Below are 115,343 nucleotides of genomic sequence, written 5' to 3'. Positions count from 1 at the left end.
CCCCGGCACGGTGGAGGCCGGCGAAGGCGGTCACGGCACGGCTTGACGGCTTCTGCTGCGGATCTGCGGTCATGCCCTCATGCTGGACCCGGCTCGCTTCGGCGCGGGCCGAACCGCGGCCGCAAGGCGAACCCGGCCCCGGGGGGCCTCAGCCGACGTGCACGCCGGCCCCGTCCAGCCGGACCCGCACCTCGGGCCCTTCGCTCCAGCGGACCGTCAACTCCCCGTCTCCGGAGGCGGTTGCGGTGACCGTTTCTGCCAGCGGGGCGGGATCCGCCTCGGCGGTGAGCCGGGCCAGGGCGACGAACAGCGTGGCGTCCCCGGCGGTGACACCGGTGAGGTCGTCGTCGAGGCCGACGACGGGCAGCAGTTCCGCGCGGACGCCGTCCGGTGCGCTCCAGCCGGTCACACGGACCGGCGTCCCCGGCTCCGTCCCCGCGACCAGATGGGCACGCACCTCCGCCGCCCCGCGCGCCAGCACCACACTCGTCACCCGCGCTCCCCCGCCCGCGGTGTGCCGGGACGCCGCCCAGCCCTCACCCGTGCCGAGCGGTTCGATGCCGGTGCGACTCGGGTCGCCGCCGACCAGGACGCTGTTGTCGTAGGAGTCCGCGGGTGTCGTCACGGTGGAGTACGCCAGCCGCGTGTAGTACGGGTCGTAGCGGACGTCCTCGCTGCCGTGGTTGTGGAGGCGGACCACGCCGTCGGAACGGGTGGACTGGAGCAGCCAGTTGGGAGGCCCCACGGGGGTGACGGCGTCGGCGCGTTCGGCGGGGGCGGGTTCCTCCGGTGCCGTCCAGACCTCGTGGTCCGGCGGCAGGAGCAGGCCGAGGAAGCCCTTGCTCGCCCAGTACGGGGAGGCCGGGCCCGAGTAGCCCTGAAGGACGGACGCGTCGGGGCCGTGCCAGCCGAGGGACAGCAGGCCCCGGTCGTCCACCGCGCCCCTCTCCAGGAAGTACTTCAGCGCGCCCGAGGCCAGCCGCCTGGTCTCGCCGGGGGGCAGGGGCGTACGGCCGGTCAGCGCGCCCAGCCACAGCGGGGCCGTCGTCGCGAAGCGGTACGTCAGGGAGCGGCCCTGGTGCATGGGGGCGCCGTCGCCGCCAAAGAGGCGGGCGTAGTCGCGCAGATGGCGGTCCAGGCGGTCGCCGTAGAGCGCCAGCAGCCGCTCGTCCTGCTCCAGCCAGGCGTGCAGCACCGGGTAGAGGTGCATCGCCCAGCCGTTGTAGTAGTCGTACTTGCGGCCGTCGCCGTCGGTGTACCAGCCGTCGCCGACGTACCACTGCTCGATGCGTTCCAGGCCGCGGTCGATCGCCGCGCGGGAGGCCTCCGGTTCGTGGCCGATCCCGGCCAGGAAGCCGCCCACCGTGACCGGGAAGAGCTCCCAGTTGCAGGGCCAGGGCTCGGCCGTGAGGGCGTCGGCCAGCCAGGCCGCCGTCCGTTGGCGTACGCCGTCGTCGAGTCGGTCCCAGAGCAGGTCCTGTGTGAGGCGGAGGGCCAGGGCGATGGACGCCGCCTCCACCAGGGGCTGGCTGCGGTCCTCGATGCGGGGCCAGACGCCCGAGACGCCGGCGGCGAGGCCGGTCGCGTAGCGTTCCAGGGCCTTCTCGTCGCGGCGGAAGGCGGCGAGCAGCAGGGTGCGGGCGTAGCCCTCCAGGCCGTCGGAGAGGCGCCCCGACCAGCTCGCCCGGTCGCCGGGCAGGTGGTAGAGCGCGCGGTCCTCGCTCGCGTACGGCTCGACGGCGGTGAGCAGGGAGTCGGCCGCCGCCTCCCAGTGGGCGCGGGTGTAGCCGGTGATCGGTGACGCCGTGCGGTCGGTGGGAGGCAGCTGCATCGGATGTCTTTCGTGCTGGGGCCGGTGGATACGGATCGGACCTGGAGCGCCCCGGTTCCGGTCGGGGCGCCCCAGGGGTTCATCCCACCCGCACTGTGCCCTTCGGCACCAGATGCAGGGCGACGAGTTCGTCGCGGACGAGGCCCGCGTAGGCCGTCGCACCGCGCACGGAGGTGTGCGTGTTGTCCCGCGCCTCGTTGGTGAGGTACAGCGCCTTGGAGCCTTCCGGGCCGAGGGACTCCACCAGCGCCCTGGTCTTCGCCGTGAGGTCGATCAGCGGGACGTCCTGCGCCGCCGCGACCGAGCGGGTGACGGCCGGGTGGTCGACACCGAGGCCGTTGACCAGGAGCGCGGTTCCGTTGTTCAGCGTGCCGTCCGGGTTGAACCAGCGCCGCACGACGGGAGTGACAAGGACCGGCTGTCCGCCCCGCTCCCGGACGCCCGCGACCAGGGTCTCCAGGTTGGCCCGGTAGGTGGCCTCGTCCGTGGTCTTGTCGTTGTGCGCGAGCTGGACGAGAACCAGATCGCCGGGGCGGATCAGGGGCCGTACGGTGGCCCACAGCTGCGGGTTCCCCAGATACGTGACCGTACTCTCCCCGGAATCGGCGTAGTTGGCGACGGACACGCCCTTGCGGAGGAACTGGGGCAGTTGCTGGCCCCATCCGGAGTACGGGTCGCCGGGCTGGTCGCAGACCGTGGAGTCGCCGACCAGGAAGATCTGGCGGGCGTGCCGGGCCCGGGTGACCCTGATGTCGGCGAGGGCGGGGGCGGAGCCGGCGATGCGCAGGTCGAGGCCGGGTGTGCCCTCGGGGCCGGTGGGCTCGCCCTCGGGGGTGCGGACGTTCACCGTGAAGCTGCGCGTGATGCGTTCGCCGGCCGGTGCGGCCGTCTCGGGGAGCAGGGAGCGGCGGGTCTCACCGCTGACGCTCGTGCTGGACGCCGCCTTGCCGCCGAGGGTGACCCGCACGTCGTACGTGCCCGGCGGGACGTCGAAGTGGCAGGTGCCTGCGGCGCAGTGGGTGAGACCCCGGCCTCCGCCTGCCTCGCCCGCCTGGGCGGGTACGGACGACAGCGCGGTACCCAGGGTCACCGCCGCCACGACAGCGATACTGAAACGTCTCACTCCAGGCTCCTCCCAGCACACGACCAGACCTGGAGGGGGACCGTACCGCTCCGGACAAGCGCTTTCTAGACCCCGAGCAGCATTCACCAGATCTCCGATCGCTCATCAGTGAAAGCCCTTTCGCGAAATCGATTCAAGTGTCACTCTCGCTACCGCCGCATTCCCCCCACTTTCGCAGGAGGCACCCCCATGCCCGGAGCCACGAACAGACCGGTCGGCCGCCGCACGGTCGTCCTCGCCGCCACCGCCGGTGCCGTCGGCGCGGCCCTCACCCGACCGGCGCTCGCCGCCGGTTTCGGCTGGACCGACGACGGCGCGAACTACGTCGTGGACACCGGCGCCCAACTGGTCCTCAAGGTCGCCAAGTCCACCGGCGACCTGACCTCCCTGGTCTACCGCGGCACGGAGTACCAGGGCTACGGCGGCCAGAACTCGCACATCGAGTCCGGCCTCGGCGCCTCCACCGTGAGCGTCAAGCAGTCCGGTTCCACCATCCTGATCTCCGTCACGCACGGCACGCTGAAGCATTACTACGCGGCCCGCAGCGGCGAGAACAACGTCTATCTGTGGACCGACAAGGCGGACACGTCCGTATCGGCCACCCGGTACATCGTGCGCGTGAAGAAGGGCGCTTTCCTCAACGACGAACCGGACTCCTACACCTACGCGCCCACCACCATCGAGGCCTCGGACGTCTTCCGGAAGCCCGACGGCCAGACCCGCTCGAAGCACTACTCCAAGCGACGCGTCATGGACCACGACTACGTCGGCTGGTCCGCGGGCGGCGTCGGCCTGTGGATGGTGCGCAGCAACCATGAGAAGGCCTCCGGCGGCCCCTTCTACCGCTCCCTGCTCCGCCACCAGAGCGCGGACGGCGGCGGCCTGTACGAGATCCTCTACTACGGGCAGAACCAGACCGAGGCCCAGCGCTTCGGCCTCCAGGGGCCGTACGTCATCGCCTTCACGGACGGCGGGGCACCGTCCTCGGCGCTGTACCCGGGCACGCTCACCACTCCGTGGGCCGACTCGCTCGGCATCGCGGGGTACGTGCCGGCGAGCGGCCGGGGCAAGGTGGCGGGTGTCGGGATCTCCGGGCGGAACACGGCCTACCCGTACACCGTCGGGATCGCCAACCCGTCGGCGCAGTACTGGGGTTCGGCGCGCCCCTCGGACGGCTGGTTCTCCCTGTCCGGGGTGCTGCCGGGGACGTACACGCTGACCGTCTTCAAGGGCGAACTGGCGGTGTACAGCACGCCGGTGAGCGTGTCCGCGGGCGGCACGACGACCCTGAACACGATCGCGATACCGTCCTCCAACGATCCGTCGAACGCGGCCGCGATCTGGCGGATCGGCGACTGGGACGGCACGCCGGGCGGGTTCAAGAACGCGGATCTGATGACGTACGCGCATCCGTCCGACGCACGGGCCGCGTCCTGGACCGGGAACGTGGTCATCGGCAGCGGCGAGACGGCGGCCTTCCCCTGCTACCTCTGGAAGGACGTCAACAGCGGGATTCTCGTGTACTTCCGGCTGACGGCGGCCCAGGCGGCAGCCGCGCACACCCTGCGCATCGGTGTGACGACGGCGTACGCGAACGGCCGCCCCCAGGTCACCGTCAACGACGTCTGGACCTCGCCGATCCCCGCCCCGCCCACCCAGCCGGACACCCGGTCGCTGACCAACGGTTCCTACCGTGGCAACAACCACACGTTCACGTACAGCGTCCCGGCATCCGCCTGGAAGACGGACACGAGTCAGTACAACGTGCTCAGGATCGACGTGGTGAGCGGGTCGGGGGCGAGCGGGTTCCTCAGCGCGGGGACGGCGATCGACGCGATCGACCTGCTGGCCTGAGGGCCCTCAGGACCGTCCGGGGTCTCATGTCCCGCGCGTCCACTGCTGGTTGGTGCCGCCGTTGCACGTGTACGTGATGAGCGCGGCGCCGTTGGCGGTGGACGCGCCGTTCACGTCCAGGCACTCGCCGCTCGCGCGGGACTTGACGGTCACGTACGAGCCGGTGGTGGTGAGCGACCACTGCTGGCTCGTCGCCGAGGAGGCGCAGTTCTCCTGCGTGACCGTGGTGGCGTTCTCCTGCACGCACAGGCTGCTGTTTCTGACCATCAGCTGGTAGTAACCGCTTCCGACGGACTTGAACCAGTACTTCTGGTTGGCGCCGCCGTTGCAGTCGTACTGCTTGAGCTGGGCGCCCGCCCACAGCGACTGGCTCGTGACGTCCGCGCACTTGGAGGAATGGCGGGCGATCAGCGTGTTGTAGGTGGCGCTGGTACCGGTGACCGTCCCGGCGGTCGTGTCGACGGTGACCTCGGGTGACCAGGACATGGACATCGTGGTCGAGTTGGAGAAGGTCAGCGGCAGCCACACGTACCGCGAGTCGTTGACGGTGCCGCCGAAGGAGTTGCCCCAGCGGTCGCCCATGTACAGGTACGAGGTGCCCGAGGTGCCCTGCACGGGCAGGACGAACGCGGTCTGCGAACCGTACGTCGTCGAGTCGCCGATGTTCTTCATGGCGGACCAGGGCCCGGCGATGCTGGTGGCCGTGGCGTACTGCTGCTGGTTGGGGTTCCAGCCCGTGGCGCCCGAGGTCAGCATGAAGTACACGCCGCCCCGCTTGAACAGCGCCGGCGCCTCGCGGTGGCCGCCGGGCCAGGGGTTGGCGACCAGGCTCGCGATGCCGGTGTAGTCGGCGGTCAGGCGGTAGATCTGGAGGTCGTAGTTCTCGCGGGCGGCCGAGATCATGTAGCCGGCGCCGTCCGTGTCGACGAAGACCGTGATGTCACGGGACATGTGCTGGCCGAGCGGCCGGAAGCTGCCCTTCCAGGTGTAGTTGCCGTCGACGGTGTCCGAGACGGCGACGGCAGCGCGGGCCTCGCTGTAGTCGGTGCCGTTCTCCTTGTGCATCCACATCACGAACTTGCCGGTGGAGGCGTTGTACATGACCTTCGGCCGCTCGATGTTGGCGGTCGCGAGCTCCGGGTCACTGGCCTCGGTCAGGACGTGGTTGCGGAACTCCCAGTTCTTCAGGTCGGTCGAGCGGTAGGCGTCGACGTACCGGAAGGTGTTGTCGGCGTTGCGGTGCTCGCCGAACCAGTAGTAGTAGCTGCCGACCTTGAGGACGCCACCGCCGTGCGCGTGGACGGGGTTGCCCGAGGTGTCCGTGAACTGGGTGCCGTTGGTGATGGTCTGGGGCGCGGCCTGGGCGGGACCGCCGGTGGCGAGGGCTCCGAACAGGCCCAGGCACAGGGCGAGGAGGGTCGCGTACGCACGTCTCATGTCAGTCACTCACCTTCACCGTGTCGGCGACCGGGACGCCGAAGTCGGGGGTGCCGTCGCGCTTCCAGCCGAGTTTCTGGGCGCGGGTGTGGCGGTTGGGGTCGTTCAGCGGGTCGCCGTTGATCTCCTTGTACTGCCGGGCGTGGTAGACGAGGACGTCGGTGCGGCCGTCCTCGGCGACCGTGAAGCAGTTGTGGCCGGGGCCGTACTGCTTGGTGGTGTCGTTGCTGGTGAAGACCGGGACCGGCGACTTGGTCCAGCTCATGGGGTCCAGGAGGTGGCTGTCGGCGTCAGCGGTCAGCAGGCCCATGCAGTAGTTGAAGTCGGTGGCGCTGGCCGAGTACGTCATGAAGAGGCGGCCGTTGCGCTTGAGGACGTACGGGCCCTCGTTGACCTTGAAACCGATGCACTCCCAGTCGTACTCCGGGGTGGAGAGCCGCACCTGCGGGCCCTTCAGGGTCCACGGGTTCGCCATCTCGGAGAGGAAGATGCCGGTGTTGTTGTCCAGGCCGGGCTCGTGCTGGGCCCAGGCGAGGTAGCGCTTGCCCCGGTGGGTGAAGGTGGTGGCGTCCAGGGAGAAGGTTTCCCAGGCCGTCTTGACCTGGCCCCGCTCCACCCAGGTGCCCTTGAAGGGGTTGGGGTGGGCGTTCTCCAGCACCCATATGCGGATCGCCCAGACGTCCTCGGCGGGCGCGGAGGCGAAGTAGATGTACCACTTGCCGCCGATGCGGTGCAGTTCGGGTGCCCAGATGTGGGCGCCCATGGGGCCGGTGGCGTGGGCGCGCCAGATGACGGACTCGTCGGCCGTGCCGAGGCCGCCCAGGGTGCGGGAGCGGCGCAGGATGATGCGGTCGTACTCGGGGGCGGTGGCGGTGAAGTAGTAGAAGCCGTCCTTGTGGCGGTGGATGTGCGGGTCGGCGCGATTGCGGACGAGCGGGTTCACGAAGGGGGCCGGCTTCGGGTGCCTGCCGGGCGTTTCGGCGGCGGTTTCTGCCCGGGGTGCTGCCTCGGCGACTCCGGGGAGGGCGGGGACGGCGGCCAGGGCACCGGCGGCTGCGGCGCCCTTCAGCAGCAGTCTGCGGCTGGGGGGTTCGGGCAGAGCGTGGTCGCGGTCGCGGCTCATGCGGAGGGGGCCTGCCTCTCACTGGGGGACACACGGCGTTGTCATCCGATGCGATAGCCGGGATTTCGAACACCATCTGTCATGACGAACGCCGAAAAGGTAAGGGGGTGGCACGAGGAGGTCAACGGGTCTGACGGGACGAACCCGTCCGGCGGGGTCCGGAAACAGCAGCCGCCGAATTTTCTGTTATCGCCGGGGACATGGCCCGTCTCCGAACACGTGCGCAGCCTCACCCACACCACAGCAGCGACCGCGGGCGTCCTCGCGGCGGTCGCTTCCCTGGTCTCCGCTCCCCCGGCGGTGGCCGCCGGCGCCCGGGACGTCACGGCCGACGTGCTGGCCGGCCGGGACGTGACGCTCGTCGGCGACACCGTCGTCAGCGTGCCGCCCGGGACGACGACGTACGACGGCGTGTTCCGCGGCGAGGGCACGCTCACCGTGCGCGGCAGCGGAACGCTGATCCTCACCGAGGACAGCGACTTCACCCTCCCCCGGTCCCGTCAGCGGCAGCGGGTGCGGACGGCGGGCGGCAACCACCCGTACGTCACGGTCACCCGGCCCGACCCTCCGGCGGTCACGGTCGAGCGCGGCGCGACGCTCCAGTACGGCGACGGCGGTACGACCGGCCTGATCGGCCACTTCCCGTACAACACCCCGGCGTTCCGCCTCAACCAGGACAACATCCGGGTCGACGGCACCCTCCGCCTCTCCCTCAAGAGCGCCTACAACCTGGGCACCATCAGCGGCTCGGGTCTGATCACGCAGCCCAGGTTCCTCTGGGGCACGTGGGACCTGCCGGGCACCCACTCCTTCTCCGGGGTGATCGACAACGGCACGCAGGCCAACGCCGGGCGGCCCGAGTACGCGACCTCGCTCCCCCGTGTCCGCAAGATCCTCAACCAGGGCACCTGGACGGTCGACACCCCGCTGGGCCGGACCGTCACGATGGGCATGGACTTCTACCAGCGCGAGTACGGCAGCGACATCAACGTCCAGTCCCGGCCGGGCGGCAAGGTGATCCTGACCGGCCAGTACAGCTGGTCGGACCGGGGCGGCGACACCGATCCGTCGCTCAGCGACCCGGCCCTCAACTGGACGCCCGCCCGCAAGAACGTCAACAAGCGCGGCACCAACATCAAGGGCGCGAACGTCCAGTGGGGCGACGGCACGACCGACCGGATCTTCATGCCGGGCACCGCCGAGACGGTCTACATCAACCTGCTGGCCGCCCGCTCGCGCTCCCGGCTCACCTTCGACTACAACGGCCCGGTGACGCTCGGCGCCCCCATCGGCGGCGGCAGATTCCACGACACCCTGTCGGCCCCCGGCGCCGGCGACATCGTCATCGCGGGTACTCCCGGCAACGACGTGACCTTCGCGGCCGTCCAGTACTACGACGGCTCCACGACGGTCGAGAAGGGCGCGGTCCTGCGCCTGGGCAGCGGCAAGCGAGGCGGCGACGGCGGCCTGTACACGGGCGGCACCCACGACCGGCTCGTCAACGACGGCTCCCTCATCCTGCGCAACACCCGCAGACCCCTCACCTTGTCCCGTATCGACGGAAGCGGTTCCCTCACCCAGTCGGGCACGGCCACGGCGACCCTGACGGGCAGGGCGGTGACGTACACCGGGCCGACCACGGTCTCCCAGGGCACCCTCGCGCTCCGCGGCGGAGCAACACTCGCCCACAGCAGGTCGATCCGGCTCACCTCTGCCGCCGCCAGGCTGGACGCGGGCCGGCCGGGCCTGCGCGTGACGACGACGCTGACCGGCAAGGGCACGGTGAGCGGCACGGTCACCAACGACGGGACGGTCACGACGGGCCTCACCGTCAACGGCGCCTACACCCAGAGCCCTGCGGGCTCACTGGTCCTACGGGGCAAACCGCTGACGGTGTCGGGCCCGGTCCGGCTTGCCGGAGACCTCGACGCCTCGGCTGCGCCCAAGGGCACGCGCGAGATCACCGTGCTCGACCACAGGGGCGAGGCCAGGACCTCAGGAACCTTCACCGGCCTGAAGGAGGGAGCCCGCCTGAAGCGGGCCGACACCACTTACCGCATCAGCTACCGAGGCGGCGACGGCAACGACGTCGTCCTGACGGCAGCCACCTCTCCGAGCCACTCCTCCCCCACGCCGTCCGCCCCGGCCACTGCGGTCCCCCGCAGCGCCGGCGCCTCGGAAGACGTCGGCTTCGGCTGGTGGCCCTACGCCCTCGGCTCCGCCCTGATCATCAGCCTCGCGGTACCGGTGGCGGCGCGACGGGGGCGGGGTGGTCGACGGGGTGGTCGGCACGCGGGCCGCACGCGGCAGTGACCCGGCCGGTGCTCACAACTCGGACTCCCCCCACACCACGACGTCCACCTCGTCCCCCACAGCCACCCTGCCCGGCCGGAGTACCGCGTACTTCGTGCCGAAGGCGACGCCGCCCTGGGGGGTGCGGCGGTAGGCGGCGAGGGTGCGCAGGGGTTCGGGGCCCGCTCGGGTTCCGGCGTGCTGGTCGACCAGCGTGACCGCGCAGCGGATGGCGAGTTTGGCGTAGCCCAGTTCCGCGGTGCCGATGCGGAGGCGGTGGGCGCGGTCCTCCGTGTGGGGGTCGGCCCAGCCGTCGATGACGATGTTGGGGCGGAAGCGGTCGAGGGGAAGAGGCTGGGCGCCGCGGGCGGTCAGTCTGGTGTCGAGGAGGTCGAGGGTGGAGCGGGAAAGGACGTGCAGGGCGCAGCTGTCGGCGTAGCCCGAGGTGCCCGGGGTCAGGCCGTCGGTCACCCGCTCGTGTTCCGGCGGTGTCCGTACCAGGCGGCTCCGTGCGCCGAGCAGGTCCGAGAGCCAGTCCGCTGCCTCGTCGCCCTGGTCGATGCCCTGGTAAGCGGTTCCGAACAGGTCCACTTTCCGCCGGGTGCCGGAGGTGTCCACCCGGAGGTGGAGGGGCTCGGCCTCGGGTGCGGTGAGCGTGAGGTGGTCGCCGTCGGGGGTGATCAGGGGGCGGATGACGGCCAGCAGCGGATCCCGGCGCTGCGTGCGGTACACGCCCTCCTCGCTGACGACCATGAAGCTGCGGTCGTGTGCCAGTCCGGCAGGTGTCAGCAGCGCCTCGCGTACCGACGTCCCGGCGCAGCCCTTGACGGGGTAGTACGACAACTCGACGACTCGGGCCATGACCTTCCGTTTCCGTTCCTCGGTTCAGCGGCCGCTGGGGGCTTCGGGGAACCCGAGCCGGGGAGCCAGCAGCCGGGCCTCGGCGGCCCGTTCGGCCAGGTACGCCAATGCCAGGCCCCGTTCCCGGTACCGGAGTTCGGCCGGGACGGTGCCCTCGCCGCCGTAGGCCACCTGCTCCTCGTCCGCCCGCGCCAGCATCAGTGCCGTGAGCCAGTCGTACTTCACCGCGGAGGCGCACACGCCGAGTCGTACGAGATGTTCCTCGCCCCGCCATCCGCTCTCGCGCAGGCCGTGCACGTAGGCGTCGTACGCCGCCTTGGCCAGGCCCGGCAGGTCGGCCGCGGGGACGAACAGGTCGAAGACGCAGTCGGGCAGGTAGGTGCCGAGGTCCTCGCCGAGGGCGGCGTCGCCGGTGAACGCCCAGTCGAGCAGGACACTGGTGCCGGGGCCGTCCGAGCGGAGGTTCGCCGGCCGCTGGTCGAGGTGGGAGAGGGCGCGGGGCAGCGACTCCATGACCGTGAGGAACCACGCGCGGTCGTGGTGGAGACGGACCATGTCCTCGCGCAGGCCGGGCGGGAAGTGCCGCTGGATCAGCGGGTGTCGCCACGCCTCGTCGTCGTCGAGCAGCGCCTCACCCGTCGTCTTCCCCGACGTGTGGTCACGCAGGAAACGCTGCGACAGCCACGGGGCGTCCTCCCCCGCGCCGACCGCGCCCTGCGCGGCGCCCAGGCGGTGGGCGTGGTCGACGTGACGGGACAGGGGCCAGGTGGTGGCCGGCTCGCCCGGCACGTTCTCCAGCCACAGCGCCACGTCACCGTCCGGCCGTTCGGCGTACTCCAGCAGCCGGGGCGCGCGGATGCCGTGCCGCCGCCAGACCTGGGCGAGCCCGGACCGGTAGACGTACGCCTCGCGGCGCCAGAAGTTCCAGTGGCGCGGGTCGTTGGACGCCGACCAGGCGACGCCGGTCTCCTTCGTCCGCGTCAGCACCTTCAGAACGGCCGAGCGGCCGCCGCCGCTGACCCGCCACACCCCGGCCGTGACACCGTTGAACGGGTTGTGCGGGAGCGGCTCGAACACCGCCCTGTCCGCCGGGACTCCCAGGACCTCACGTACTTCGGCATGCGCTGCAGCGACCTCGGGCATCCCCCGATGCTATGCCGCCGCCTCCGCCGTGTCCTTGCGTCCCCGCAGCCACACGTACACCGGGATTCCGGCGAACAGGAACAGCACGCCCTGGTAGACGGCCGCGTACCCGGCACCGGCGATCAGCCAGAACGAGAAGCCGAAGGAGACAACCGCGACCGTCAGGTCCCGGGCGAGTCCCGCGGGGCGATGGGGGCCCCTCCCGCCCGAGCGAAGCCGGGAGTGGGGGAGCTCGCGGGTGCCACGGGCCAGCCAGTACAACTGGGCCGCCGCCGACAGCAGGTACGGCACGCAGCCGGTGAACGTGGTGATCAGGACGAGCACGCGGAACGTGGTGTCCGGGCCGGCCGTGTAGTTGAGGGCGATCAGGAGGCTGCCGAGGACCGCGCAGGCCCACACCCCGAAGCCGGGGACGCCGCCCTTGCCGAGGCGGGCGAAGGGTGCGGGGAAGAGGCCGTCGCGGGCGGCGGCGTACGGCATCTGCGCGGCCATGAGGATCCAGCCGTTGAGGCAGCCGGTGATGGAGGCGACGGCGACCAGGGCGATGGCGGTGCCGCCCCAGCCGCCCCCGGTGATCGCGTTCACGGCGTCGGCGAAGGGGGCGCCCGAGTCGACGAGCCGGTCGTGCGGGACCAGGCCGAAGACGGCGACCGTGCCGAGGATGTAGACGAGGGCGGAGGCCAGCGTGCCGAGGACGCTCGCCCGGCCGACCGTGCGCTCGGGGTCGCGGACCTCGCCCGCGCTGACGGCGGCCGACTCGACCCCGAGGAAGCTGTACAGCAGCAGCGCTGCGGAGGCGGCGAGCGCGCCGGAGACGCTCTGCCCGGAGGCGTTGAACGGACCGAAGTTGTCCGTGTCGACGAAGAACAGGCCGATCGTGGCGAGCAGGAGGAGCGGTACGAACTTCAGGATCGTGGAGACGACCTGCACCGTGCCGACCCAGCGGGTCCCCGCGAAGTTGGCCGCGGCCGGCAGCCAGAGGGCGGCCAGGGCGACGAGGGCCTGGAGGGTGTGGTTGCCGTGCAGGGGTATCAGGACCTCGACGTAGCCGACGACCGCGACGGCCAGGGCGGCGATGCTGACCCAGCACATCGTCCAGTACGACCAGGCCGACAGGAATCCGGCGAACTCGCCGAAGGCGTCGCGCGGATAGACGTACAGGCCGCCGGTGACCGGGCTGCGCCGCGCCAGCCTGCCGAAGAGCAGCGCGAGGAGGACGGCGCCGACCGAGAGCACGAGGAAGGCGAGCAGGCTGACGGTGCCGTACGGAGCGACGGTGGCGGGCAGGGCGAAGATGCCGCCGCCGATGATGTTGCCCATGACGAGGGCCGTGGCGGCGGCGAGGCCGAAGGTGCGGCGGGGCGGCGGGGTCACGGCGGCGGTGGTGGCCGTGTCCGGCTCGGGGGACTCGGGGCCGGTGGCCTCGGCGGGGCGGGGGACGGTCATGGGCGTTCCTGTACGAGCGGAGGGGGAGGGCCGTGATCGTAACCCGCTGTCCCACATGCTGGTCGATCTGTTCATACACCGGACACACTCGGCTGGGGTCCGCCACGGTTCCTCGACTACCGTCGTCGCATGACCAGCACCCTCACCCTCGCCGAAGCCCTCGCCGCCGGGACGGTCGTCCTGGACGGCGGCATGTCCAACCAGCTCGAGTCGGCCGGGCACGACCTGAGCGACGAGCTGTGGTCGGCGCGGCTGCTCGCCGAACAGCCGGAGGCGGTGACCGAGGCGCATCTCGCCTACTTCCGGGCGGGCGCGGACGTGGCGATCACCTCCAGCTACCAGGCCACGTTCGAGGGGTTCGCCCAGCGCGGGATCAGTCATGACCGGGCGGCCGAACTCATGGCGCTGAGCGTGGAGTCGGCCCGGGAAGCGGCCCGGCGCGCGCGTGTCTCGCGGCCCCTGTGGGTGGCGGCCTCGGCCGGTCCGTACGGGGCGATGCTCGCGGACGGCTCGGAGTACCGGGGACGCTACGGGCTGAGCGTGGACGAGCTGGAGCGTTTCCACCGGCCGCGACTGGAGGTGCTGGCCGCGGCACGGCCCGACGTTCTCGCACTGGAGACGGTCCCGGACGCCGACGAGGCCACGGCCCTGCTGCGGGCGGTGCGCGGGCTCGGGGTGCCGGCCTGGCTGACCTACTCCGTCGCCGGTGGCCGCACGCGGGCCGGGCAGCCGCTGGAGGAGGCCTTCGCCCTGGCCGCCGAGGCGGACGAGGTGATCGCGGTCGGGGTGAACTGCTGCGCGCCGCAGGATGTGGAGGCCGCGGCGGCGACGGCTGCGCGCGTCACCGGCAAGCCGGTCGTCGTCTACCCCAACAGCGGCGAGACCTGGGATGCCGGGGCACGCGCCTGGACCGGCCGCTCCACCTTCACCGCCGGCCAGGTGAAGGGCTGGCAGCAGGCGGGGGCCCGGCTGATCGGCGGCTGCTGCCGGGTCGGGCCGGAGGGGATCTCGAGCATCGCGGGGACGCTGAGGGCGGCGTAGAGCGAACGGCACCCCGTCGTCTTCCGCGGTCCGCGCAGACCCCTCCTCCGTCTCCTCCTCCGCTGCTAGCCTCCCGTGGGAACCGGTTGCTACGGCGTTGCCGCGGTTCCCGAGGGGGTGGGCGCGGACCGGCGCCCGGGCGAGACGAGGCAGGCATGACGAGGAAGAGCGGGGACGCGAGCCGCAGCACCATCCGGGACGTGGCGGCGCGCGCGGGAGTCTCCGCGTCGACGGTGTCCCGGGTGCTGGGCGGGGTGTATCCGGTGAGCGCGGCGACGCGCGGGCGCGTGATGCGGGCGGTCCGCGAGCTGGACTACGTGGCGGACGCCCGGGCGAAGGCGATCGCGGGCGTCGGCACGCCCACGCTCGCCTTCGTCCTGGAGGACATCACCGGCCCGTCGTTCGCGCACATGGCCCACGGCGTGGAGCGCGAGGCGACCCGGCTCGGCCATCTCTGCCTGGTGTGCAGCACGGAGGGCGACGTCCGGCACGAGCTGGAGTTCGTCGAGATGATGCGCGCCCAGCGGGCCGCCGCCGTGATCCTGGTCGGCGGCACGGCCGACACCCCCGAGTACCGCGAACGCACCCACCGCATGGCCGACTCCCTCGCCTCGGCCGGTTCCCGCCTGGTCCTCTGCGGCCGGCCGCCGCTGGACCCGGGCGCCCCGGTGACGGTCATCGAGTACGACAACGAGGGCGGCGCCTACACCCTGGTGGCCCATGTGCTCGCGCAGGGCCACCGCCGGGTGCTGTACCTCGGCGGCCGGGCGGACCACACCACGGCCCTGGGCCGCGAACGCGGCTACCTCGCCGCACACCGGGCCCGTGGCCTCACCCCCGACCCGTCCCTCGTCCTGCACGGCGACTTCACGCGGGACGCCGGCCACCGCCTGATGCGGCAAGCGCTCGAGGAGGGCCTGGAGTTCAGCGCGGTGGTGGCGGCCACGGACATGGTCGCGGCGGGTGCCCTCACCGCCCTGCACGAGGCGGGCCTGACGGTGCCGGACGACGTCTCCCTCGCCGGCTACGACGACATCCCGTTCGCCCGCGACCTGCACCCCGCCCTGACGACGGTTCACGTCCCCTACGAGGAACTCGGGCGCCTCGCCGTCCGCACGGCCCTGGAGCACACCGCGGGCGCCCCGGACGAACACCTGCTGCTGGGCACACACGTGGTGGTGAGGGACTCGGTGGGCCCGCCCCGGTCGCGCTGAGGGCCGGCGCCGGCCCTCAGCCGTGCACGTCCTGGCAGCGCTCGTCGTACGCGCCCGGGTGGCAGAAGATGCCGGCGACCGAGTCGCCGATGGTGAGGCCGACGGCGTCGTAGGGCTCGCGGGTGAGGGTGACCCGGGCGCCCGGGGTGTAGCCGCGGTCGGTGGTGTTGGCGGAGCGCACGGTGCCTCGGAGGGTGTCCCGGGGGCCTTCCTGCACGGTGCCGGTGACGAGTCCGCCCCAGGTGGAGGTGGTCACGTCGTCGCAGGGCGGGGCGTCGGTGGCGCAGTCGCGCATGATCCGGTAGCGGTAGGTGAATGCACCCTGCCGGGAGATCTTCAACGTCCCCTGGGCCCAGCTCCAGGTGCCGGTGACGGCCTGGAGTGCCCCGCCCTTCGTGGGGATCGGCTCCGCCGGCCGGCCGGGCGGGGTACCGAGCCACACCCGGGTGCGGGCGGGCGGGTGCCCGTCGGATTCCGGGTCGGTGCCGAAGGCGAGGAGCGTGCCGTCGTACTCGGCGGCGGCGTCCACCCGGACCGACTGCCGGAAGCCGTCCTCGCCGCCGGCCGCCCTGGTCCAGCGGCGCCCGTCCGCGGAGGACCACAGGGCGCCGGTGGTCCTGCTGGATGTCTCTGCCGACCCGAGGGCCAGATACCCGCCCGGTACGGCCACGACCCGGCCGACCCGGGCCCCGTCCGCCGGGCGGGCCGTGCCCGCGCGCACGGCGAGGGGCGCGGGAGGGTCCGGCCTGCGCTGCCAGGCGGCGCCGTCGGAGCTCCTCAGGGTGAGGGTGGCCGACGTGCCGAAGGGGTCGGCGCACCTGGCCCACACCGTGAACCCGTGCTCGTCGGCGAGAGCACCGACTTCGGGTTCCCGGTCCGGCCACTGGGGACAGGCGACGTCGTGCGGCGCGCCGAACGGGTCCGTGCCGGTCGAGGCCCAGACGCGCAGGCTGCGGCCTCTCTTCCGGTCGGTCCCCGGTTCGAACGGCCCGCCGTCGTGCCCCACCACGACGGCGCCCCGCGGTCCCAGGGCCGCGTCCAGTACGACGTCGGTCGCGCGTCCCTCCGGCAGGTTCTCGACTTTCCCCCACCGGCCCTTTCCGCGGTAACGCATGATCGTCGGGGTGGTTTCCCCGTCCTGGAAACGCGTACCGCCTGCGACGGCCTCACCGTCGTGCCCGGCCAGCACCGCCACCGACATCTGCCGGTTCGACGGCCGGGATTCCCGCCAGACGATTCCGTCGCCCGAGTGGTACATCTCCGCGCCACCGCTCTGTGTACGGGCCGCGAGGAGAAATCCGTCCCGGGCCGCCACGAGGGAGCGGGCGGACAAGCCGAAGAAGGCGGAGGGCAGTTCGGTGAGGGGAATCTGACGCCAGCGCGCGGCGGCCACATCGGGGCCGGGCCGGTCGCCGTCTCCCCCGCCCTGACAGGCCGCGAGCAGGAGCACGGCGCAGAGCAGGCACAGAAGGCGCCGGAGGCTCCGGGGCAGGGGCAGGGAGGCCACGGCTCTCCTTCGATCGCGTGCGGTCGCTCGTGCCGGGAAAGAATGACAGAGCCGGTCGGGTTCCGCGGCATCTCCGCACAAACGGCAGGGAGTTCACATTCGATCGCACGTGATCGCGAATCGATTCTCTTGTGTCTCGTGATTCAGATGGTGCGAATGTGACCGCATGTGACCGATCGAAAAGCCGACTGTCCTTCAATTCCAGGATTTCCGGTCTCTTTTGGCCCGTGTTGCTGCCAGGATGACGTCCCACTGATCGTGCACGTCATGAAAGGCAGTCGTGGCCGAAGAACGCCTGCTCCCCTCCGCGGTCCGCGAACTGCTGCACCGCCTGCCGCCCGGGACGGACGAATGGGAGCTGTTTCCCCGGCTCACCGGTGAACACCAGCCGCTGTGGGGTCTGCTCACCCACTGCGTCGCCGAGGACGACGAAGAGACCCTGCGGCTCGTCATGACCGGGCGTACGCCGCTGCACGACATCCTCGACGAGGCACCCGGCTGGACCCAGTTGCGCGAGGCCGCGGACGCGCCCTTCGTCGACGGCGAACCGGCGCCGGCCCGCGCGTTACGCGCCTGCGCCGCCCTCGGACTCGCCCTGACCGGGGACGCCGACGCCGCCGAAGGGCATCTGCGGACCGGGGTCTCCTGGCTGCTGAGCAGCGCCGCCGCCGCGCAGCCGGTGGGGCCGGAGGCCGGCGCGTGGAGCGCTCCGGCCGGCTCACGGCACGGCGAGCGGCTGGCCTCACTGCTCACCGCCGAGGGCGTACCCGCCGCGGCGCGCGCGCAGTTGGCCGTCGTCCTGCTCGCTCTCGACGGCGGGCTGCCCCACCCCCTGAGCGGGCCCCGGCTGACGGTGCTGGCCGACCGCGGCACCGTGGGCGCGCGCTTCCAGCTCCGGCTGGACCTGGTGCGCGGACTGCCCTCGGCGCTGCTGCCGGATCCGCGCACCATGTCGGCGTTCCTCGGCGACGAAGGGTTCCGGCGCTCACTCGACGACGCCTGGCAGACCGCGCGCCCCGCGAAGACGGACGGTGCCGTGCTCTGGTCGCTGCGGGACGGCGACGGCCCCGTCGACCACGTGAGCGACTCCTCCTTCGGCGCGGCCTTCGCCGTGCTCCTCACGGAGCTGGGCCGCACCCGGGGCAGCCGGCTCGGGCCGCTGCGATTGCGCAGGGCCAACCCCCGTACGTCCGTCGTCGGCGCGGTGTCCGCCGCGAACCCCCGCGTCATCGAGTCCGTGACCGGCTACGAGACCAAGCTCGGCGTGGTGGACGAGGGCGACCGGGTCGTGGTGCCGAAACGGGACGAGGAGCGGGCCCGCGGGATCAACGACCGGGCCGACATCGTCGGGGCGGTGACCGTGGAGGAGGCCGCCAAACAGGCCCGCCGGCTCGACACGCGCGCGACGTCACGGCTGGTAGCGGGCGTGCTGACGACCGGTCTGGTCGCCGCCCTCGCGGCGTGGGGCCTCACCGGCATCGCGAGCGAGAAGAACAACCGCCGGGCGGTCGCCGCCGGACTCGCCGCACAGGCCGTCCGCCTCAAGAGCAGCGAACCGCGCACGGCCGGGCTGCTGGCCCTGGCCGGGTACGAGATCGACCCCGGGAACAAGGAGGCCGAGGACGCCGTCCAGGAGGTCCTGGAGACCAACCGCAACACCGTGCGCAGTTGGGTGGCCGACCGGACCGTCGTCGACGTCCTCGCCGTCGACGACGCCGGCCACCGGGCGTACACGTCGGGCGGTGACGACGCGATCCGCGTGTGGGACACCCGGTCGGGGCGGAAGCTGGCCGAGGTGCGGGGGCGGGCGGCCGGACTCGTCCGCGGCGTCGAATCGGGCATCCTCGCCGCGCACGACGGCAGGGACCTGAGGCTCTTCGACTCGTCGGGCGACACGCCCGAGGCGCTGGGACAAGTGCGGGCACCGTCCTGCACCGGTCCCTACAGCGAGATCGTGGGCATGGGCTTCACGTCGAACGGCTCCTCGCTCACCACCGTCTGGGACGACGGCGCCCTGACCGTCGTCGACCCCGTCAGCCGCACGGTCACGAGCTGCGTGCGGCTCGGCGACATCGCGGGGAAGAAGATCCGCGCCCTGCTGCCGCAGGGGCGGATGTCGATCAGCGCGGACATCGTGCCCGCCTACGCCGGTCCCGGCGGTGGTGCCGACCAGGCCGTCCTGCTGCTCACCACGAACGACGTGGTCGCCGTGGACCTCCGGTCGAAGAAGGCCTCGCACCTCGTCCCGGCCGCACAGGTCCCCGGCACCGCCTCGCTGGTGCGGGCGTCCCAGGACATGGTGACCCTGGCCCTGGAGGGTGGGGTCCTGGCCTGGGACCGCGCCGCGCGCAGCAGGATCGCCTATCCGGTGGGCGGCCTGTCCACCCGGCCCAAGGGGATGGAGCAGGACGGAGACGACGTCGTGATCGCCGGGCAGAGCGGGACGGCGGTGATCCCCGTGCGGTCCGCCCTCGACAGGGCTCCCTCCGCGTTGTCCGTGCCGAGCGGCGGGCGGTCCGTCGCCGCCGTGCGGGCCGGTGACGGCACGGTGGTGACGGCCGGGGAGGGCCGCGTCACCGTGCTCGGCAACGCCCCGGTGCAGCGGGCCCTGCCCCCGGCGAAACCGTCCACGGGTGTGGCCTTCGGCCCCGGGAACACCCTGCTGCTCACCGACTTCATGACCAACAGCTCCTACGGCGCCTACACCATCGATCTCGATTCCGTACCGGAGTTGGTCAGCACCGCGGGAGCCTCGTACGAGCCGGTGGTCGAGTACCCCGCCTCGTCCGCGTACATCAACGCGCTCACCATGTCGGACCGGTTCGTGGCCTCCGCCGGCCAGACCCGGGGCCTCGGGGCGGTGACGGTGTGGAAGAAGGACGGCACCTACCTCCAGGAACTGCTGATGTCCCCCGAAGCGGACCGCGGGCGGAAGGCGGAGGAACGCATCGTCGCCACGGTCCGTTTCGTCCCCGAGGCCCACCTGCTGGTGGCGCGGCACGTCAGCGGGGACGTGGGCATCTGGTCGACCCGCGACTGGCAGCGCCTGGGCACGATCGATCTCGCCCCCGGCACCACGGCCATGGCGATCCACGGCAGGACCGGCGTGTTCGCCGAGGGCGAGGGCCGGGCCGCCCGGCTGGTCAGGGTGGACCTGGTCACCCGCAAGCGGCTGCACACGGTCGCCGCCCCCGACGTCGTACGGCTGTCGGTCTCGGCGGACGGGTCGCGGCTCGTCGCCCTCGCCCGGGCCGGCAACACCGTCAAGGTGCTGGACGCCAGGAAGCTGACGCCCGTGCGCAAGGCCCTGCGGCTGCCCCCGGGTGACCTCGCCGCGGACAGTGCGATCTCGCCGGACGGGCGGCTGGTGGCGACGGCGATGGGCGACCGCGTCCTCGTCCACAACCTCACGTCGGGGCAGCAGGCGATGCCGCCGCTGCGGGACATCAACGGCACCGACGTGGTGCAGGTGGAGTGGTCCGGTGACGGTGCCTATCTCGCCGGCGCCTCACTGCCCCCCGAGCGCGAACACAAGCAGCCGGGCTCCGTCAACATCTGGAAGATGACCGAGGGCTCGCTCGAGCAGCGGATGTGCGACTGGGCGGACGGCGGTCTGTCGCGCGACGAGTGGGAGAGGTACGTGGACGAGTCCGTGTCGTACATCGACCTGTGCAAGGACGTGGCCGAGTGAACAGCCGCGCCGCAGCGGTGAGATGGGCCGCGGCCCTGGTCGCGGGAGCGGCGCTGCTGGGGGCGGGCTGTGACGCGCCGGGCGGCGGGGGCGACGCGCCGGGCGCCGGCGACAAACCGAAAGCCGCCCACGGCTCCCCGGTCCTCGCCTTCGTCCGGCCGCTCGCGCGGGAGATCGTCCTGGCGGACGCGGCCGGCCGGACGTGGCGGGGCGCGCGGCTGAGCGCAGCCGCCGACGATGTCCGGTGGTCCCCCGACGGGTCCGCGCTGGCGTGGATCGACGACGAGAACGACAGCCCCGACGGGCGGAGACTGCACCGTCTCGACATCGCGACGGGCCGCGAGCGGACAACGCCCTGCGCCTGCCGGGGAGTCGGTTTCCTCGGCGACGACGCCGCCACCCTGACCACCGACGGTGACGCACTCATGCTCTTCGCCGCCGACGGGCAGGTCCGGCGCGCGCAGCTCAGCGTCCCGCAGCCGGACTACGCCAGGGTCGCCGCCGGAGGTCGTGACGCGGTGACGATCGCCGGCATGCTGCCCGAGGAGAAGGCGGGGCGCGGCCAGTACGAGCTGGTCGCCGCCGACCGTTCCGGGACGGTCCGGCCGTTTCTGCCGGCCGGTGCGCCCACGTCGTTCAACGAGGGTCTGCAGTCTCCGGACGGGCGGCGAATCGGCTGGTCCTCGTCCGACTCGAGCGGAGCCTGCTGGAACGTCGGCACCATGCGGTTCGCGGCGTACGGCGAGAAGGGACGCCAGGAGCCGGAGCGTCCCGCCGACGCGGCGATGGCCCGCGCCCTGCTGGAGGACCGTGTCTCCGTGACCGGCTTCGCCTGGGCCGGGGCGGGCGTCACCGCGACCTTCGGTCCGATCGTGGGCTGTCAGGCCGCGCCTCCCGGGCGTTTCGTGTCGTACCACCTGCGCGACGGCAAGTGGCGCTTCATCGGCTCGGGCATGATCGCGGTCGGCTACGGCGCCCAGAAGCGCATCGCACGGCTGCTGGTGCCCGAGCGGCCCCGGCCCCGGAAGGATGAGGAGTTCCACCTCCCGCTCCTCGGGGACCTGGAGTTCACCGACCGGCACGGTGTGCGCCATGTCCTCGGCAGCCGGGTGTCGGCGTTCGTGTTCACCCCGGCGGAGAGCGCGAAGGCGGCAGCACCCGCCACGGCAGCACAGCCCGGGCAGACCGGGGTGGCGAAGTCGACGGACCGTGGCGAACCGGTCCCGGCACACCTGCGGGCTCTGGCGCAGCGCATCAGGGACGCGGCCGGGGCCGATGACGTCGCACGCCTGCTGGACCTGTGCGACCACTGCGACGACGAGACCCGGGCGCCGCTGCGGACCGCCGAGGGCCGCCGCGCGGTGGTGCGGCTGCTGAGCAGCCACCCCGGCCTGACCGAGAACGGCGTCGTGTTCCCCGGGCTGGCGGCCCACCGCTGCGTCGACGAACCCGAGCGGGACATCACCTGTACCGCCGAACAGCTCCACGACATCGCTCTGCTGGACATCCCGGTGGCGGACGGCACCGGCACCTACGAGGGCCAGGTCTACGAAGCGGAGTCCGAGCAGCGGCTGCAGCTGCGGACAGGGGCGGGCGGCAAGGCCCTGTGGGTGGGGAGGTACGCACCGTGACCTGCACGGACGATGTCGAGGGCGCCGGTACGGCCGAGGCCGAGGCACCGGAGTGCCACTGCGGGCGGAACTGCCCGCCGTACTCCCCGTCCCCCGGGGCGGTGGAACTGCGCGCGCCGGACGGCGCGGTCATGGTGGGAGACCTGGTGGACGGCGAACGCGTGGCCGGCTTCGCCTACGTGTCACCCCGGGAAGGGGAGCCGTCCGGCGAGCACGACCGGCTCCTGACGGAGGAGGACCGCGGCCGCGCGGCGCCCCCGCAGCGCGCCGTCCCCGTGGTCAGGCCTACGGGCCCCGGCGACGAGCGACTCCCCCACGACAGACTGCCGGAGCGGGTCGTCGTGCCCGCCGCCCGGAGGTCACCGTGTCTCCCGGCGGCCGTGAACGACCTCCTGGCCGACGGGTCCTGGGGCCGGCTGCTCCGCCCCATCGCCCGCACGGTACGGGCGGCCGGGCACGAGCTCTGGCTGTGCGGCGGAGCACCCCGGGAACTCCTGTCCGGCCACGGCCGCGAGGCCGTCCGGGACCTGGACCTGACCGGGACCGCACCGGCGGGCCGCTTCGCGGAGCTGGCACGCCGCACGCTTCAGGAGGAGGGCGAGACCTACGAACTGAGGACGCCGGTCAGCCCCGACAGTCTCGTCTGCACCGTGCTCGGCTCCGACCAGTCCAGCGAGCTGATCGAGTACCGGGGCCTCGGACTGGGCGGCTTCGGCTTCCCGGCCACCGGCACCGACCTCGCCGCCGACAGCGGGCAACGGGACTTCACGGTGAACACCCTGCTCTACGACGTCCAGCGCCACCTCGTCCTCGACCCGGGCGAGCGCGGCCTGGCGCATCTGTCGGTGCCGGGGCGCGCCCTGGTGCCCGTCGACCGGTCGGCCGACCCCGTGATCCGGGCCGCTCTGGCGCTGCGGGCGGTGAAGTTCCTGGTGCGCTGGGAGGCCGACGGCCCGGTGGACACACACGAACTGCGCGCCTGGACCGCCGAGTTTCCCGACGACCTTGCCGGCCACGTCCGCGAGCGCGGTGACCAGGCCTGGGCTCATGTGGAGGCCCTGCACCACGAGTGCCTCGGCGGCGTCCCCGCGGACCGGCAGACGGCCGTGGCGAGCACGCTGGGGCCGGGCGTGGAATCTCTGCTGAAGACGCTGCTGGGGAGCCCCGCATGAACGGCGAACCCCGGCACGGCGACACCGCGCGCGCTGCGCACCGCCCCCTCGCCCGCTGGGTCGCACGCGTTGCCGGTGCCGGCTCCGAGCCCGGGGCACAGCGCATCACCGGCCCCGTGAACGACGGAGCCGAACGGACCGACGCACGGACGCTCCCCGTGTTCCAGGACCCGGCCTGGCGGAGAACGCGTGTCGCCGCCCGCCGGGACGACGGCCCCGTCGTCCCCGCCCTGGCTCTCCATCACCCCGAACGCGGCATCCATTACGTCGAGTTGGACGACTACGGCAGACCTGTGCGGGTGAGCAGGGAAGGCACGGACCTGGTCGCACGGATCGAGCAACGGTGGGACGCCCCGCCCGCGGATCAGGACGTCGTGCGTGTCCTCGCCGGGGAGAGCCTCGACCTCAGGCATGCCGTGCTGCACCGGCTCGCCGTCGAGACCGACCCGCCCCCGGTCCTCTTCCACGCGCTGCCCTGGGCCGAACTGGACACCGTCGCCGGCAACGTCCTGACCCTGCTCGGCGGGGCCCCGTCCGCCGAGCGGCCCCGGCACGAACTCCGCCACTGGTTCACCCCCGCGGCGACCCGCCTGGCCGGGCCCCTGGCGGTCCTGGAACGCGGGATGCGGGAAGGACGGGACCCGGCCGCCCTGCGCCATGAGGCCGCCTCCCTGCTGACCGGTCTGCTGGCCGCCCCGCCCGAGAGGATCCCCGGCCCCACCGCCCGGCGGCTCGCGCGGCTGGCCGAACAGCTGAGCACCCGGGACCCCCTGCTCCGGCACACGGCCCGGGTGGTCGCCTCCCGGCTGGACACCGACGCACCGACCGGACGCTCACCGTCCCTCTCCCTCCGGCTGGACCCCGTGCTGCCCGCGGCGGCCCGCACGACCGGCAGCACCTACCGGAAGGCCGTCCGCGACGAGCTGTTCGAGGTGCGGGTGGAGCACACCCCCGGAGGCCGGGTGCAGGTGAAGCTGACGCTCCCGAAGCCCTCCGCCGCGGCCGGGGGCGCCTGGAGCGCGGCTTCGGACGACCTCGTGGCACCCCTCTTCGTCCGCCCAGCGGACGCGCGACCGAGCCGGTTCTGGATCGCCCTGCGCCGAAGGGAGGGGGCTCTGCGGGGCGTCCTCGACCTGTTCGCCCCGGCGGACCGTTTCGACCTGGTCGCGGACGAGCCCGCCGTGCCGTTCGCGGCCCTGCGCACCGTCCCCGCGGCCGAGCTGGTGCCCTCGCTGCACTCGTCCTCCACCGCCACCCAGCGCCTGTGGGAGGCGGCGGCGACGGCCCTTCCGCCCGACCACCCCGTATCCGTGGCCCTGCGGCTCTACCGGGTGGACGGCATCCGCTGACCCGGACGACGACGAGGAGGCGCACCGTGGCCGACAGCCCACAAGCCGATCCCGGGCCCCGGCGGGCGGCGATCGCCGATGAACTCCGCAGGCTCGAGGAAAGCGCGATGTACAGCGCCCAGATGCAGTTCGAGACCGCGAAACACTGGCGGAGCGTGCACCTCATGATGGGCATTCCCACCAGCCTGCTGGCCGCGGTGGCCGGTACGACCGCCCTGGTGGAGTCGACGGGACGCATCGCCGCCGGCATCCTCGCGCTCGTCTCCGCCGGGCTCGGCGCGATCATGACCACGGTGAACGCGCCCCAGCGCATGACGCACGCGACGACGTGCGCGAACGCCTACCTGGAGGTGCAGACGGCGGCCCGGCAGACCCGGACCGTGGACCTCCCGGGGCTGCCGGTCCACGAGGCCCGGGCCGTGCTCGCGGAGTTGACCGCCCGGCGCGACGAGCAGAACCGGGCCGCGGACCCGCCGAGCCGCCGCGCGTACCGGCGCGCCCAGGCCAATATCGAGCACGGCGGCCAGACCTACGCGGTGGACCGCGCCGGCACGGCGCCGGAGCCCCTCGCCACTACACCCACCACCCCCAACCCCCACCCGCTCTCCCCGGGCTCCTGAGCCTCCTGCGGCGGCAGCAGCGGGGATGTCCAGGGCGCACACCGTCCCCGCTGTGGCGTCGGTCGCCGGCTCGCTGACACACAGCAGCACCGTCAGTGCCGGCGCAGTGCGCCCGAGCGGCGGAGGCGCCGTACGGCTGAACGCAGTTCCGTGCTGCGGAGGGGTGAAGCGTCGGCCGGGACCGGCACGGGCGGGGGTTCCGGAGGCCTGAGGGCGTCGGCCTGCCAGAGGGCGAGTTCACGGTCCCGGGGGCCGTAGGCCGTGTAGGCCACGGTGTCCTCGGCGCCGGGTGCGCGGTCTCCGAACACCCGCACCGGGTGGTCGTCGTTCCACCGCTCCCAGCCGGGGTCGCCGTCCGTCGCGAACCGCACCCAGGCCGCGTGCATCGCGTCCGCCAGCTCCTGCGGGGCGCCCTCCCCCGCCAGTTTCCGGGACTCCGCGACCTCTCCGGTGTCGAAGACGAAGCCCAGCTCCAGCGCGTGGCAGGCGCCGAGGTCGGGCAGGTTCGAGGGCCAGGCGAACTCGTAGACGTACGACGGTTGTGTACGGGCGTCGGCCAGGTGGTGCAGGGGGATGCGGAGAAGGTGGTCGGTGACGAGCTGGCCGACGGTTTCCGCCGTGCCGGCCTCCGGGTGCAGGGTGCGGTAGCCGCGCGGCACCTCGCTGCCGCAGTGGCAGCGGGCCATGGCGCCCGCGAAGGCGACGGCTCCGAGGCGGTCGACGCGCTCCAGGAGGCCGCCCGGCACCAGCCACAGCCGGTACTCGTCGCGGGTCCAGCCCAGCAGCAGCTCGACGCCCGGGGCGGCGCCGCCGTCCGTGAGGGCCTCCAGGGGGTGGCGCGGGACGACGTCGCCGTCGATGACGAGGCCGAAGGCGGGTCCGCCGACCACCGGGCTGCTCAGTCTTCCCACTTCGGCCTGGGTGCGCAGCAGCAGGTCGCGGTCGACGGCGGCGAAGGCCTCGGCGGTGGCGGGTATCTTCAGCCGGGAAGCCATCCGGCGCACCATCCGTCGTACCTTGGCCCGCTCGGACGCCTCGGGCGGCCCGCTCTGCAGGACGGCCCGGCGGACCAGCCCCTGGGTCTGCGGGGCGGCGATGAGGGCGCCGATGCTGATGGCGCCGGCGGACTGGCCGGCGAGGGTGATGCGTCCGGGGTCGCCGCCGAAGGCCTCGATGGCCTCGTGCACCCAGGTCAGTGCGGCGATCTGGTCGCGCAGACCGGGGTTCGGGGGCGTGTCGGGGAACAGTCCGTAGCCCTCGACGCCCAACCGGTAGTTGATGGACACACAGACCACGCCGTCGCGGGCGAAGGAATGGCCGTCGTAGACGGGCACGGCGGAGGAACCCCTGGTCAGGGCGCCGCCGTGCAGCCAGACCAGGACGGGAAGGCGTGCTCCGGGGTCGGGCTGCGGAGTCCAGACGTTGAGATTGAGGCAGTCGTCGCCGGGCACGACCGGGTCGGACAGGTAGTGGGCGAAGGCGTCGGAGTACGGCGGTTTCGGCGCGGTGGGGCCGAAGTCGCCGGCGTCGCGGACACCGTCCCAGGGCGGCAGCGGCACGGGCGGGCGGAAGCGGCGGGGGCCGAAGGGAGGGGCGGCGTACGGGATGCCGCGGAAGACCGCGACACCACGCTCGTACCGGCCCCGCAGGGCACCGTAGGGCGTGCTCACCACGGGGTCTGTCCGGTCTGCCGTCATACGTCCACCAGCCTCCTCACCGCGCTCGTGCACCGTGCAGATCAGAGCAACTCATTGTGGCCCGGTATTCCGGTGCACGAGCGGGTGTGAGGGCTGTTCGGGTTACTTCGCGTACATCAGCGTGCCGAAGCCGAGCTGGTCGAATCCGCCGCTGGTGGTGCCGTAGTCACCCCCTCCGCCCTCGGGGGCGACGGAGGAGCACATCCGGGAGATGTACGTGTCGTCGAGGAGCAGCCGCCGCCCGTAGTGGTAGTGGAGCATCGCCCACACCGGGCGCACCTGGCCGCGGGAGGTGGCGCCGAGCACGGTCTGCGACTGCTGGGCGCAGTTCTGGCCGGTGCCCCAGGTGTAGGTGGTGAAGGGAACGCTCATGTTCAGGTTGTACTTGGCGACGTACTGGGCTGCCTTCATGAAGCGGCGTCCGTCGTACGAGTAGAGGTCGTCGCCCTGGTTCCAGGCCATCTCGCACAGCGCGCCCATCTGGCCCATGCCCATGACGGTGTGGCCCTGGTCGCGGCCGGACTCCTGCCACTGGCCGAGGTCGTAGCCCTCGACGTTGCTGTACAGGAACGGGACGGCGTGCTGGATGGAACCGTTTCCCGCGCCGGACGTGAAGTAGGTGACGGCCTGGTCGTACTTCGCGGCGTCGTCGGTGAGGATCCCGATGGCCATGACCGAGGCCATGTTGCACAGGTCCCAGTTGGCCCAGTAGTTGGTGACGCAGGCGTCGTTGTGGCCGGTGAGGAACTGGTTGTTGAGCGGATAGAAGACTCTGACCATCATGTCCTGGGCGGCGGCGAGGTCGAACCCGGTGTAGTCGCGCATGAGTTCGCAGGCGTTGGCGAACTGCCAGCCGTAGATGCCCGCGGCGAGGAAGCGGTCGGCGTTGCCGGTGACCGTGGTGAGGGTGCGGGACCAGGCGTTGAGGATGTTCGCGGCGCACCGGGCGTTGGCCTCGGTGCCGCCGACCCGCCAGCGCAGCGCGTTCTGGTAGGCGGCCGCGATGTCGTTGTAGAGCTGCGGGTAGTTCTCCCCGGTGCCGCCGCGGATGATCGTGGCCGTCGCTCGGGGTGTCCAGGTGGACTGGGAGTGGGAGTTGGCGGTCAGCTTGTTCCAGCCGGACAGCCAGGGGTCGTCGCCCGCGGCGACCCTGACCTTGGCGCGGTTGATGTCGCCGGCGTTGTGGAGCATGCCGGGGTGGGTGAACGTGGCGGGGGCGGCACCGGCCGTGGTGGCCGTGGCGCCGAGGGCGAGGGCTGCGGTGAGGCCACCGGCGGTCTTGAGCAGACCGCGGCGGCTCACCCGGCCGCCCTCGTGGTGCGTGTGGGGGGAAGTGCGGCTCATGGGGGGGGCTCTCCCATCGGTGGAGGACTACATGGGGGTGATGCTCACCTCGTCGAACTCGGTGGTGCTGCGGGTCAGGGGGTCGCGGGAGCAGACCACGAGGCCCACGTGGTAGGGGGCGTCACCGAAGCCGGGGAGGTCTCCCTCGGCGAGGGGGGTCCAGGTGGCGCCGTCGTCGGTCGAGGCGGATGCGGTGAAGTGCGTCCCGGTGCGCTTCAGCCGCAGCAGGCAGGGGGCGGTGACCGCCGCGTTGCCCGTGAAGGTGGACTTTCCGGCGACGGTCGGGCGCAGCATCAGCTGGGCGCTCGTGCCGCCGGTGACGATCGTCCCGGCCGCCTGGTCGAACGGCGACAGGGACTTGGCCATGAGCAGGCCGACCCGGTCGCCGGTGGTTCCGGCGCGGGAGACCAGGCGGGCGGTGACCTCGCAGTCGCCGCTGACGGGCCGTCGTACGAACTGGCCCGTCATGCCCTGGTTGTTGACGGAGAGGTCGGTCCCGGCGCCCCGCACCACGAAGGTCCCGTCCTCGTGGGCGGTGCTGCCGGGGGCCCGGACGGCGACCACGCCGAGGGTGCCGTAGGCGCGGTCGTCGAGGACGACGTCGCCCAGGTCGCCGTGGGTCCAGGGCGCGGGTGGCGGGGTGCCGACCGTGAGGGTGAGCGTGCCGGAGGCGTCTCCGGCGGCGTTGCCCGCGGTGGTGGTGACGGTGAACTCGCCGGTCCGGGTGGGGGTTCCGGAGATCAGGCCGGTGCGCCGGTCGAGTCGCAGGCCGTCGGGGAGCCCCTGCGCGGTGAAGCGGGTGGGCTCGTGCGTGGCTCGCAGGAGGTGCTTGAAGGGGGCGCCCTTGTTCGTGAACGCCACGGCGGACGAGGTGAGTCGCGGCGGGGCGGGCGTCGGCATGACCGCCTTCGCCGGAGCCGACAGCGGGCCGTGTCCGGCGCGGTTCGTCTTCGCCACGGCGTAGTGGTACGTCGTGCCCGGCCTGCCGGTCGCGTCGGCGTAGCGGATGCGGGTGCCGAAACCGACGGCGCCGATGCCGGTCGCTAGGGTCTCGAAGGGGCCCTCGGCGGAGGTGGAGCGCAGCACCCTGTAGCGGGCCGAGAGGTCCGGATCGGTCCAGGTCAGCTCGACGGCGTCGGCGCCCTGGGTGGCCCGCAGGTCTCCCGCGGTCCGGTCCGGGCGTGGCACGGACCAGACCTCACCGCCCGTACGGGAGGTGACGCTGACGTTGTCGAAGGCGCCGGTGCCGGTCTCCGCGTGGTCCTCGTCGAGGCCGAGGCAGGAGGTGAGGGTGAGACCGACGTAGGCCGTTCGGCCCAACTCGACCTCGCTGGACCCGACTTCGGTCCAGTGGGTGCCGTCCGGCGAGATGGCACCGGTGCAGCGGTCGCCCCGGCGGGTCACCCGGACCCAGTAGGGCATGCGCAGCCGGTAGCCGTCGCCCGCGCCCTCGACGTACGGGGCCTCGAGCGGGGTCGCCGACTCGGGAAGGTCACCGAGGGAGGAGATCGGGAAGGCGGCGCCGGTGGTGATCGCCTGCTGCTGCGAGGGCGGCACGGGCGTGCTGCCGGTGCCTCTGATCGCGCCCTGGGCCTTCACCCGCACGCTCCACACACCGCTCCAGGTGTGCAGCGGCAGGCCCTGGATCAGCATGGCCGCGTGGGCGGCGTCCGCGTCCAGGCCGGCCCGTACGGTGACGCCGATCTTGGAGTACTGGGAGCTGAGCGGCCATACGATCCGGGCCGTGACGGTGCCGTCGCCGCGCAGCGGCAGGTAGGCCAGCCGGTGGGTGTCGGCGGTGCCCGACGCCTCCAGCACGAACCGTTCCCCGTCGAACAGGGCCGAGCCGGGGATCCCGACGGCCCCGACGTCCCGGGTGGACCAGGGGGCGGGGAGCCCGGGCACCGCGGCCGCCCATGCGGAACTCGCGCTGCGCCCCTGGGAATTGACCGCGACGACCGTGTAGTAGGAGGTGCGTCCGGGGCGGGCTCGGCGGTCGGTGTACGCGGGCTCGACGACCCCGCTCCCGACCTCCTCGTACGGCCCGTCGGCACGGGAGGCCCGCAGGACGGTGTACGACTCGGCCCATACTGACGGCAGCCAGGCCAGTGTGACGGACCTGTCGCCGCCGACCGCCGTGACACCGGCCGGGGCCGTGGGCACGGACGGCGGCGGGGCCTTCGTGCCGGCGAAGGTGAGGGTGCCCCAGCTGGGCAGGTCGTCGTTGCTGCCCTCGACGACGCGGGCACCTCCGGCGCCGCGGAAGACGGCCGCCTCGGTGTACGGGGTGTCGAACTCGCGGACGCCGGCGTAGTGCGCGTACGCCATCTCGTAGATCGGGGGCAGCGTGCCGCGCCCGATCGCCGAGACGGACGTCTTGACGTACTTGCCGGTGCGGTCCAGGTCGGGGACGAAGGGGACGTCGCCGCCGAGGTTGTAGCGGGCGGCGTACTCGACATTTTTCAGCAGCCGGTTTCCGTCGAAGGCGTACAGGTCGACGCCCTGGTTCCAGGCGACCTGCGCGGCGTCCGTGAGCAGGCCGACGGCGAGCTGCTCGTGCCCCTGGTCGCGCCCGGACTCCTGGCCCTGCCCGGCGTCCGTGACGATACGGTGCGGGACGCTGCCGTTGCCCGCCCCGGCGGCGGCGAACCTGAGCGCGTCCTCGAAGAGGGCGGGCTCCTCGCAGAACACGCCGATGGCCAGGATCGACTGGACGGACGTCAGGTCCCAGTTGCCGTTGGCGTAGAGCATGTAGCCGGAGATCGCGGGGTACCAGACGCGCAGGAACGACTCCTCGCAGCGCGCGATGTCCTCCTTCGCCCAGCCGTCGTAACCGGTGTGGCGGAGCAACTCGGCCGCGTTGACGAACTTGAACGCCTGGAGCCCGGCGCCCAGCGGCCCGTCCGCTCCGGTGACGGCGGTGAGGGATGCCGACCAGGCGTTGAGGATGTCCCGGGACTTGTCCGCGTAGGCGCGCTCGCCCGTGACGCACCACATCAGCGCGGTCTGGTAGGCGGCGGCCGAGTCGGCGACGGCCTGGTTCTGGAAGTTGGCGGGGCCGCGGCCCCAGGTGGTGATCCGGCCCGTGTTCTGGACGGCGTACGTCGCCTTCGAGCGCGCGTGGGCGGCGAGGGCGAGGTAACCGTCGTACACGGGGGATGCCTTGGCGGCGACCGCGGTCCTCATACGGGCCAGGTCGTCGGCGCTGTGCAGCAGGCCGGGATGCGTGAAGGCGCGCGGTGCGGCGCGGTCCTGGCCGGCGGCCCGGGCGGTGCCGGGGACCAGCAGTCCGCTCGCGCCCGATGCCAGCAGCAGGGCGGCGGCACCGCCGAGGAAGCCCCGGCGACTCGGTGCGGTGGGTCTCATGGGGCCGGTGCTCACGGGGCCGGCGCTCACGGGGCCGGCGCTCGGGGAGTCGGTGCTCATGACGCGGCGGCCGCCTCGGCGGTGGTGAGGAACTTCAGGTTCAGGACGTGCTCGTTGGCGTGCATCGGGATGGTGTCCGTGGTGAGGTACCAGGTCGGCTTCTTCATCGAGTCGGCGATGACCGTGCCGTTGACGACGAGGTTCTCGAACGTGACGTCCTGGATGGCGTGCTTGGCGTCGTAGCCGAGCAGCAGGCAGGTGGCGAGCGGCTTGCCCGTGTAGGAGAGGTCCTTCACGTAGACGTTCTGGATGCCGCGTCCGACCGAGGTGTTGTACTTCGTGTTGTACATGACCCGCATGTGGATGAGCTGGCCCCAGCGGAAGTCCTCCACGCGTACGTTGTCGACCTTGACGTTCTTGATGAGGTTGCTGTCGCCGGGGTTGAGGGCGATGCAGCCCTGGTAGCCCATCTGGGGCTCACGGTGGTCGCAGATGTCGAGGTTCTTGAAGGTGAGGTTCTTCAGGACCTCGGGGTTGTCGCTGTTGCCGTGCGTCCCGACGTTGATGGGGTGCGCGACGTCCGCCCACAGGGTGGAGTTGCGGACGGTTATGTTCGTGGTGTCGCCGTAGTACTCCCAGCGGTGGGTGTAGATGGCGATGCAGTCGTCGGAGTTGCGCATGAAGACGCCGTCGACGACGACGTTGCTGGAGCAGAAGATGTCGATGCCGTCGCCCCAGCCCTTGGAGCTGAAGGAGCCGAGGCCCTTGATGGTGACGCCGGTGGCCTCGCCGAGCTGGACGGCGTAGCCGTTCGGGTTGAGGACGGTGACGGCTCCGATGGAGATGTTCCGCGAGCTCTCGACGAGGGCGCCGCCGGCCGTGGTCCCGGCGAGCACACCGCGGCCGGCGATCCCGGCGTGCTCCACGTTGCGGAAGACGACGGTCGCCTTGAGGACGGCTCCGCCGTCGAGGTACACGGTCTTGCCCGAGGGGACGTTCAGGTAGCCGTCGGCGGTGGTGTGGACGCCCGGACCGTAGTAGAGGATGTTCGGGTCGTCCTGCGCGGGCTTCTTCTTCTCGACGGCGCGGGCGAACAGGTGGAGGACGTCGAAGATGTCGTCGTTGATCTGCACGACGACGTTGCGCGGCCGGTCGAGCGTGAAGCGCAGGGTGTCACCCCCCACTTCGGGCTTGATGCCGTAGGAGTCCGGTCTGACGCGCACCTTGGTGGTGCCGCCCTTGAGGTAGGTGACCTCGACCTCGACGGATCCCTGGAAGTCGAAGTACGCCAGCGACGAGTTGTAGATCTTGCTGGACCCGGTGGTCGGGTTGATCTCTCCCAGCTGGGGCCGCCAGATGTCCAGCGTCTGCCACTCGCCGTCGGGGGCGGTGCGCACCCGCACCTTGAAGCTGGTGTTGGTCGGCATGGCGGACGGACGGGGGTAGGTCACCAGCTGCGGTGCGGTGGCGGTGTCGTCGGCGCCGGCGGCCGTGGCGGTGAGGTTGGTCAGCCCGGCGGCGAGGACGGTGGCGCCGGCCGCCTGGAGGGCGTTGCGGCGGGACAGGGACGGGGGCATCTGCGACTCCTTGCGAAACAGGAACAGGGTGAAAGGCAGGCAGAACTACTTGAGGCCGGAGGTGGACATCCCGGCGACGAACCCGCGCTGGGCGACGAGGAAGATCAGCAGAATCGGCACGACGTACATCACGGAGGCCGCGGCCTGGAGGTTGGCCACGGGGGTGCCGGCCGAGGTGACGTAGGTGGACATGACCGCCACCGCGAGGGTGGACCTGTCGGTGGAGAGCAGCAGTTGGGGGGCGATGTAGTCGCCCCAGGACCAGGTGAAGGCGATCACGAAACTCGCCGACAGCACCGGCCAGGACTGCGGCAGGAAGATCCGCCAGAAGATCGTGCCGTAGCCGCAGCCGTCGATGATCGCGGCCTCCTCCAGCTCCCGGGGCAGGCCGGCGAAGAACTGGCGGAACAGGAAGACCAGATAGGGAGCGGCGGCCAGGCCCCACAGCACCCAGGGCCAGTACGTGTCGACCATGCCGAGCTTCGCGAAGATCAGGTAGGTCGGCAGCAGCGTGATCATCTGCGGCAGCATCATCGAGCCGATGAGGATGCCGAAGAGCGTCTTCTTTCCGGGGGCCTCCAGCCGGGCGAAGCCGAAGCCGACCCAGGCGGAGCTGAGGGTGACGAGGGTGGCGTAGACGGTCGCGATGATCAGGGAGTTGCGGGCGTAGCCGAGGAAGTCGATCAGGTGGAAGGCGTCGGCGAAGTTGTGCCACTGGACGTGGGTGGGCAGCCAGTGCACGGGCGAGGCGGCGAGTTCCGCCGGGGTCTTCAGACCGCTGAGGATCAGCCAGCCGAAGGGGCCGACGAACAGCCCGGTGATGACGACGAGGACCGTGTAGAGGACCAGGCGGTGGACGCGTATCCGCACCCGGGGTGCGGAGTCGGGGGGCAGACTGGTGGCGGTCACTTCTTCGCCTCCGGGTCGACGTTGTAGAACACCACGCCGGACGTGAACCTGAAGATGAGCCCGGTGGCGATGAGGATCAGGACGAAGAGCACCCACAGCAGTGCGGAGGCGTAGCCGTAACGGCCGAGCGCGAAGTACTGCGAGAACACGTGCATCATGTACAGGTAGTTGGACTGCGGCAGCGCGGTGACGCCCGCGGTCGTCCCGTCCGGGGTCAGCAGCAGCGGCATGATGGTCTGCACGGACGCGATCACACCGGTCACGGTCTGGAAGAGCAGCACCGGAGACAGCAGGGGCACCGTGATGCTGCGGAAGGTGCGCCAGGCGCTCGCTCCGTCGATCCGGGCGGCCTCGTGCAGCTCGCGGGGCACGTCCTGGAGCCCGGCCAGCGAGATGATCATGACGTTTCCGGCGGCCCACAGCACACTCATCAGCAGCACGTAGCGGGCGTAGGGGTCGGCGAGCCAGCCGAGCGCGTCGAAGCCGAAGAGGGTGAGGACGCCGTTGGCGGCACCGGAGTTCTGGTCGAAGAGCGCCTTGAAGGTGAGGCCGGCGCCGACCGGCGGCACCACGGCCGACAGATAGAGCAGGGTGCGGAACAGCCCGCGGGCCTTGATCGGCCGGTTGACCAGTACGGCCAGCCCTAGCCCCGCGACGATCGACAGCGGCACCGACGTGATCGCGAACAGGCCGGTGCGGCCGAGGGAATTCCAGGTCTGCGGATCGGAGAACAGCTCGGTGTAGTTGCCGAGACCGACGTACCGCCAGTGCGGCGAGATGCCGTCGTACGTGGTGAGGCTCAGCCACAGCGCGTACGCCATCGGCACGATGGTCAGCAGCAGGAAACCGATGATCCAGGGCGCGGTGAACAGGTAGAAAGCGCGATACCTTCGGCCGGTCATGGAGATCCGGGGCCGCTCGGCCGGTGTCGTACGGGTGGCGCTCGCGGCCGGGCCGGGCGTCCCGGTGACGGATATCTGGTCGGCCGTCATCCCACCTGCTCCTTACCGCGTTTCAGCTGCTCGTTCATGACGGAGTTCAGGCGGCCGGCAAGGGCGTCGACGGACAGGTGGCCGTTCATCGCGGCCGGTGCCTCCTGGTTGAAGAGGGCGTAGAGCGAGTCCGCCGAGGCGTAGGGCGTGAAGGCGATCACCGAGAAGTGCTTCAGCTCGGCGTTCTGCACCTTCAGCACCCGCTTCTGGTAGTCCTCCCGGGCGGGCATCAGCGGGCGCAGCGACTTCAGGGTGGGGATGCCCCAGCCACCGGCGGCGCGGGCCCTGGCCGGCCCCTCGCCGAAGAACCACTCGAAGACCCGCCAGGCGGCGTCCTTGTTCCTCGCCTTGCTCGGCATCCAGAATCCGGTGCCGGCCTGGCAGGGGCTGACCCGCCGGCCGCCCGCGAAGACCGGGGCCGGGGCGAGGCGGGAGAGCGGCGCCAGCTTCTTGTCGGTGTTGATCAGACCGCCGAGCCAGTAGCCCGAGTTGGACATGGCCATCCGGCTCGCCTGATAGGTCGGGCCGTCCCAGGCGTTGGGGTCGGGCTGGACGATGCTCGGCCCGACCCTGCTCCGCCCGTAGTCGACGTACCAGGCCAGGGCCTTGCGGGCCTCGGGGGTGGTGAAGTCGATCCGGGAGAAGTCGTCGGTGAAGAGGTTTCCGCCGGCGGCGACCGTCAGGCTCGCCAGCAGGTTGGGGGTGGAGACGCCGTTGTAGCTGCCGCCGAAGACGACCGTCTGGCCGCTCTTGCGCCGGGTGAGCCGCTTGGCGTTCTCCAGCCACTCCTCGTAGGTGACCGGCTCGGTCTCCGGCGGGTGGTCGACACCGGCCTTGTCGAAGAGAGCGGTGTTGTACCAGAACATGGAGTCCTGCGAGAAGTCCTTCGCCATGCCGTAGCGGGGGCCCTTGCCCTGCGTGCGGCCGTCGTAACGCCACAGGTCGTTGACCGGGTCGAGGTCGTCGGCCTCGAGGACACTGCTCCGGGCGAAGTAGGGGTCCAGGTCCTCCATCACGTCACGGGCCGCGAAGTAGGGCGCGTCCGTCGCTCCGACGCCGCGCACCAGGTCGGGCGGGGCGCCGTTGGTCATCATGCCGATGAGCTTGGTGATGTCGTACCGCACCGTGACGATCTTGACGCCGATGTCCTTCTGGGCCTGCCGGACCAGCTCCGGGGAGATGTCGTCGGGCTTGGCCATCACCGTGACGGTCTCCCCGCCGCCGCTGACACCGCTGGAGACCTGCATCGCGCAGCCGCTCAGCGACGCCGCGCCGGTCGCGGCGCCGGCAGCCGAGAGGGCGAGGAAACGGCGGCGGCCCAGGGAAGCACCGGCACGTGGGTGCATGAACGCACCACCTCCTGCTCTTGCTGTTCGAAATAGCGGCCAGATGACGAGGCACCGGCCGGGGATGGTCGCTGTGGCAACCGGTTGTTGTGGTGGGGCAGAGCTTCTTCCGGCCCGGATGACGCGTCAAGAGCCCGGGCGAGTTTTCGAAAAGACTGTGGGTGGGAACCGGGGACGGGAACCGGTTGCTGTAGGCCTCTCCTGCGCCGCGTAGCACCGACTACAGCTCGCCCGTGACTGACCCTTCGCCACCGAAACCTTAGTAATCGATTTCCGGAAACCATCCTGATCTGTGGCCACGGAGCAGAGGCGTACCCGTAGCGACACCCCCCAAGGTCGCCCCAGCCGGGCGATTGACCACCGCTTCCCGGCGGATCTACCGTAGAAGACGCTTTCTGAAAATGTTTCCGTCCTCTGCTCCAGGAGAGTCATGCCCAGCCCTCAGCTGCCGCGGGCCGTGTTCGCGATGGACCCGGTGCACCTCCCGCTGCTCTTCCCTCCGCCGCTGATGGAGCGGCTGAGGCGCACGGCCGACATCGACCCCGGTTTGGTGGTGCGGGACTTCGCCGATCCGGCCGGGGCCGGTGCCCTGGCCTGCGCCGAGGTGCTGATCACCGGCTGGGGCTGCCCGCATCTGGACGCCCGTGTCCTCACCGCCGCCCCGGAGCTCGGCGCCGTGCTGCACGCGGCCGGCTCGGTGCGCTCCCTGGTCGGCGAGGCCCTGTGGGAACGCGGGGTCAAGGTGTCCAGCGCGGTGACGGGCAACGCCCTGCCGGTCGCCGAGTACACGCTCGCGATGATCCTGCTGCTCGGCAAGGACGCCTTCGACCACCGCGAGCGCTTCCGTCGCACCCACGCCTACCCGGGCCCCGCCGAGACCGCGGCGACCGGCAACCTCGGCCGTCGCGTCGGCGTCATCGGCGCCTCGCGCGTGGGCCGCCGGCTGCTGGAACTGCTGCGGCCGTTCGACCTCACCGTCCTGCTGCACGACCCGTACGTGAGCCCCGCCGAGGCCGCCGCCCTCGGCGCCGAGTCGCTGTCGCTGGAGGACCTGCTCCGGCACAGCGACATCGTGAGCCTGCACGCCCCCGACATCCCCGCGACCCACCACATGCTCGACCGCGACCGGCTCGCCCTGGTGCGGGACGGCGGCGTGCTCGTCAACACCGCCCGCGGCGCGCTCGTCGACCACGAGGCGCTCACCGACGAACTGGTCTCCGGCCGGCTGAACGCGGTGCTGGACGTCACCGATCCGGAGCCGCTGCCCCCCGGGTCGCCGCTGTACCACCTGCCCAACGTGTTCCTCACGCCGCACATCGCCGGCTCCCTCGGCAACGAACTGGAGCGGCTCGGCCGCATCGTCGTCGAGGAACTGGAGCGCCTCGCGGCGGGTGCACCACCGCTCCACGAGGTGCGGCACGCCGACCTGGCGCGGGTGGCGTGACGCCGGGACGGCAGGGCGTGGCCCCTGTTGCCCACAGGCACTTCGTTCCGTTGTCCACAGCCCCTCCAGCCTGGGGGAACCATGGGATACGGTTTCCGCACCGGCGGCCCGGGTGGCCGGCGCTATCGGCTCGAAGGTTCGATCGGGCCGGAAGGCCCGGGCCGGGAGCGTCGGGAAGATCGGGAGTGGGAACGCCGGGGTTGTGGCGGGTCGGTTCCCGACCGGCCCGGACCGCACGGCAGGAACAGCGTCGTGCGGCCGGCCGGTGGCAACGGGCCAGGGCGCGGCGGGCTGGGCGCGGCAGGCCGGGGCACATCGGGCCGAGGCGCTTCGGCCCGACGCACCACGGACTGTGGCGCCACGGCCGGCGCACCGAGCCCCGGGGTCCACGGCCCGAACCACCACCCCACCGGCCGCAACACCCCGGTCCGCCACCGGCCGGGCCGACACCACCGGGCCGCAGCGGACCGGGTCACTACGGAGAAGGAGCCGCAAGGGTGAGTCAGCGCAAGGCGACGAGTGACGCCGGCCGGGCGACCATCCGCGATGTCGCGGAGCGCGCGGGCGTCTCCGTGGCCAGCGTCTCGCGGGTGCTGTCCGGCAATTACCCGGTGTCGGAGGAGCTGCGCCGCCGGGTGATGAAGGTCGTCCGGGACCTGGACTACGTCACCAACGCCCATGCCCGTTCGCTCGCCGGCGGCGGCACACCGACGGTGGCGATCCTCATCAACAACATCACCGGCGCCGCGTTCGCCCATGTGGCGAAGGGCGTCGAGGGCGCGGCCACCCTGCGCGGCTGGCTCTCCCTGGTCGGCACGACCGGCGACGACCCCGAGCGGGAGCTCGCGCTGGTGAACCTCATGCGCCAGCAGGGTGTCGCCGCCGTGATCCTGCTCGGCGGCGCCTACGACTACGACGAGTACCAGCTGCGCATGGCCCGCTTCGCCCGATCCCTGGACGCGGCCGGTTCACACCTGGTGCTGGTGGGCCGGCCGCCGCTGGAGGGCGACGTCCCGGCGACGACCGTCGACTACGACAACGAGGGCGGTGCCTACGCGATGGCCAGCCACCTGCTCTCGGCCGGCCACCGCCGCGTCCTCGTCCTGCCGGGTCACGCCGAACTGACCACCGCACAGGCCCGGTTGCGGGGCGCCCAGCGGGCCTTCGAGGCGTACGGGGTGCCGTTCGACCCGGGGCTGGTGCGGCACGGCCGGTACGACTACGACCACGGGTACGAGGCCGTCGAGGCGGCCCTGCACGAGACGCCGGACTTCACGGCGGTGCTGGCCGGGACGGACGTGGTCGCCGCGGGCGCCATGCAGGCGCTGCGCGCGGCGGGCCTGCGGGTGCCGGAGGACGTGTCGATCGTCGGCTACGACGACATCCCGCTGGCCTCGCAGCTCACGCCTCAACTGACCACCGTGCACGTGCCGTACGAGGAGATGGGCCGGGTCGCGCTGCGGGCGGTGGCCGATCGGCGCGAGGGCGGCGCGGGCCGCCGCAAGAGTGCCGACGGCGACCATCTGGTGCTGGGCACCCATGTCGTGGTCCGCAACTCGGTCCAGCCGCCTGCCCCACGCGGATAGCGGGCCCCTCCGCGCGGATCCTGCCCGTTCCATGCGGATGGCTGCCCGCTCGACGCGGACAGCGGTCCGCTCCCCGCGGGTGGCTGTCCGCCCCGGGTGGACAGCACCTCCGCCGTACCGTGGTGCGGCACCCCGCCGTTCAGCGTGCGTTACGTAACCGGTTTCCCCCGACTTTACGAACCGTCCCACGCCGCGCCTCCACCCCCGCCGCATCTCGGAGCGGTGCCGCAGTTACCGCCCTGACCTGCGCGTATCCGAAACGGGGCAAGAGCACCCCCCGCGCCCCGCGCGCTCACCCGCCCGACCCCCGGCCGTAACGAGTTGCCGCGCACCTCTTGCTATGAGCGGACACCTCCGCCTACCGTCCCAGCAACCGCTTACTACAGCTTCTGCTTGGCCGAACCCCCCGCAACCGCGCGTCGGCGTCCTCCGGCCGCCGTTCCTGGCCGGCACCACCGAGCCGCCGCCGTCCTCTCGTTCCGAGAACGCCCTATTCCGAAGGATCACGGTCAGATGAACTTCACCAGCCCCCGGAGAAGGTTCGCCTCCGCCGCTGTCGCGGGCATCGCGCTGACAGGTCTGCTCTCCGCCTGCGGCGGATCCGGCTCGGGTGACGACGCCGCGTCGGAGTCCGGCCCGGTCACGCTCCCCTTCTGGGGCTGGGCCAACGGCCAGGAGGCGGTCGTCAAGGCGTTCAACGCCTCGCACAAGGACGTCCGGCTGAAGTACACCAAGGTCACCGACCAGCTGACGATGCAGAAGCAGCTGACCAACGCGGTCAAGGCCGGCAACGCCCCCTGTCTGGTGCAGAACACGGCCGAGTACGTGACGAGCTGGGTCTCGCAGGGCGCGCTCGCCGACATCACGCAGTACGTCGGGAGTGAGAAGAGCAAGTTCAACACCGGCGCCTGGGCGAGCGCGCAGGTGCAGGGCAAGCTCTACGGCGTGCCCACCAGCTCGGCACCCCAGTTCACGATCTACCGCACGGACATCTTCCAGAAGTACGGCCTGAAGCCCCCGGCCACCTGGGAGGACTTCATCGCTGCCGGCAAGGAGCTGAAGAAGCACAACATCAAGATCACCAACTACGCCGGTGAGGACCCGAGCACCCTGGAGGTGCTCGCGATGCAGGCCGGGGCGCACTGGTACGCGATCGACGGCAACGCCTGGAAGGTGAATTTCCAGGACGAGGGCACCCTGAAGGCCGCGAAGGTGATCCAGGAGATCATCGACAACGACCTGAACGCCAAGCTGTCCTTCGCCGACTACGCGGCCGTGCAGCGCAGTTACGACAGCGGTGCCACGGCGACCCGGCAGATCTCCACCTGGCAGATGGCCGGCATGGTGCAGAACTTCACCAAGTCCTTCGGCCACTGGGCCCTGGCGCCCTGGCCTGCCTACCCGGGCGAGGCGGCGAAGACGCCGGCCGGCACGAACCTGACCGGCAGCGTGACACTGGTGACGAAGCAGTGCAAGGACCAGGAGCAGGCGGCCCGGGCGGCGTTGTGGATGTCGACGAACCAGGACGCGGTCAAGACGATGGCGAGCCCGGAGACCGGCAACGGCGTGATGCCGGCGCTGAAGGACAGCGGTTCCTACGTCGGTGAGTCGATCTCGCAGAAGCTGCTCGGCAGGAACTACGAGCCGGCGCAGAAGGTCGTGACGGACAGCCTGGGAACGGTGACCACCGACTGGACCTTCGGCCCCAACTGGACCGCGATGTTCACGGAGTTGCAGGCGGGCTGGGCCAAGGTCGTCAACAAGCAGGAGAAGGTCACCGACCTGCTCGCGCACATGCAGGAGTGGACGGTCAAGGACCTGAAGTCCCGCGGTATCAGCGTCAAGGGCTGAGGCATTCGATGATTCGCTCCATGCGCTGGAAGGGTGCCGCGTTCACGGTGCCCTTCCAGCTCGGCTTCCTGTTTCTGTACCTGCTCCCGATCGGCTACGCGGTCTACGAGTCGCTGTACGCGGAGAAGCAGTCCGGGCTGGGTCTAGGCGGTGCGACGACGCAGTTCGTCGGGCTCGACAACTACACCCAGGGGCTGACGGACTCGGCGTTCATGAACTCCATCCTGCGGGTGGTGCTCTTCGCCTGCGTCCAGATCCCGCTGATGCTGCTGATCAGCCTGTTGCTGGCGCTGTTCCTGGACGCGCTCACGTCCAGGGTGGCGAGCCGGTTCCGGATCCTGCTGCTGGTGCCGTACATGATCCCCGGCGTGGTCGCGGCGATCGTGTGGGTCAACCTCTACAGCCCGGACGTCGGCCCGCTCACCGCGATCGGCAACACCCTCGGTCTCGACTGGAACTTCTTCGCGCCGTCGATGGTGTGGCCGTCCATCGGCAATCTGCTCACCTGGCACGGCATCGGCTACAACATGGTGATCATCTACTCGGCGCTGCAGGGCGTGCCCCGCGAGCTTTTCGAGGCGGCCCGGCTGGACGGCGCCTCCGAACTGCGGATCGCGCGGAGCATCAAGATCCCGTTCGTGCGTGGGGCGCTGGTGCTGACGGGTCTGCTGTCGATCATCCAGATGCTCCAGATCTTCAACGAGCCGGCGCTGTTCAGGAACATCACACCGCAGACGGTCAGCGACAGCTTCACCCCGATCATGATCATCTACAACCAGGCGTTCAACGCGGGCAACTACAACTACGCGGCCGCCCTGTCCGTGCTGCTCGCCCTGATCCTGGGCGTGGCCTCCTTCCTCTTCTACCGGCTCACCTCGAAGGAGGCCGACTGATGGTGCTGACCGAGCAGACCACCGAGCGGCCCGAAGTCCGCGGCGTGCGGCGCCTCGCCCGCCCGGACGCGGACTCCCGCGGCCGGGGCGGTCAGCGCTTCCTGCTGGTCGGGCTCTGCCTGGCCAGTGTCTACAGCCTGTTCCCGGTGTGGTGGCTGATCGTCGCCGCGACCAAGGACCGTACGGCGCTGTACCAGAGCAACGGCCTGTGGTTCTCGGGCTGGCACCTGTGGGACAACCTGCATCAGGTGTTCACCTACCAGGACGGGATCTTCCTGCGGTGGACGGCCAACTCGTTCCTCTATGCGGGTGTGGGCTCGCTCGGCGGCACGCTGATCGCGCTCGCAACCGGTTACGGACTGGCCCGCTTCGACTTCCCCGGCCGTAACGCGATCTTCGCGTGTGTCGTGGGCTCGTTCCTGATCCCGATCGCGCTGCTGACGCTGCCGCTGTATCTGCTGTTCTCCGCGATCGGCATGGTGGACACCCCGTGGGCGATGCTGATTCCCTGTCTGATCAACCCGTTCAGCGTGTATCTGGCCAAGGTGTACACCGAGGCGACGATCCCCTACGAGCTGCTGGAGGCGGCCCGGATCGACGGCGCCGGCGAGCTGCGGATCTTCTTCAGCATCGTGCTGCGGATGATGACGACGGGCGGCGCGACAGTGTTCCTGCTGGCTTTCGTGAACACCTGGAACGCCTTCTTCCTGCCGCTGACGGTGCTGCGCGGCAAGGAGAACTGGACGCTCAACCTCGGCCTGTACAACTGGTCGGGCACCCGTCTGGAGTCCGGCATCGACCTGACGGGTCTGGTGCTGACCGGTGCACTGCTGTCCATCGTCCCGATGGCGATCATGATGGTCGCGATGCGCCGCTACTGGCGTACCGGTGTGACGCTCGGCGCCCTCAAGTGACCCTCCTTCGCCGTATCCCCTGACTCCTGGGGGCCGCAGGTGACCCTGACTCCTTGCGGCCCCCAGGCTGACCGACGCCCCGGGAGCCCTCGCGTGACCGTCCTGCACAACCCCGTCCTCCGCGGCTTCACCCCCGACCCGTCGTTGGTCCGGGCCGGCGACTGGTATTACGTCGCGACGAGTTCCTTCGAGTGGTTCCCGACGATCCCGCTGCACCGCTCCCGGGACCTGGCCCACTGGGAGTACGCGGGCCACGTCCAGGGGGCTGTCCCCGGGAACTCACTGGCCGGTGTGCCCGACTCGGGTGGCGTCTGGGCTCCGTCGCTGAGCTGGGACGGGGAGCGGTTCTGGGTGACGTACTCCGTCGTGCGCTCGGTCGGCACGCCGTACTTCGACCTCGACACGTACATCTCGACGGCCCCCCGCATCGGCGTCGAGTGGAGCGCTCCGCGCCGGGTGGCGAGCCACGGTTTCGACCCTGCCCTCTTCCACGAGGACGGCCGGCTGTGGCTGCTGAACCTGCAGAACGACCACCGGCCGGGGGGTGAGCGGTTCGCGGGGATCGTTCTCACGGAGCTGGACCGGGACACGCTGGAACCCGTCGGCGGCACGCACCTGCTGCTCCGGCACGACCGGCTGATCGAGGGGCCGAAGCTGCTGCGGCGCGACGGCTGGTACCACCTGGTGCTCGCGGAGGGCGGCACGGGCTGGGAGCACGGGGTGCGGGTGGCCCGGGCCGAGAAGCTGACGGGTCCGTACGAACTCGACGAACGGCCACTGCTGACCACCCGGGACGACCCGGAGGCGCCGCTGCAGAAGGCCGGGCACGGCGAGCTGGTCGGGACGCCGGACGGGCAGTGGCTGCTCAGCCATCTGACGGCCCGTCCGCTGCGCACGCCGCGGGGCCGCCGCTGCACCCTCGGCCGGGAGACCGCCATCCAGGCCGTGACGTGGGACGCGCAGGGCCGGCCGCGGCTGCGGCAGGGCGGTTGGCACCCCGAGGTCGAGGTCGACGTGCCGACGCGGCCGTACCCGCTGCCACCGGCCGCACCGCCGGAGGATCTGTCCTGGCCGTGGAGCACCCTGCGCGAGCCGCCGGACCCGTCCTGGGCCGACACCACGGCCCGACCGGGCTGGATCCGGCTGCGCGGACGGCACGGGCCGGAGTCCCGGTGGGCGGCCTCCCTGCTGGCCCAGCGCGTCACCGAGCACCGCGCGGAGGCCGAAGTCACGGTGGACGCGCGGCCGGTCACCTTCACGCAGGCGGCCGGGCTGGTGCTCTGGTACAACCCCGAGGCGTACCTCGCCCTGGACCTGACGTGGGCGGAGCCGGAGGGCGAGCCGCAGCGCGGACAGCAGTGGGGAAGCGCCGCGGACGGCCGTACGGTGCTCAGTCTCGTCGAGCGCGACGAGGACGCCATACGGCAGGTCGCCGTCGCCGATGTGCCGGTGGACGAGCCCGTGACGCTGGGGGTGACGGTCGAGGGGGCCGACGCCCGCTTCTGGTACGTACGCGACGGGGTGCGCACGGCGGTCGGTCCGGCGCTGGACTTCAGCCGGCTGTCCGACGACCACGGCTCCCGGCTGCGCTTCACCGGTGCGATGGCGGGGATCCACGCCCGGGACCTCGTGGACGCGGCGTTCACAGCGGACTTCACCGGGTTTCGGCTGACCTGCACACCTGACTGAGGCGTTGTTCGGGGTTTCGAAAGTTTTGCCCGGCGCGAAGCAGTGAATTCACTTGTCTTCCCGCCGTCCTGTGCTCCACCTACAGTAGGAAGCGCTTTCTGCCCGGTCGGGCGTCGTGACCGCCGTGTGCAGCGCTGGTCGAAACTTTCCACGGCCCTCGGGCGGGCCGGAGAGGTGGGTTCCCGATGGTCCGTACGGCGAGTGCGAGCGTGGCGGCCGGTCCGACACTGGCGGTCGTGGCGCGCGAGGCGGGGGTGTCGGTGCCGACCGCGTCGAAGGTGGTCAACGGCCGCGAGGACGTGGCACCCGAGACCCGCCGCCGCGTGACCGAGGCACTCGACCGGCTCGGGTACGTGCGCAGACCCCGCTTCGACGCGGCGAAGACACCCCGGCTGGTCGATCTGGTCGTGCACTCGCTGGAGAGCTCCTGGTCGGGTGCGGTGCTGCACGGGGTGGAGGAGGCGGCGCACGACGCGGGTCTGGAGGTCGTGGTGTCGGCGGCGCTGGTCCGCTCCCGGGTCGGCCGCCCGGAGCGCGGCTGGCTGGACAAGCTGGTGGCCCGGGGCTCCGCCGGGGTCCTGTTCAACCTGGCCGAGCTCAGCGACTCGCAGTACGCGTGGCTGGAGCAGCACCGCATCCCGTTCGTGATGATCGACCCGGTGCAGGAACCGCCAGAGGGCGTGGTCTCGGTGGGCGCGGCGAACTGGCAGGGCGGTCTGACGGCCACGGAGCATCTGCTGTCCCTGGGGCACGAGCGGGTCGCCGTCATCGCCGGTCCCCGGCGCACGATGTGCAGCAGCGCCCGGGTCGCCGGGTACCGTTCGGCGCTCGCGTCGGCCGGGGTCCGGCACCGCCCCGAGTACATCCGGCACGCCGGCTTCGACGAGAGCGTCGCCCACCGCCGCATGCGGGAGCTCCTCGATCTGCCCGAGCCGCCGACCGCCGTCTTCGTCTGCTCGGACCGGATGGCGCTGGGTGTCTACGGGGCCCTGGGCGAACGGGGGTTGAGGGTCCCGGACGACGTCAGCGTGGTCGGCTTCGACGACCTGCCCGAGGCCCGCTGGGCCTCCCCCGCCCTGACCACCGTCCGCCAGCCGCTGTCCGAGATGGCCGCGACGGCCCTGAGGTCACTGCTGCGCATGATGGACGGCCATCATCCGGAGTCCACGCGCACGGAGCTGTCGACGCGGCTGGTGGAACGGGCGAGTACGGCGGCGCCACGCGCGTAGGAGGTGCTCTCCGTTTCCACGGGCGCGGACGGCGCGCGCAGACGGTGCGTCGCAGTAATGATCCTGGGGGGATGAGGAGTTGGCTGAGTTTCAGGTCCGCCGGATCCGGGGGGGGCGGCCCTGGTCCGGGGGGCCGACGGCCGGTGGGCGCGGCGCCGAGTCGGCCCACCGGGTCCTCGGACTGCGGTCGTCCCCCCGAGCGTCCGTCGGTGGCTCAGGGCATCGGGAGTCCGGCCGCCCAGGTGATGCCGCCCAGGAGGTGGGTGCGGAAGGCCGGGTCCGCGTACGCCTCGCAGGCGTGGCCCAGGGCCGTGTAGAAGACGCGGCCCTCGCCGTGGTCGCGGCACCAGACCAGGGGGTGGTCGGCGCCCATGCCGCCGCCCTCGTAGGAGGATTCGTCGGCGGTGGCCAGGACGCGGACCCTGCCGCGCGGGTTGGTACGGAAGTCGTACCACTCGTCGGTGAAGTCCCAGACGGCGGGCAGGTGCCGGGTCGCCGGATGGCCGTGGTCCTCGATGACGGCCTTGCCGGGCTGGTGGAGCGGGTGCCGGGCGAACCACGCGCCGAGCAGCTCGCCGTAGTAGGGCCAGTCGTACTCCGTGCAGGCCGCCGCGTGCACGCCCACGAAGCCGCCGCCCGACTCCACGTACGCGGCGAGCCGTTCCCGTCCGGACGGGGTGAGGATCTCGCCGCTGGTGGAGAGGAACACCACGGCCGCGTAGTCGTCCAGGGGCTGTTCGAGGGCCGCCGGGTCCTCGGTGGCGTCGACCTCGAAGTGCCCGAGGGTGCGCAGGGCGGCGACACCGGCCGGGATGGAGTCGTGCCGGTAGCCGGTGGTGCGGGTGTGGACGAGCAGTCGTGGTGCCATGGCATCCGAACCTAGGAGACCGGGGGCCGTCGGGGAGGTTCCTGCGGCGACCGAAATTTTCGGGCCCGCCGCGGCCCGACGCGGCCGGACCACCACGGGGGTGTCCGATTCCTTCAAGACCGGGCGTCGTGGGCCTGCCTACGGTGGCTCCATGACTGCACGATTCGATGCCATCGGCCTGGTCGTCTCCGACATGGCCGCCTCCGTCGCGTTCTACCGCCGGCTCGGGTTCGCCTTCCCCGAGGGCGCGGAGAACCAGCCGCACGCCGAGGCCGGACTGCCCGGCGGGCTGCGGCTGATGTTCGACACCGAGGAGACGGTCCGCTCCTTCCTGCCCGAGTGGCGGCCGCCCGCGCCCGGGGGCCGGACCTCACTGGCCCTGCGGTGCGACGGGCCGGCGGAGGTGGACGCCCTGTACGAGGAACTGGTCAGCTCCGGGTACCACGGGGAACTCAAGCCGTGGGACGCCTTCTGGGGACAGCGGTACGCCGTGGTGCTCGACCCGGACGGCAACGGAGTGGACCTGTTCGCGCCGCCGGCCACCGCGGCCGAGTAGCTCACCCAGCGGCAGACCCGACAACTCCCTCACATCACGGGCCAGATGGGCCTGGTCGGCGTAACCGGCCCGGGCGGCCGTCTCCGCGAACGGCACGCCGCGCCGGGCCAGGGCGAGGGCGCGGTTCAGCCGCAGGATGCGGGCCAGGGTCTTGGGGCCGTAGCCGAAGGCGGACAGCGAACGGCGGTGCAACCGGCGGGCGCCCACGCCGAGTTCGTCGGCGGTGGCCGCGACCGGACGGCCCGCGTCGAGGGCGGTCACGATCTGCCGCAGCAGCGGGTCCGGGGGCCCGGCACCGGCCGCCTGCCGCAGCGCCAGGTCCTCCAGACCGCTCGCCGGGTCGGGGGCCGCGTTCACCTGGTCGGCCAGACGCCGCACCCGCGAGGCCGGCCACAGGTCCGCGAGCTCGACGCGCCGGTCGCGCAGCTCGTGCGCCGGCACGCCCAGGAGCGCCGGGGCCGTGCCCGGGTAGAAGCGGACCCCGTGCCAGGGACCGGTCGCGCCGTCCGGGAGGTGTGCGCGGGTGTCGGGCCCGGCGACCATCAGCCGCCCGTCGTGCCACAGCAGATCCATGCACCCGTCGGGAAGGACCCGACCCACCCCGGGCCGGGACGGGGTGTTGGTCCACACGACCGCCCCGGGCAGCCGCGACGCCCGCTCGACGTACACGTGGGCCAGGTTACGCCGTGACGCGGCGGCGGGCACGGCGGCCGGTGCCGCTACGCCACCCGCCCCCGGTACTCCACCGGACTCACCCCGTACACCCGCTTGAACGCCGCCGACAGGGCGAAGGCGCTGCCGTAGCCCACCCGGCGGGCCACCGCGTCGAGCGTGTCGGCGGAGTCGCGCAGGCGGTCTGCGGCGAGGGCGAGGCGCCAGCCGGTCAGGTAGGTCATCGGGGGTTCGCCCACCAGGCCGGTGAAGCGGCGGGCCAGCGCGGCGCGGGACACCCCTGCCTTCGCGGCGAGCGCGGCGACGGTCCAGGGGTGGGCCGGGTCGTCCTGGAGCAGGCGCAGGACGCCGCCGACGACCGGGTCGGCGAGGGCCCGGTACCAGGCCGGTGCCTCCGCCCCGGGGCGTGCGAACCAGGCCCGCAGCGCGGCGATGACCAGCAGGTCGAGCAGCCGGTCCAGGACGACCTCCTGCCCCGGCTCCTCCCGGACGATCTCCTGGGTGATGTACGGCGTGAGCGGGCAGTCCCACACGTCGGACGTCAGGCTGAGCAGCGGCGGCAGGGCGTCCAGCAGCCGCCCGCTGACTTCGCCCTGCGTCGGGTAGGTGCCGATCAGCACCACGGTGTCCCCGTCGAGCCGGTCGCCCCAGGTGCGGACGCCCAGGTCCATGGAGCCGTTGAGGAGCCGCCCGTCGGGGTAGCGGCACTCCTGGTGCGGCAGGATCACCGCCTGCGGTGCCGTGCCGGGCGCGTCGGCGCAGGTGTAGGGGTCCGGGCCGCGGGCGATGGCGAGGTCCCCCGCCTCGAGCCGCGTGGGCTCGGCCCGGTCGGGCACGATCCAGGCCTCGCCTCGGACGATGAGCATCACGGTGAGCGGGGCCCTGTCCTCCACACGCACCGCCCACGGCGGGTCGAGGCAGGCCCTGATCATGAACGCGCCCCGCGCACGGGGCCCCTCCAGCAAGCCTGCGAGAGCGTCCATGGGATCAGCGTAGACGCGGTCGTATGGGAATGAGCCGTTCAGCGATGGTTCCGTGCGGTGTACGGCAGTTGACTCGACGGCATGACGAACACAGCACGGAACACGACAGAGAACAGCTCATCGAACACGGAACGGGAGACGAAGGGCATGACGGTGGTGGTGACGGGCGCCTCGGGGCGTACCGGCAGCCGGGTGGCGCGGGCCGCGGAGGCGGCCGGGCTCACGGTGCGGGCGGCGTCACGGGCGACGGGCTTCGACTGGTGGGACGGCTCGACCTGGGCGGACGCCCTGCGCGGCGCGGACGCCGCCTACCTCGTCCACCCCTCGGACGTCGGCGCCCCGGGTGCCGCCGAGGCGGTCGGCGCCCTCGCGCGGGAGGCGGTCCGGCTCGGGGTGCGGCGGCTGGTGCTGCTGTCCGCGCGGGGCGAGGACCAGGCCCTGCCCACCGAGGAGGCGCTGCACGCCTCGGGGGCGGACTGGACGGTCGTGCGGGCCGCCTGGTTCGCGCAGAACTTCAGCGAGGGGCCCCTGGTGGCGGAGCTGAGGGAGAGCGGTGAGCTGGTCTTCCCGGCCGACGAGGTGCGGGAGCCGTTCCTCGACGTGCGGGACATCGCGGACGTGGTGGTGACCGCTCTGAGGTCCGGCGACCGGTACGTGGGGCAGACCCTCGCCCTCTCCGGGGCCCGGCTGCTGACCTTCGGGGAGGCCGTCGCGGAGATCGCCGGGGCGACGGGGCGCCCGCTGACCTACCGGGCCGTCTCGGCGCGGGACTACGAAGAGGTGCTGGTCGATTTCGGGATGCCGCCGGAGGAGGCGGCCGGCCTGAGGGCGATCTTCGACACCCTCCTCGACGGGCGCAACGCGCACCTCTCGGACGGTGTACGGGAGGTCCTGGGGCGTGCGCCCCGGGACTTCGGCGACTTCGTGCGCGAGGAGGCCGCGGCCGGGACCTGGAAGGCCTGAGACCCGCGTCGGTCACTTCTCCTCGGGCGGCTGCCCCTCCCCGTTGACCTGGGTGCTCTTGGCGTGGGTGCTCTTGGCGTGGGTGCCTTTCACGTGGCTGTTCTTGACGTGGGTGCTCTTCACGTGGGTGCGCAGCCGGGCCGACACGTCCTCCGGCGGCAGGAAGCGGGACCAGCGCTCCGGGAACTCGGAGGGCATGTCGGGGTCGGCCTCGCCCGCGGCGGTGGCACGGGCGACGTACTCGGCGACCTGGGCCTGCCGCAGCCGCTCGTTGGCCTCGCGGGCCGCGGCGGTGGCGGCGGCCGGCCAGACCCGGTCGATGGCGGCGTTGACCGCGGCCCCGACGAGCACGGCGAACGCGGACACGCCGATCCACAGCAGCACGGCGACGGGCGCGGCGAGGGAGCCGTAGATCGTGGGGCCCTCGACCGTGCTGGTCAGGTAGATCCGCAGCAGGAAGCTGCCGAGGACCCACATGCCGAGGGCGACGAGCGCGCCGGGCACGTCCTCGATCCACGGGGAGCGGACGGGGACGGACACGTGGTACAGCGTGGTCAGGAAGGCGATCGACAGGAGGATGACCACCGGCCAGTACAGGACCTGGACGACCGTCGTCGACCACGGCACGATCCGCACCACCGCGTCCGGACCGGCCACCATCAGCGGCAGCGCGACGGAGCCGATCAGCAGGGCCACGATGAACAGCAGGAAGGCCATGAGGCGGGTCTTGACGATGCCCCGGACGCCGTCGAGGCCGTACATGACGGTGATGGTGTCGATGAAGACGTTCACCGCGCGGGAGCCGGACCACAGGGCGAACAGGAAACCGATGGAGATGACGTCGGGCCGGCCGCCCTTCGTCACGTCGTGCAGGATCGGCTCCGCGATCTCCCGTACGCCCCGGTCGGACAGCACCGTGCGGGCGGCTTCCAAGAGGTTGGTCTGGAGGCTCTGGATGGTGTCGGCGCCGGTCCAGGCGTCGACGTAGCCGAGCAGTCCGATCATGCTCAGCAGCAGCGGCGGCACCGACAGCAGCGTGAAGAACGCGGCCTCGGCCGCGAGGCCCAGGATGCGGTACTCGACGCAGGAGTTGACGGTGTCCTTGAGCAACAGCCAGGCGGTCCTGCGCTTGGAGACGTTCCGGTAGAGGGCCCGCGCCCGGTGGAGGCGCCCGGAAGGCGTGTCGGGGGTTTCACTTGCTGGCTGCACCCCCTAACGGTATCCGTCGAGCCCGACCCCACTCACCCACAGGCCGGGTCTTCGCGGACCGGGTCGGGTCCGCCGGGTGCCAAGGTGCTACCGCGGGGTACTTTCGCAGCATGGCAGGCAGCACCCACACCGTGACGAACCAGGTCCCGCCGCTGGTCGGCTACGACGTCTTCTCCGCCGACCGGGCCCTGGCCGCCGCGGTCGACCGGCATCTGGATCCGGACGTGCGCGAGGAGGTCCTCGGCGAGCTGACGGCGCTCGGCCGGACCTCCGGCTCGGCCCAGGTGCAGGACTGGGGGAGGCTGGCCAACGAGAACCCGCCGCGGCTCCTGACGCACGACCGGTACGGCAACCGCATCGACGAGGTCGAGTTCCACCCTTCGTGGCACCGGCTGCTCGGCAAGGGCGTCTCGGCCGGTCTGACGGCGGCGTGGGGCCGGCCGGCCGGGCATCTGCGGCGGGCCGCCGCCTTCCTGGTGTGGACACAGGTCGAGGCGGGCAACGGCTGCCCGCTGTCCATGACGCACGCGGCGGTGCCCGCCCTGCGCACCGACCCCGACCTGGCCGCCGAGTGGGAACCGCGGCTGACGTCCATGGTCTACGACCAGGAGCTGCGGCCCGCGCGCCTCAAGGCCGGGGCGCTGTTCGGGATGGGCATGACGGAGAAGCAGGGCGGCAGCGACGTACGGGCGAACACCACGTCGGCGCGGCCGCTCGCCGAGGACGGGACGTACGAACTGACCGGGCACAAGTGGTTCTGCTCGGCGCCCATGTCCGACGGTTTCCTGGTGCTGGCGCAGGCTCCGGGCGGACCGACCTGCTTCCTGGTGCCGCGGGTGCTGGAGGACGGCACCCGCAACGTGTTCCGGATCCAGCGGCTCAAGGACAAGCTCGGCAACCGGTCGAACGCCTCCGGTGAGGTCGAGTTCGACGGGACGTGGGCGCGTCGGGTCGGTGGGGAGGGGCGCGGGGTGCGCACCATCATCGAGATGGTCGCGGCGACCCGGCTCGACTGCGTGCTCGGCTCGGCCGGGCTGATGCGGCAGGCCGTGGCGCAGGCGGTGCACCACTGCACGTATCGCGAGGCGTTCGGCGGGAAGCTCGTCGACAAGCCGCTCATGCGCAACGTCCTGGCCGACCTCGCGATCGAGTCGGAGGCGGCGACGACCCTGGCGCTGCGGCTCGCGGCGGCCTGGGACGACGGCGGCGAGCAGGAGCGGGCGCTGCTGCGGATCGCGGTGCCGGCCGCCAAGTACTGGGTGACCAAGCGGTGCCCGCCGGTCGCGGTGGAGGCCGCTGAGTGCCTCGGCGGCAACGGGTACGTGGAGGAGTCCGGGATGCCCCGCCTGGTGCGCGAGTCGCCGCTGAACTCGGTCTGGGAGGGCGCGGGCAACGTCCAGGCGCTGGACGTGCTGCGCGCGTTGCAGCGGGAGCCGGGCGCGCTGGACGCGTATCTGCGGGAGGTGGGGCAGGCGCGCGGCGCCGATCACCGCCTCGACGCGGCCATCAAGGATCTGCTGACCGAACTCGCCGATCTGGAGGGCGTGGAAGGGCGGGCGCGGCGGCTGGCGGAGCGGCTCGCGCTGGTGCTCCAGGGCTCGCTGCTGGTCCGTTTCGCGCCACCGCAGGTCGCCGACGCGTTCTGCGCGGGGCGGCTCGGCGGTGACGGGGGCGCGGTCTTCGGGACGCTGCCGCACACGCTGGACCTGGCGTCGGTGGTGGAGCGGGCCCGGCCGGTGTCCTGATCCGGTCCGCTTGCGCGTACGCGGAAAGCGGGGGTGGTGCTGCGCCGACACGGCACCACCCCCGCCGCACTGGCCCGTTCGAGCCACGGAACACCGCTCGGGACGGCGCCGCTCAAGTTTCAGACACGGCCGGGCTGTCCACCAGGGTTGCAAGGGGTTGCAACTTGCTGCTGACTGTGTGCGGACCGTGCGCGCATCCCTCGGGCAGGCGGCACTATGAGACGGACAGTCAAAAGCGACACCGGGGGGCGCACGCGGATGGACGTCACGCACTTGGCCGCCGTGGACAGCTCGCGCGCGGCCCGGGTCCTCGCGCAGGTCCGCTCCGCCCGGCTGGCCGGGCAGCCCGCTCCGGTGTCGCCGCGTCCGGTGATCGAGCGGTCCTGGGAGCGGATGATGCGCAGCGGCGTCGACCCGGACCACGACGTCCGGGCGGATCCGCTGTCCCGCGAGGAGGTGCAGCGGCGGCGCGAGGCGTCGACTTTGCGCCATGTGCTGCCGGTCCTGCGGGAGGAACTGCTGGCGGTCGCGGACGTCGCGCACCACATCATGGTGGTGGCCGACGAGGACGGCCGGGTGCTGTGGCGCGAGGGCAGTCCGCCGGTGCTGCGCAAGGCCGACGGGCTCGGTTTCGAACTCGGCGCGGACTGGCGTGAGGACGTCGTCGGCACGAACGGGGTGGGCACCCCGGCGGTGGTGCGCCGGCCGGTGCAGGTCTTCGCCTCCGAGCACTTCGTGCGCTCCCAGGCCGGCTGGACGTGTGCGGGCGCTCCGCTGACGGATCCGCGGGACGGCCGGCTGCTCGGCGTGGTCGACGTGAGCGGTCCGCTGGAGACGATGCATCCGGCCACGCTCGCCTGGGTCGGCTCGGTGGCCAAGCTGGCCGAGGCCCGGCTGCGGGAGATGCACGTGGAGTCGCTGGAGCGGCTGCGCGCGGTGGCGGCGCCGGTGCTGGCCCGGATCAACGGCCGCGCCCTGGCCGTCGACAGGGACGGCTGGACCGCCGCGGTCAGCGGGATGCCGTACGTGCGGCGTGTGGCCCTGCCGAAGTCGCTGTCACCGGGCCCGAGATGGCTGCCGGCGCTGGGGCTGTGCTCGGTGGAGCCGCTGGCCGGGGGCTGGCTGGTCTCGGCGACCGCGGAGGAGCCGGTGCCGCGCGGCCCGGCCCGGATCGTGCTGGACCTCCGGCAGGCGCGGCGCTGGTCGGTCGAGGTGGTCGGTCCGGCGGGTTCCTGGACCCGGGAACTGAGCCCCCGGCACGCGGAGTTGCTGTACCTCCTCGCGGTACACCGCTCCGGCCGCAGCGCCTCGGGCCTGGCCGGGGACGTGTTCGGCGACCCCGCCCGCACGGTGACGGTGCGTGCCGAGATGTCGCGGGTACGGCGGTATCTGGGGGCGTTCCTGGAGCACCGGCCGTACCGGTTCGCGGAGGACGCCGAGGTGGAGGTGCTGCTTCCGGACGACCCGCGGGATCTGCTGCCGCACTCGACCGCACCGGCGGTGAGCAGGCAGCGCGGGTCCGCATCGGCACCCTGAGGTTCACCGCGTGTGCCGTACAAGCCGCCCCGAGGGGTGCATCTTTCGCATATTTGCAGCGTCTTCGTCCCCCGCACCGCTCACCTGCCGTAGCATCCCTCTACGGACCACCCCACCTGCTCCTCCGTCAACGTACGGATCACCAGGCGCAGTTGGTCCGTCTCGGGAGGATGTTATGAAGCATCGCGGCAGACACCGGCGGCGCAGGCGGGGCAGGGCGCTGCGCGCGACCCTGGCCGGGACGGCCCTCGCGCTCACCGCCGCCGCCACCCTGATCAGTGCCTCGCAGGCCACCGTCGCCGACGCCCCCGGGGCTCTCGAGCCGGTCGCGTCCGACGAGGCCGGGCGGCTTCCGCTGGTCGAGCACCGGGTGCCCGGGCGGTGGCTGGACCGGCTCGCGTCGCAGATGGGCCGGCCCGTCGGTGTGGGCACGGTGCTGGACAGCGCCGACCGCCCGCTGCGGAGCGCGGCCGACTGCCCGGACACCGAGAAGCACAGCCTGCCGGTGAAGCCGGCGGCCACGCGCGCGTACTGCTTCGGCGCCTCCGACACCCGGGGCTGGCGGGCCGGCGCGGTCACCACCTCCGGCGACGCGGATGACGACGGCCGCTGGGGAGGGAACCGTGTGATCCTCTCCGGCTGGACCCGCGGCGCCGCCGAGGGCGGCTCCATGGACGGCCCGGCCCCCGGGCAGGGCCTGGCCAAGGTCGCCTTCGTCGACGCCGACGACCCCGCCCGGCTGCGCTACACCTGGGCCTTGCTGGCCGTTCCGGTGGACGGCGGGCAGGACTACCGGGGGCTGGTCTCCCCGCTGTCCGGCATGGTCTGGTACCAGGACAAGCTGCTGGTGACGACCCGCGAGCACGACCGGGACGCGCTGTACGTGTACGACATGGACCGCATCCAGCGCGCCACCGTCGAGTCCGACGCGGTCGGCCGGGTCCGGGGCGGCTGGGCGGCGCACGGCTACCGGTACGTACTGCCCGCCGTGGCCTCGTACACCCTGCCCGGCGGCGGCGACGGGTCCCGCCCGGCCGCCGTCTCCCTGGACCGCAGCACCTCCCCCGACAGCCTGGTCGCGAGTGAGTGGGTGCCCGCGGACGGCGACCGGCGCACCCGGCTGTGGCGCTACGCACTGAGCCGGGACCCGGCCCGCTCCGGCCCGCTGACCACCGACTCCTCCGGGGAGGCGGCCCCCGTCGAGGCGTACGAGACGAAGACGGCCGATGTGCGGGGCGTGCTGGCGTACCGCTCGCGCTGGTACCTGGACCGCGCGGCCGGCAACCCGGGCGGGCACGGGACCCTGTGGCGCCAGGACACCGAGGGCGCGCGGGCGACGGAGTGCGGGACGGACGAGACACGGCACTGCTGGAGCGGCTCGTCCGGTTCCCTCTCCTACTGGGAGGAGACCGGCGAGGTCTGGTCCCAGTCGGGGCGGATGCTGTTCGCGCTGCCCCTGGCGTCGATCGACCGGGCGCTGGACTGACCGGGGCCGCCCGCCCGACCGGGGACCGATCGACAGACGTGCGGGTCAGATGATTTTCTGGCCCGCATGACCACCATCGCCGTGACCACTTGGTCCCTGGAGCAGACCGCCCCGACCGACCTGCTGCCGGCCGCCGCGCCGGACGGGGACGTCCGGGTCGTCCGCTCCGAGGTGCCCTCGCCCGAGTTCAGCCGGTTCCTGTACGCGTCGGTGGGCGGCGACATCCTGTGGACGGACCGGCTCGGCTGGTCGTACGCGCGGTGGGTGGAGCATTTGGAGCGGCCCGGCGTGGAGACGTGGGTGGCGTACGACCGGGGCACGCCGGCGGGGTACGTGGAGCTGGAGGCGCAGGACGACGCGGTCGTGGAGATCGTCTACTTCGGGCTGCTCCCCGCCTTCCGGGGCCGGCGCATCGGCGGGCACCTGCTGTCGTACGGCACGGCCCGGGCCTGGGACCTCGCGGACCGCTGGGCGGGACTGGCGCCGACGAAACGGGTCTGGCTGCACACGTGCAGCAAGGACGGCGAGCACGCGATGGACAACTACCGGCGGCGGGGCTTCAAGCTGTTCGACACCAAGGTCGAGGAGGAGTCGGAAGGTGCCGCTCCGGGACCGTGGCCTGGGGCGTTCCCCGCCTGACCTGGACGGACACCTCGGGAGCGCCCGATGTGACCAAGGACACCCTTGTCTTGCTCTGCGAGACAAGGGTGTCCGCATCTTGGACGAAGCTGGACTGTGTCCAGATCGCCGTGACACGCTTCCGTCATGTCCGGAACTGGAATTGCCTTGGTGAGTCGGCGGCACGTCGACCTCGGCCGCATGTCCAGCGCCATCTGTACGGCGCACTGAGCGTACTCAGCCCGCGCCCGACATCTTCTTCCCTGCCTCACTCCCGCGCAACGACGCGCCCTATGCCCATGCGCCCGCGCGCGCAGGTCAGAGCCGCTTTCCCGCCTGTCCCGAAGGACGTATCAACCATGGCCGCCACCCCGCAGAAGCCTGCCGCCGCGACTCCCCGCCGCAAGGTGAGCCGTCACCGCGGTGAGGGTCAGTGGGCGATGGGGCACCACACCCCGCTGAACGGCAACGAGCAGTTCAAGAAGGACGACGACGGTCTCAATGTGCGGACACGCATTGAGACGATCTACTCCAAGCGGGGCTTCGACTCGATCGACCCGAACGACCTGCGCGGCCGCATGCGCTGGTGGGGGCTGTACACCCAGCGCAAGCCCGGGATCGACGGCGGCAAGACGGCGATCCTGGAGCCGGAGGAGCTGGACGACGAGTACTTCATGCTGCGCGTCCGGATCGACGGCGGGGCACTGACCACGCGGCAGCTGCGGGTCATCGGCGAGATCTCACAGGAGTTCGCGCGCGGCACCGCCGACATCACCGACCGGCAGAACGTCCAGTACCACTGGATCCGGATCGAGGACGTGCCCGAGATCTGGAACCGGCTGGAGGGCGTGGGCCTGTCCACGGTCACGGCCTGCGGCGACACCCCGCGTGTGATGATCGGCTCGCCGGTGGCGGGTATCGCCGAGGACGAGATCATCGACGGCACCCCGGCGCTGGAGGAGATGAAGCGCCGCGTCCTGAACAACCCGGCGTACTCGAACCTCCCCCGCAAGTTCAAGACCGCCATCTCGGGTTCGCCGGTGCTGGACGTGGTGCACGAGATCAACGACGTCGCGTTCGTCGGCGTGGAGCACCCCGAGCACGGCCCCGGCTTCGACGTGTGGGTCGGCGGCGGGCTGTCCACCAACCCCAAGCTGGGCGTGCGGCTGGGCACCTGGGTGTCGATCGACGACGTGCCGGACGTCTACGAGGGCGTCATCTCCATCTTCCGTGACTACGGCTACCGCCGGCTGCGCACCCGCGCCCGCCTGAAGTTCCTCGTCGCGGACTGGGGCGCCGAGAAGTTCCGCCAGGTCCTGGAGGACGAGTACCTGAAGCGCAAGCTGGTCGACGGCCCGGCTCCCGAGCAGCCGTCGCAGCTGTGGCGCGACCACATCGGTGTGCACCGGCAGAAGGACGGCCGGTTCTACGTCGGCTTCGCCCCGCGCGTGGGACGCGTCGACGGCGCGACGCTCACGAAGATCGCCGACCTCGCGGAGGCTCACGGCTCGGGCCGGGTGCGCACCACCGTCGAGCAGAAGATGATCGTCCTCGATGTCGAGGAGAACCAGGTCGAGTCGCTCGTCGAGGCCCTGGAGGCGCTCGACCTGACCGCCCGGCCCTCCTCGTTCCGGCGCGGCACCATGGCCTGCACCGGCATCGAGTTCTGCAAGCTCGCCATCGTCGAGACCAAGCAGCGCGGCTCGCAGCTGATCGACGAACTGGAGCGGCGCCTGCCGGACTTCGACGAGCCCCTCACCATCAACCTCAACGGCTGCCCGAACGCCTGCGCCCGTATCCAGGTCGCGGACATCGGTCTCAAGGGCCAGCTCATGCTCAACGACCAGGGCGAGCAGGTCGAGGGCTACCAGGTGCACCTGGGCGGCGCCCTCGGTCTGGAGGCCGGCTTCGGCCGCAAGGTGCGCGGTCTGAAGGTCACCTCCGAGGAACTGCCGGACTACGTCGAGCGCGTCCTGAAGCGGTTCCAGGCCGAGCGCGAGGACGGCGAGCGGTTCGCCGCGTGGGCGTCGCGGGCGAGCGAGGAGGCCCTGTCGTGAGCGAGCGAGCGGCCCCGTTCTACTGCCCCTACTGCGGCGACGAGGACCTGCGTCCGAGCGAGGCCGCCGAGGGCCGGCACGGCGCGTGGGAATGCGCGGCGTGCAGCCGGGCCTTCTCGCTGAAGTTCCTCGGGCTGCTGGCCCAGGGGCTGAAGCGATCCGACTCCGGAGGGGCACAGACATGACGACCGTTCAGGAAGAGCGCACCGCCGAGGATCTGAAGAAGCTCGCCGAGCAGGCGGGCCGCGATCTGGAGGACGCCTCCGCGCTGGAGATCCTCCAGTGGGCGGCCGAGACGTTCGGCAAGCGCTTCTGCGTGACCTCCTCGATGGAGGACGCGGTGGTCGCCCACCTCGCCGCCCGCGCCATGCCCGGCGTCGACGTGGTCTTCCTCGACACCGGCTACCACTTCGAGGAGACCATCGGCACCCGCGACGCGGTCGAGGCCGTGATGGACGTCAACCTCATCACGCTCACCCCGGTTCAGACGGTCGCCGAGCAGGACGCCGAGTACGGCCCGAAGCTGCACGACCGCGACCCCGACCTGTGCTGCAAGCTGCGCAAGGTCCAGCCGCTGGAGCAGGGCCTGAAGGGCTACCAGGCCTGGGCCACCGGTCTGCGCCGCGACGAGTCCCCGACCCGGGCGAACACCCCGGTGGTCGGCTGGGACGAGAAGCGGCAGAAGGTCAAGATCTCGCCGATCGCCCGCTGGACCCAGGACGACGTGGACGCCTACGTCACCGAGCACGGCGTGCTGACGAACCCGCTGCTGATGGACGGCTACGCCTCCGTCGGCTGCGCCCCCTGCACGCGCCGGGTCCTTCAGGGCGAGGACGCGCGCGCCGGCCGCTGGGCGGGCCGGAACAAGACCGAGTGCGGGCTGCACGGATGACGACGACGATTCAGGAGAGTGACGTGACGACCGGAGCCACCGTCTGGCTCACGGGTCTGCCGAGCGCCGGCAAGACCACGATCGCCTACGAACTGGCCGGCCGGCTCCGCGAGGAGGGCCGGCGGGTCGAGGTGCTCGACGGCGACGAGATCCGCGAGTTCATCTCGGCGGGCCTCGGCTTCAGCCGCGAGGACCGGCACACCAACGTGCAGCGCATCGGCTTCGTCGCCGAACTGCTCGCCCGCAACGGCGTGCTCGCCCTCGTCCCGGTCATCGCGCCGTACCAGGACAGCCGGGACGCGGTGCGCAAGCGGCACCAGGCGAACGGGACGGCGTACGTCGAGGTGCACGTGGCCACGCCGGTCGAGGTGTGCAGCGAGCGGGACGTGAAGGGCCTGTACGCCAAGCAGGCCGCGGGTGAGCTCACCGGGCTCACCGGTGTCGACGACCCGTACGAGGCGCCCGAGTCGCCCGACCTGCGCATCGAGTCGCAGAACCAGACCGTGCGGGAGTCCGCGGCTGCCGTGTACGCCCTGCTGACCGAAAGGGGACTGGCATGACGACCGTCGCCACCGTTTCCGAGGAGACCGACAGCCCGTACGCGCTGTCGCACCTCGACGCCCTCGAGTCCGAGGCGGTGCACATCTTCCGCGAGGTGGCGGGCGAGTTCGAACGGCCGGTGATCCTCTTCTCCGGCGGCAAGGACTCCATCGTCATGCTGCATCTGGCGCTGAAGGCCTTCCGGCCCGCGTCGGTGCCGTTCTCGCTGCTGCACGTGGACACCGGGCACAACTTCCCCGAGGTCCTCGACTACCGCGACCGCACGGTGGAGAAGCACGGGCTGCGGCTGCACGTCGCCTCCGTGCAGGACTACATCGACCGCGGTGTGCTCAAGGAGCGCCCGGACGGCACCCGCAACCCGCTCCAGACGCTGCCGCTGACCGAGAAGATCCAGGCCGAGAAGTTCGACGCCGTCTTCGGCGGCGGCCGCCGCGACGAGGAGAAGGCCCGGGCCAAGGAGCGGGTGTTCTCCCTGCGCGACGAGTTCTCCCAGTGGGACCCGCGCCGCCAGCGCCCGGAGCTGTGGAACCTCTACAACGGCCGGCACGCGCCCGGTGAGCACGTCCGCGTGTTCCCGCTGTCCAACTGGACCGAGCTGGACGTGTGGCAGTACATCGCCCGCGAGGGCATCGAGCTGCCGCAGATCTACTACGCGCACGAGCGCGAGGTGTTCTCCCGCAGCGGCATGTGGCTGACCGCCGGCGAGTGGGGCGGGCCGAAGGACGGCGAGAGGGTCGAGAAGCGGCTCGTGCGCTACCGGACCGTGGGTGACATGTCCTGCACCGGCGCGGTGGACTCCGACGCCGACACCATCGAGAAGGTGATCGTGGAGATCGCCGCCTCCCGGCTCACCGAGCGCGGCGCCACCCGCGCCGACGACAAGATGTCCGAGGCCGCGATGGAAGACCGCAAGCGCGAGGGGTACTTCTAGAGATGAGCACCATCACGACCGAGGAACTCGCGGAGACCACCCTCCTGCGGTTCGCCACCGCCGGCTCCGTCGACGACGGCAAGTCCACCCTCGTGGGGCGGCTGCTGCACGACTCCAAGTCGGTCCTCACCGACCAGCTGGAGGCCGTGGAGCGGGTCTCCGCGAGCCGCGGCCAGGAGGCCCCGGACCTTGCGCTGCTGACGGACGGCCTGCGGGCCGAGCGGGAGCAGGGCATCACCATCGACGTGGCGTACCGCTACTTCGCCACGCCCCGGCGGCGGTTCATCCTCGCCGACACCCCGGGCCATGTGCAGTACACCCGCAACATGGTCACCGGCGCCTCCACCGCCGAGCTGACGGTGATCCTGGTCGACGCCCGCAACGGCGTCGTCGAGCAGACCCGCCGGCACGCGGCCATCGCCGCCCTGCTGCGCGTGCCGCACGCGGTCCTCGCGGTCAACAAGATGGACCTCGTCGGCTACGAGGAGAAGGTGTTCGCCGCCATCGCCGAGGAGTTCACGGCGTACGCGACCGAGCTGGGCGTCCCCGAGGTCACCGCGATCCCGATCTCGGCGCTCGTCGGCGACAACGTGGTGGAGCCTTCCGCGAACATGGACTGGTACGGCGGTCCGACGGTGCTGGAGCACCTGGAGACGGTGCCGGTCAGCCACGACCTGAGCCACTGCCACGCCCGGCTGCCCGTGCAGTACGTGATCCGGCCGCAGAGCCCGGACCACCCGGACTACCGGGGTTACGCCGGCCAGATCGCGGCCGGTTCGTTCCACGTCGGCGAGTCCGTCACGGTGCTGCCGTCGGGCCGCGCCTCGAAGATCTCCGGCATCGACCTGCTCGGTGAGCCGGTCGACGTGGCCTGGACGACGCAGTCGGTGACCCTCCTGCTGGAGGACGACATCGACATCTCGCGCGGCGACCTGATCGTGCCGAGCAAGGACGCGCCCGCGACCACGCAGGACATCGAGGCGACCGTCTGCCATGTCGCCGACGCCCCGCTGACGGTCGGGCACCGGGTGCTGCTCAAGCACGGCACGCGCACGGTCAAGGCGATCGTCAAGGACATCCCGTCCCGCCTCACGCTCGACGACCTGTCCCTGCACCCGCACCCGGGACAGCTCGTCGCCAACGACATCGGCCGGGTGAAGGTCCGTACCGCCGAGCCGCTGCCGGTCGACTCCTACGCCGACTCGCGGCGCACCGGCTCGTTCATCCTGATCGACCCGAACGACGGCACCACCCTGACCGCCGGCATGGTCGGCGAGTCCTTCGCCGCCCCGGAGCCGGTCAAGGACGAGTCCGAGGACGACGGGTGGGACTTCTGACATGACCTCCCCCGACTTCTACTCGATGTTCGCCAAGGAGGGCGGCCGCGTCGGCAGCGGTGCTCTGGGCAGCGGGCAGGGCGGAGTGGCGCGATGTGTGCGCTGACGTACGCGCACCGCTTGCGCGCCCTCACCCCCCACCGCCGTAGACGAAAACCTGCCGACCTCCCGGCCACGACCTGAGAGACCGTGACCGCCGGGCCTCCGAGAGGACCACCTCCCGTGCCTGCTTCATCCGCTCTTCGCCGCAGCCTCGCGGTCATAGCCGCACTTCCCCTGCTCACGCTGGCCGCCTGCGGTTACGGCTCCCAGGCCAAGGACGACGGCACCGCCAAGGTCGCCGCCGGGGCGAAGAAGATCGACGGTCTCGACAAGGTCAAGATCGGTTACTTCGGCAACCTCACCCACGGCACCGCGCTGGTGGGTGTGCAGAAGGGCATCTTCCAGAAGGCTCTCGGCGCCACCGAGGTCGAGTCGGCCATCTTCAACGCCGGCCCCTCGGAGATCGAGGCGCTCAACTCCGGTTCGATCGACATCGGCTGGATCGGCCCCTCCCCGGCGATCAACGGCTACGTCAAGTCGAACGGCAAGAACCTGCGCATCATCGGCGGTTCGGCGTCCGGCGGCGTGAAGCTGGTGGTGAACCCGGACAAGATCAAGTCGTTGAAGGACGTCAAGGGCAAGCGGATCGCGACGCCGCAGCTCGGCAACACGCAGGACGTGGCGTTCCTCAACTGGGTGGCCGATCAGGGCTGGAAGGTCGACCCGCAGAGCGGCAAGGGCGACGTCACGGTCGTCCGCAGCGACAACAAGGTCACCCCGGACGCCTACAAGTCCGGTTCCGTGGACGGCGCGTGGGTGCCGGAGCCGACCGCGTCGAAGCTGGTCGCCGAGGGCGGCAAGGTGCTGCTCGACGAGTCGACGCTGTGGCCGGACAAGAAGTTCGTGATCACGAACATCATCGTGCGGCAGCAGTTCCTGAAGGAGCACCCGAAGGTCGTCGAGGCCGTGCTGAAGGGCTCGGTCGAGACCAACAAGTGGATCAACGCCAACCCGGACGCGGCGAAGGAAGCGGCGAACAAGCAGCTGGAGCAGGACTCCGGCAAGGCGCTCCCGGCCGACGTGCTGGACCCGGCGTGGAAGTCGATCCGCTTCACCGACGACCCGCTGGCCTCCACGCTCAACACCGAGGCGGAGCACGCGGTGAAGGCGGGGCTGCTGCAGAAGCCGGACCTGAAGGGCATCTACGACCTCGCGCCGCTGAACAAGGTCCTCAAGGCCGAGGGCGAGCCCGCGGTCGACGACGCCGGTCTCGGCGCGAAGTAAGCCCTCATCCCGAATCCGCATGGTGAAGAGTTCCCAGGAGGTGACGACCATGGCCACGACCCTCGCCGAGGCCGCCGACGGCACCGAGGCGGCCACGCACGCCGCCCGGATCGCACACGTGTCGAAGTCGTTCGCAGGGCCCGCCGGGCAGCAGCTCGTCCTGGACGACATCACCCTCGATGTCGCGCCCGGAGAGTTCGTCACCCTCCTGGGGGCCTCGGGCTGCGGCAAGTCCACGCTGCTCAACCTGGTGGCGGGCCTGGACCGGCCCACCGCCGGCGAGATCGCCACGGACGGCCGCCCGGCGCTGATGTTCCAGGAGCACGCGCTGTTCCCGTGGCTGACCGCCGGCAAGAACATCGAACTCGCCCTGAAGCTGCGGGGCGTGCCGAAGGCCGAGCGCCGGGAGCGGGCCGAGGAGCTGCTCGCACTCGTCCGGCTGAAGGGCGCCCACGGCAAGCGGGTGCACGAGCTGTCGGGCGGTATGCGCCAGCGTGTGGCGCTCGCCCGGGCGCTCGCCCAGGAGAGCAAGCTGCTGCTGATGGACGAGCCGTTCGCGGCGCTGGACGCCATCACCCGGGACGTGCTGCACGACGAGCTGACCCGCATCTGGCGCGAGACGCAGCTGTCCGTCCTGTTCGTCACGCACAACGTGCGCGAGGCGGTCCGGCTCGCGCAGCGCGTGGTGCTGCTGTCCTCCCGTCCGGGTCGGATCGCACGCGAGTGGACCGTGGACATCGCGCATCCGCGCCGTATCGAGGACACCGCCGTGGCGGAGCTGTCCGTCGAGATCACCGAAGAACTGCGTGGGGAGATCCGCCGTCATGGCCAGCACTGATTCGACGACCGTCGCCAAGGACGGCAGCGATCTCGCCGGGCTGGAGGCGGGCCTCGACGCGCTGGAGACGCGGCAGACGGGCCGGACCCCGTTCCGGCAGACCCTCACCGAGAAGATCCTGCCGCCCGTCCTCGCCGTCGCCCTGGTGCTGGCGGCCTGGCAGGCGCTCGTCTCGTTCAAGGTCGTCGACGACCCGACCAAGCTGCCCGCCCCGTCCGCGGTGTGGGACGTCGTCCACACGGCGTGGCTCCAGGGCGAGCTGCTCGGCTACATCTGGACCAGCGTCTCGCGCGGTCTGCTCGGCTTCTGCCTCGCCCTGGTGATCGGCACGCCGCTGGGGTTGATCGTGGCCCGGGTGAAGTTCATCCGCGCGGCGATCGGTCCGATCCTGTCCGGCCTGCAGTCCCTGCCGTCGGTCGCCTGGGTTCCGCCGGCGGTGATCTGGCTGGGCCTGAACAACTCGATGATGTACGCGGTGATCCTGCTCGGCGCGGTCCCGTCGATCGCCAACGGCCTGGTCTCCGGCGTCGACCAGGTACCCCCGCTGTTCCTGCGCGCGGGCCGCACGCTGGGCGCGACGGGCCTGAAGGGCACCTGGCACATCGTGCTCCCGGCCGCACTTCCCGGTTACGTGGCGGGCCTGAAGCAGGGCTGGGCCTTCTCCTGGCGCTCCCTGATGGCCGCCGAGATCATCGCGTCCTTCCCCGACCTCGGCGTCGGCCTCGGCCAGCTGCTGGAGAACGGCCGCAACGCCAGCGACATGGCCATGGTGTTCGAGGCCATCCTTCTCATCCTCATCGTCGGCATCGCCATCGACCTGCTGATCTTCAGCCCGCTGGAGCGGTGGGTGCTGCGCAGCCGCGGCCTGCTGGTGAAGAACTGACGTCCATGATGAACAAGCCCGTCCTCCTCGTCATCGCCCACGGCAGCCGCGACCCGCGGCATGCCGCGACGGTGCACGCCCTGGTGCGCCGGGTGCGCTCGCTGCGCCCCGACCTACGGGTGGAGACGGGCTTCCTGGACTTCAACGTCCCCTCGGTGCAGGGCGTCCTGGAGTCCCTGGCGGTGCAGGGCGTCCGGGACGTCGTCGCCCTGCCCCTGCTCCTCACGCGGGCGTTCCACGCGAAGGCGGACATCCCCGCGGTCCTCGCGGCCGCGCCCCCGCAGCTGCGCATCCACCAGGCGGACGTCCTGGGCCCGTCCCCCCTGCTCCTGGCAGCGCTGGAACGGCGCCTGTTCGAGGCGGGTTTGACTCCCGCCGACAAGTCCTCGACCGGGGTCGTCCTGGCCTCGGCGGGGTCCACCGACCCGGAGGCGATCGCAGTGATCGCAGACATCGCGCGGGAGTGGCGGCACACCGGTTGGTGCGCCGTGCGGCCTGCGTTCGCCTCCGCATCCCTTCCCCGCACGCAGGACGCCGTCCGCGAACTCCGCGCACTCGGCTGCTCCCGGGTCGCCGTCGCCCCGTACGTCCTGGCCCCCGGCTTCCTCCCCGACCGCATCGCCCGTGGGGCGGCGCAGGCGGATGTCCTGGCGGACGTCCTGGGACCGGCGCCGGAGGTGGCGCGGGTGGTGCTGGAGCGGTACGAGGCGGCACGGGCGCCGTTGCCGGCGGCCGTGAGCGCCTGAGGGCTTCTCCGCCCGGTCCGCGACGTCCGGCCTTCACCCGGACCGCCTGCTGCGCCACGTGCCCCGCCGACCGGAACCGCCGTCCCGAGCGACCCGAACGGCCGTGTGTCCGGCGGGTGATCGGGTAGCGTCGGAGAGCGACGCCGACGGCTGATCCCGGCGCCGCCCCGACCGAGGCGCCTGGGAGGCCCGTTGGAGAGCGAGACCCGGCAACCCGCATCTGCCGGCGTCACCGTGCTGTCGATCGGTGTGGGGAGCTTCGACGACGGCTCCGACATGGAGGAACTCGGTTTCGTCCCGGCACGGATGAGCGAGGTCGAGGAGGCCTTCGGCCGGCTCGGCGCCACGGTCGGCACCTCGCTGGATCCGACGGAGATCGAGGTGGAGGCGCTTCTGCGCGGCCGGCTCGTCGACGTTTCCCAGCCGTCCGGTGTCGTGGTCGTCCATCTCATCGGGCACGGCAGGATCGACCGGAGTCACCGGCTGTCGTTCGTCGCTCGGGACAACCGCGAGGTGGACGTCGACCGGTGGATCGAGAAGGCGCAGCAGGAGGTCGAGCGCGGTGGCATGCGGCACCGTGTCGTCTTCCTGGTCGACACCTGCTCGGCCGGCGTCGCGACAGGCCGGCAGCCGTTCACCGAGATCGACGCGGACCGGGGCGTCTGGGCCCTGGGCGCGGCCGTCAGCACCTCCCCCACCGAACGCGGTCAGTTCAGCAGCCGGATCGCCGCCGCACTGCATCGGCTCGCGGACCTGGACCTCCACATCGACGAGGAGTCGATCAGGTTCAGCCGGTTCGTCCGCGAACTGATCCGGGTGATCCGGAACGACCCGGCCGACCAGCGCCTCTCGCTCGGCTTCAGTGTCGAACAAGGCGACGCCGACTGGCCGTTCCTGCCGAACCCCCGTCTGGTCGCACTGACCCCGGAACAGCTGCGGACGCGGCGCCGCTCACTGGGCTACGTCCCCGGTGAAGGCGATTCCGGCGCCCCGGCGGCCGGCGGACAGGCCGACGACACCGCCTACTTCGCCGACCGCGCCTCGGGCCGCGGCCTCGTCCCGGTCGACACCGGCACCGGGTTCTTCTCCGGCCGCACCTCGGAACTGACCCGCGCCATGGAGTGGGTGTCCGGAACAGGTCCTCTGCTGACCGTCACGGGTGCGGCCGGCGCGGGAAAGTCCGGACTGCTGGGGGTCGTCGTCTGTGCCGCGGACCCCGGACTGCGCCGGCGCTTCCGGGAACTGTGGGAGTCGTCCGGGCTCGACCTGCCCGAGGTACCGGACATCGTCGCGGTGCACGCGCGCCAGCGGTCGGCTCAGCAGGTGCTGGCCGCGATCGCCTCCGCGGTATGGGCGCGGCGGCCCAAACAGACCGACGAAGAAGGAGAGGGAAACCGGGGGCCGGGCACGCCACCGCAGACGTCCGAGGCGCTGCGCTTGCTGCTGGCGCGGGAACAGAAGAACCGTCTCATCGTGCTCGATGCCGTGGACGAGAGCACCGAGCCCCAGGCGGTTCTGCGTCTGGTGGCCGATCTCCTGGCACCCCGGGAAGCGGGCGAGGGGCACAGTGTTCCCGCGCCGTGCAGGATCCTGCTGGGCGGCCGCCGGGAAGTGGTGACCGCCCTGTCGGCTCTGGACGAGGCGGCGGACATCGAAGGCGTGCACATCGACCTCGACGCATCGGAACCCGCCGCGGTCGAACAGGACGTCCGGCGCTACATCCAGCGTCTCCTCGACGCCCAGGGGCCCTACGCCACCGGCCCCTCGTCGGAATTCGCCGGCCTGCTGGCAAAGAAGGGCGCGGCGCACATCGTGCGCGGCGCGCGAGGGGACGAACCGTGGGGCCCGTTCCTGCTCGCCGGCCTGTACGTCCATTTCCTGCTGACCCTGAAGTATCCACCCCGCGACGAGGTGGGTGCCGACATGTATGCCAAGGCGGCGTCGCCCCATCTGCCGACGCTGCTGGAATCGATCCTGAAGACACGGCGCCAGGACTACCCGCATCTGCGGGCGGTGCTCGCCGTGCTCGCGCGCTCGCGCGGTGACGGCATGCCGCGCACGACCCTGAAACGCGGCCTGCGGGCGCTGGGCGTCGACTCGATCGACGAACAGCACTTCCAGGACACCCTGTGGGAGGCCTCGCCCTTCCTGCGGTACGGGAGCGATCCCCAGAGCGGTGAGACCCTGTACCGGCTCTTCCACCAGGGCTTGGTCGACTACCTGCACGACCATCCGACGAGCGAGGACCCCTTGGACGAGGCGGCGAGCCTCGGCCTCGAGGGAGAGCTGCTGTCGGAACTCATCAGGCCGTACGCCTCGGACGCGCGGGAAGGCAAGGACCCCTGGGAGGCGGCCGAGGGGGAACCTTACGTGCTGCGCCATGCGCTGGGACATGCCGCTCGGGCACGCTCCGCCGCTCACGCCGAGTCCCTGCTCACCGATCCGCACTTCCTCGTCCGGTTCGACCTCCGTGAGGACCATCGCGCTCTCGACCTCGTCCGGTCGGAGCGGGCGGCGGACTACCTGCGGCTGCTCAGCGCCTCGTGGGTCACCCACGCCCGGTTGCGCGGCGCCGCCGAACGCGCCTCCGTGTTCGCCTTCGACGCCGACCGGCTGGGGCTGCGGGAAGCCGGGGAGCGGTTCAGCCGTATCGCGCAGGATGCCGCCGTCCGGCCGGAGGACGCGGCGTACAGGCTTCTGTGGTCGTGCGGCGGCCTCGTGAATTCCAACAGCCGCTCCGTCGGGACCGCGGGCACCACGGTGTTCGACATCGCGTTCTCGCCGGACGGCTCTCTGCTCGCCGCGGCGACCGATCGCGGCGTGCAGGTGCTCGAGACGGAGACCTGGAAGTCGGTCGCACCCCTCTTCGGCAGGAGGCCGCACAGCGGGGTCAGCAAGGTGGCCTTCTCCCCCGACGGTCGCCTGCTCGCCTTCGCCGGACGTTCGTTCACGCGGAGCGTGCAACTGTGGGACGTGCACCACCGCGTGCCGGCCGGAGCACCTTGGCAGTGCAGAACCGGCACGGTGAACGCGCTCACCTTCTCGTCCGACAGCCGTCTGCTCGCGGTGGCCAGCGAGGAACTCGGCGTCTCCGTGTGGGACATCACCGGTGACGACCCGAGCGAGGAGGCGCGGTGGGAACTCGGGGAGACGGAGGACATCACCAGATTCCAGGCTGTGGCCTTCAGCCCCGTGGGGCATCTGCTGGCCGTGTGCTCTTCCGGCGGGACGACGCTCTGGGACCTCGTGGACGGCGGCCGCACGCGCGTGGACGACGAGCGCTACGCCCGATCGGTGTGCTTCTCCCCCGACGGCGGCCTCGTCGCCGTGGCGGCGCACGGCGGCCCCGTCGCCCTGTACTCGGTGGCCACGCGCAGCAGGATCGGCAGCGTGGCCGTGCCGGCGGGTTACGACCTGGCCTTCACCCGTGACGGGAGTCTCCTGGTCGTGGGCGGCTGGCAGGAGTTCCACGTCGTCGACACGGCGTCGATGCACGTCGTCAACCGGCTGCCGGTCGCGGCCAGGTCGGCCTCCATCGCCGTGCATCCCGACACCTCGGTCCTGGTGAGTGGCGACGAGGACGGCCATCTGCGGCTGTGGAAAAGCCTCACCGGCGAGGCGCCCCCGCCGCAGCTGCCGCAGTTCGACAAGGGCGTCGTCGGCTCCCCCGACGGGCGCTTCATCGCCGTCCAGGACGCCGACAACAGGCTGTTGAGTCTGCGGAACCCGGTCACCGGCGACGAGATCGCCAACTGGTCCTACGCGGAGCCGCTCTCGGACCTCACGAGCTCACCCGACGGCTCCCTCCTGGCGGCGACGTCGTTCCAGCGGCTGTACGTCTTCCCGACCGACCCGGCGCCTGTGCGGGACGCCGGGAGCGTCCGGCTGTCCGGCAAGGCGTCCTCCTTGCTGCCGTTGGTCTTCTCGCCCGACAGCAGGCTCGTCGGCGTGGCCCTCGGACGGCGAGGGAGCATGCAGGCCGTCGAGGTGTGGGAAGCCCGGACGCTGCACCTGTGCGCCAGCATCCCGGTCGCCGGGGAGTTGTCCTCCTTCGGGTTCGCCGGCCCTCAGCTCGTCTACGTCGTCGTCGACGGCGCCCTGGGCACCTACCGCTGCACTCCCCCGGAACCGGAGGCCCCGCTGCCATGACCCGCCTGATCGGCGTGCACGGCGTCCGCAACTACAAGGCCGCCGACACCACCCCCGCCATCGGCGGCAAGCGCCTGCGCGCGGAATGGCTGGAAGCGCTCGGCGACAGGATCCCCGGGCTGGAGCTGGAGACGGCGTACTACGCCGATCTGCTGCGCGGTGAGCGGCAGAGTGACGAACTGGACGACACGGACGTGGTGCTCGTCGAGCAATGGGCGCGGGCCTGGGGGATCGACCCGAGCGGTGTGCAGGGGCGGGCGACCGGGTGGGTCCGATGGATCTGCGGGCAGGTCGCTCAGCGGTCCGGGCAGCGCCCTGCCGTCGTCGAGAAGACGGTCCGGATGTTCTTCCCGGAGGTGGCCCGCTACTTCGCCACCCGGCGTGCGGCTGTGCGCGAGCGGGTGCGGGCCGCGCTGCTCCGGCACCGCCCCGACGTCGTCGTCGCCCACTCGCTGGGCAGCGTCGTCGCGTACGAGGCCCTGCACGAGTTGGCGGACGAACTGGACGTGCGGCTGCTGCTCACCCTCGGCTCGCCGCTGGCACTGCCCCACGCGGTCTTCCATCGCCTCGATCCCCTCCCGTGCGACGGGTTGGGCAGGAAGCCCACGGGTGTGCGGCGGTGGGTGAACGTCGCCGATGCCGGGGACTTCGTGGCCATCCCCAGGGGGGAGCTGGCCCGGGTGTTCGAGGGTGTCGAGGAGCTGCCGGACATCAGCATCGCGCCCGCGTGGCCGCACGGCGTGCTCGACTACCTGCGTCACCGTTCGGTGGCCGAGGCCATCACGTCAGAGGTCCGGTCACCGTGACTCTCACGCGGCCGTTTCCTCGTGGGGTTCCGGCTGGAGGGCGAAGGAGTACGGAGCCCAGGGGCCGGTGATCTCCACGCGGAGGCCGGGGACGCCCCGGGCGGCCGCGAGGATGCCCGTGCGGAAGGCGGCCACGCGGTCGGCCGGGACGAGGTAGGCGTCGTTGCCGACGTTGGTGCCGGGGGCGGAGCCCGCCAGGCTGCCGCGTTCGGGGGTGTGGGCGACGCGGTCGACGGCGAGGGCGCCGGCCGTCTCGGTGACGCGTGCGGCGGCCTGGGCGACCGTACGCCAGGCCTCGTCGTTCCTGCGTTGTCTGCGGCGGCGGATGACCTGGTAGGCGCGTCCGACCCCGAGGCCCGTGAGCGGGTCCTGCGCGGGCTCCGTGGCGGCCTCGGGCGGGGTGATGTCCGGGGTGGCGTAGAGCTTGACGCCGAGTTCGACGGAGCCCGTGAGGCGGTCGAGCAGGGAGAGGAAGTAGGCGCGGCGGGTGTCGAGGGCCTGGCGGGCGGTGTCCTGGTCGCGGTAGACGGTGGCCAGGCGCAGGGGCAGCACGGCGGCGCCGGAGGCGACCAGGGCGGCCACCACGGCGTGGTGGGAGCGGACCGTGGACTCCAGCCAGTCCAGGTCGTCGAGGTGGGCCTGGAGGGGAGCGTCGGCGTAGTCGGCGGGCGGGACATGGCCGACGGCGAAGGCGAGCTGGGGACCGGTGACCGCAGGGTCGACCAGGTGGATCGGCTCTCCGGCGACACCGCGCAGGTGGGCCGTGGCCGCCGCGGCCTCGGGGGTGCGGCGCAGGACCGCGTAGGCGTAGACGAGGTTGGTGTCGCTCATGACTGCGGGCTCCTGTCGGTGGCCGTGCGATTCTCCTCGCGAGACTCCGTTCTCGTGCCGTCTGTCCGTAGGTACGGAGGTGACGGCGGAGGCGTTCACATGAACGGCCGGCGGGTTGACCTTGTCCCAGGGGCAGGGCCGAGGGTCCCGGCATGAGCGACGACTTCTTCCTGCGGCAGACGCCGTACAGCGATCCCGGAGAACTCGACACGACGGTGCTGCCCCGCGAGCCGCGCCGGCTGGCCGCGATGGTCAGGGGCCTGATCATCCACCGCGGCGAGGGCGGGCTCTTCGGGTACGCCATGCCCGAGGAGCGGCTGTACCACGACGCCGAGTCCCGGTACGTCACGGAGATCCTGCGGCTCCTGCGGGAGCGCGGCGGCACCCCGCTCACCGAACGGCGGGCGCCCGGCGGGAGGTTCGTGGGGACCTGCCGGGACTTCTCGCTCCTGCTGTGCTCGCTGCTGCGGGCCACGGGCACACCGGCGCGTCTGCGCTGTGGGTTCGCCACCTACTTCGCCGACGGCTGGTACGAGGACCACTGGGTCACGGAGTACCGTGCGCCGGACGGCCGTTGGCGGCTGGCCGACGCGCAGGTCCACGACGGGTACGACGTGCCGTTCGACCCGCTGGACGTGGAGCGGGACGCCTTCCTGGTGGCCGGTGACGTCTGGCGGGCCTGCCGGCAGGGGCGCGTGGATCCGCGGACGTGCGGGTTCAGTGCCGTCGAAGGGCTCCACGGCCTGTGGTTCGTCCGCGGCAACGTGCTGCGCGACCTGGCCGCGCTGAACGGCGTCGAACTGCTCCCCTGGGACGGCTGGGACCCGTGGCTCCGCAAGGGCGCGCCCCTCACCGAGGACGACCTCGCGGCGGCCGACGCGGTCGCCGCGGCCCGCTCCGAGGACGAGCGGCGGCGGCTCTTCACGGACCCGCGGCTGACCGTGCCGGCCGAGATCACGTCGTACGCGCCCTACCTGGGGGACCGCCGTGTCACGTTGCCCGTTCGCTGAACGGGGTCGCCTGGTGGAAGTACAGCAGCCAGCGGCCCTCCGTGCGCCGCCACAGCGAACTGCGGTGCGCGCGGCTGCCGTCGTACTCCGTGTCGTAGGTGAGGTGGACCAGGTCCGGGGCGAGTTGCGCGCCCCTCAGGGCGGACACGGCGACGCGCCGGTCGTCGGTCTCGGTGGTCGCGGCCAGGGAGGCGATGATGGCGGCCCGGCTCCAGTGCCGGCCGGAGGCGCCGAACTCGTGGAAGTCGGGGTGCAGCAGCGCCCCGACCCGCTCGGGCGAGCGGCGGACCTTCGGGGTGAGCAGGGCCAGTTCGCCCTCCATCGCCGACTCGACGGCCGGATTGTGCTCAGGCACTTGTCATCTCCAGCAGCTTGACTACGGTGTTCCAATTGCGGGTCGTGGCGATCACGCCCTTGTTGATGCGCGGTTTCGACAGGTGTTCGGCCAGCTTGGAGCGGCCCAGGCCGTTCGGGGCGTACAGGTACAGGGCCCGGTCGCCGAGGCGGAACTCCTCGGGGAGGTAGGCGTCCTGATCGATCTCCGCGAAGCGGTCGGGGGTGACGGGCGCGGAGAAGTAGGTGACGTGGAGCTGCTTGGGCTCCAGGTCGGCGGCCGGGAACGGGCAGGCGTCGGCGATCGACCGCAGATAGGCGTGGTCGCGCACGATCACGTCGACGCCGAAGCCGAAGCGCTTCTCGATTGCCTGCGCGATGTCGCCCGCCAGCGACTCCTCGGTCCCGTGGCCGGAGGCGAAGGCGGCCTGGCCGCTCTGCAGGTACGTACGGACGTCGTCGAGGCCGAGGTCCGTCAGGAGCGTGCGCAGGTCGGCCATGGGGACCTTCCTGCTGCCGCCCACGTTGATTCCGCGCAGCAGGGCCGCGTATGTCGTCGTCATCCGCTCACGATAAGGCGGCCGTCGTGCCCCGTGGGGGTGGGCACGACGGCCGCCGCGGGCAGTTGCCCGGCCCCGTAAATTACTCACCGGTCTTCGCGGGGCACAACCGTCTGCTCAGGATCCACACACCCGGGGAGCCCGATATGTCTCCCGATAGGTGTAAGGGACCACAGTCCCTGGGGGTCCTCCCCAGTGGGGAGAGGAATCGCTCCATGGGGATGAGTTCCCGCCCCGCCACTTCACCGGGCAGCACGACGAGATGGCTTTATCCGGCCCATACCTTTGAAACGAAAGGGGGCGGCAGGGGGCCGTCACCGCATCTCGAGGGGGCAAGCCCGTCATGAGGAACGGAGACATACGGGTGCGGGGCCTCGCCGCCCGGGCCGGCGGCTGGAGCGCCCGGCACCGATGGGCTGCCGTCGGCATCTGGGTGCTGTTCGTCGTCCTGGCGATGGGGCTCGGTTCGGCAGCGGGCCGGGTCGACGTCAAGGACAGCGACCAGCTGAAGGGTGAGACGCACACCGCCGCGAGGATCATCGAGGACGCCGGAATCGACGAGCCGGCCGGTGAGAACGTGCTGATCCAGGCCAAGGACGGTGACCTGAAGGCGACGGACGCCGAGTTCCGGGACGCCGTCGACGCCGTCGTGCGGGCGGTCGAGGGGACCGGGCGGGTCACCGAGGTGGTCTCGCCGTACGACTCGAAGACGATTTCGAAGGACGGCCGCAGCGCCCTCGTGCAGTTCGACATGCGCGGCGAGCCGGACACCGCCGGTGAGCGGGTCGAGCCGGTGCTGAAGGCCGTCGAGGGCGTCCAGCAGGACCACGGGGCGCTGCGGATCGAGGAGATCGGCGGCGCCAGCATGATGAAGACGTTCGACGACGCGTTCGGCGACGACTTCAAGAAGGCCGAGTACTCCGCGGTGCCGGTGGCCCTCGGCATTCTGCTCATCGCCTTCGGCGCACTGGTGGCGGCGCTGCTGCCGGTGCTGCTGGCGATCACCGCGATCATGGCGACGATGGGGCTGATGGGCGTCGTCAGCCATGTGATGCCGATGAGCGACACCGCGAACTCCGTGATGCTGCTGGTCGGTCTGGCCGTCGGCGTCGACTACTGCCTGTTCTACCTGCGCCGCGAGCGCGAGGAGCGCGAGGCCGGCCGGGACGCGCAGACGGCCCTCAGGATCGCCGCCGCGACCAGCGGCCGGGCGATCGTCGTCTCGGGCGTCACGGTGTGCGTGGCGATGGCGGGCATGCTGTTCACCGGCCTCGCCGAGTTCGAGGCGATGGGCCTGGCCTCGCTGATGGTGGTGGCCGTGGCGATGGTGGGGTCCGTGACCGTGCTGCCCGCGCTGCTGTCGCTGCTCGGCGAGCGCGTCGAGAAGGGCCGCATTCCGTTCCTGCGCCGGCGCAAGCGGAGCGGCGGCGGTCAGGACAGCCGGTTCTGGACGGCCGTGCTGCGGCGCGTCCTCGCCAAGCCGGTGGTGGCGGCAGCGGTCGCGACCGGAGCGCTGCTGGCCATCGCGGCTCCCGCGCTCGGCATGAAGACGCAGCAGCTCACGCTGGACCAGGAGTTCGGCGACTCGCTGCCGATCGTCCAGACGTACAACCGGCTCAACGACGCCTTCCCGGGCGGTTCCGAGCCGGCCGAGGTGATCGTCAAGGCGGACGACATCAACGCGCCGGAGGTGAAGTCCGCGCTCGCCGACTTCCGCGACCGGGCGATCAGTTCGGGCGCCTCGCGCGGCCCGGTGGAGATCAAGCTGCACGACGCGCAGAACGTCGCGTTCGTCTACGTCCCGCTGGTCGGCGGCTCCGACCAGGACAAGGCAGGCGCGAGCCTGGACAAGCTGCGTGACGAGGTGCGTCCGGCCACGCTCGGCAAGGTCGACGGGGTCGAGGCTCCCATCACCGGGCAGGTCGCGGGGTCGAAGGACTTCAACGACCAGCTGGCCGGTGCCGTCGTCCCGGTGTTCGCGTTCGTGGTGGTGTTCGCCTTCGCGCTGATGCTGCTGTCGTTCCGCTCCCTGACCATCGCGGTCACGTCGATCGTGCTGAACCTGCTGTCGGTGGGCGCCGCGTACGGCATCCTCGTCGCCGTCTTCCAGCACGGCTGGGGCGCGTCCCTGGTGGGCGCGGAGGGCGTCGGCGCGATCATCACCTGGCTGCCGCTGTTCCTCTTCGTGATCCTCTTCGGTCTGTCGATGGACTACCACGTGTTCGTGGTCTCCCGGATCCGTGAGGCGCGGCTGCGGGGCCTGGCGACGAAGGACGCGATCCGGCACGGCGTGGTCACCACGGCCGGGGTGGTCACCAGTGCGGCGGTCATCATGGTCGCCGTGTTCGCCATCTTCGGCACGCTGTCCATGCAGTCCATGAAGCAGATGGGCGTCGGCCTCGCGGCCGCGGTGCTCATCGACGCGACGATCATCCGGGGCGTACTGCTGCCGGCGGTGATGGCGCTGCTCGGCGAGCGCAACTGGTACCTGCCGAAGTGGCTGCACCGGCTCCCGGACCTCACGCACGACGAGACGCCGCAGGAAGTCGCCGGACCGGCGGCACGGGACGACGAGGGTGAGCCCCTCAAGGTCTGATCGCCGCGGCGGTACGGAGGGCCCGTTGGTTGCCGGGGCAACCAACGGGCCCTTTCGCCCGCTCTCGTCAGCTCAGCCGCCGCACCTGGAGCACCTGCTCGTCGCAGCGCACGATCTCCAGCTCCCGGTCCGGGCGGGCGCCCCCGAAGGTGAGCGCGAGGTGACGGTCCGACACCAGCCGCCAGCGACCGGGCACGGCGCCGGGGGCGTCGCCGCGACCCAGCGGGTGATCGACGACGGTGCCGTCGGGCGCGAACTCCACGCCGCGGCGTCCGCGCGCCGGCGGGAAGGGGAAGTCGTCGGGCCGGTACACCCGCACGTCCTCGTGGTCCTCCTCGTAGGAGTGGAGCCACGAGCGGAACAGGCCCGTCGGGGGCTCTCTCATGACGCGGCCACCTCACTCGTCCGACGCCGTCCGCATTGCCGCTCTTATGCCGAAGTGACTAGAATTATCAGTGTATGGGTTCGGAGGGAACGGGCAACCGACCGCTCCGCCCGGCGTCGCCCGGCCCTCGCGGCGCGTGTCAGACGCGCAGTTCCGCAGCCGCGTGCGCGGCACCCCCTCAGCTCCCTCCAGGGACACGTCATGTCCGATGCGCAGGCATTCCTTCGCGCCACCTCGCCCGACTACAGCCGCTGGTGCGGCGCCATGGAGGTGCACCGCAGACTCCTCACCCTGAACCCGGAGTACGCCGAGAACCGGGCTCTGATCGAGAACACCGCGTTCGCCTACGAGTCGATGGAGCAGATCACCGCCCGGCAGGGTCTGATCGACATTCCCGTCGTCGTGCACGTCGTGCACAGCACCCCCGAGCAGAACGTGAGCGAAGCCCAGATCCACAGTCAGATCGACGTCCTCAACCGGGACTTCCGCGCGAGCAACCCGGACGTGAGCAAGGTGCCCGCGGTCTGGCAGGATCTGGTGGCCGACGCGCGCCTGCAGTTCCACCTCGCCCGGACCGACCCGCTGGGCCGCCCCACGGACGGCATCACACGGACCCGGAGCGCGAACGCCGACTGGGACACCGACGACCTGGTCAAGTTCAGCCTGAGCGGGGGCCATGACGCCTGGCCCGCGGACATCTACCTGAACCTCTGGGTCTGCCAGTTGCGCCGCGGGCTGCTGGGCTACGCCCAGTTCCCGGGCGGCGCCGCCTCCACGGACGGCGTGGTCGTCACGCACAGCGCGCTCGGAACCACCGGCACCGCCACGGCGCCGTTCGACGGCGGCCGCACGGCCGTGCACGAGATCGGGCACTGGCTGAACCTGCGGCACATCTGGGGCGACGACGACGAGGGGTGCAGCGGCAGCGACTTCGTCGCGGACACTCCCAACCAGGCGGGAGCGAACGCCGGTTCGCCGACCTTCCCCCATGTGACGTGCGGCAACGGGCCGGACGGCGACATGTTCATGAACTACATGGACTACACCGACGACGCCGCGATGTTCATGTTCACCAAGGGTCAGTCGGCACGCATGGACGCCACGCTCGACAACGCCCGCCTGCCCCTCACCCGTCAGGCCGTCGCGGTGTGACGACGGCCTGACGCGGCAGGGCGGTACTAGCCCTGGCGTGCCGCCAGTCCGGTCTCGATGAGGTCGGCCGCGCGCCTGGTGCCGCCCTCCTGGGCCGTCTCCGCCTGGAGTTCCTTCAGCCGGCGGGCCACCTCCGGGTCGCCGGTCAGGGCGAGGGCCGCCTCGCGCAGCGTCTCGCCGGTCGCCTCCCCCGTGTGTCCGGCTCGTCGCCCTCGTACGCCCCGATCAGCTGCGGGAGGGCCTGGATCGCGTCGTCGAGGAACGGCTCCACGTTGTCCAGCAGCGTGCTCCCCCATGCCTGCGGGTCGTCGTCGGGCGAGGGCAGCGTCGAGTGCCACGCCTTCACCTCGGCGCCGGTGCCCGCGACCTTGTCCGCGAAGACCGGCGGGATCGCGTAGGTCACCCGGTGGCCACGCGTCACGAGCTCGCGGATCACCTCCAGACTCGGGTTCACATGGCCGTGGGCGGCGATGGAGAACATGGAGATGTGGGCGCGGCTGGTCATGCGCCGAGACTAGACGAGACGATACGTCTCGTGCAATCTCTTGGCGCTCTACGAGGTCAGCACCTCGTGCAGGCGCAGCCACCGCGCCGGGGGCACCTCGCCCACCAGCACACCCGGGTCCAGCCGCGCCGCCCGGAACGCGGCGTCCACCCGCCGCCTCGGATGGGCCCTGCGCAGCGAGGCGTGCAGGGAGCCGCCCACCCCGGAGAAGCCCAGCTCGACCAGGGAACGCCAGCTGCGGCAGGCGGTGTCGTCGAGCAGCGGGGTCCGGCGCCGCTCCACGCGGAGCACGCCGGCGTCCACGCGCGGCACCGGCCGGAAGCTGCGCCGGCCGACCCGGCCGAGCAGCCGCCACTCGAAGCGGGGCCAGCTCCGGACCGTCAGCAGCGTCCAGCTGCCGTAGTCCCCGGTGCGTTTGCGGGCGTACTCGAGCTGGGTGAGCAGGGTGGCGTCGGTGAGGGCGGGGGCACGCAGGCACCAGTCGACGACGTCCGCGGTCCGGGAGAACGGCACGTTCCCGGCGACCGAGAAGGCCGTCCGTGGCGGACGCGCGGCCAGGAAGTCCCCGTTGACGACGCGCACGTGCGGGGTGCCGGAGAACCGGGCACGCAACACGGACACGAGCCGCGGGTCGATCTCGTACGCGTGCAGCTCACGGCAGCGCGCGGTCAGCGGGGCGGTCAAGGCGCCTTTGCCCGCGCCGACTTCGAGCAGCAGCGGGAGGGGGCCGGTCCGCGGGACGGCGAGCCGGGCGAAGCGTTCCGCGGCGGCGCGGTCGGCGAGGAAGTTCTGCGAGAGGGCGCGGGAGAGCGCGGTGGGGCGGGCCATGGCCTGCGGGTCCTTGTCTTCCGGAAGGTGGAAAAGGGCAGACGAGGGCCCTGACCGGAAGACAGGTGAGAACGAGGGAGGCGGGACGCCGGGCTCAGTGGCTCAGCGGGCGTGGCTCCCCGGGCCGGTCAGGGCTCCGGGGCGGCGGCGCGTCCTGGCGGCGTGCGCGCAGCCCCGGGCGTGACCGGAGATGCAGATCGCGTTGATACCCACGGGCAGCACGCTAGGCGGTGCCGGTGCGGGCGGACAACGGGTTTTTCGCCGGGTTCAGCGCTGATAACGGGCGAGGATCAGGTTGCCGTCCTCCTCCAGCCGTTCGCGCAGTTCGCCGAGTCCGATGGCTCCGCTGTAGTACTCCTGCAGGGCGGGGGTCGCCACCTTGTCCTTCCACTCGGGGTAGCCCCTGACCGTCTGCGCGGGCGCCGGGCGCAGATGCTCGGCCAGGGCGGTGCCGGTGGCCCAGCCGTCCTTCGTCCGGTGCAGGGCGGGGTCCTTCAGCGCCTCGGTGCCGGTGGGCAGCATCCAGTCGCCGAGGGCGAGGCGGACCATGTTCGGCGGCCGCAGGAGGAAGTCGAGGAACTGTGCGGCCTCCTTCTTGTGCGGGCAGTCCTCGGCGATGGAGAGGGTCTGCGGGCTGACGCCCTGGGCCGGCCCGCGGGCGCCGGCCGGAGCGGGCAGCACCTGCCAGTCGAAGCCCTTCGGGGCCTGCTGGACGATCTGCTGCCGGTAGGAGAAGCCGAGCGGGACCATCGCGTACCGTCCGCCGAAGAAGCCGGGCAGCGTGTCGGAGCCGCCGCTGCCCAGGGTCGTGGGCGAGGCGCTGCGGTCGGTGTTGGCCTGGTCGTGGATGGTGCGCGGCACCACCTGGTCGGCCGCCTCGAACCGGACCGTCACCTTGCCGTCCGGTCCGCGGTGGAAGAGTTGTCCGCCCGCCGACAGGGAGAGGTTGAGCGTGGCGGAGACGGGTTCCTTCAGCGGCCAGGCGATGCCGTACTTCCCGCCGCCGCTGAGGCGTTCGGTGATCCGGCGGAACTCGGCCCAGCTCCAGGGCTTCTCCGGCGTCGGGATCCGCACGCCGGAGTCTTCGAGCCACGTGGTGTTGGCGATCAGCACGCGCGGCTCCTGGAGGAACGGCACACCGTAGACGCCGTCCCCGAAGGTGGTGGTCTCCCAACTGCGCTGCGGGATGTCCGACTTCAGCCTCGCGGGCAGCAGGTCCGTGAGGTCGGCGAGGTAGCCGCCGTAGGCGAAGTCCGCGAGGTCGTCGGAGGCGTCGTGGATGATGTCGGGTGCCTCGCCGCCCTCGAAGGCGGTGAGGAGCTGATCGTGGACGCTGTCCCAGGTGCCCTGGACGTACTCGACCCGGACGTCCGGATGGCCGGCGTTCCATTCCCTCACCAGTTGCTTGTTCGCCTCGACGGACTCCTCCTGCCAGGCCAGGGACTGGAAGCGCAGGGTGATGCGGCCGTCGTCGCGGGTGCCGCCGGAGGAGCAGCCGGCGAGCAGCAGCAGGAGGACCAGGGCCAGCAGGCGTGCCCGCATCAGCTCTTCACCGCCCCGGTGAGCATGCCACCCGTGATCCGCCGCTGGATGAGCGCGAAGACGACCAGGGAGGGCAGTGTCGCGAGGCACGCGGCCGCCGCGAGGGGGCCGAGATCGGCGACGCCCTCGGCGCCGATGAAGTGGGTGAGGACCACGGGAAGCGTCTGTTTCTCCGGTGTCTTGAGGAGGACGAGCGCGAAGAAGAACTCGTTCCACGCGGTGATGAACGCGAACAGCGCGGTCGCCACGATGCCCGGTGCGAGCAGCGGCGCGGTCACCGACACCAGGGTCCGCACCCGGCCCGCCCCGTCGACCGCCGCCGCCTCCTCCAGCTCCGGCGGCACGGCCCGTACGTATCCGGCGAGCATCCACAGCGCGAAGGGCAGCGCCCACACCACGTACACCAGCACCAGCCCCGGCACCGAGTTGATCAGGCGGAGGTTCTTCAGCACGAGGAACAGCGGGATGATCAGCAGCACGAACGGGAAGGCCTGACTGACCACCACCCAGCCCGTCACCGCCTTCGCGAGCCGGGTGCGGCGCCGGGCGACGACGTAAGCCATCGGCGTCGCGATCAGCACGGCGACGACGGCCGCTCCGAGCGCGGCGATCAGGGAGTTGAGGGCGGCGTGCAGCAGCGGCTGTTCGTCGAAGGCCTGCCGGAAGTTGTCGAGGGTGGGGTCCTTCGGGATCCACGTCGGGTGCAGGCTGCCCAGCTCGCGCGGCGGCTTGAACGCGGTGGAGAGCAGCCAGAGGAACGGGAAGGCGAGGAAGACGAGGTACGCGAGCAGCGCGGTGTACTGGCCCGCGCGGGCCGGGCGGCTGGTCCTCACGCGTCGTCACCTCCCCTGAGGCGGCCGGCGAGGAACACCGCCAGGGCGATCGAGATCACGGCCACCATCACGCAGCCCATCGCCGCCGCGTAGCCGAACTGCCCGTAGCGGAAAGCCTCTTCGTAGGCGAAGAGCATGGGCAGTCGGGTCCGGCCGCCCGGGCCGCCGTTGGTCAGGACGTAGACCAGGGCGAAGGCGTTGAAGTTCCAGATCAGATTGAGCGCGGTGATGGCGAGGGCGATGGGCCGCAGGGCGGGCCAGGTGACCGTGCGGAAGCGGCGCCATGCGCCCGCGCCGTCGACCGCCGCCGCCTCGTGGAGTTCACGCGGGGTGTTCTGGAGTCCGGCGAGCAGTGCGACCGTCGTCTGCGGCATGCCCGCCCAGACGCCGACGACGATCACGGCGGGCAGCGCGGTCGCCAGCCCGCTGAGCCAGTCCCGGCCGCTGCCGAGCCCGACGTCGCGCAGGGTTTCGTTGAGGATGCCCGCGTCCGGGTTGTAGACGAGCCGCCACATGATGCCGACGACGACCTCGGGCATGGCCCAGGGGATGATCGCCAGGGCGCGGGCCGGCCAGCGCAACCGCAGATCCTGGTTGAGCAGCAGCGCGAGACCCAGCGCGAGCAGGAACTGCGGCACGGTCACCCCGACCGCCCACACCAGCCCGATCCGGAACGACTCCCAGAACAGCGTGTCGTGCAGCAGGTCCCGGAAGTTGAGGGCGCCGACCCACCGGGTGGGCTCGGTGCGGCCCGACTGGGCGTCGGTGAAGGCCAGCAGGATCCCGTAGAGCAGCGGCCCGACACTGAGGACGAGGATCGGGATCAGCGCGGGCAGCACCAGGAACCAGGCGCCGTGGTCGACGGCTTGCCGGTGCCGGTCCCCGCCGGGTCTGCGGCCGGCCCGCCTCCTCGGTGGCGTAGGGGGTGCAGCCTCGGTCACCGATGTCACGGAATCAGCCCCCTCGCAGGCTCGGCCGGCCTGGTCATGCTCGTGAAGGCCGTATGCCTCGTCAAGGCACCGCGCACGCCGCCCGACCTGTGCCGATGCGACACTGGCCGGTGGATGGCCGGAACCCGACGGTCGAAGCGTGGACGACGGAGGCGGACGATGGACGAGGCACGGGCGCGGGACGTACTGGCGGCGGCAGGCGTGCTGCCCGGTGCGGCCAGGGAGGCACGGCTGCTCGCCCTGGGCGAGAACGCGGTGTTCGCCGCCGGTGACCTGGTCGTCAAGATCGGCCGGGACGCCGAACTCCTCGACCGGGCGCGCCGTGAACTGGACATCGCGGTGTGGCTCGCCGAGGCGGGCGTGCCGGCGGTGCGGGCGGCCGAGCCGAAGGCGCTGCTGGTGGACGGGCATCCGGTGACGGTGTGGCATCGGCTGCCGGATGCCGTGCGGGCAGCCGAGCCGCGGGATCTGGCCGAACTGCTACGGGTCGTGCACGCCATGCCTCTTCCTCCCTTCGCCCTTCCGGGCCGTGATCTGCTGGGCGGTGTGGAGCGCTGGTTGCGGCTCGCGGGCGATGCGATCGATCCCGCGGACGCGGCGTACCTGCGCGAGCGGCGGGACGGGTTCACCGCGCAGGCCGCCGCGCTCACGCCGCATCTGCCCCCGGGGCCGATCCACGGCGACGCGCTGCCGCGCAATGTGCATGTGGGACCTGACGGACCCGTGCTGGTGGATCTGGAGACGGTGTCCGCGGATCTGCGGGAGCACGATCTGGTGGTGATGGTGCTGTCCCACGACCGGTACGGGGTCTCGGACGAGGCGTACGCGTCGTTCGCGCGGGCCTACGGCTGGGACGTACGCGTGTGGGAGGGCTGCGGTGTGCTGCGCGGGGCCCGGGAGACGGCCAGCTGCGCGTGGGTGGCCCAGCACGCCCCGGGCAATCCGAAGGCGCTGGCAGAGTTCGAGCGGCGGGTGAGGTCCCTGAGGGACGGGGACGAGTCGGTGCGGTGGTATCCGTTCTGACCGTCAAGCAGCCGTCTCAGACCGGTTCGTCCGCCCATTCCCGCAGGGGCCACGTCCCGTCGACCAGCGCCGTCGCGTCGCCCTTGCCGCGCAGGAAGCTCTGGAAGTCCGCCGCCCACTGCGCGTACCACTCGATCTGGCGGTGGTGCAGGGCCGCCGGGCCGAGGGTGGCGATCTTGGGGTGGCGGTCGGCTATCGCGCCGGCCAGCCGGGCGGCCGCCAGGGCGTCGGCCATGGCGTCGTGGGCGGCGTCGAGGACGACGCCGTATTCGGCGCAGACCGCTTCGAGGTTGCGTTTGCCGCGGCGGTAGCGGTCGATCCAGCGGTCGATGGTGTACGGGTCGATGACCGGGGCCGGGTCCGCGCCGCCCAGGCGGTCGCGCAGCGACGGCAGGCCGTGGCGCCGCAACTCCGCGGAGAGCAGGGTGAGGTCGAACGTCGCGTTGTAGGCGACGACCGGTACGCCCGTCTTCCAGTAGGAGGTGAGGACGTCGGCCAGGGCGTCCGCCACCTGGTCGGCCGGTCTGCCCTCGGCCGTCGCCCGCTCGTTGCTGATGCCGTGCACCGCCACCGCGTCCTCGGGGATCGGCACTCCCGGGTCGGCCAGCCACTCCCGGCGCCCTATCGGCTCGCCGCCCCTGACCTCGATCACGGCCCCCGTGACGATGCGCGCCTCGCGCGGATCCGTGCCCGTCGTCTCCAGGTCGAAGCCGACCAGCAGCTCCCGGTGCCAGCCCATGGGCGGTCCCCCTTCTTGTGGTGCGTTCCCCCAGTGGTCTCCACCTTCCCATGCACCACTGACAATCAGAGGACCGCGTTCCGCTCACCCCCGGTGGCGGGCCGGGGAACCCCCGCGCCTGCGGGCACAGTTCACGACACCGGCCGCGAATCCGCCCACATCACCTCGAACTCCTCGCGGTAGGTGGGGAAGAGACCGCTTTCGTCCATCTCGCCCGACTTGACCACCTTGCCGCTGTTGCGCAGCACGAACACCGGTGCCTCCATGCCCCGGGTGCGGCGCAGATAGCTCTGCACGACCGCGATGCCGTCCGCACCGTCGCCGTCCACCAGATACGCCGTGAAGCGGGGTGTCTCGTCGAAGACCTGGATCTCGAAGGCGCCCGGGTCCCGCAGCCGGGCGCGCACCCGGCGCATGTGCAGGATGTTCATCTCGACGGCCCGGCTGAGCTCGCCGCGCTTGATGCCGAGTTCGCGCTCGCGCCGCTTGACCGCGCTGGAGGCCGGGTTGAGGAACAGCAGTCTGACCCGGCAGCCGGACTCGGCCAGCCGCACCAGGCGCCGGCCGGAGAAGTTCTGCACGAGCAGGTTGAGGCCGATGCCGATGGCGTCGAGACGGCGGGCGCCGCCGAAGATGTCCTCGGCGGGGAACTGCCGCATCAGCCGCACCCGGTCCGGGTGGACGGCGACCACGTCGGCGTACCGGTCGCCGACCAGGTCCTCGACCGCGTCGATGGGCAGCCGGCGCGCGGAGGGCACGTCTCCGCCCGCGCCGAGCATCTCCAGCAGCCGGGCCGAGGCCCGCTCGGCCTGGCTCAGCACGGCCTCGGACAGGGCCCGGTTGCGGGAGACGACGTTCCGGGTGACCTCCAGCTCGTCCAGGGCGAGTTCGACGTCCCGGCGGTCGTCGAAGTACGGCTCGAAGCAGGGCCAGTGCTGCACCATCAGCTCGCGCAGCTGCGGCAGGGTGAGGAAGGAGAGCACATTGTCGTCGGCCGGGTCGAGCAGATAGCCCTTGCGGCGGCTGACCTCGCGTACGGCCACCGCGCGCTGCACCCACTCCTGGCCGGCCGGTCCGGCGGCGGCCACCACCCAGTCCTCGCCGTGGACGGGTTCGTAGACGGGCCGCAGCACGGCGGCGACCACCGCGCGCAGCCGTTGTTCGACGAGGTTCAGCCAGATGTAGGCCCGGCCGGCCCGCTGGGCGCGGGTGCGCACCTCGCGCCAGGCGTCGGCGTCCCAGTCCAGTTCCGGGCCGATCGAGCCCGTCGCGTCCATCGGCCGCGCCAGGGACACGGCACCGGTCGGGACGTCTGCGGAGTTCCCCTCGTGACCCTCGTCACCAGGGGGCAGCTCCAGCCCTCCCGAGCCCACCCGCGCACCGCCTTCCGCTCCCCCGGGCACCGCCCTTGTCAACGATCAAGGAAGGGTACTCCGGGAGCGGTCGGCGGTGCAGCCGGATGGGCAGGGTAGTTCTCAACGGCGGGGCTGCCAGTGCCCGTTCTGCCATGCGAGCTCGGCGGGAGTGAGCGGATTCATGGCGGTGACGTCGCGCGGGACGATGGAGAACCCCTGCCAGTGGACGGGCATGGGCTGCTGGTCCTCGTCCCGGGCTATGTGGTGGAACCCGATGTTCGTCCAGACCACCGGGTGGGTCAGGGTCTGCCCGTTCACCCACTTGTCGACGGACTTCCCGGCTCCGGGCCCGCAGTTGCCGGGGTTGTGGCTGGCGAAGAGTTCGCACTTGTTGTACTGCGTGACGTACACGTCGTGCTTGGTGTAGCTGCGGCCCGGGTACTTGGTCGTGGACCCGGGGACGATCTCGTAGGAGCGCGCGTGTCCGTCCTTGTTCTTGCCGGTCGCGCTGACCACGCGCCACCAGCGGTAGTTCTTGCTGTCCCCGGCGAGTTCCTTGGTGACCTTGGTGCGGGTCGTCTTCGTGGTGGGGGCGCGCTGGCCCCGGGTGGGCGCGGTGACGGTGGAGTCGTACTGCTCGACGGCGTTCTTCGTGGAGCCGTCCAGGGCGAAGTCGAGCCGCCAGAAGGCGTTGTGGCTGTGGCTGGTGGCCTTGGCGCTCGCGCCCTTGCCGATGGGCCAGCCGCGGCCGTCGCCGGCGTCGTAGTCGTCCCAGGACAGGCTGCCGGTGGCGCCGACGTTCATGGTGATCGTGCCGTCGTCCTGGAAGCGCCACTCGGTCATGTACTCGTACCAGCCGACCTGGTTCACCGTGTAGACGAGGAGGTCCTTGCCGTCGGCCTGGAAGACCTTGTTCGCGGTGTCGCCCTGCATGCGGTAGGCGTGGCCGCGGGAGCGGGTGGTGGTGCACACGCCCTTGACGTTCGGGTCCTCGTTCCAGGAGTCCGGGACCTTGACGGTCTTGATGGTGCCGCCGGGGCACTCGCCCGGCGCCAGGTTCATCAGGCCCTGGGCGAAGTCGAAGCCGGTGAGGTCGTCGTACTCGACCGAGCCGTCGTCGTAGGGGACGTGGATCTGTCCCAGGCGGGCGCTGTTGAGGACCTTGATCTGTTTGGGTTCGCCCTTGGGCTGGTACGAGATGTTCTCCAGGACGAGGCCGGCCTTGCCGTCGTAGCGCCAGCACATCCGCCAAGTGGTGCCGGAGGAGAGCTTCTGCTCGATGCGGTAGGCGGCGCTGCAGTCGGCGGCCGGCGCCGGGGCGGGGGCGGCCTTCGGCTGGGCGGCGGCCGGTCCCGCGCCGGCCGTGGCGCCGGCGGCCAGCGCGGCCACGGTCAGGCCCACGGCCGCCCGGGTGCGGGCCTTGCTGTTGCTGTTCACGCGCATGACGAGATGACTCCCTGACGAGGAGGAGCGAGGTGGGCAGGTGAGCGAAGAGGGTGGGTCAGCGGCCGAGCCGGGCGACCTTGCGGGCGCTCAGGTCGATCACCAGCGACCTGGCGTCGACCCACGGCCCGTTCTTGATCTTCGGGAAGAGCCGGACGCAGCGGTGCTCTCCGCACCGGTCGAGCACCGCGGGCTGGGCGCCGGGCGCGGCCCGGTAGACGGCGCCGCTGAGCTGGAGCTGGTCCGGGGAGGTGAGCGCCTTGCCGGTGGCGTCCCGGTAGTCGGCCTTCAGGTCCGCGCCGAGCGGGTCGGCGATCAGGAGACCCGCCGCCTCGGCCTTCTCGGCGCGGCTCAGGGGTGGCTGGACGCCGCGCTGGGTGCCGGTGCTCACCACCTTGCCGGTGCCGAGGTCGACGGTCCGGGTGACGAGGGTGTCGTCCCGGTAGTCGTAGAACGTCACGTCGGCACGCCGGGGCGCGTCCGGCTCGCCGGCCTCGCCGGCCTCGGGTTCGGCGAGGTCGACGCCGAGGCGCTGCGGGCCGCGTTCCCCGTCCACGCTCTCGCTGTTCCGGAACAGCTGCCGGCTGAGGGCGATCTTCTCGACCCGCTTCAGCTCGTCGTCGGTCAGCGGATCGCGGCCCTCGCCCTGCTGTCCTTCGGCCGGCGCCTCCTCGACGACCCCGGGCGCCACGGCCCGGCCGCCCGCCGCAGCGCTACCCGCCGCAGCGCCGCCGGCCTCCTGCGGGACGGACTGCCCCGCCCGGGTCCCGGTGTCGTCCGCCCCCGCCGTGCCCGGGAGGGTGATCCCGATCATCACGGCGGTCCCGGCCACCGCGATGGCCGTACCGGCCACCACCTTGCCCAGATGGCGGTGCACTATGTTGCGCACGTCTTCCCCCTACTCCCCCAACAGCCCCGGGAGTATGTGATTGCCCCAACGGTTCTGCATACCGCGTATGCACTGGTCACTCGGTAAGAGGGAGATAAGTCATAGGAGGTTCCCTCACTTTCGGGGAGACTCGGGACCAAGGCGTCCCCACCGGCGCCGCACACCTGAAAGAGTCGTATTCATGCAGGTCTGGCCTGGAGAGGCGTATCCACTCGGTGCCACGTACGACGGCGCCGGCACCAACTTCGCGGTCTTCACGGAGGCCGCGGACCGAGTAGAGCTGTGTCTGCTGCACGACGACGGCTCGGAGACGGCGATCGAGCTCCGCGAGAGCGACGCGTTCGTCCGGCACGCGTATGTGCCGGGCATCATGCCGGGGCAGCGGTACGGGTTCCGGGTGCACGGACCGTACGCGCCGGAGCACGGATTGCGCTGCAACTCCGCGAAGCTGCTGCTCGACCCGTACGCGCGTGCGATCAGCGGCTCGATCCACTGGGGCGAGGAGGTCTACGGCTACCACTTCGACGATCCCGACCGGCGCAACGATCTCGACTCGGCACCGCACACGATGACGTCGGTCGTGGTCAACCCCTACTTCGACTGGGGAGACGACCGGCGCCCGCGCACCGAATACCACCACACGGTGATCTACGAGGCCCACGTCAAGGGCCTCACCATGCGCCACCCGGGCCTGCCGGAGGAGCTGCGCGGCACCTACGCGGCCCTCGCGCACCCGGCGATCATCGAGCACCTCACCGAGCTCGGGGTCACGGCCCTGGAGCTGATGCCCGTCCACCAGTTCGTCAACGATCACCGCCTGGTCGACATGGGCCTGAACAACTACTGGGGCTACAACACCATCGGCTTCTTCGCCCCGCACAACGCCTACGCGTCCTGGGGCGACCGGGGCCAGCAGGTGCTGGAGTTCAAGTCCGCGGTGAAGGCGCTGCACGAGGCGGGCATCGAGGTGATCCTCGACGTGGTCTACAACCACACCGCCGAGGGCAACCACCTGGGCCCGACGCTGTCCTTCAAGGGCCTGGACAACTCGCGCTACTACCGGCTGACGGACGACCCCCGCTACTACATGGACACGACCGGGACCGGGAACTCCCTGCTCATGCGGTCCCCGCACGTGCTCCAGCTGATCATGGACTCGCTGCGGTACTGGGTCACGGACATGCACGTCGACGGGTTCCGCTTCGACCTGGCGGCGACGCTGGCCCGGCAGTTCCACGAGGTGGACCGGCTGTCGTCGTTCTTCGACCTGGTGCAGCAGGACCCGGTGGTATCCCAGGTGAAGCTGATCGCCGAGCCGTGGGACGTGGGCGAGGGCGGCTACCAGGTGGGCAACTTCCCGCCGCTGTGGACCGAGTGGAACGGCAAGTACCGGGACACCGTGCGGGACCTGTGGCGGGGCGAGCAGCGCACGCTCGCGGAGTTCGCCTCGCGGCTGACCGGCTCGTCCGACCTGTACCAGGACGACGGGCGCCGCCCGCTGGCCTCGATCAACTTCGTGACCTGCCACGACGGCTTCCCCCTGCACGACCTGGTGGCCTACAACGACAAGCACAACGAGGCCAACGGCGAGGACAACCGGGACGGCGAGAGTCACAACCGGTCCTGGAACTGCGGGGTCGAGGGCGAGACCGACGATCCGGACGTGCTGCGGCTGCGGGCCCGGCAGATGCGGAACTTCATCGCGACGCTGATGCTGTCCCAGGGCGTGCCCATGATCAGCCACGGCGACGAGTTCGCCCGCACCCAGCGCGGCAACAACAACGCCTACTGCCAGGACAACGAGCTGGCCTGGGTCGAGTGGCCCGAGCAGGGAGAGGAGGGGGAGGACGCCGAGGGCGGGCTGAGCAGGGAGCTGCTGGCCTTCACGCGCGCGATGGTGTGGCTGCGCCGGGACCACCCGGTCTTCCGCCGCAGGCGCTTCTTCCACGGACGGCCCGTGGAGGGCACGCACGACGACCTTTCCGACATCGCCTGGTTCACCCCGGACGGCCGGGAGATGACCCAGCGGGACTGGGACTCGGCGCAGGCGTCGGCGCTGACGGTGTTCCTCAACGGCAACGCGATCTCCGAGCCGGGCGCACGCGGGGAGCGCATCACCGACGACTCGTTCCTGCTGATGTTCAACGCCTCGCCGAAGCCGCTGGAGTTCGTGGTTCCGGTCAATCACGGGCGGCAGTGGGAGGTCGTGGTCGACACCGCCCTCCCGGAGGGCCTGCCCTCGGACACCGGCCCGAAGGTGCAGGCCGGGGACCGGCTGACCCTCATGGACCGGAGCATGACGGTGCTCCAGCGGCCCGTGTAGCCGCCCGGCGGCCCGTGGGGCCGAGCCGTCGCCGCGTCGTCCGGAAAGAGCCACTCGTCCGGGCGACGCGCGGCGCACCTGGCGCGAGCGATGACACGAACGGCGGCGTGGCGGGTACGTACGTCTCCATGACACCTGAGCGACCTGACCCGATGGTGCCCACGGCCACGTACCGGCTGCAGCTGCAGCCCGAGTTCCCGTTCGGAGCGGCCGCGGCCGTCGTGCCGTACCTGGCCTCGCTCGGCGTCTCGCACCTGCACCTGTCCCCCGTCCTGGAGGCGGTGCCGGGCTCGACGCACGGCTACGACGTCGTCGACCACGCGCGCGTGCGCGAGGAGCTGGGCGGCGAGGAGGGGCTGCGGGCGCTGGCGCGCACCGCGCGCGAGCACGGGCTCGGCCTGGTGGCGGACATCGTCCCCAACCACATGGCGATGTCCCCGCGCCACAACCGCGCCCTGTGGGAGGTGCTGCGCGAGGGCCCGAAGTCGCCGTACGCGCGGTGGTTCGACATCGACTGGGAGGCGCAGGACGGCCAGGTGCTGCTGCCGCTCCTCGGCGGGCCGCTGGGCGAGGTGCTCGACGAGCTGCGCGTCGACGGTGACGTCCTGCGCTACTACGACCACGTGCTCCCGCTGCGCGAGGGCACCGAGGACCTGCCGCTGCCGCATCTGCTGGACGCTCAGTGGTACCGCCCGGTGTGGTGGCGGCTGGCCCGGACCGAGCTGAACTACCGGCGGTTCTTCAGCATCTCGGAGCTCATCGGGGTACGGGTGGAGGACCCCGAGGTGTTCGAGGCCACCCACGGCAAGATCCTCGAGCTGCTCCACGACGGTGTGATCGACGGGCTGCGCATCGACCACCCCGACGGGCTCGCCGACCCCGACGGCTACCTCACGCGGCTGCACGAGGCGACGGGCGGCCGCTGGACGGTCGTGGAGAAGATCCTGGCCGACGGTGAGCAGCTGCCGGCGTCCTGGCCCGTCGCCGGGACCACCGGCTACGACGCCCTGCGGCACGTGGACGGGGTCTTCACGGACCCGGCCGGGTTCGGGGACCTCCTCGGGCAGTACCGGCGCTTCGCGGCCCCGCAGACGGACCGGGGCGGGCAGTGGGAGGCGACGGTGCGGCGGGCGGCGTACAAGGTCCTCACGCACGAGCTGGCCACCGAGACCGACCGGCTGACCCGGGTGGCGACCCGGCTCTGCGCGACCTCGCCGGAACCGGCCCTGCGCGACCGCGCGCCCTGGGCGCTGCGCACGGCGCTCCAGGAGCTTCTCGTACGGCTGGAGGTCTACCGGCCCTACGAGTCCGTCGACGCGGCGTCCGTGGTCACGGAGGCGGCGGCGGAGGAGGCCCGGCAGGCCTTCGCGGTGCCCGAGGAGGCCGGTGCGGTGGACGTCGTACGCGACCTGGTGCTGGGGCGGTACGGCGACGGGCCCGCGCAGCTGGAGTTCCGGACGCGGTTCGCGCAGACCTCGTCGGCGCTGCGGGCCAAGTCGGTGGAGGACACGGCGTTCTACCGGTATGTGCCGCTGCTGTCGGCGACCGAGGTGGGCGGGAATCCGGGCGCTCCCGCGGTGTCGCCGCAGGAGTTCCACGCGTACTGCGCGCGCGTGCAGCGCGACTGGCCGGTGTCCGGCACGGTCGCCTCGACGCACGACACCAAGCGCAGTGCCGACGTCCGGGCGGCGCTGCACGTGCTCACCGAGTGCCCGGACCGCTGGGCGGACGTGCTCGCGGAGGTGACCCGTACCGGGGAGGGCGTGCCGGACGCGCAACTGGCGTGGGCGGCCTGGCAGACCGTGTTCGGTCTCGGCCCGGCGTCCGGGGCCCTGGAGCGGGTGCAGGGGGCGCTGCTGAAGCATGTGCGTGAGGCGGGCCTGTACACGAGCTGGACCGAGCAGGAGCCGCCGTACGAGGAAGCGGTGGAGCGGTTCGTGGCGGCCGGGCCGTGCGGGGCGCCGGGTGAGCGGGTCGCGGCGTTCCGGGAATCACTGGCGCCGCACATCCGGGCCAACGTGCTGGGCACGGCCCTGGTGCAGCTGACGATGCCGGGCGTCCCGGACGTCTACCAGGGCACGGAGGCCGAGTACCGGGCGCTGGTGGACCCGGACAACCGGCGGGCGGTGGGCTTCCCGCCCGGGGAGTCGGGCGGCACGTCCGGGGAGAAGGCGGCGGTGACGCGGGCGGCGCTGGGGCTGCGGGCCCGGCGGCCCGGAGCCTTCGGCGACACGGCGACGTACATGGCGCTGCCGGCCGAGGGACCGGCGGCGGCGCACTGCCTGGCGTTCGTCCGCTCCGGTGAGGTGCTGACAGCCGTGACGCGCCTGTCCCTGCGGCTCGCGGAGGCGGGCGGCTGGCAGGACACGCGGCTGCCGCTGCCGCCGGGCCGCTGGGCGGACGTGCTGGAGCCCGGGCGGGAGTTCACCGGGCACGCGCGCGTGGAGGAGCTGTTCGCGGGGGTGCCGGTGGCGCTGCTGGAAAGGGTGGGTGACTGAGCTCAGGCGACGCGGGGCCGTCCTCGGGGCAGTCCTCGTAGACGGGCAGAGGGGCTCGCGGGCGCGGCCAGGACGTCCGCAGCAGGTCCACGAACCTCTCCGCCGCACCGGTCGGCGCCAGGCGCGAGAAGACCGTCAAGGTGCGCCTCCAGGCCGGGTCGGGGGTGAGGACGACGCAGCCCCCGCCGACCGCCTCGCGGACGAGGTGGGCGGGCGCGGCGCAGACGCCGACACCGGCCGCGGCCATCCGAACCGCCGTCGAGGTGTGCTCGGTGAAGACGGCGGTGCGCGGCGTGAAGCCCGCGCGGCCGCACGCCCGGTCGAGGAAGCGCTCACCGTGGACGACGGGCTCCATGGCACAGCGCACCCAGGGGCGGTCGGCCAGCTCCGGCAGCGTGACCGTCGTCCGGCCCGCGAAACGGTCGTCGAAGGGCACCACGAGGACGATCTCCTCCTGGCCGACCGGCAGGACGGTCCCGGGCCAGCCATCGGGCGCCGGGCCGACGGCGAGGTCGGCGGTGCCCCGCTCGACCTGCTCCTCCAACGCCTCGGAGGTGGCGTATTCGTGGAGGTGCAGCAGCACACTCGGGTGGGCGGCGCGCCAGCGGGCGAAGACGTCCGGGAGGACGCCGACCGCGACGGAGTGGACGGCGGCGATGTGGAGTTCACCGCCCTCGGCACCGGCGGTGGCGCGGGCCGCGCGGCGGGCCTGGGCGGCGCTGCGCACGGCGAGCTCGGCGTGCGGCCGGAAGGCGCGCCCCATCGGCGTCAGGCGCACACCCCGCGGCAGGCGCTCCAGGAGGGCGCCGCCCACGGACCGCTCCAGTGCCTTGATCTGGTGGGAGAGCGCGGGCTGCGAGACGTGCAGGAGCTCCGCCGCGCGGGTGAAGGACGCCTCCTCGACGACCGTCAGGAAGTACTCCATCTGGCGCAGGCTCACGGCCCCTCCCCATAGACGTCCTGCATCGATTCCACAAGAACATTGCCTTGGACGCATGGCAAGGCCGGGCGGAGGCTGGGGGACATGGACTCACCGGACGTCATCGTCATCGGCGGCGGCACGGGCGGCTACAGCACCGCCCTGCGCGCCGCGGCCCTCGGCCTCGAGGTCGTGCTCGTCGAGCGGGACAAGGTCGGCGGGACGTGCCTGCACCGCGGCTGCATCCCCAGTAAGGCGATGCTGCACGCGGCCGAACTCGTCGACGGGATCGCCGAGGCCCGCGAACGCTGGGGTGTGAAGGCGACCCTGGACGCGGTCGACTGGTCCGCCCTGGTGGCCACCCGCGACGACATCGTGGCCCGCAACCACCGGGGTGTGCAGGCGCATCTCGCGCACGCGGGGGTGCGGGTGATCGCGGGGAGCGCGCGGCTGACGGGACCGCGCTCGGTGCGCGTGGCCGGCCCGGGCGCCGCGGGCACGGGCGCACACGGCGAACCCGGCGTGCACGACCTCTCCGCGCGCCGTGGGCTGGTCCTGGCCACCGGCTCACGGCCGCGCACGCTCCCGGGGCTCGACCCGGACGGGCGGCACGTGGTGACGAGCGACGACGCCCTCTTCGCCCCCGGGCTCCCGGCGTCCGTGCTGGTGCTCGGGGGCGGCGCGATCGGCGTGGAGTACGCCTCGTTCCACCGCTCCCTGGGCGCCGAGGTCACCCTGGTGGAGGCCGCCGACCGGATCGTGCCGTCGGAGGACGCGGAGGTGAGCCGTCATCTGACCCGGGGCCTGAAGAAGCGCGGCATCGACGTCCGGGCCGGCGCCCGCCTGCTGGACGCCGAGGTGCTCGGCGACGGGGTGCGCGCACGCGTGCGTACGGCCCGGGGCGAGACCCTCACGGTGGAGGCCGAGCGGCTGCTGGTGGCGGTCGGGCGGGCCCCGGTCACCGACGGTCTGGACATGGCCGCCGCGGGGCTCGTCACGGACGCGCGCGGCTTCGTCGTGCCGGCCGACTGGGACCGGCTGGAGACGGCTGTGCCCGGCGTCCACGTGGTGGGCGATCTGCTGCCGCCGCCGTCGCTCGGACTGGCCCACGCGTCCTTCGCGGAAGGACTGCTGGTGGCCGAGACGCTGGCAGGCGTGCCGTCCGCACCCGTGGACTACTCGGCCGTGCCCCGGGTCACGTACTCGTCACCGCAGACCGCGGCCGTGGGTCTGAGTGAGGCCGGGGCACGCGCGCGGGGGTACGAGGTGGAGACCGACACCATGCCGCTGACCGCCGTCGCGAAGGGCATGGTGCACGGGCAGGGCGGGATGGTGAAGGTCGTCACCGAGGCCGGCGGGCGGGTGCTCGGCGTGCACCTGGTGGGTCCGCACGTGTCGGAGATGATCGCCGAGAGCCAGCTGGTCGTCGGCTGGGAGGCCGAGCCGTCCGACGTCGCCCGGCACGTCCACCCGCACCCGACCCTGTCCGAGGCGGTCGGCGAGGTGTTCCTCACCCTGGCGGGGCGAGGGCTGCACCAGCGGTAGCAGGCCGCCAGTGCTTCCGGGCGCCCCCTGCAGCCTCCCCGGTCGCGCCCTTGACACCGCACCATGGCCGTGGGCTACTGCGATTGCGAACTCGGGCGGATGTGACGGGGGTGAGTGTCCTGCCGGAGCTGCGCTACCCGACGGTGACCGAACAGGTCTCTGCTGCCCGGGCGTTGACCGCTCAGCGCCCCGGCGTGTGCACCCTGCGGCAGGTGGGTGCCTCACGTGCGGGCAGGCCCCTGCACCTGCTGTCCGTGGGCCGCGCCCGCCGCGCCGTACTGGTGGTGGCCGGTGCCCACGCCAACGAGCCGACCGGCTCCTGCACCCTGCTCGCGCTCGCCCGGCGGGTCCTGGAGCAGCGGGAGTTGCGCGACGGCATCTCCTGGCACTTCCTGCTGTGCGCGGACCCCGACGGGGCGAGCCTGCACGTGACGCCGGCGCCGCGCAGCCTCTTCGACTACCACCTCGGCTTCTTCCGGCCCGCGGGCCCGGAGCAGCCCGAGTGGGCGCCGTCGGTGCTGCCGCCGGACCGGCTGCCGCCCGAGACCCGGGCCCTGACGGGTGTCATCGACGAGCTGCGCCCCTACCTTCAGGTGACCCTGCACGGCACGGACCTGGGCGGCAGCTGGGTGCAGTTGACGAAGGACGTGCCGGGGCTCGCCGAGCCGTTCGCGAAGTCCGCGGCCGAGCTGCACATCCCGGTGGAGACCGGCGCGTCGGACGCCGCGGGGTGGCCCGCGTCCGGGCCGGGCGTGCATGTCATGCCCGCGCCGGGCATCGGGCCGGCGTACCCGAGCCTGCCGGACGACGCGCGGCACAGCACCTGGTTCCACGCCCACCGGTACGGCGGGCTGACCGCGGTGGTCGAGGTGCCGATGTGGGCGAGCGACCTCGTGGACGACCCGGCTCCGCATCCGGCTCCGGCGGCGGCGATCGGGCGGCTGGCGGGCCGGCTCCAGCGTGACGCGCTGGAGGTGACGCGGGTGCTCGACGGTGCGCTGCCCCGGCTGGCGGACCTGGACGGTCCGTTGCTGCGGGCCGCCCGGTGGGGTCTGGAGCTGGTACCGGGCCTGGCCTCCGACCTGGTCCACACCCCGCCCGCCGACCTCACCCGGGCGTACGTCGGCAGCGTGGACGCGTTCGCCCGCCGCGTGCCGCTGCGGGCGGCGGCCATGCTGCTGCGGGTGCTGCGCGGGACCGACGACGCGGCGGCGAAGCAGCTCGAGGAGCTCGTCTCGACCTGGAGCGACGCTTTCGCGGAACGTTTCCGCGCCCGCTGGGTGCCCTTGGAGCACCAGGTGGAGCACCAGTCCCGCACGGTCGTCGCGGCGGCGCTGCACGCGCGCGAGAGGGCGTCGTGAGCCCCCTCAGTCCCGCTGCATCGGTACCGGCTCGCCCGAACCGGAGCACGCGCGGGCGTCCCGCCCGGCCAGTTCGAACGCGGCGAGGACCACGCGGGCCTGGTACTCGGCCTGGCGGGCCACCGGGATCCAGCGCGCCCGGCAGCCGTCGTGGTAGTCGGCGCACCACTCGTCGATCAGCCGGTCCAGCTCCGGCAGCGCCCCGGCCGGATCACGGCCGGCGGCCCGTACGAGCTGGTGCAGCAGTCCCGCCGTGCGCAGCGCGAGCCGCCGCCCGGAGATGCGCAGGGCGACGAGGTGCGCGGTGCTCAGCGGCGGGAGGGGGTGGGCCGGGCTGTCGCCGGTGTCGGGGTCCCAGGCGTCGGCGAGGCCGGGGCAGACCAGGAGATAGTCGTCGACCGGGGCGAGCAGGCGGGCCGCGTCGGGCACGCCGGCCAGGTGCGGCCGGATCCTGGCCAGCAGGTGCCGCAGGAGGCCCGTGTCGTGGCGCAGGGTGCGGCTGACGGCCCGCAGCTCGGCGTCCCGGTCCGCGGGCGGGGAGCCGTCCGCCACGGCCGTCACGCCCCACATGGGTGCCTCGACGACCGCGGTGACGGTGCCGTGCCGGCAGGGGTGGTACCAGGTGGACTCGACGGCGGCCTCCGTCATGGCCGCGACCAGATCGGCCCGGCGCGGCGGCGGTATCCGGTAGACGGCGGGCCCGAGGCCGGGCCAGTACAGGGCGTCGTACGCGCCGAGTTCGCGGGGGATGCCGAGCCGGGCGGCGATGTGGGCGAGGCGCCGGTCGAGGCCCGGCAGGTCGTGGGTGAGCTCGACGAAACCGCCGCCGATGTCGACGCCGTGCAGGGAACACTGGAGGAACGGGCGCAGTTCGTCCTGGAGGTCGAGCAGGGCGCGGGTCTCCGGCAGAGCGGCGCCGGCCGCGCCGTCGGGCAGCCATTCGGGCTGCTCAAGGAAGCCGGGCCGGAAGAAGTTCCGGACGTACCGGCCGAGCGTGTAGGGGCCGGTGAGCCAGCCCTCGTTGCGGCGCGACCCGTCCGGGTCGAGGCACAGCAGCAGGTTCCAGGTGGCGTCGGCGCCCTCGGTGAGCCGCGGGTCGGCCAGGGCCCGCTCGGCCAGGCGCAGCACGGTGGCACCGCCCACCGGTTCGTTGGCGTGGGGGCCGGCGACGACCAGGGCCTGGCGGCTGCCGTGGCCGACGGAGAGCAGCCACATGGGGGTGCCCGCGCGGGACGTGCCGACCCGGCGCAGCCGGGCGTCACGGGGGTGGCGGGCGACGAGGGCGGTGGCCCGGGCGCCGAGTTCGTCGATGGTCGGGTAGCGCAGGAGGGGCGGCAGGGCACACCTCCCCATGCGGTGCCGTCGGTTCACCAGGTGTAGATGGCGTACGCACAGTCAGTCACGACTTCAGGGGTACGTCAACACCGTGGACAGCAAAGGGATTCAGCCACGCTCCCGGGACCGGCATGTGGTAACCCCCAGGCCAGGGCTGAGGCGTGGCTCCGTTTCCGGTCAGCCGGCCGACAGCCGGAACATGATCCGGCCGAAGCCCACCTGGTCGCCCTCGCGGACGACGGCCGCGCCGACGACACGCCGTCCGTTCACCGTCGTGCCGTTGGTGGAGCCGAGGTCGCGCAGGACCCACAGGCCGCCCTGGTGACGCAGTTCGGCGTGCACGCGGGAGACCGTCTCGTGGTTGAGGCGCAGCCCGCTGGCGGGGTCGCGGCCTATGCGCAGCGGGTGGCCGTGCGACGGGTGGGGCAGCAGCAGCTTGGGCAACCGCTCGGCCTGCCAGGCCCGGCGCATGCGTACGGTGAATCCCGAGACCGCCTCGACGGTGCCGAACACCAGGCGCGAGAACCGGCTCTCGGTGCGCAGGTCGGCGGTGAGCACGGCGAGTTCGTCCGGGCGGCGGGCGGCGAGCGCCAGCTCCATGCGGCGGACGAACGTGTCGTGGGACAGGCGGCCCATGGCGACGCCGTCACGGAGTACCTTCAGCGCCCGGTCGCGCTCCGCGTCGGAGAGCCGCGCGGGAAACGTGTTGAACTCGAAGGACGACGTCACGCTGGTGATTGTCGGGCAGCGCGGCCGGGCTGTCCAGAAAGCGCGAAACCGGCCGCCGGGCGCGCGTACCCGGTGAGACCCGCCGCAAATGGGTGGATGCACCGGCGGATTGATCTCGTTTGACGCACCATGGACGGGCTACATCACGGTGAGCAGACGAAGGGGAACCGTCCGTGCAGTTCGAGGTGTGGGCACCACAGGCCGGCCGTGTGACGCTCCGGTGCGACGACGTCACGCGCGCGTTGGAGCGCGATCCGGAACGGGCGGGGTGGTGGACGGGCGAGGCCGAGGCGCGCGACGGGTCCCGGTACGGCTTCGCGCTGGACGACGGGCCCGTGCTGCCCGATCCGCGCTCGCGCCGGCAGCCGGACGGCCCGGACGGGCTGAGCGCCGTCGTCGACCACGAGCGGTACGCGTGGCGCGCGGCGTGGCAGGGGCGGCCGCTGCCCGGGGCGGTGCTGTACGAGCTGCACGTGGGGACGTACACGCGCGAGGGCACCCTGGACGCGGCCGCCGAGCGGCTCGGCCATCTCGCCGGACTGGGCGTCACGCATGTGCAGCTGATGCCGCTGTGCCCCTTCCCGGGCACGCACGGCTGGGGCTACGAGGGCGTCTCGCTGTGGGCGGTGCACGAGCCGTACGGCGGGCCCGAGGCGCTGAAACGCTTCGTCGACCGGGCCCACGCACTCGGCCTGGGCGTGGTGCTCGACGTGGTGCACAACCACTTCGGGCCGTCCGGCAACTACCTGCCCGTCTTCGGGCCGTACCTCACGGACACCCACCACACCCCCTGGGGCGCCGCGGTCAACCTGGACGCGCCCGGCTCGGACGAGGTGCGCGCGTATCTGATCGGCAGCGCGCTGGCGTGGCTGCGCGACTACCGGCTCGACGGGCTGCGCCTGGACGCGGTGCACGCACTGGTGGACACGCGAGCGTTCCACTTCCTGGAGGAGCTCTCGACGGCCGTGGACGCGCTGGCCGCCGAGACGGACCGGCCGCTGTTCCTGGTCGCCGAGTCGGACCTGAACGACCCGCGGCTCATCACCTCCCGCGCGGAGGGCGGCCTCGGGCTGCACGCGCAGTGGAACGACGACTTCCACCACGCCCTGCACACCACGCTGACCGGCGAGTCGCAGGGCTACTACGCCGACTTCGCGCGCGCGTCCCTCGGCGGAATCGCCAAGACCCTCACCGGCGGCTGGTTCCACGACGGGTCGTACTCGAGCTTCCGGGAGCGGCACCACGGGCGCCCGCTGGACCGCACGCGGGTGGCCGGGCACCGGCTGCTCGGTTACAGCCAGACCCACGACCAGGTCGGCAACCGCGCCCAGGGCGACCGGCTTTCGGCCCTGGTCTCCCCCGGGCTGCTGGCGTGCGCGGCCACGCTGGTCCTGACGGCGCCGTTCACGCCGATGCTCTTCATGGGCGAGGAGTGGGCCGCGGGCACGCCCTGGCAGTTCTTCACCGACCACACCGACCCGGAGCTGGCGGACGCCGTACGGCGGGGCAGGCGGCGGGAGTTCGCCGCGCACGGCTGGAAGGAGGAGGACGTTCCCGACCCGCAGGACCCGGCGACCCGGGACCGCTCCTGCCTCGACTGGTCCGAACCGGAACGCGAGCCCCACGCGCGCGTGCTGGCCTGGTACCGGCGGCTCCTCGCCCTGCGCCACGAGCAGCCCGACCTGACCGACCCCGACCTCGCCGACACCAAGGTGGCCTACGACGAGGAGCGCCGCTGGATCGCCTTCCGGCGCGGGGACGTCCTGGTGGCGGTGAACCTGGCCCCCGAGCCGGCCGAGCTGCCGCTCGGCGTGCCCCACGCCCGCGTACTGGCCGCGTGGGAGCCGGTGGAGACGCCCGGGACGGACGGGGTGGTGCGGCTGCCCGGGGAATCGGGCGTGGTGCTGCTGCAGGAGTGAACACCCGGCGGCTCAGCGGAGCTTCGCGTCCTGCGCCTCGATGACGGGCGCCAGGAGCCCCGGCCGCGCGATGCGGGCGCCGCCCACCGCGGTGCAGACGGCGATGGCGTCCCCGTGGCGTACGACGGTGGTGCGGATCGGCCGGGTCCCGCCACCCTCCTCCGTGATGGCGCCGCGGTAGGCGAGGGCCTCGTCACCGACGGCGGGGGTGTCCTCGGGCTCGAACGGGTAGTACAGCTCGTCGGCGCCGTGCGCCGTGGCGGTGAAGCCGAGGGAACAGCCCTGCACGGCATCGGCGAGGAGGGTGTCCATCGCCACCACCGCCATGCCTTGGTCGTAGGTGGCGAGCGTGACGTAGATCCGGGTGCCGGGTGCCTCCCGGGTCGTGACGACGCGGCTCAGGGAGGCCTGCGGCCTGCCGAGGGGCAACTGGTGCGTCATGGCCGCCAGCGGGGTGCAGACGCTGGCGTTGATCTCCCGCGCGGACCGGGCGAAGACGGACTTGCCCTCGGTCGGGTCGAACTTGCGCACGGAGTAGCCGGTGCCGAGGTCGGACGCCGTGACCATGAGCGTGCCGAGGCGCTCCGCCGGGGTCGGTGGCCGCGCCGGGGACGCCTTGGCGCCGGGCGTGGAGGACGCGGCGGCGCCGGAGCAGCCGGCCAGGCAGGTGAGGGCGGCGGCCAGCAGGCACAAGGCCGCGACGGTGCGCTTCATGGGCGGAGGATAGCCGTCCGGGATGCGGGCGCCCGGCCCGCTACAGGGCGTCGTCCCCGTCCCCCAGGTCCGTCACCCGTTCCAGCAGGATCGGCTCCCAGGCGCGGCGCAGCCGGGTCCGCAGGAGGGTGGCGTCCTGGGCGGTGAGGGCCTCGGCGAGGTGGACGACGCTGTCGCAGCGGGCGAGCCAGAGGCCGCGCAGACAGGGGCGGGCGCCGTAGCCGGCGAGGGTGGCGGCGCGTACGGCGGCGGGTGAGCCGACGGCGAGCGCGAGGCCCGCGATGTCCTCGGCCGGGTCGCCGACGACCGCGCCGGACCAGCCGAGCACGCCGCGCACCCGGCCGTCGGCGCTGACCACGAGGTGGCCGCCCGTGAGGGCGTGGTGGGTGAGGACCGCCGAGCCGGGCTGGGCGGCGAGCTGGGACGCGGCGGGCGGGGTGAGCTGGTTCAGGCGTGCGGCGTCGAACTCGTCGGCCCTGGCGAGGCGTTCGGCGGCGCGTACGGCGGCCCGGCGCAGTGCCTCCAGGGAGCGCGGCGCGGCGCGCGGCACGCCGAGTGTCTCGGCCTGCCGGACCGGCACCTCGCGCAGGCCCGTGAGGAGCCCGGCGAGGTCGGCCTCGCCGACGGCGGACACGTCGTGTTCCTCCCCCGAGCCGCCGGGCACCTTGGTGTCCAGCGTGTAGCCGAGCCCGGGGGCCCACTCGCCGTGCGCGACGCTGGCCGGCACCGCCATCGGGATGTGCGGGCGGACGAGGTCGCGCAGGCGCAGCTCGCGGCGCTGGCGCACGGTGGCCTCCCGGTCGGGGGCGAGGCGCAGCACGTGGCGGGTGCCGACCCACCAGGTGACGGGTTCCGTGCCGGGGGTGGCGGGCCGGACGTCGGGGCTGGGGCCGCTGCCGCCCTGGCGGGTCTGCTTGCCGCCCCTGCCGTCCTTGCCGTCCGCGGCGTCCTTGCCGTCCCTGCCGTCCTTGAGGAGGGAGGAAACCAGTCGGCGGACGGTGTCCGCGGTGGGTGTGGGTGCCTGGGTCATGGTCGCGCCGTTGCCGTTCGGGAGGCGAGCTGGGGACATCGGGGCCTCACTCCACTATGACCAGCTCGCGGGTGGTGGTGTTCAGGCGCCGGCCGCCGTCCTCGGTGACGGTCACGATGTCCTCGATGCGGACGCCGAACCGGCCGGGCAGGTAGATGCCGGGTTCCACGGAGAAGCACATGCCGGGCACGAGGGGCCGTTCCTCGCCCTCGATCATGTAGGGCGGCTCGTGGGTGGTGACGCCGATGCCGTGTCCGGTGCGGTGGATGAAGTACTCGCCGTAGCCGGCGTCGGCGATGACCGCGCGGGCGGCCCGGTCCACGTCCTGGCAGGCGGCCCCGGGCCGCACCGCCCGGAAGCCGGCCTCCTGGGCCGCGCGCACGATGTCGTGGACGCGGCGTTCCTCGTCGCTGGGCTCGCCGACGTGGACCGTGCGGGAGGTGTCGGAGCCGTAGCCGTCCCGCAGGCCGCCGAAGTCGAGGACGACCATGTCGCCGCGGGCGATGACGCGGTCGCCCGCCTCGTGGTGCGGGTTGGCGCCGTTCGGGCCGGACGCGACGATGGTGAAGTCGACCTGCTCGTGTCCGTGCCGGCGCAGCAGCCGGTCGAGGTCCGCGGCCACCTCGGACTCCCGGCGGCCGGCGAAGGGGACGTTACGGATCTCCTCGAACGTGGCGTCGGCGGCGGCTCCCGCGGCCGCCATGAGGTCCAGCTCGGCCGTGTCCTTGACGGCGCGCAGCATCGGCAGGGCCTCGGTGAGCGAGGCGTAGGAGCTGCCGGGCAGGGCCTGCTGGAGGGCCAGCAGGTGCAGGGCCCAGGCGTTGTCGCTGATGCCGAACCGGCCCGAGGAGTCGAGGAGGGCGGCGGTCGCGGCGTAGGGGTCCTTGCCGTCGGTCCAGTCGCGCAGGGTCAGGGCGGCCGCGCCGCCCGCCCGGTTCGCGTCCGGGGCCTCCAGGGCGGGGACGACGAGGACGGGGTCCTGCCCGGCGGCCAGGACCAGCAGGGTGAGCCGTTCGGTGACCGCCGGGGGCGTGTAGCCGGTGAGCCACACCAGGTCCGGGCCGGGGGCCACCAGCAGGCCCGCGAGACCGGCCGCGGCGGCCGCCCGCGCGGCGCGCTCCATGCGGGCCCGGTAGTCGTCGGCGGTGAAGGACGCGGCCGTGCTTCCGGTCATCCGGGCCTCCCAGGACGGACGAAGGTGCTACGGGCAGCATCCTGCCCGGCCGGAGGGGGCGGCGCGAGCCGTCTGCGGGCATTCACCCCGGCGACATGCTCGACGGCGCGGTGCTGATGTGCGACTCCAGTGTGCCGGGCCGCCACGGCGGGGAACCTGGCCGGTCTGCCGGCCCGCCGCCCCGAGATCGCCGGGCTCGTCACCGGCCACGCGCCCACAGCCCCGCCGCCACCACCTGCGCGGGGCGGCCGCTGACCGTCGGGCCCGGGGTGACGTGGACGCTGCGGCTGCCCTGGGAGGGCGAGCAGGTCGCGGACCGGGACGCGCGCCGCCCGGGCTCGCCTTCCATGTCCTGGCCGACTCGTGGCGGCTCACTGGCCACTTCCGGGTCGTGTCATGAGGGCACGCTTCACGCGGCGACAGCCGGTACGAGGGTCAGCTGCTCGTACCCACCGCTGCGGTGGCGGACCGTCAGCCTGACCTCGGAACCCGGGCGGGCGCGGGCGACGGCCCGGACCAGGTCGGCGGCCGTGTCGATCCGGGTCGCGCCGAAGGCGAGGAGGACGTCGCCGCGTACCAGACCGGCGGCCTGGGCCGGCCCGGGGACGTGCAGCCCCACGACCACGGCCCCCGGCTTCCGGGCGTCCATGACCTGCACACCGAGGGTCGCGGCGGCGGGCGCGGCGGGAGCGGCGGAGGGCGAGGGGCCGGTCAGCGGCGGCGTGCGCCACGCCCGTGCGTCGAAGCGCCCGCCCTGGCCGGCCACCGTGACGCCCATGGCCCCGAGGCCGATCCCGGACAGCACCAGGACAGCGCCGACGAACCCGGCGAGCAGGACGTTGAGGAGCCGCCGCCCGCGTCGCCGGGCGGCGTGCGGGCGGGGCCGGGACGGGCCGGGCCCCGTCGCCGGCGCGGCCCCGTCGGGCTCCCGACCCGGCATCGGCTTGGGTCGCAGCGCGGTCTGTTCCATGGCTCGCCTCCGGATGGTGCCGATCGCCTCCGGCGGATCCCGGAGCGATCACGGCAGGTGCTCTACCCGGCTCATCGGCGGCCGACGAGCCACGAACGAGTGAGACTGACCGTGGCCGGGGCCGGGTCGGGGGTGGCCCGAACGCGGGCGCGGCTCGTGCCGCACCCGGTACTCCGGGTGCGGCACGAGCCGCGGGAAAAGATCCCGTTCCGAGTCGGTCCGGCTGGAGGTCGTCCCCTCAGCGGAGCGCGGGCAGGGGCACGGCGGGCGGGCGGTCCGGGAGGAAGCCGTGGGCCCGCCGCGACAGCCACTCGTCCTTGTAGCGGTCCACCTCGCGGTGCCAGTGGAGGATGCCGGACATCCAGTTCCGCAGGTCCGCCACGTACGTCCCCATCGCCGCGCGCGCTTGCCCCGTGAGCTGCAAGTCGTCGTACAGGATGGGCAGTTCGTGCTCGACGACGTGCTCGAACTGGCGCATGCGCCGGCTCATCAGGTCGTGCACGATGCCGAGCCCGGTCGGGTAGTCACAGCCGAAGAAGGTCTGCACGACGAGGATCGCGTTGTGGATCTCGCCCTCGAACTCGATCTCCTTCTGGTACGAGAAGACGTCGTTGAGGAGGCACGCGAAGTCCATCGCGGCGTTCTCCAGGGAGCGGACCGGGCCGCTGCGGTAGACCTCGGGCGGGACGGCCGGGCCGTGGCCCATCCGGCACAGGCTCAGCGTGAGGTCGGAGCCGAAGGTCGCCCGGCGCATCTCCAGGTAGTCGACCGGGTCGGGTACACGGTTCTGGAGCTGGTTGGACAGCTCCCACACCCAGCTCTCGGTCATGGCGTCGACCGCGTCCTTGAGCGTCCGCCGCGCCTCGGGCGTCATCCCGGCGGTGGTGCGCGCCCACAGGTCGACCAGGCCGCGCTCCATGGCGTTGACCGGGAGCAGCGGCTCCTCCCCGGCGATCGGCATGCAGTCGGACAGGCGGGCCGTGGTGAGCCGGGCGGCGGCGAGGTCGCGGCGGTGGCCGTAGACCAGCGGGTAGTAGTCGTCACCGTAGGTGCCCCAGGCGAGCCACTGCGCGCTGAGGTCGAGGGCCTCGGGCGTGGCGTCCGGGTCCAGGCCCGCCGAGCAGAGCGGGAGGTCGTAGGCCCGGAGCTTGTCCTCGTCCCAGACGCCCTCGGCGAGGATGCCCATCCGGTCCACCCAGTCGCGCAGGCTCCGGCGGGCGTTGTCCAGGTGCGGGCTGAGCTCCAGCGGGAACGGCATCCGGATGTCGGGGATCCGCGACGGCCCGACCTTTTGGTACGGCACGTGCGTGTAGGAGCGCAGTCGGTCGGCTCCCGCTGTCGCGAGCAGGGCCCGGACGTCGGCGGCGGAGGTGCCGAAGCCCGTACAGCCCGGCCAGGGGCTGCCGCCGCGCGCCGCGTTCTCGTTCATGTAGCGGCTGGAGCGCAAGTGCCATTCGTGGCCGCCGGACTGCCAGTCCTGCAGCCCCTTCGTGTAGGCCGCCACGGCCGCGACCTCGTCCGGCGCGAGCCCCTTCTCCAGGGCCACCGCGGGCACTTCCGTGAACGCCGTGTGCTCGAACTGGTGGAGGCGGGAGGTGAGGACGTCGTTGACGATGTCGGCGGCCTCCTGCGTGGTGCAGCCGAAGAAGGTTTCCACGACGAGCACGCCGTTGCTGTTCTCGCCCTCGTCCTCGACCTCGCGCTGGTAGGAGAACAGGTCGTTGCGCAGGTGCACGGCGTCGGAGAACGTCTCCATCAGCACGCGCAGCGGCCTGGACCCGGCGACGGAGACGGGCACTTCGGCGGTCGCGTACTCCACGAGCCCCGCCGACCAGGGGGCGCCGCCCACCTTGCGGCGCATCTCGATGTACTCGACGGGGTTGGCGATCCGCCCCTCGTTGATGTTGGACAGCTCCCACATCGACTCGTTGAGGAGATGCTCGGTGGCCAAGGCGAAGCGTCGGCGCCAGTCCTCGGACATCTTCGGCACCGTGCGCGCCCACAGGTCGGCGAGGCCCGCCTCGACCGGGTTCTGCGGTTCCGGGACGGGAGCCGACAGGTCCAGCGGCATGAACAGGGGCAGCCGGTCCAGGTGGGCCTTGCCGGCGGTGCGGTCCTGGCTGCGCTTGAACATCTCCAGGAAGTGGTCGTCGAAGAAGAAGACCCAGACGTACCAGTCGGTGATGAGGGAGAGGGCGGGGGCGTCGCAGTCGGGGTGGGTGTAGGCGCAGAGCAGGCCGTAGTCGTGCGCGTCGAGATCGGCCTGCCGCCAGACGCCGGACCCCTCCAGCATGCCCATCTCGCGCGCCCACCCGGTCGAATGGGCTCGGGCCTCGTCCACATGCGGGTTCAGCCGCGCGGGGTGCGGCAGGTAGAAGTGCGGGAGTTCGAACGGCTGCGTCATGGCCGGGCCCTACCCGGCGCCCCGCGGCGGCATCCGCCGGGCTGGACATGATCACACCATCGCGTGAATCACGGGTCACTCACCGGGCGTCGCGCACCTGGATCAGCGCGTGCGTGCCGCTGGTGCGCCAGCGCTGGTCCTCCGCCGCCACCAGGGCGGCCTCGGTGTGCGCGGCGAGGCCGGTGATCACGTCGGACTTCAGGGTGCGCAGGGCGGCGACCGGACCGGGGAAGTAGGCGGTGACGTCCGCGAAGGGCGTGGTCGGGGCCCAGAGCCGGTCGCCCACGAGGCGGCGGTAGTTGAGGTCGCCCTTGACGATCGTGAGCGTGGCCGAGGCGAACTCGGCGCGCAGGTCGCCGGGCATGTCCGCGTACGGCAGCGGGGCGCTGGAGAAGGGGTGGGCGCGCAGGGTGAGGCGGCCGTCGGTCAGGGCGGACCACAGCTGCCGTCCGTATGCGGCCGCCGCTCCCCCGGCACCGGTCAGCCGGCGCAGGGCGTCGACGACGTCGGCGGTGGTGGCGTCGGAGACGTAGTAGGGGTACGGCTTGACGTGCAGGACCGCCTGTCCGATGCGGCTGCTCTCCAGGAGGTGGGCGATGAGGAGGAGGTCGGGGACGAGTTCGCGGCCCGCGTTGTCGGCGACGAGGCACAGCGTGCCGGTGCCGCGGCCCGTGGTGTCGAGCAGTGACCAGAGCCGGTCGCTGTCGTCGGCGACCAGGCCGGGCGCGGCGTCCGCGTCCCGCGCGCCTTCGGCGGAGAGCCGGAAGCCGAGGTCGGCGCGGTTGCCCCAGAGGGAGCCGTGCAGCAGGGCCTGTGCTCGTTCGGCGGCGGGCCGGCCGGCGAGGTCGTCCAGTGCGGCGAGTTCCTCGTCGGTCTCGGCGGAGTCGAGTTCGGCGAGCTTGAAGGGGCGGAACGGGTCGATGCCCTGCCAGGGGCCGGGGCCGAAGTAGCCGACGGACTGGAGCAGTCGGCGGTAGAACCAGCTCTCGGACCAGAGCCACGGCACGTCGAACCAGGACCGGCCGGTGTACTCGCGCAGCCCCCAGGCCTCCCAGTGGTCCCGGTCGTGCGCGTCGGCGGGGAGGGGTTCGATCTCGCCCTCGGTGCAGTTGGCGAGCAGTTCGTCGAGGGCGCGGTGCTGCCCGGGTTCGTACGGGAAGGCCTCGCGGACCTGCTTGATGATCGCGGGGTGCCGCTCGGCCAGCACACTGTGGGGGAAGGAGCCCGGCTGGTTGCCGAGGAGCACGGGTGCGGAGGAGGTGTCGGGCATGGGCCTCACGGTAACGCCCGTGGGCGCACACGGGACGGCCCACCCGGCCCCGGTCACACCGGTGCGATCTCCCGCTCCAGACGCGCCGCCAGGCTCAGATAGCGGGCGCGGCGGGTCACCGGGACCAAGCCGCGGATGAGTATGTTCCACATCTCGGCCGTCCGGCGGGGCTGGCGCGTGACCGGTTCGCGGGAGCGGCCCACGACGCGGGTGCCGACGAAGAAGCAGACCAACGAGTGGGCCACGACGTCGATATCGATGTCCGGGTGGACGTCGGACTCCTTGACGGCGCCGACGAGCCGGGTCGTGACGATGTCCAGCCACTCCGTGAACGGGTGGCTCAGGGGCGGCCGGGGCCGGATCCCGCCCGTGGCGAGTCGCAGGCCGGCCCGCAGCACCGGGTCCTCGACGGACATGCGGGTGATGCCGAACGTGAGGCGCATCAGCGCTTCGAGGGAGGTGTGGCCGCGGTTGTCGGTCTCCGTCGCCAGCCGACGGGCGGTGTGCGACTGGAGTTCGAGGATCGCGTGGGCCAGGTCCTCTTTCGCCGCGAAGTGGAAGTACAGGGCGCCCTTGGTGACGTGGGCGTGCTCCACGATGTCGCTGAGACTGGTCGATTCGTAGCCGCGACGGTCGAACAGGTCAGCGGCGGCCGTGATGATCGTCGAGCGGGTCTGCTCGGCTCGCAACTGCCTCGCCATCGGCTGAACTCTCCCGGGACGGAAATGAACGGGTCATGCCGTTTGTTTTTACCCCCCGTACACGATAACTCACCCTGAGACGGCTCTCATCACACCAGTGTGCCGGAGTGCGGGTGCACATCCGGCATAACAAGCACGCCTGGTGAAAGGAAACAGCACGTTCGGTATCTAACTGTGAGGGATGTGGGGCCAGACGTAAAGGCGGGCCGGCCGGTGCCCCATCCGCACCGGCCGGCCCGCCCGCTCGTGGCCTGCCTCGTTCAGAGTTCCCGAAGGAGGATCACAGGGATCAGAAGGTCAGCTTCCAGCCGTTGAGGGTGCCCGTGTCCTGGGCGGCGGTGTCCTGGACACGCAGCTTCCAGGTGCCGTTGGCCACCTCGCTGGAGGCGTTCACCGTGTACGTGGTGTTCACGTTGTCGGCGGAGTCCGACGCGGCGGACTTCAGGCGGTAGGCCGAACCGTCCGGTGCGACCAGGTCGATGACCAGGTCACCGCGGTAGGTGTGGGTGATGTCCACGCCGACCTGGAGGGCCGAGGGGGCGTTGCCGCTGCGGCCGGTGACGCTGATCGGCGACTCGACGGCGGCGCCGTTGTCCGGGATGGCGACGGCGGTGGTGCTGGAGAAGGTCGTGCCGGTGGACGTACCGCCCTTGACGGCCTGGACCGTCTTGGCGGCGTCCGCGAGGCCCGCGCCGCAGCCGCCGGAGCAGGTGCCGGGCAGGGCACGGGCGTTGGCCTTGATGGCCGACTCGATCTGCGCCGGGGTGAGGCCGGAGTTCGCCGACTTCATCAGCGCGGCGAGGCCCGCGACATGCGGGGTGGCCATGCTGGTGCCCTGGTAGGAGGCGTAGTTCTCGCTCGACGGCGTCTTCGTGCCGGAGTTCAGCGTGGAGAGGATGCCGTTGGCGGTGGAGGTGCGGGTCTCACCGCCGGGGGCGGCGATGTCGACGAGCGAGCCGTAGTTGGAGTACGAGGCCCTGCTGCCGGCGCGGTTGGTCGCGGCGACCGCGATGACGTTGTTGCAGTTCGCCGGGGAGGCGTTGGAGACGTTCTGGTTCTCGTTGCCGGCCGCGACGACGACCGAGGTGCCGCGGTTCACGGCGCCGTTGATGGCGCTCTGGGTCGCGCTGGAGCAGGCGCCGCCACCGCCGAGGCTCATGTTGATGACCTTGGCGACGTTGGTGTTGGCGGGCACGCCGGAGACGGTGCCGCCGGACGCCCAGGTGATGGCGTCGATGATGTCGGAGTCGTAGCCGCCGCACTTGCCGAGGACGCGGACCGGGGAGATCTTCGCGCCGTAGGCGATACCGGCGACACCCTTGCCGTTGTTGGTGGCGGCGGCGATGGTGCCGGCCACGTGGGTGCCGTGCCAGGAGGAGGTGGAGGCCGGGATGCCCGCGCCGCACTCGTCGGTGTTGTACCAGTCGCCCGGGTCGGCCGGGTTGCTGTCACGGCCGTTGCCGTCGACGGAGACGGCGGTGTCGGAGATGAAGTCGTAGCCGCCGACGATGTTCGCGGCCAGGTCGGTGTGGGCCACGTAGCCGGTGTCGATGACGGCGACGGTGACGCCGCTGCCGGTGGTGGTGTCCCAGGCGGCGGGGACGTTCATGCCCGCGGTGGACTCGAACAGGTCCCACTGCTTGGCGTACTCGGTGTCGTTCGGGGTGACGGCCGTCGGCTTGTTCAGGCGGTCCGGGACGACGTAGGCGACCTGCGGGTCGGCCTGGTACTGGGCGACGACGTCGGCGACGGAGGCACGGGTGGGGTTGGTGCCCAGCTCGACGAGGGCTGCGCCGGTGCCGAGGCGGCGCTGGAAGTCGATCTCCTCGCCGGTCTTCTCGGCCTTGGAGGCGGCGTCGGCGGCCGCGGCCTTGTTGGACTTGGCCTCGGTGGCGCCGGACTTGTAGCCGACGATGAGGCGCTCGGCCTGGACACCGGGGGTGGCCTCGGTCTGGGCGGCGGGGACGGCGGCCGGGCGGGGGGCCGGCTCCTGGGCGACGGCGACCGAGGCGGGGGCTGCGGTCAGCAGGGCGGTGGAGACGACGGCGACGGATATCAGCTTCCGTCTGAGCTCTGGGGAGATACGCACGGTCGTTGCCTTTCGTGGCCGGACTCCGGGCTGGTCGGAGCGGCGGTGGAGTCGCTTCGTCCTCGAAGCGGAGGGGGGTGGTTCGAAAAGCGAAGAGCGACGCGATGGCCGGCCAGGCGTGGGGCGGACGCGGACCCGTTCGGGGTTACCTGTGGGTCAGCAGTGCTCGAACGATAGGCAAAGGGAAGGTCACCGGGATACGGGGGAAACCCTCGGTTCAACGGCGGCCCCACCCTCTATGGCGGGCAGTTGGGCGCCCAATGGCCCCTTTTCGCGCAGGTCGTGGCGTGATGAACGCGTCGGGCCGATTTCCCGTACTGCACTACCGAACGTCGCCGCCCCGGGCCGAGGAGAAGCAGACGGATGCCTCGTACGACCGCACACCGCAGGGCACTCGCTGCCGCCCTCGTGACCCCGTTGCTGTTGCCGCTGTGGGCGGCGGGGCCGGCCCGGGCGCACGGGGCGCCGACGGATCCGGTGAGCCGGGTGGTGGCCTGTTCGCCGGAAGGCGGTGACCGGGCGGGGTCGGCGGCTTGCCGTGCGGCCGTCTCCACGAACGGCGCGCCCTTCACGGCGTGGGACAACCTGCGGGTGGCGAACGTCGACGGCCGGGACCGGGACGTCGTCCCGGACGGGAAGCTGTGCAGCGGGGGCCTGCCCGCCTACGGGGGCCTCGATCTCCCCCGCGCCGACTGGCCGTCGACCCGGATGACGCCCGGCGCGAACCTGACGATGCGGTACGTCTCGACGATCCCGCACACCGGCACGTTCCGGATGTATCTGACGAAGCCCGGCTATGACCCGGCCGGGCCGCTGTCCTGGTCCGACCTGCCCGAGAAGCCGTTCGCCACCGTGACGGACCCGGCCCTGACGGACGGCGCGTACCGCATCGAGGCCACTCTGCCGTCCGACCGGTCGGGGCGGCATGTGCTGTACACGGTCTGGCAGAACAGCAGCACGCCGGACACCTATTACTCGTGCTCGGACGTGGTGTTCCCGGAGACGGAGAAGAAGGAGCCGCAGAAGGCGGTGCGGAAGGAGCCGCAGAAGGAGGGGGAAGAGCCGGAGGAGAAGAAGCCCGAGCAGAAGAAGGAGCCCGAGCCGGACAAGGAAAAGCCGGCGGCGAGCACTGCCGTGCGGAACTCCCCCGGCCCGCAGCCTCAGGGCGATGAGCCGCCACTGGCCGGTACTGCTGGTCCGGCCTCCGGCCCGTCCGCGCCCATGCTGGCGGGCGGCGCCGCGGCGGTGCTGTTGCTCACCGGCGGCGCCGCCCTGGCCGTACGGCTACGGCGACGCTGAACTACCGCTCGCCATGCCTAGTTGACGTTGACGGCGACGCCACCCTTGGTCACCGGGGCGTACTTGGCGGTGAAGAAGGCGTTGCCGAAGCACAGCGACGAGCCGGACACCTTGGTGAACTGCTGGTTGGTGAAGGAGATGCTGTTGTCGGCGTTGCTCGCCGTGCCGGTCAGACCGGGGGCCTGGTAGACGCAGGTGATGGTGCCGAGCAGGGTGCGGAGCTTGACCGTGGACTGGACGGCGGAGCCCGCGGCCGGGGTCACGGAGACGGTGCCGCCGGAGGACACGCTGGTGGTGTAGGGCAGGTTGTCGACGGTGATGCCGCTGACGCCGAGCACCCCGACCACGTTGGCGGTACAGCCGCTGGTGTCGAAGCTGTGCGAGGTCAGGGACTCGGTGGCGGTACCGGGGGCGGCCGGGTTGTCGGTGACGGTGGCGGAGAACGCCGACTTGGTGCAGGAGATGCCGTTGGTGCCGGTCGCGCTGGAGTAGAAGGTGGCGGCGGTGCCGCTCGCCAGGGACGCGTCGAGGACGTCGCCGACCGCGACGGCCGCACCGTCGGCGGTGGTCAGGACGGGGGTGTCGGCCGCGGAGGCGGGGGCGGCGAGGCCCAGGGCTGCGACGGCCGCGGTGAGGGTGAGGAGGGTGCGCGTACGCATGCGGGTGTACCTCTTTCGATAGCGGGGGGTGAGGGGTGGGGGTGCGCCGGGCGTCCGCCGTTGCCGGCTCGTCACGCCTTCTCCGTACGTGACGGGCCGGCGACGGCAGGCCGGTCACCGGCCGGAGGCTCACACGGGAAGGGGCCTCCGGCCGGGCCGGGCGGGGGGTGGCTGGTGGCACGGCTCCAGGGGAAGCGGCATGCCGTGGCGGGGGACTCGGGCGAAGAAAGCCCGTGCGGACGCACTGGCGACGAGATACCCGTACGGGACGAGCGGGCCCGGGACACGGCGAACGATGCCGCGCGGCGGATCCGGCGCCACGGATCCGGTGGGACGAGGAGAGTTGTAGACCTGCGCCTCCGCCAACGTCAAGGCCTCGCAAGGGAGTTGTGCGCCGGATGAGTCTTTGCGGACAGCGGCGACTCACCTGCGGCGCACAATCAACACTCTTCGTTCACACTTCCCTTGACCCTTCATGTAACCGCCGGTAACTTCCTCGATGGCTACTGCGGCGTAACGAGAAAGCCCTTGCAACCGCCGGGAGTTGCGGGGAGGCGTGCGTACGCGGTCGATGTCCGCGCCAGGGCAACGTGCCACCGAAGTCCGATCCGCACCCACATGCACCTGGAGCAGACATGACCTCCTCCGCCGAGCACACCCCCGAAAGACCGGACGGCTCCGCCGCCCAGGACGCCGGCGACGGTCCCGCGCGCCGCGGGCGGGTCCGGGCACGCCGGGCCGCGGTGATGGCGGTGCCGGCCACCCTGGTCGCCGCCGGCCTCGCGGTTCTCACCGCCGAAGGGGCGCTGGGCGTGCAGTTCGCCATTTCCGGCATGCCGTTCACGGTCACCGCGACCGAGCTGAACGGCACCGGCTTCGCGCAGTTCGGCGGTCTCGACGAGATGGCCGAGGGCAGCCCCAACGCGGGCGACACCGGCGGTCAGGTGCTGGTCGTCACGTCCGTGATCAAGAACGCGACCCTCACCAAGCTGTGCCAAAGCGTGGACCTGGGTGGCACGAACCTGGTCATCAGGGCGGGTGAAGGCACTCAGAAGGTCACCGCCAGCGATCTGACGACCGACTCGACCGAGCTGTCCGGCGACGCGGCGTTCAACAACATCGAGATCGGCAACGACGCCAGCACGCTCGACAAGGCCGGGCCGAAGGGCCGCGGACCGAAGGGCGTGTTCAGCCAGCAGTCCGACACGGTGCACATCGCCAACCTGCGGCAGACCAACTACGCAACGACAGCCGGTGTGTTCAAGCTGCCGGGCCTGAAGCTGGGCTTCAGCGGATCGGGTTGCTGATGTCGCGCGGTCCGCGCGAGGGATTCCGGCCCGCCTTCAGGCAGTGGCGGGGCGGCCGTCCGTTCTGGGGCGGGCTGCTGCTCGCCCTGGGCGGGGCGGAGGTCCTGCTCACCCTGAAGGCCTCACTGGACGTCATCCTGCACGTCGGCATGCAGGGCCTGGCCGGTTATCTGCTCCCGGCCGTGATGCTGCTGTGCGGCGTGCTGATCCTCTTCAACCCCGCTCAGCGCCTGTTCTACTCGGTCATCGGGGTGCTGGTCTCCCTGGGCACCTGGCTGACCTCCAACCTGGGCGGCTTCTTCGTCGGCCTGCTCCTGGGCGTGGTCGGCAGCTGCCTCACCTTCGGCTGGCTCCCGGACCAGGAACCCCGCGTCAGCCACAGGCAGCGCCGCAGCCAGGCCCGGTCGGCGAAGGCCGCGCCCGCGGCGCCGTCGGGGCAGCCCTAGGGGGTGTCCGCAAAGTCGCGTCGTTCGCCCGGAGGGCGGGCCCCGCGGCGTTCGGTGCGTGCTCTCGGCGTGCCGGGCAGGCAAAAGCGTACTGGTTGTACTCGGGTGTTCGCCCGGTGCGGCGAGAGTGCGTGCCGGGCGTCGCGGGGCAGGCGGGACTTTGCGGACACCCCCTAAAGGGTGTTGCATAAGGTCGGGCTCGGGCAGGCCGGAGTAGTGCTTGACCTGCTGCTTCACCCAGTCAGGGCGAGGTTGTGCATGGTGGCGACTGCTTGGACAGCATGGTGAAGGCCGTCGCCTTTCTGCCGGCAGTCTCGGAGGATCTTCCAGTTCTTCATGCGGG

Annotated in this window: 90 protein-coding genes and 4 pseudogenes (1 of these 94 running past the window's edge); 48 read left to right on the top strand and 46 right to left on the bottom strand. The window is 72.0% G+C overall.

The window, feature by feature from the left end; translation table 11 throughout:
* The 3 genes from ACIRDU_RS06540 to ACIRDU_RS06530 form a co-directional block, all read right to left on the bottom strand.
* On the bottom strand, positions 1-73 hold the start of the coding sequence (locus ACIRDU_RS06540) for an isocitrate lyase/phosphoenolpyruvate mutase family protein (protein ID WP_403575428.1). It extends 335 nt beyond the left edge of the window; the window shows 73 of its 408 coding nt (coding positions 1-73); it begins with the start codon at positions 71-73; its stop codon lies beyond the left edge, outside the window.
* 75 nt (positions 74-148) lie between these two features.
* Positions 149-1,831: a DUF2264 domain-containing protein gene (locus ACIRDU_RS06535; RefSeq protein ID WP_403575426.1), complete on the bottom strand. Its 1,683-nt coding sequence runs from the start codon at positions 1,829-1,831 to the stop codon at positions 149-151.
* Between the two features lie 79 nt (positions 1,832-1,910).
* Positions 1,911-2,954, bottom strand: a complete 1,044-nt coding sequence (locus ACIRDU_RS06530) for a rhamnogalacturonan acetylesterase (protein ID WP_403575424.1) — start codon at positions 2,952-2,954, stop codon at positions 1,911-1,913.
* A gap of 189 nt (positions 2,955-3,143) precedes the next feature.
* Here ACIRDU_RS06530 and ACIRDU_RS06525 point away from each other — a divergent pair, with 189 nt between their 5' ends.
* On the top strand, positions 3,144-4,808 hold the full coding sequence (locus tag ACIRDU_RS06525) for a rhamnogalacturonan lyase B N-terminal domain-containing protein (RefSeq protein ID WP_403575422.1): 1,665 nt from the start codon (positions 3,144-3,146) through the stop codon (positions 4,806-4,808).
* Positions 4,809-4,832: 24 nt separating this feature from the next.
* Here ACIRDU_RS06525 and ACIRDU_RS06520 read toward each other — a convergent pair whose 3' ends face one another.
* Both ACIRDU_RS06520 and ACIRDU_RS06515 read right to left on the bottom strand, forming a co-directional pair.
* A complete protein-coding gene (locus tag ACIRDU_RS06520) occupies positions 4,833-6,245 on the bottom strand; it encodes an RICIN domain-containing protein (protein WP_403575420.1) in 1,413 nt (470 codons plus the stop codon).
* Between the two features lies 1 nt (position 6,246).
* Positions 6,247-7,368, bottom strand: coding sequence for a family 43 glycosylhydrolase (locus ACIRDU_RS06515; RefSeq protein WP_403575418.1), 1,122 nt, complete (start codon positions 7,366-7,368; stop codon positions 6,247-6,249).
* A gap of 219 nt (positions 7,369-7,587) precedes the next feature.
* Between ACIRDU_RS06515 and ACIRDU_RS06510 the strand changes: the two genes are divergently transcribed.
* Positions 7,588-9,681: an autotransporter-associated beta strand repeat-containing protein gene (locus ACIRDU_RS06510; RefSeq protein WP_403575416.1), complete on the top strand. Its 2,094-nt coding sequence runs from the start codon at positions 7,588-7,590 to the stop codon at positions 9,679-9,681.
* A 12-nt stretch (positions 9,682-9,693) separates the two neighbouring features.
* Here the strand turns inward: ACIRDU_RS06510 and ACIRDU_RS06505 are convergent, their stop codons facing one another.
* From ACIRDU_RS06505 to ACIRDU_RS06495, 3 genes are read right to left on the bottom strand one after another with little or no spacing between them, the layout of a single operon-like run.
* Positions 9,694-10,521, bottom strand: coding sequence for an MOSC domain-containing protein (locus tag ACIRDU_RS06505; RefSeq protein WP_403575414.1), 828 nt, complete (start codon positions 10,519-10,521; stop codon positions 9,694-9,696).
* A gap of 24 nt (positions 10,522-10,545) precedes the next feature.
* Positions 10,546-11,664 (bottom strand): aminoglycoside phosphotransferase, encoded by a 1,119-nt coding sequence (locus ACIRDU_RS06500; RefSeq protein WP_403575412.1) that lies wholly within the window; start codon positions 11,662-11,664, stop codon positions 10,546-10,548.
* Positions 11,665-11,673: 9 nt separating this feature from the next.
* Entirely contained in the window at positions 11,674-13,110 is a 1,437-nt protein-coding gene (locus tag ACIRDU_RS06495) for an APC family permease (protein ID WP_403575410.1), read from the bottom strand.
* A gap of 129 nt (positions 13,111-13,239) precedes the next feature.
* On the opposite strand from ACIRDU_RS06495, the gene mmuM reads away from it, so the two are divergent.
* Positions 13,240-14,151, top strand: coding sequence for a homocysteine S-methyltransferase (gene mmuM / locus ACIRDU_RS06490; RefSeq protein WP_403575408.1), 912 nt, complete (start codon positions 13,240-13,242; stop codon positions 14,149-14,151).
* A gap of 155 nt (positions 14,152-14,306) precedes the next feature.
* Entirely contained in the window at positions 14,307-15,365 is a 1,059-nt protein-coding gene (locus ACIRDU_RS06485) for a LacI family DNA-binding transcriptional regulator (RefSeq protein WP_403575406.1), read from the top strand.
* Between the two features lie 16 nt (positions 15,366-15,381).
* Here ACIRDU_RS06485 and ACIRDU_RS06480 read toward each other — a convergent pair whose 3' ends face one another.
* The gene (locus tag ACIRDU_RS06480) at positions 15,382-16,872 is read right to left on the bottom strand and encodes a hypothetical protein (RefSeq protein ID WP_403575404.1); all 1,491 of its coding nucleotides are present in this window, start codon (positions 16,870-16,872) and stop codon (positions 15,382-15,384) included.
* Positions 16,873-17,152: 280 nt separating this feature from the next.
* Here ACIRDU_RS06480 and ACIRDU_RS06475 point away from each other — a divergent pair, with 280 nt between their 5' ends.
* From ACIRDU_RS06475 to ACIRDU_RS06455, 5 genes are read left to right on the top strand one after another with little or no spacing between them, the layout of a single operon-like run.
* Complete coding sequence (locus ACIRDU_RS06475) at positions 17,153-20,563, top strand: hypothetical protein (RefSeq protein WP_403575401.1); 3,411 nt, start codon at positions 17,153-17,155, stop codon at positions 20,561-20,563.
* Complete coding sequence (locus ACIRDU_RS06470) at positions 20,560-22,194, top strand: hypothetical protein (RefSeq protein WP_403575398.1); 1,635 nt, start codon at positions 20,560-20,562, stop codon at positions 22,192-22,194. The genes ACIRDU_RS06475 and ACIRDU_RS06470 overlap by 4 nt, the downstream gene beginning before the upstream one ends.
* Entirely contained in the window at positions 22,191-23,366 is a 1,176-nt protein-coding gene (locus ACIRDU_RS06465) for a hypothetical protein (RefSeq protein WP_403575395.1), read from the top strand. Before ACIRDU_RS06470 ends, ACIRDU_RS06465 begins: the two co-directional genes overlap by 4 nt.
* Positions 23,363-24,715, top strand: coding sequence for a hypothetical protein (locus ACIRDU_RS06460; RefSeq protein WP_403575392.1), 1,353 nt, complete (start codon positions 23,363-23,365; stop codon positions 24,713-24,715). Before ACIRDU_RS06465 ends, ACIRDU_RS06460 begins: the two co-directional genes overlap by 4 nt.
* A 26-nt stretch (positions 24,716-24,741) precedes the next feature.
* Positions 24,742-25,335 carry an SLATT domain-containing protein gene (locus ACIRDU_RS06455; RefSeq protein ID WP_403575389.1) on the top strand — a complete coding sequence of 198 codons (594 nt, stop codon included), beginning with the start codon at positions 24,742-24,744 and terminating at the stop codon, positions 25,333-25,335.
* 92 nt (positions 25,336-25,427) lie between these two features.
* On the opposite strand, the gene ACIRDU_RS06450 is transcribed toward ACIRDU_RS06455, so the two are convergent.
* From ACIRDU_RS06450 to ACIRDU_RS06420, 7 genes are all read right to left on the bottom strand, one after another.
* The gene (locus ACIRDU_RS06450) at positions 25,428-27,032 is read right to left on the bottom strand and encodes a carboxylesterase/lipase family protein (RefSeq protein WP_403575386.1); all 1,605 of its coding nucleotides are present in this window, start codon (positions 27,030-27,032) and stop codon (positions 25,428-25,430) included.
* A gap of 102 nt (positions 27,033-27,134) precedes the next feature.
* Complete coding sequence (locus ACIRDU_RS06445; protein ID WP_403575383.1) at positions 27,135-28,376, bottom strand: alginate lyase family protein; 1,242 nt, start codon at positions 28,374-28,376, stop codon at positions 27,135-27,137.
* 27 nt (positions 28,377-28,403) lie between these two features.
* Positions 28,404-31,742, bottom strand: a complete 3,339-nt coding sequence (locus ACIRDU_RS06440; protein ID WP_403575380.1) for an alginate lyase family protein — start codon at positions 31,740-31,742, stop codon at positions 28,404-28,406.
* A gap of 56 nt (positions 31,743-31,798) precedes the next feature.
* Positions 31,799-33,319, bottom strand: a complete 1,521-nt coding sequence (locus ACIRDU_RS06435) for a glycosyl hydrolase family 28 protein (RefSeq protein ID WP_403575377.1) — start codon at positions 33,317-33,319, stop codon at positions 31,799-31,801.
* 45 nt (positions 33,320-33,364) lie between these two features.
* Positions 33,365-34,228: a carbohydrate ABC transporter permease gene (locus ACIRDU_RS06430; RefSeq protein WP_403575374.1), complete on the bottom strand. Its 864-nt coding sequence runs from the start codon at positions 34,226-34,228 to the stop codon at positions 33,365-33,367.
* Positions 34,225-35,220 (bottom strand): carbohydrate ABC transporter permease, encoded by a 996-nt coding sequence (locus tag ACIRDU_RS06425; RefSeq protein ID WP_403575371.1) that lies wholly within the window; start codon positions 35,218-35,220, stop codon positions 34,225-34,227. Before ACIRDU_RS06425 ends, ACIRDU_RS06430 begins: the two co-directional genes overlap by 4 nt.
* Positions 35,217-36,566: an extracellular solute-binding protein gene (locus ACIRDU_RS06420; protein WP_403575368.1), complete on the bottom strand. Its 1,350-nt coding sequence runs from the start codon at positions 36,564-36,566 to the stop codon at positions 35,217-35,219. Before ACIRDU_RS06420 ends, ACIRDU_RS06425 begins: the two co-directional genes overlap by 4 nt.
* A 430-nt stretch (positions 36,567-36,996) precedes the next feature.
* Here ACIRDU_RS06420 and ACIRDU_RS06415 point away from each other — a divergent pair, with 430 nt between their 5' ends.
* The 7 genes from ACIRDU_RS06415 to ACIRDU_RS06385 all read left to right on the top strand — a co-directional run bounded on the left by ACIRDU_RS06415 (position 36,997) and on the right by ACIRDU_RS06385 (position 46,172).
* A complete protein-coding gene (locus tag ACIRDU_RS06415; RefSeq protein WP_403575365.1) occupies positions 36,997-38,010 on the top strand; it encodes a hydroxyacid dehydrogenase in 1,014 nt (337 codons plus the stop codon).
* A gap of 497 nt (positions 38,011-38,507) precedes the next feature.
* Complete coding sequence (locus ACIRDU_RS06410; protein ID WP_403575362.1) at positions 38,508-39,596, top strand: LacI family DNA-binding transcriptional regulator; 1,089 nt, start codon at positions 38,508-38,510, stop codon at positions 39,594-39,596.
* Between the two features lie 513 nt (positions 39,597-40,109).
* Entirely contained in the window at positions 40,110-41,447 is a 1,338-nt protein-coding gene (locus ACIRDU_RS06405) for an ABC transporter substrate-binding protein (RefSeq protein ID WP_403575359.1), read from the top strand.
* 8 nt (positions 41,448-41,455) lie between these two features.
* Positions 41,456-42,340 carry a carbohydrate ABC transporter permease gene (locus ACIRDU_RS06400; RefSeq protein WP_403575356.1) on the top strand — a complete coding sequence of 295 codons (885 nt, stop codon included), beginning with the start codon at positions 41,456-41,458 and terminating at the stop codon, positions 42,338-42,340.
* On the top strand, positions 42,340-43,254 hold the full coding sequence (locus ACIRDU_RS06395) for a carbohydrate ABC transporter permease (protein WP_403575353.1): 915 nt from the start codon (positions 42,340-42,342) through the stop codon (positions 43,252-43,254). Before ACIRDU_RS06400 ends, ACIRDU_RS06395 begins: the two co-directional genes overlap by 1 nt.
* A gap of 93 nt (positions 43,255-43,347) precedes the next feature.
* Positions 43,348-44,943, top strand: coding sequence for a family 43 glycosylhydrolase (locus ACIRDU_RS06390; RefSeq protein WP_403575350.1), 1,596 nt, complete (start codon positions 43,348-43,350; stop codon positions 44,941-44,943).
* Positions 44,944-45,128: 185 nt separating this feature from the next.
* Positions 45,129-46,172, top strand: a complete 1,044-nt coding sequence (locus ACIRDU_RS06385; protein ID WP_403575347.1) for a LacI family DNA-binding transcriptional regulator — start codon at positions 45,129-45,131, stop codon at positions 46,170-46,172.
* 214 nt (positions 46,173-46,386) lie between these two features.
* On the opposite strand, the gene ACIRDU_RS06380 is transcribed toward ACIRDU_RS06385, so the two are convergent.
* Entirely contained in the window at positions 46,387-47,040 is a 654-nt protein-coding gene (locus ACIRDU_RS06380; RefSeq protein WP_403575345.1) for a ThuA domain-containing protein, read from the bottom strand.
* A 151-nt stretch (positions 47,041-47,191) separates the two neighbouring features.
* Between ACIRDU_RS06380 and ACIRDU_RS06375 the strand changes: the two genes are divergently transcribed.
* Positions 47,192-47,596, top strand: a complete 405-nt coding sequence (locus tag ACIRDU_RS06375; protein WP_403575342.1) for a VOC family protein — start codon at positions 47,192-47,194, stop codon at positions 47,594-47,596.
* Here ACIRDU_RS06375 and ACIRDU_RS06370 read toward each other — a convergent pair.
* Positions 47,579-48,265: pseudogene (locus ACIRDU_RS06370) on the bottom strand (helix-turn-helix domain-containing protein); the annotation flags it as partial. The gene ACIRDU_RS06375 and the pseudogene ACIRDU_RS06370 overlap by 18 nt on opposite strands.
* 50 nt (positions 48,266-48,315) lie before the next feature.
* Positions 48,316-49,251, bottom strand: a complete 936-nt coding sequence (locus tag ACIRDU_RS06365; RefSeq protein WP_403575340.1) for an AraC family transcriptional regulator — start codon at positions 49,249-49,251, stop codon at positions 48,316-48,318.
* 81 nt (positions 49,252-49,332) lie between these two features.
* On the opposite strand from ACIRDU_RS06365, the gene ACIRDU_RS06360 reads away from it, so the two are divergent.
* Complete coding sequence (locus ACIRDU_RS06360; RefSeq protein WP_403575337.1) at positions 49,333-50,214, top strand: NmrA family transcriptional regulator; 882 nt, start codon at positions 49,333-49,335, stop codon at positions 50,212-50,214.
* A 12-nt stretch (positions 50,215-50,226) separates the two neighbouring features.
* Here the strand turns inward: ACIRDU_RS06360 and ACIRDU_RS06355 are convergent, their stop codons facing one another.
* The gene (locus ACIRDU_RS06355; protein ID WP_403575334.1) at positions 50,227-51,423 is read right to left on the bottom strand and encodes a YihY/virulence factor BrkB family protein; all 1,197 of its coding nucleotides are present in this window, start codon (positions 51,421-51,423) and stop codon (positions 50,227-50,229) included.
* A gap of 110 nt (positions 51,424-51,533) precedes the next feature.
* Here ACIRDU_RS06355 and ACIRDU_RS06350 point away from each other — a divergent pair, with 110 nt between their 5' ends.
* From ACIRDU_RS06350 to ACIRDU_RS06270, 17 genes are all read left to right on the top strand, one after another.
* Entirely contained in the window at positions 51,534-53,168 is a 1,635-nt protein-coding gene (locus ACIRDU_RS06350) for an acyl-CoA dehydrogenase family protein (protein WP_403575332.1), read from the top strand.
* Between the two features lie 258 nt (positions 53,169-53,426).
* Entirely contained in the window at positions 53,427-54,704 is a 1,278-nt protein-coding gene (locus tag ACIRDU_RS06345) for a GAF domain-containing protein (RefSeq protein WP_403575330.1), read from the top strand.
* 175 nt (positions 54,705-54,879) lie between these two features.
* Positions 54,880-56,190: a hypothetical protein gene (locus tag ACIRDU_RS06340; protein WP_403575327.1), complete on the top strand. Its 1,311-nt coding sequence runs from the start codon at positions 54,880-54,882 to the stop codon at positions 56,188-56,190.
* Between the two features lie 66 nt (positions 56,191-56,256).
* Positions 56,257-56,829, top strand: a complete 573-nt coding sequence (locus tag ACIRDU_RS06335; RefSeq protein WP_403575325.1) for a GNAT family N-acetyltransferase — start codon at positions 56,257-56,259, stop codon at positions 56,827-56,829.
* A gap of 126 nt (positions 56,830-56,955) precedes the next feature.
* The gene (locus ACIRDU_RS06330) at positions 56,956-57,039 is read left to right on the top strand and encodes a putative leader peptide (protein ID WP_403577274.1); all 84 of its coding nucleotides are present in this window, start codon (positions 56,956-56,958) and stop codon (positions 57,037-57,039) included.
* Between the two features lie 128 nt (positions 57,040-57,167).
* Positions 57,168-58,865 carry a nitrite/sulfite reductase gene (locus tag ACIRDU_RS06325; RefSeq protein ID WP_403575322.1) on the top strand — a complete coding sequence of 566 codons (1,698 nt, stop codon included), beginning with the start codon at positions 57,168-57,170 and terminating at the stop codon, positions 58,863-58,865.
* Positions 58,862-59,050, top strand: coding sequence for a hypothetical protein (locus tag ACIRDU_RS06320; RefSeq protein WP_403575319.1), 189 nt, complete (start codon positions 58,862-58,864; stop codon positions 59,048-59,050). The genes ACIRDU_RS06325 and ACIRDU_RS06320 overlap by 4 nt, the downstream gene beginning before the upstream one ends.
* Positions 59,047-59,757, top strand: coding sequence for a phosphoadenylyl-sulfate reductase (locus tag ACIRDU_RS06315; RefSeq protein WP_403575316.1), 711 nt, complete (start codon positions 59,047-59,049; stop codon positions 59,755-59,757). Before ACIRDU_RS06320 ends, ACIRDU_RS06315 begins: the two co-directional genes overlap by 4 nt.
* 23 nt (positions 59,758-59,780) lie before the next feature.
* Positions 59,781-60,317 (top strand): adenylyl-sulfate kinase, encoded by a 537-nt coding sequence (gene cysC / locus ACIRDU_RS06310; RefSeq protein ID WP_403575313.1) that lies wholly within the window; start codon positions 59,781-59,783, stop codon positions 60,315-60,317.
* A complete protein-coding gene (gene cysD, locus ACIRDU_RS06305; protein WP_062929773.1) occupies positions 60,314-61,249 on the top strand; it encodes a sulfate adenylyltransferase subunit CysD in 936 nt (311 codons plus the stop codon). The genes cysC and cysD overlap by 4 nt, the downstream gene beginning before the upstream one ends.
* A gap of 2 nt (positions 61,250-61,251) precedes the next feature.
* Positions 61,252-62,586, top strand: coding sequence for a sulfate adenylyltransferase subunit 1 (locus ACIRDU_RS06300; protein ID WP_403575310.1), 1,335 nt, complete (start codon positions 61,252-61,254; stop codon positions 62,584-62,586).
* A 222-nt stretch (positions 62,587-62,808) separates the two neighbouring features.
* Entirely contained in the window at positions 62,809-63,912 is a 1,104-nt protein-coding gene (locus tag ACIRDU_RS06295) for an aliphatic sulfonate ABC transporter substrate-binding protein (RefSeq protein WP_403575307.1), read from the top strand.
* A gap of 49 nt (positions 63,913-63,961) precedes the next feature.
* Positions 63,962-64,750: an ABC transporter ATP-binding protein gene (locus ACIRDU_RS06290; protein ID WP_403575304.1), complete on the top strand. Its 789-nt coding sequence runs from the start codon at positions 63,962-63,964 to the stop codon at positions 64,748-64,750.
* Entirely contained in the window at positions 64,737-65,633 is an 897-nt protein-coding gene (locus ACIRDU_RS06285) for an ABC transporter permease (RefSeq protein WP_403575301.1), read from the top strand. The genes ACIRDU_RS06290 and ACIRDU_RS06285 overlap by 14 nt, the downstream gene beginning before the upstream one ends.
* A gap of 5 nt (positions 65,634-65,638) precedes the next feature.
* Positions 65,639-66,379: a sirohydrochlorin chelatase gene (locus ACIRDU_RS06280; RefSeq protein WP_403575298.1), complete on the top strand. Its 741-nt coding sequence runs from the start codon at positions 65,639-65,641 to the stop codon at positions 66,377-66,379.
* Between the two features lie 192 nt (positions 66,380-66,571).
* Positions 66,572-70,528 carry a hypothetical protein gene (locus tag ACIRDU_RS06275; RefSeq protein ID WP_403575295.1) on the top strand — a complete coding sequence of 1,319 codons (3,957 nt, stop codon included), beginning with the start codon at positions 66,572-66,574 and terminating at the stop codon, positions 70,526-70,528.
* A complete protein-coding gene (locus ACIRDU_RS06270) occupies positions 70,525-71,334 on the top strand; it encodes a hypothetical protein (RefSeq protein WP_403575292.1) in 810 nt (269 codons plus the stop codon). The genes ACIRDU_RS06275 and ACIRDU_RS06270 overlap by 4 nt, the downstream gene beginning before the upstream one ends.
* A 3-nt stretch (positions 71,335-71,337) precedes the next feature.
* On the opposite strand, the gene ACIRDU_RS06265 is transcribed toward ACIRDU_RS06270, so the two are convergent.
* Positions 71,338-72,165: a GvpL/GvpF family gas vesicle protein gene (locus ACIRDU_RS06265; protein ID WP_403575289.1), complete on the bottom strand. Its 828-nt coding sequence runs from the start codon at positions 72,163-72,165 to the stop codon at positions 71,338-71,340.
* A 152-nt stretch (positions 72,166-72,317) separates the two neighbouring features.
* On the opposite strand from ACIRDU_RS06265, the gene ACIRDU_RS06260 reads away from it, so the two are divergent.
* Positions 72,318-73,175, top strand: a complete 858-nt coding sequence (locus ACIRDU_RS06260) for a transglutaminase-like domain-containing protein (protein ID WP_403575286.1) — start codon at positions 72,318-72,320, stop codon at positions 73,173-73,175.
* On the opposite strand, the gene ACIRDU_RS06255 is transcribed toward ACIRDU_RS06260, so the two are convergent.
* Together ACIRDU_RS06255 and ACIRDU_RS06250 are read right to left on the bottom strand one after the other, a co-directional pair.
* Positions 73,156-73,530, bottom strand: coding sequence for a DUF4440 domain-containing protein (locus tag ACIRDU_RS06255; RefSeq protein ID WP_403575283.1), 375 nt, complete (start codon positions 73,528-73,530; stop codon positions 73,156-73,158). The genes ACIRDU_RS06260 and ACIRDU_RS06255 overlap by 20 nt on opposite strands.
* Positions 73,523-74,071 (bottom strand): DUF1697 domain-containing protein, encoded by a 549-nt coding sequence (locus ACIRDU_RS06250; protein WP_403575280.1) that lies wholly within the window; start codon positions 74,069-74,071, stop codon positions 73,523-73,525. Before ACIRDU_RS06250 ends, ACIRDU_RS06255 begins: the two co-directional genes overlap by 8 nt.
* 340 nt (positions 74,072-74,411) lie before the next feature.
* On the opposite strand from ACIRDU_RS06250, the gene ACIRDU_RS06245 reads away from it, so the two are divergent.
* Positions 74,412-76,664 (top strand): MMPL family transporter, encoded by a 2,253-nt coding sequence (locus ACIRDU_RS06245; protein ID WP_403575277.1) that lies wholly within the window; start codon positions 74,412-74,414, stop codon positions 76,662-76,664.
* Positions 76,665-76,731: 67 nt separating this feature from the next.
* Here the strand turns inward: ACIRDU_RS06245 and ACIRDU_RS06240 are convergent, their stop codons facing one another.
* Positions 76,732-77,049, bottom strand: coding sequence for a hypothetical protein (locus ACIRDU_RS06240; RefSeq protein ID WP_403575274.1), 318 nt, complete (start codon positions 77,047-77,049; stop codon positions 76,732-76,734).
* A gap of 201 nt (positions 77,050-77,250) precedes the next feature.
* Here ACIRDU_RS06240 and ACIRDU_RS06235 point away from each other — a divergent pair, with 201 nt between their 5' ends.
* Positions 77,251-78,201 (top strand): zinc metalloprotease, encoded by a 951-nt coding sequence (locus tag ACIRDU_RS06235; RefSeq protein ID WP_403575271.1) that lies wholly within the window; start codon positions 77,251-77,253, stop codon positions 78,199-78,201.
* A gap of 196 nt (positions 78,202-78,397) precedes the next feature.
* Here the strand turns inward: ACIRDU_RS06235 and ACIRDU_RS06230 are convergent.
* The 5 genes and pseudogenes from ACIRDU_RS06230 to ACIRDU_RS06210 all read right to left on the bottom strand — a co-directional run.
* Positions 78,398-78,706, bottom strand: a pseudogene (locus tag ACIRDU_RS06230) (glycosyl transferase); the annotation flags it as partial.
* A gap of 48 nt (positions 78,707-78,754) precedes the next feature.
* Positions 78,755-79,534, bottom strand: coding sequence for a 23S rRNA (adenine(2058)-N(6))-methyltransferase Erm(O) (gene erm(O), locus ACIRDU_RS06225; protein ID WP_403575268.1), 780 nt, complete (start codon positions 79,532-79,534; stop codon positions 78,755-78,757).
* A 267-nt stretch (positions 79,535-79,801) separates the two neighbouring features.
* The gene (locus tag ACIRDU_RS06220) at positions 79,802-81,076 is read right to left on the bottom strand and encodes an ABC transporter substrate-binding protein (RefSeq protein WP_403575265.1); all 1,275 of its coding nucleotides are present in this window, start codon (positions 81,074-81,076) and stop codon (positions 79,802-79,804) included.
* Positions 81,076-81,909, bottom strand: coding sequence for a carbohydrate ABC transporter permease (locus ACIRDU_RS06215; RefSeq protein ID WP_403575262.1), 834 nt, complete (start codon positions 81,907-81,909; stop codon positions 81,076-81,078). The genes ACIRDU_RS06220 and ACIRDU_RS06215 overlap by 1 nt, the downstream gene beginning before the upstream one ends.
* Complete coding sequence (locus ACIRDU_RS06210) at positions 81,906-82,859, bottom strand: carbohydrate ABC transporter permease (RefSeq protein ID WP_403575259.1); 954 nt, start codon at positions 82,857-82,859, stop codon at positions 81,906-81,908. Before ACIRDU_RS06210 ends, ACIRDU_RS06215 begins: the two co-directional genes overlap by 4 nt.
* 159 nt (positions 82,860-83,018) lie before the next feature.
* On the opposite strand from ACIRDU_RS06210, the gene ACIRDU_RS06205 reads away from it, so the two are divergent.
* Positions 83,019-83,882, top strand: coding sequence for a phosphotransferase enzyme family protein (locus tag ACIRDU_RS06205; protein ID WP_403575257.1), 864 nt, complete (start codon positions 83,019-83,021; stop codon positions 83,880-83,882).
* A gap of 16 nt (positions 83,883-83,898) precedes the next feature.
* Here the strand turns inward: ACIRDU_RS06205 and ACIRDU_RS06200 are convergent, their stop codons facing one another.
* The 4 genes from ACIRDU_RS06200 to ACIRDU_RS06185 all read right to left on the bottom strand — a co-directional run bounded on the left by ACIRDU_RS06200 (position 83,899) and on the right by ACIRDU_RS06185 (position 88,308).
* Positions 83,899-84,621: a 3'-5' exonuclease gene (locus ACIRDU_RS06200; RefSeq protein WP_403575254.1), complete on the bottom strand. Its 723-nt coding sequence runs from the start codon at positions 84,619-84,621 to the stop codon at positions 83,899-83,901.
* A 131-nt stretch (positions 84,622-84,752) separates the two neighbouring features.
* Complete coding sequence (locus tag ACIRDU_RS06195) at positions 84,753-85,994, bottom strand: SAV2148 family HEPN domain-containing protein (protein WP_403575251.1); 1,242 nt, start codon at positions 85,992-85,994, stop codon at positions 84,753-84,755.
* A gap of 102 nt (positions 85,995-86,096) precedes the next feature.
* On the bottom strand, positions 86,097-87,419 hold the full coding sequence (locus ACIRDU_RS06190) for a copper amine oxidase (protein WP_403575248.1): 1,323 nt from the start codon (positions 87,417-87,419) through the stop codon (positions 86,097-86,099).
* A 58-nt stretch (positions 87,420-87,477) separates the two neighbouring features.
* Positions 87,478-88,308, bottom strand: coding sequence for a Tat pathway signal sequence domain protein (locus ACIRDU_RS06185; protein WP_403575246.1), 831 nt, complete (start codon positions 88,306-88,308; stop codon positions 87,478-87,480).
* 181 nt (positions 88,309-88,489) lie between these two features.
* On the opposite strand from ACIRDU_RS06185, the gene glgX reads away from it, so the two are divergent.
* Positions 88,490-90,631, top strand: coding sequence for a glycogen debranching protein GlgX (glgX, locus tag ACIRDU_RS06180; protein WP_403575243.1), 2,142 nt, complete (start codon positions 88,490-88,492; stop codon positions 90,629-90,631).
* 128 nt (positions 90,632-90,759) lie between these two features.
* Positions 90,760-93,129: a malto-oligosyltrehalose synthase gene (gene treY / locus ACIRDU_RS06175; protein WP_403575240.1), complete on the top strand. Its 2,370-nt coding sequence runs from the start codon at positions 90,760-90,762 to the stop codon at positions 93,127-93,129.
* Here the strand turns inward: treY and ACIRDU_RS06170 are convergent.
* Positions 93,056-94,069 carry a LysR substrate-binding domain-containing protein gene (locus ACIRDU_RS06170; protein WP_403575237.1) on the bottom strand — a complete coding sequence of 338 codons (1,014 nt, stop codon included), beginning with the start codon at positions 94,067-94,069 and terminating at the stop codon, positions 93,056-93,058. The genes treY and ACIRDU_RS06170 overlap by 74 nt on opposite strands.
* Positions 94,070-94,153: 84 nt before the next feature.
* On the opposite strand from ACIRDU_RS06170, the gene lpdA reads away from it, so the two are divergent.
* Both lpdA and ACIRDU_RS06160 read left to right on the top strand, forming a co-directional pair.
* Positions 94,154-95,593, top strand: coding sequence for a dihydrolipoyl dehydrogenase (gene lpdA / locus ACIRDU_RS06165; protein WP_403575234.1), 1,440 nt, complete (start codon positions 94,154-94,156; stop codon positions 95,591-95,593).
* 110 nt (positions 95,594-95,703) lie between these two features.
* Complete coding sequence (locus tag ACIRDU_RS06160; RefSeq protein ID WP_403575231.1) at positions 95,704-96,954, top strand: M14 family zinc carboxypeptidase; 1,251 nt, start codon at positions 95,704-95,706, stop codon at positions 96,952-96,954.
* Positions 96,955-96,960: 6 nt separating this feature from the next.
* Here ACIRDU_RS06160 and ACIRDU_RS06155 read toward each other — a convergent pair whose 3' ends face one another.
* Positions 96,961-98,307, bottom strand: coding sequence for a M14 family zinc carboxypeptidase (locus ACIRDU_RS06155; RefSeq protein ID WP_403577272.1), 1,347 nt, complete (start codon positions 98,305-98,307; stop codon positions 96,961-96,963).
* A 159-nt stretch (positions 98,308-98,466) separates the two neighbouring features.
* Positions 98,467-99,018 carry an FHA domain-containing protein gene (locus tag ACIRDU_RS06150; RefSeq protein WP_403575228.1) on the bottom strand — a complete coding sequence of 184 codons (552 nt, stop codon included), beginning with the start codon at positions 99,016-99,018 and terminating at the stop codon, positions 98,467-98,469.
* Positions 99,019-99,191: 173 nt separating this feature from the next.
* On the opposite strand from ACIRDU_RS06150, the gene treZ reads away from it, so the two are divergent.
* Positions 99,192-100,937: a malto-oligosyltrehalose trehalohydrolase gene (treZ, locus tag ACIRDU_RS06145; RefSeq protein WP_403575225.1), complete on the top strand. Its 1,746-nt coding sequence runs from the start codon at positions 99,192-99,194 to the stop codon at positions 100,935-100,937.
* 12 nt (positions 100,938-100,949) lie between these two features.
* Here treZ and ACIRDU_RS06140 read toward each other — a convergent pair whose 3' ends face one another.
* Genes ACIRDU_RS06140 through ACIRDU_RS06130 form a run of 3 tightly spaced genes read right to left on the bottom strand, consistent with a single transcriptional unit; the run spans position 100,950 to position 103,855 of the window.
* Positions 100,950-101,651 carry a hypothetical protein gene (locus tag ACIRDU_RS06140; RefSeq protein WP_403575222.1) on the bottom strand — a complete coding sequence of 234 codons (702 nt, stop codon included), beginning with the start codon at positions 101,649-101,651 and terminating at the stop codon, positions 100,950-100,952.
* A gap of 40 nt (positions 101,652-101,691) precedes the next feature.
* Positions 101,692-102,681 carry an aminoglycoside phosphotransferase family protein gene (locus tag ACIRDU_RS06135; RefSeq protein WP_403577269.1) on the bottom strand — a complete coding sequence of 330 codons (990 nt, stop codon included), beginning with the start codon at positions 102,679-102,681 and terminating at the stop codon, positions 101,692-101,694.
* Between the two features lie 46 nt (positions 102,682-102,727).
* The gene (locus ACIRDU_RS06130) at positions 102,728-103,855 is read right to left on the bottom strand and encodes a M24 family metallopeptidase (protein ID WP_403575220.1); all 1,128 of its coding nucleotides are present in this window, start codon (positions 103,853-103,855) and stop codon (positions 102,728-102,730) included.
* A gap of 156 nt (positions 103,856-104,011) precedes the next feature.
* On the opposite strand from ACIRDU_RS06130, the pseudogene ACIRDU_RS06125 reads away from it, so the two are divergent.
* Positions 104,012-104,255: pseudogene (locus ACIRDU_RS06125) on the top strand (phosphodiesterase); the annotation flags it as partial.
* A gap of 9 nt (positions 104,256-104,264) precedes the next feature.
* Here the strand turns inward: ACIRDU_RS06125 and ACIRDU_RS06120 are convergent.
* From ACIRDU_RS06120 to ACIRDU_RS06100, 5 genes are all read right to left on the bottom strand, one after another.
* Positions 104,265-104,825 (bottom strand): PDZ domain-containing protein, encoded by a 561-nt coding sequence (locus ACIRDU_RS06120; RefSeq protein WP_403575217.1) that lies wholly within the window; start codon positions 104,823-104,825, stop codon positions 104,265-104,267.
* Between the two features lie 238 nt (positions 104,826-105,063).
* Entirely contained in the window at positions 105,064-107,229 is a 2,166-nt protein-coding gene (gene cyc2 / locus ACIRDU_RS06115) for a germacradienol/geosmin synthase Cyc2 (protein ID WP_403575214.1), read from the bottom strand.
* A 79-nt stretch (positions 107,230-107,308) separates the two neighbouring features.
* Positions 107,309-108,499 (bottom strand): damage-control phosphatase ARMT1 family protein, encoded by a 1,191-nt coding sequence (locus ACIRDU_RS06110; RefSeq protein ID WP_403575211.1) that lies wholly within the window; start codon positions 108,497-108,499, stop codon positions 107,309-107,311.
* Between the two features lie 53 nt (positions 108,500-108,552).
* The gene (locus ACIRDU_RS06105) at positions 108,553-109,200 is read right to left on the bottom strand and encodes a ScbR family autoregulator-binding transcription factor (protein WP_403575208.1); all 648 of its coding nucleotides are present in this window, start codon (positions 109,198-109,200) and stop codon (positions 108,553-108,555) included.
* Positions 109,201-109,489: 289 nt separating this feature from the next.
* Positions 109,490-111,289: a S8 family peptidase gene (locus ACIRDU_RS06100; RefSeq protein WP_403575205.1), complete on the bottom strand. Its 1,800-nt coding sequence runs from the start codon at positions 111,287-111,289 to the stop codon at positions 109,490-109,492.
* A 363-nt stretch (positions 111,290-111,652) separates the two neighbouring features.
* On the opposite strand from ACIRDU_RS06100, the gene ACIRDU_RS06095 reads away from it, so the two are divergent.
* Positions 111,653-112,588 (top strand): lytic polysaccharide monooxygenase, encoded by a 936-nt coding sequence (locus ACIRDU_RS06095; protein ID WP_403575202.1) that lies wholly within the window; start codon positions 111,653-111,655, stop codon positions 112,586-112,588.
* Positions 112,589-112,605: 17 nt separating this feature from the next.
* Here ACIRDU_RS06095 and ACIRDU_RS06090 read toward each other — a convergent pair whose 3' ends face one another.
* Positions 112,606-113,247 (bottom strand): Tat pathway signal sequence domain protein, encoded by a 642-nt coding sequence (locus ACIRDU_RS06090; protein ID WP_403575199.1) that lies wholly within the window; start codon positions 113,245-113,247, stop codon positions 112,606-112,608.
* A gap of 635 nt (positions 113,248-113,882) precedes the next feature.
* On the opposite strand from ACIRDU_RS06090, the gene ACIRDU_RS06085 reads away from it, so the two are divergent.
* Positions 113,883-114,554, top strand: coding sequence for a DUF6230 family protein (locus ACIRDU_RS06085; protein ID WP_403575196.1), 672 nt, complete (start codon positions 113,883-113,885; stop codon positions 114,552-114,554).
* On the top strand, positions 114,554-115,000 hold the full coding sequence (locus ACIRDU_RS06080) for a DUF6114 domain-containing protein (protein WP_403575193.1): 447 nt from the start codon (positions 114,554-114,556) through the stop codon (positions 114,998-115,000). The genes ACIRDU_RS06085 and ACIRDU_RS06080 overlap by 1 nt, the downstream gene beginning before the upstream one ends.
* 233 nt (positions 115,001-115,233) lie before the next feature.
* Here ACIRDU_RS06080 and ACIRDU_RS06075 read toward each other — a convergent pair.
* Positions 115,234-115,343, bottom strand: a pseudogene (locus ACIRDU_RS06075) (IS5/IS1182 family transposase); the annotation flags it as partial.

The sequence above is a fragment of the Streptomyces sp. NPDC093598 genome (genome assembly GCF_044764825.1).
Taxonomy (GTDB): Bacteria; Actinomycetota; Actinomycetes; order Streptomycetales; family Streptomycetaceae; genus Streptomyces.
Note: the sequence above shows the minus strand (reverse complement) of the source record. Positions and strands in the feature narration are given on the sequence as shown.

What these genes read in the sequence shown, in the direction of transcription:
- ACIRDU_RS06440 (WP_403575380.1), bottom strand. Translation starts at nt 31,742, where the DNA reads ATGAGACCCACCGCACCGAGTCGCCGGGGCTTCCTCGGCGGTGCCGCC.
- ACIRDU_RS06535 (WP_403575426.1), bottom strand. Translation starts at nt 1,831, where the DNA reads ATGCAGCTGCCTCCCACCGACCGCACGGCGTCACCGATCACCGGCTAC.
- ACIRDU_RS06380 (WP_403575345.1), bottom strand. Translation starts at nt 47,040, where the DNA reads ATGGCACCACGACTGCTCGTCCACACCCGCACCACCGGCTACCGGCAC.
- ACIRDU_RS06405 (WP_403575359.1), top strand. Translation starts at nt 40,110, where the DNA reads ATGAACTTCACCAGCCCCCGGAGAAGGTTCGCCTCCGCCGCTGTCGCG.
- ACIRDU_RS06190 (WP_403575248.1), bottom strand. Translation starts at nt 87,419, where the DNA reads ATGCGCGTGAACAGCAACAGCAAGGCCCGCACCCGGGCGGCCGTGGGC.
- ACIRDU_RS06140 (WP_403575222.1), bottom strand. Translation starts at nt 101,651, where the DNA reads ATGAAGCGCACCGTCGCGGCCTTGTGCCTGCTGGCCGCCGCCCTCACC.
- mmuM (WP_403575408.1), top strand. Translation starts at nt 13,240, where the DNA reads ATGACCAGCACCCTCACCCTCGCCGAAGCCCTCGCCGCCGGGACGGTC.
- ACIRDU_RS06085 (WP_403575196.1), top strand. Translation starts at nt 113,883, where the DNA reads ATGACCTCCTCCGCCGAGCACACCCCCGAAAGACCGGACGGCTCCGCC.
- ACIRDU_RS06365 (WP_403575340.1), bottom strand. Translation starts at nt 49,251, where the DNA reads ATGGACGCTCTCGCAGGCTTGCTGGAGGGGCCCCGTGCGCGGGGCGCG.
- ACIRDU_RS06250 (WP_403575280.1), bottom strand. Translation starts at nt 74,071, where the DNA reads ATGACGACGACATACGCGGCCCTGCTGCGCGGAATCAACGTGGGCGGC.
- ACIRDU_RS06415 (WP_403575365.1), top strand. Translation starts at nt 36,997, where the DNA reads ATGCCCAGCCCTCAGCTGCCGCGGGCCGTGTTCGCGATGGACCCGGTG.
- ACIRDU_RS06315 (WP_403575316.1), top strand. Translation starts at nt 59,047, where the DNA reads ATGACGACCGTTCAGGAAGAGCGCACCGCCGAGGATCTGAAGAAGCTC.
- ACIRDU_RS06130 (WP_403575220.1), bottom strand. Translation starts at nt 103,855, where the DNA reads ATGACCGGAAGCACGGCCGCGTCCTTCACCGCCGACGACTACCGGGCC.
- ACIRDU_RS06340 (WP_403575327.1), top strand. Translation starts at nt 54,880, where the DNA reads ATGAAGCATCGCGGCAGACACCGGCGGCGCAGGCGGGGCAGGGCGCTG.
- ACIRDU_RS06495 (WP_403575410.1), bottom strand. Translation starts at nt 13,110, where the DNA reads ATGACCGTCCCCCGCCCCGCCGAGGCCACCGGCCCCGAGTCCCCCGAG.
- lpdA (WP_403575234.1), top strand. Translation starts at nt 94,154, where the DNA reads ATGGACTCACCGGACGTCATCGTCATCGGCGGCGGCACGGGCGGCTAC.
- ACIRDU_RS06350 (WP_403575332.1), top strand. Translation starts at nt 51,534, where the DNA reads ATGGCAGGCAGCACCCACACCGTGACGAACCAGGTCCCGCCGCTGGTC.
- ACIRDU_RS06240 (WP_403575274.1), bottom strand. Translation starts at nt 77,049, where the DNA reads ATGAGAGAGCCCCCGACGGGCCTGTTCCGCTCGTGGCTCCACTCCTAC.
- ACIRDU_RS06325 (WP_403575322.1), top strand. Translation starts at nt 57,168, where the DNA reads ATGGCCGCCACCCCGCAGAAGCCTGCCGCCGCGACTCCCCGCCGCAAG.
- ACIRDU_RS06485 (WP_403575406.1), top strand. Translation starts at nt 14,307, where the DNA reads ATGACGAGGAAGAGCGGGGACGCGAGCCGCAGCACCATCCGGGACGTG.
- ACIRDU_RS06290 (WP_403575304.1), top strand. Translation starts at nt 63,962, where the DNA reads ATGGCCACGACCCTCGCCGAGGCCGCCGACGGCACCGAGGCGGCCACG.
- ACIRDU_RS06420 (WP_403575368.1), bottom strand. Translation starts at nt 36,566, where the DNA reads ATGCACCCACGTGCCGGTGCTTCCCTGGGCCGCCGCCGTTTCCTCGCC.
- ACIRDU_RS06500 (WP_403575412.1), bottom strand. Translation starts at nt 11,664, where the DNA reads ATGCCCGAGGTCGCTGCAGCGCATGCCGAAGTACGTGAGGTCCTGGGA.
- ACIRDU_RS06505 (WP_403575414.1), bottom strand. Translation starts at nt 10,521, where the DNA reads ATGGCCCGAGTCGTCGAGTTGTCGTACTACCCCGTCAAGGGCTGCGCC.
- ACIRDU_RS06120 (WP_403575217.1), bottom strand. Translation starts at nt 104,825, where the DNA reads ATGGAACAGACCGCGCTGCGACCCAAGCCGATGCCGGGTCGGGAGCCC.
- ACIRDU_RS06265 (WP_403575289.1), bottom strand. Translation starts at nt 72,165, where the DNA reads ATGAGCGACACCAACCTCGTCTACGCCTACGCGGTCCTGCGCCGCACC.
- ACIRDU_RS06095 (WP_403575202.1), top strand. Translation starts at nt 111,653, where the DNA reads ATGCCTCGTACGACCGCACACCGCAGGGCACTCGCTGCCGCCCTCGTG.
- glgX (WP_403575243.1), top strand. Translation starts at nt 88,490, where the DNA reads ATGCAGGTCTGGCCTGGAGAGGCGTATCCACTCGGTGCCACGTACGAC.
- ACIRDU_RS06450 (WP_403575386.1), bottom strand. Translation starts at nt 27,032, where the DNA reads ATGACGGCAGACCGGACAGACCCCGTGGTGAGCACGCCCTACGGTGCC.
- ACIRDU_RS06280 (WP_403575298.1), top strand. Translation starts at nt 65,639, where the DNA reads ATGATGAACAAGCCCGTCCTCCTCGTCATCGCCCACGGCAGCCGCGAC.
- ACIRDU_RS06270 (WP_403575292.1), top strand. Translation starts at nt 70,525, where the DNA reads ATGACCCGCCTGATCGGCGTGCACGGCGTCCGCAACTACAAGGCCGCC.
- ACIRDU_RS06105 (WP_403575208.1), bottom strand. Translation starts at nt 109,200, where the DNA reads ATGGCGAGGCAGTTGCGAGCCGAGCAGACCCGCTCGACGATCATCACG.
- ACIRDU_RS06345 (WP_403575330.1), top strand. Translation starts at nt 53,427, where the DNA reads ATGGACGTCACGCACTTGGCCGCCGTGGACAGCTCGCGCGCGGCCCGG.
- ACIRDU_RS06110 (WP_403575211.1), bottom strand. Translation starts at nt 108,499, where the DNA reads ATGCCCGACACCTCCTCCGCACCCGTGCTCCTCGGCAACCAGCCGGGC.
- ACIRDU_RS06220 (WP_403575265.1), bottom strand. Translation starts at nt 81,076, where the DNA reads ATGCGGGCACGCCTGCTGGCCCTGGTCCTCCTGCTGCTGCTCGCCGGC.
- ACIRDU_RS06375 (WP_403575342.1), top strand. Translation starts at nt 47,192, where the DNA reads ATGACTGCACGATTCGATGCCATCGGCCTGGTCGTCTCCGACATGGCC.
- ACIRDU_RS06285 (WP_403575301.1), top strand. Translation starts at nt 64,737, where the DNA reads ATGGCCAGCACTGATTCGACGACCGTCGCCAAGGACGGCAGCGATCTC.
- ACIRDU_RS06400 (WP_403575356.1), top strand. Translation starts at nt 41,456, where the DNA reads ATGATTCGCTCCATGCGCTGGAAGGGTGCCGCGTTCACGGTGCCCTTC.
- treY (WP_403575240.1), top strand. Translation starts at nt 90,760, where the DNA reads ATGACACCTGAGCGACCTGACCCGATGGTGCCCACGGCCACGTACCGG.
- ACIRDU_RS06090 (WP_403575199.1), bottom strand. Translation starts at nt 113,247, where the DNA reads ATGCGTACGCGCACCCTCCTCACCCTCACCGCGGCCGTCGCAGCCCTG.
- ACIRDU_RS06200 (WP_403575254.1), bottom strand. Translation starts at nt 84,621, where the DNA reads ATGGGCTGGCACCGGGAGCTGCTGGTCGGCTTCGACCTGGAGACGACG.
- ACIRDU_RS06260 (WP_403575286.1), top strand. Translation starts at nt 72,318, where the DNA reads ATGAGCGACGACTTCTTCCTGCGGCAGACGCCGTACAGCGATCCCGGA.
- ACIRDU_RS06395 (WP_403575353.1), top strand. Translation starts at nt 42,340, where the DNA reads ATGGTGCTGACCGAGCAGACCACCGAGCGGCCCGAAGTCCGCGGCGTG.
- ACIRDU_RS06520 (WP_403575420.1), bottom strand. Translation starts at nt 6,245, where the DNA reads ATGAGACGTGCGTACGCGACCCTCCTCGCCCTGTGCCTGGGCCTGTTC.
- ACIRDU_RS06525 (WP_403575422.1), top strand. Translation starts at nt 3,144, where the DNA reads ATGCCCGGAGCCACGAACAGACCGGTCGGCCGCCGCACGGTCGTCCTC.
- ACIRDU_RS06330 (WP_403577274.1), top strand. Translation starts at nt 56,956, where the DNA reads ATGTCCGGAACTGGAATTGCCTTGGTGAGTCGGCGGCACGTCGACCTC.
- cysD (WP_062929773.1), top strand. Translation starts at nt 60,314, where the DNA reads ATGACGACCGTCGCCACCGTTTCCGAGGAGACCGACAGCCCGTACGCG.
- ACIRDU_RS06360 (WP_403575337.1), top strand. Translation starts at nt 49,333, where the DNA reads ATGACGAACACAGCACGGAACACGACAGAGAACAGCTCATCGAACACG.
- ACIRDU_RS06335 (WP_403575325.1), top strand. Translation starts at nt 56,257, where the DNA reads ATGACCACCATCGCCGTGACCACTTGGTCCCTGGAGCAGACCGCCCCG.
- ACIRDU_RS06515 (WP_403575418.1), bottom strand. Translation starts at nt 7,368, where the DNA reads ATGAGCCGCGACCGCGACCACGCTCTGCCCGAACCCCCCAGCCGCAGA.
- cyc2 (WP_403575214.1), bottom strand. Translation starts at nt 107,229, where the DNA reads ATGACGCAGCCGTTCGAACTCCCGCACTTCTACCTGCCGCACCCCGCG.
- ACIRDU_RS06080 (WP_403575193.1), top strand. Translation starts at nt 114,554, where the DNA reads ATGTCGCGCGGTCCGCGCGAGGGATTCCGGCCCGCCTTCAGGCAGTGG.
- ACIRDU_RS06300 (WP_403575310.1), top strand. Translation starts at nt 61,252, where the DNA reads ATGAGCACCATCACGACCGAGGAACTCGCGGAGACCACCCTCCTGCGG.
- ACIRDU_RS06245 (WP_403575277.1), top strand. Translation starts at nt 74,412, where the DNA reads ATGAGGAACGGAGACATACGGGTGCGGGGCCTCGCCGCCCGGGCCGGC.
- ACIRDU_RS06155 (WP_403577272.1), bottom strand. Translation starts at nt 98,307, where the DNA reads ATGGGGAGGTGTGCCCTGCCGCCCCTCCTGCGCTACCCGACCATCGAC.
- ACIRDU_RS06235 (WP_403575271.1), top strand. Translation starts at nt 77,251, where the DNA reads ATGTCCGATGCGCAGGCATTCCTTCGCGCCACCTCGCCCGACTACAGC.
- ACIRDU_RS06205 (WP_403575257.1), top strand. Translation starts at nt 83,019, where the DNA reads ATGGACGAGGCACGGGCGCGGGACGTACTGGCGGCGGCAGGCGTGCTG.
- ACIRDU_RS06385 (WP_403575347.1), top strand. Translation starts at nt 45,129, where the DNA reads ATGGTCCGTACGGCGAGTGCGAGCGTGGCGGCCGGTCCGACACTGGCG.
- ACIRDU_RS06460 (WP_403575392.1), top strand. Translation starts at nt 23,363, where the DNA reads ATGAACGGCGAACCCCGGCACGGCGACACCGCGCGCGCTGCGCACCGC.
- ACIRDU_RS06135 (WP_403577269.1), bottom strand. Translation starts at nt 102,681, where the DNA reads ATGACCCAGGCACCCACACCCACCGCGGACACCGTCCGCCGACTGGTT.
- ACIRDU_RS06445 (WP_403575383.1), bottom strand. Translation starts at nt 28,376, where the DNA reads ATGAGCCGCACTTCCCCCCACACGCACCACGAGGGCGGCCGGGTGAGC.
- ACIRDU_RS06435 (WP_403575377.1), bottom strand. Translation starts at nt 33,319, where the DNA reads ATGCCCCCGTCCCTGTCCCGCCGCAACGCCCTCCAGGCGGCCGGCGCC.
- ACIRDU_RS06425 (WP_403575371.1), bottom strand. Translation starts at nt 35,220, where the DNA reads ATGACGGCCGACCAGATATCCGTCACCGGGACGCCCGGCCCGGCCGCG.